The 113,713-nt window shown below is 60.3% G+C and carries 106 protein-coding genes, 2 tRNA genes and 3 rRNA genes (2 of these 111 running past the window's edge); 49 read left to right on the top strand and 62 right to left on the bottom strand.

From position 1 onward, the window contains the following. A protein-coding gene (locus tag PVT67_RS06540; protein WP_336407841.1) for an ABC transporter ATP-binding protein crosses the window boundary here: on the bottom strand, positions 1-1,025 show its 5' portion. It extends 829 nt beyond the left edge of the window; only the first 1,025 of its 1,854 coding nucleotides appear in the window; it begins with the start codon at positions 1,023-1,025; the stop codon falls past the left edge of the window. A gap of 157 nt (positions 1,026-1,182) precedes the next feature. Here PVT67_RS06540 and ltaE point away from each other — a divergent pair, with 157 nt between their 5' ends. After that, a complete protein-coding gene (ltaE, locus tag PVT67_RS06535) occupies positions 1,183-2,190 on the top strand; it encodes a low-specificity L-threonine aldolase (RefSeq protein ID WP_301499073.1) in 1,008 nt (335 codons plus the stop codon). Continuing rightward, entirely contained in the window at positions 2,181-2,648 is a 468-nt protein-coding gene (locus PVT67_RS06530; protein ID WP_301499072.1) for a GNAT family N-acetyltransferase, read from the top strand. The genes ltaE and PVT67_RS06530 overlap by 10 nt, the downstream gene beginning before the upstream one ends. A 30-nt stretch (positions 2,649-2,678) precedes the next feature. Here PVT67_RS06530 and PVT67_RS06525 read toward each other — a convergent pair whose 3' ends face one another. Continuing rightward, the gene (locus PVT67_RS06525; RefSeq protein ID WP_301499070.1) at positions 2,679-3,758 is read right to left on the bottom strand and encodes an AI-2E family transporter; all 1,080 of its coding nucleotides are present in this window, start codon (positions 3,756-3,758) and stop codon (positions 2,679-2,681) included. After that, positions 3,755-4,009 carry a sulfurtransferase TusA family protein gene (locus PVT67_RS06520; protein ID WP_301499068.1) on the bottom strand — a complete coding sequence of 85 codons (255 nt, stop codon included), beginning with the start codon at positions 4,007-4,009 and terminating at the stop codon, positions 3,755-3,757. The genes PVT67_RS06525 and PVT67_RS06520 overlap by 4 nt, the downstream gene beginning before the upstream one ends. A gap of 116 nt (positions 4,010-4,125) precedes the next feature. Here PVT67_RS06520 and PVT67_RS06515 point away from each other — a divergent pair, with 116 nt between their 5' ends. The 7 genes from PVT67_RS06515 to PVT67_RS06485 all read left to right on the top strand — a co-directional run bounded on the left by PVT67_RS06515 (position 4,126) and on the right by PVT67_RS06485 (position 12,401). Next, the gene (locus PVT67_RS06515; protein WP_301499066.1) at positions 4,126-5,568 is read left to right on the top strand and encodes a beta-barrel assembly-enhancing protease; all 1,443 of its coding nucleotides are present in this window, start codon (positions 4,126-4,128) and stop codon (positions 5,566-5,568) included. A gap of 68 nt (positions 5,569-5,636) precedes the next feature. Then, positions 5,637-5,978, top strand: coding sequence for an arsenate reductase (glutaredoxin) (arsC, locus tag PVT67_RS06510; protein WP_301499064.1), 342 nt, complete (start codon positions 5,637-5,639; stop codon positions 5,976-5,978). Further along, entirely contained in the window at positions 5,975-6,520 is a 546-nt protein-coding gene (locus PVT67_RS06505) for an NAD(P)H-dependent oxidoreductase (RefSeq protein WP_301499062.1), read from the top strand. The genes arsC and PVT67_RS06505 overlap by 4 nt, the downstream gene beginning before the upstream one ends. Next, complete coding sequence (locus tag PVT67_RS06500; protein WP_301499060.1) at positions 6,517-6,909, top strand: DUF2069 domain-containing protein; 393 nt, start codon at positions 6,517-6,519, stop codon at positions 6,907-6,909. The genes PVT67_RS06505 and PVT67_RS06500 overlap by 4 nt, the downstream gene beginning before the upstream one ends. Before the next feature lie 27 nt (positions 6,910-6,936). Next, complete coding sequence (locus tag PVT67_RS06495) at positions 6,937-8,901, top strand: PKD domain-containing protein (RefSeq protein ID WP_301499058.1); 1,965 nt, start codon at positions 6,937-6,939, stop codon at positions 8,899-8,901. 133 nt (positions 8,902-9,034) lie between these two features. Beyond that, a complete protein-coding gene (locus PVT67_RS06490; RefSeq protein WP_301499056.1) occupies positions 9,035-9,967 on the top strand; it encodes an isopenicillin N synthase family dioxygenase in 933 nt (310 codons plus the stop codon). Positions 9,968-10,283: 316 nt separating this feature from the next. Beyond that, positions 10,284-12,401, top strand: coding sequence for a winged helix-turn-helix domain-containing protein (locus PVT67_RS06485; RefSeq protein ID WP_301499054.1), 2,118 nt, complete (start codon positions 10,284-10,286; stop codon positions 12,399-12,401). 106 nt (positions 12,402-12,507) lie between these two features. On the opposite strand, the gene PVT67_RS06480 is transcribed toward PVT67_RS06485, so the two are convergent. Further along, positions 12,508-12,669 (bottom strand): hypothetical protein, encoded by a 162-nt coding sequence (locus PVT67_RS06480; RefSeq protein ID WP_301499052.1) that lies wholly within the window; start codon positions 12,667-12,669, stop codon positions 12,508-12,510. Positions 12,670-12,690: 21 nt separating this feature from the next. On the opposite strand from PVT67_RS06480, the gene PVT67_RS06475 reads away from it, so the two are divergent. Next, a complete protein-coding gene (locus tag PVT67_RS06475) occupies positions 12,691-13,623 on the top strand; it encodes an OmpA family protein (protein ID WP_301499050.1) in 933 nt (310 codons plus the stop codon). 55 nt (positions 13,624-13,678) lie between these two features. Next, on the top strand, positions 13,679-14,287 hold the full coding sequence (locus tag PVT67_RS06470; protein WP_301499048.1) for a DUF502 domain-containing protein: 609 nt from the start codon (positions 13,679-13,681) through the stop codon (positions 14,285-14,287). Positions 14,288-14,305: 18 nt separating this feature from the next. Here the strand turns inward: PVT67_RS06470 and PVT67_RS06465 are convergent, their stop codons facing one another. After that, positions 14,306-14,866 carry a putative metalloprotease CJM1_0395 family protein gene (locus tag PVT67_RS06465; protein WP_301499046.1) on the bottom strand — a complete coding sequence of 187 codons (561 nt, stop codon included), beginning with the start codon at positions 14,864-14,866 and terminating at the stop codon, positions 14,306-14,308. A 114-nt stretch (positions 14,867-14,980) separates the two neighbouring features. Between PVT67_RS06465 and yfbR the strand changes: the two genes are divergently transcribed. Both yfbR and PVT67_RS06455 read left to right on the top strand, forming a co-directional pair. Further along, positions 14,981-15,601: a 5'-deoxynucleotidase gene (gene yfbR, locus PVT67_RS06460; RefSeq protein WP_301499661.1), complete on the top strand. Its 621-nt coding sequence runs from the start codon at positions 14,981-14,983 to the stop codon at positions 15,599-15,601. Then, positions 15,561-16,877 carry an anti-phage deoxyguanosine triphosphatase gene (locus PVT67_RS06455; RefSeq protein WP_301499044.1) on the top strand — a complete coding sequence of 439 codons (1,317 nt, stop codon included), beginning with the start codon at positions 15,561-15,563 and terminating at the stop codon, positions 16,875-16,877. The genes yfbR and PVT67_RS06455 overlap by 41 nt, the downstream gene beginning before the upstream one ends. 24 nt (positions 16,878-16,901) lie before the next feature. On the opposite strand, the gene PVT67_RS06450 is transcribed toward PVT67_RS06455, so the two are convergent. Both PVT67_RS06450 and PVT67_RS06445 read right to left on the bottom strand, forming a co-directional pair. After that, positions 16,902-17,057 (bottom strand): hypothetical protein, encoded by a 156-nt coding sequence (locus PVT67_RS06450; RefSeq protein ID WP_301499042.1) that lies wholly within the window; start codon positions 17,055-17,057, stop codon positions 16,902-16,904. Between the two features lie 58 nt (positions 17,058-17,115). Beyond that, positions 17,116-17,781, bottom strand: a complete 666-nt coding sequence (locus tag PVT67_RS06445; protein ID WP_336407816.1) for a YchE family NAAT transporter — start codon at positions 17,779-17,781, stop codon at positions 17,116-17,118. A 178-nt stretch (positions 17,782-17,959) separates the two neighbouring features. On the opposite strand from PVT67_RS06445, the gene PVT67_RS06440 reads away from it, so the two are divergent. Genes PVT67_RS06440 through PVT67_RS06430 form a run of 3 tightly spaced genes read left to right on the top strand, consistent with a single transcriptional unit; the run spans position 17,960 to position 20,379 of the window. Then, positions 17,960-18,613, top strand: a complete 654-nt coding sequence (locus PVT67_RS06440) for a 2OG-Fe dioxygenase family protein (RefSeq protein WP_301499040.1) — start codon at positions 17,960-17,962, stop codon at positions 18,611-18,613. Continuing rightward, positions 18,603-19,043, top strand: coding sequence for a YchJ family protein (locus PVT67_RS06435; RefSeq protein ID WP_301499038.1), 441 nt, complete (start codon positions 18,603-18,605; stop codon positions 19,041-19,043). The genes PVT67_RS06440 and PVT67_RS06435 overlap by 11 nt, the downstream gene beginning before the upstream one ends. Positions 19,044-19,095: 52 nt before the next feature. Beyond that, on the top strand, positions 19,096-20,379 hold the full coding sequence (locus PVT67_RS06430) for a short-chain fatty acid transporter (protein ID WP_301499036.1): 1,284 nt from the start codon (positions 19,096-19,098) through the stop codon (positions 20,377-20,379). 45 nt (positions 20,380-20,424) lie between these two features. Here PVT67_RS06430 and metA read toward each other — a convergent pair whose 3' ends face one another. The 4 genes from metA to PVT67_RS06410 form a co-directional block, all read right to left on the bottom strand. Continuing rightward, entirely contained in the window at positions 20,425-21,372 is a 948-nt protein-coding gene (metA, locus tag PVT67_RS06425; protein WP_301499033.1) for a homoserine O-acetyltransferase MetA, read from the bottom strand. A gap of 104 nt (positions 21,373-21,476) precedes the next feature. Next, positions 21,477-22,112, bottom strand: coding sequence for a pyridoxamine 5'-phosphate oxidase (gene pdxH, locus PVT67_RS06420; protein ID WP_301499031.1), 636 nt, complete (start codon positions 22,110-22,112; stop codon positions 21,477-21,479). 41 nt (positions 22,113-22,153) lie between these two features. Next, on the bottom strand, positions 22,154-23,386 hold the full coding sequence (locus tag PVT67_RS06415) for a cysteine desulfurase-like protein (protein WP_301499029.1): 1,233 nt from the start codon (positions 23,384-23,386) through the stop codon (positions 22,154-22,156). A gap of 112 nt (positions 23,387-23,498) precedes the next feature. Next, a complete protein-coding gene (locus PVT67_RS06410) occupies positions 23,499-23,981 on the bottom strand; it encodes a VC2046/SO_2500 family protein (protein WP_301499027.1) in 483 nt (160 codons plus the stop codon). Positions 23,982-24,094: 113 nt separating this feature from the next. Between PVT67_RS06410 and PVT67_RS06405 the strand changes: the two genes are divergently transcribed. The 8 genes from PVT67_RS06405 (at position 24,095) to PVT67_RS06370 (ending at position 27,898) form a co-directional block, all read left to right on the top strand. Further along, a tRNA-Tyr gene (locus PVT67_RS06405) sits at positions 24,095-24,179 on the top strand. 49 nt (positions 24,180-24,228) lie between these two features. Next, a tRNA-Tyr gene (locus PVT67_RS06400) sits at positions 24,229-24,313 on the top strand. Positions 24,314-24,386: 73 nt separating this feature from the next. After that, positions 24,387-25,115 carry a hypothetical protein gene (locus PVT67_RS06395; protein WP_301499025.1) on the top strand — a complete coding sequence of 243 codons (729 nt, stop codon included), beginning with the start codon at positions 24,387-24,389 and terminating at the stop codon, positions 25,113-25,115. A 59-nt stretch (positions 25,116-25,174) separates the two neighbouring features. Next, on the top strand, positions 25,175-25,477 hold the full coding sequence (locus PVT67_RS06390; protein WP_301499022.1) for a hypothetical protein: 303 nt from the start codon (positions 25,175-25,177) through the stop codon (positions 25,475-25,477). A 37-nt stretch (positions 25,478-25,514) separates the two neighbouring features. Further along, positions 25,515-25,895, top strand: a complete 381-nt coding sequence (locus PVT67_RS06385; RefSeq protein WP_301499020.1) for a RidA family protein — start codon at positions 25,515-25,517, stop codon at positions 25,893-25,895. Positions 25,896-25,999: 104 nt separating this feature from the next. Beyond that, on the top strand, positions 26,000-26,809 hold the full coding sequence (gene xthA, locus PVT67_RS06380; RefSeq protein ID WP_301499018.1) for an exodeoxyribonuclease III: 810 nt from the start codon (positions 26,000-26,002) through the stop codon (positions 26,807-26,809). After that, positions 26,806-27,441 (top strand): energy-coupling factor ABC transporter permease, encoded by a 636-nt coding sequence (locus PVT67_RS06375; RefSeq protein ID WP_301499015.1) that lies wholly within the window; start codon positions 26,806-26,808, stop codon positions 27,439-27,441. The genes xthA and PVT67_RS06375 overlap by 4 nt, the downstream gene beginning before the upstream one ends. A gap of 7 nt (positions 27,442-27,448) precedes the next feature. Continuing rightward, positions 27,449-27,898 carry a DMT family transporter gene (locus tag PVT67_RS06370; protein ID WP_301499013.1) on the top strand — a complete coding sequence of 150 codons (450 nt, stop codon included), beginning with the start codon at positions 27,449-27,451 and terminating at the stop codon, positions 27,896-27,898. Positions 27,899-27,904: 6 nt separating this feature from the next. Here PVT67_RS06370 and PVT67_RS06365 read toward each other — a convergent pair whose 3' ends face one another. The 7 genes from PVT67_RS06365 to PVT67_RS06335 all read right to left on the bottom strand — a co-directional run bounded on the left by PVT67_RS06365 (position 27,905) and on the right by PVT67_RS06335 (position 34,789). Beyond that, the gene (locus PVT67_RS06365) at positions 27,905-29,095 is read right to left on the bottom strand and encodes an ABC transporter permease (protein ID WP_301499011.1); all 1,191 of its coding nucleotides are present in this window, start codon (positions 29,093-29,095) and stop codon (positions 27,905-27,907) included. Next, positions 29,095-30,303, bottom strand: coding sequence for an ABC transporter permease (locus PVT67_RS06360; RefSeq protein ID WP_301499009.1), 1,209 nt, complete (start codon positions 30,301-30,303; stop codon positions 29,095-29,097). The genes PVT67_RS06365 and PVT67_RS06360 overlap by 1 nt, the downstream gene beginning before the upstream one ends. Further along, complete coding sequence (locus PVT67_RS06355; RefSeq protein ID WP_301499007.1) at positions 30,300-30,971, bottom strand: ABC transporter ATP-binding protein; 672 nt, start codon at positions 30,969-30,971, stop codon at positions 30,300-30,302. Before PVT67_RS06355 ends, PVT67_RS06360 begins: the two co-directional genes overlap by 4 nt. After that, a complete protein-coding gene (locus PVT67_RS06350; protein ID WP_301499005.1) occupies positions 30,964-32,100 on the bottom strand; it encodes an efflux RND transporter periplasmic adaptor subunit in 1,137 nt (378 codons plus the stop codon). Before PVT67_RS06350 ends, PVT67_RS06355 begins: the two co-directional genes overlap by 8 nt. Positions 32,101-32,199: 99 nt before the next feature. Next, entirely contained in the window at positions 32,200-33,891 is a 1,692-nt protein-coding gene (locus PVT67_RS06345; protein ID WP_301499003.1) for an NAD-dependent malic enzyme, read from the bottom strand. Between the two features lie 5 nt (positions 33,892-33,896). Next, a complete protein-coding gene (gene yciA / locus PVT67_RS06340; RefSeq protein ID WP_301499001.1) occupies positions 33,897-34,295 on the bottom strand; it encodes an acyl-CoA thioester hydrolase YciA in 399 nt (132 codons plus the stop codon). A 62-nt stretch (positions 34,296-34,357) separates the two neighbouring features. Continuing rightward, the gene (locus tag PVT67_RS06335) at positions 34,358-34,789 is read right to left on the bottom strand and encodes a DUF412 family protein (RefSeq protein WP_301498999.1); all 432 of its coding nucleotides are present in this window, start codon (positions 34,787-34,789) and stop codon (positions 34,358-34,360) included. 162 nt (positions 34,790-34,951) lie between these two features. Between PVT67_RS06335 and PVT67_RS06330 the strand changes: the two genes are divergently transcribed. Continuing rightward, on the top strand, positions 34,952-36,880 hold the full coding sequence (locus tag PVT67_RS06330) for a methyl-accepting chemotaxis protein (protein WP_301498997.1): 1,929 nt from the start codon (positions 34,952-34,954) through the stop codon (positions 36,878-36,880). Between the two features lie 338 nt (positions 36,881-37,218). On the opposite strand, the gene rssA is transcribed toward PVT67_RS06330, so the two are convergent. Continuing rightward, complete coding sequence (gene rssA, locus PVT67_RS06325; protein WP_301498995.1) at positions 37,219-38,160, bottom strand: patatin-like phospholipase RssA; 942 nt, start codon at positions 38,158-38,160, stop codon at positions 37,219-37,221. 214 nt (positions 38,161-38,374) lie between these two features. Between rssA and PVT67_RS06320 the strand changes: the two genes are divergently transcribed. The 3 genes from PVT67_RS06320 to PVT67_RS06310 all read left to right on the top strand — a co-directional run bounded on the left by PVT67_RS06320 (position 38,375) and on the right by PVT67_RS06310 (position 39,519). Continuing rightward, positions 38,375-38,539 (top strand): hypothetical protein, encoded by a 165-nt coding sequence (locus PVT67_RS06320; protein WP_301498993.1) that lies wholly within the window; start codon positions 38,375-38,377, stop codon positions 38,537-38,539. Between the two features lie 105 nt (positions 38,540-38,644). Next, on the top strand, positions 38,645-38,890 hold the full coding sequence (locus tag PVT67_RS06315; protein WP_301498991.1) for a hypothetical protein: 246 nt from the start codon (positions 38,645-38,647) through the stop codon (positions 38,888-38,890). Positions 38,891-38,940: 50 nt separating this feature from the next. After that, positions 38,941-39,519, top strand: a complete 579-nt coding sequence (locus PVT67_RS06310) for a CBS domain-containing protein (protein WP_301498989.1) — start codon at positions 38,941-38,943, stop codon at positions 39,517-39,519. A 51-nt stretch (positions 39,520-39,570) separates the two neighbouring features. Here PVT67_RS06310 and putP read toward each other — a convergent pair whose 3' ends face one another. From putP to PVT67_RS06270, 8 genes are all read right to left on the bottom strand, one after another. Continuing rightward, positions 39,571-41,049: a sodium/proline symporter PutP gene (putP, locus tag PVT67_RS06305; protein WP_336407840.1), complete on the bottom strand. Its 1,479-nt coding sequence runs from the start codon at positions 41,047-41,049 to the stop codon at positions 39,571-39,573. Positions 41,050-41,392: 343 nt separating this feature from the next. Next, complete coding sequence (locus tag PVT67_RS06300; protein WP_301498985.1) at positions 41,393-42,151, bottom strand: SDR family oxidoreductase; 759 nt, start codon at positions 42,149-42,151, stop codon at positions 41,393-41,395. Between the two features lie 2 nt (positions 42,152-42,153). Further along, positions 42,154-43,029 (bottom strand): 3-hydroxyisobutyrate dehydrogenase, encoded by an 876-nt coding sequence (gene mmsB / locus PVT67_RS06295; RefSeq protein WP_301498983.1) that lies wholly within the window; start codon positions 43,027-43,029, stop codon positions 42,154-42,156. 9 nt (positions 43,030-43,038) lie between these two features. Beyond that, on the bottom strand, positions 43,039-44,148 hold the full coding sequence (locus PVT67_RS06290) for an enoyl-CoA hydratase/isomerase family protein (protein ID WP_301498981.1): 1,110 nt from the start codon (positions 44,146-44,148) through the stop codon (positions 43,039-43,041). Continuing rightward, a complete protein-coding gene (locus tag PVT67_RS06285) occupies positions 44,145-44,921 on the bottom strand; it encodes an enoyl-CoA hydratase (RefSeq protein WP_301498979.1) in 777 nt (258 codons plus the stop codon). Before PVT67_RS06285 ends, PVT67_RS06290 begins: the two co-directional genes overlap by 4 nt. 9 nt (positions 44,922-44,930) lie before the next feature. Next, entirely contained in the window at positions 44,931-46,094 is a 1,164-nt protein-coding gene (locus PVT67_RS06280; protein ID WP_419181029.1) for an acyl-CoA dehydrogenase family protein, read from the bottom strand. 6 nt (positions 46,095-46,100) lie between these two features. Then, positions 46,101-47,591: a CoA-acylating methylmalonate-semialdehyde dehydrogenase gene (locus PVT67_RS06275; RefSeq protein ID WP_301498975.1), complete on the bottom strand. Its 1,491-nt coding sequence runs from the start codon at positions 47,589-47,591 to the stop codon at positions 46,101-46,103. Between the two features lie 9 nt (positions 47,592-47,600). Further along, complete coding sequence (locus PVT67_RS06270; protein ID WP_301498973.1) at positions 47,601-48,773, bottom strand: acetyl-CoA C-acyltransferase; 1,173 nt, start codon at positions 48,771-48,773, stop codon at positions 47,601-47,603. Positions 48,774-49,303: 530 nt separating this feature from the next. Between PVT67_RS06270 and PVT67_RS06265 the strand changes: the two genes are divergently transcribed. The 6 genes from PVT67_RS06265 to PVT67_RS06240 are packed head-to-tail and all read left to right on the top strand — an operon-like array spanning position 49,304 to position 56,274. After that, on the top strand, positions 49,304-49,714 hold the full coding sequence (locus PVT67_RS06265; protein ID WP_301498971.1) for a MerR family transcriptional regulator: 411 nt from the start codon (positions 49,304-49,306) through the stop codon (positions 49,712-49,714). A gap of 27 nt (positions 49,715-49,741) precedes the next feature. Further along, a complete protein-coding gene (locus PVT67_RS06260) occupies positions 49,742-50,911 on the top strand; it encodes an isovaleryl-CoA dehydrogenase (protein WP_301498969.1) in 1,170 nt (389 codons plus the stop codon). 56 nt (positions 50,912-50,967) lie between these two features. Further along, the gene (locus PVT67_RS06255; RefSeq protein WP_301498967.1) at positions 50,968-52,572 is read left to right on the top strand and encodes a carboxyl transferase domain-containing protein; all 1,605 of its coding nucleotides are present in this window, start codon (positions 50,968-50,970) and stop codon (positions 52,570-52,572) included. A 9-nt stretch (positions 52,573-52,581) separates the two neighbouring features. Next, on the top strand, positions 52,582-53,376 hold the full coding sequence (locus tag PVT67_RS06250) for an enoyl-CoA hydratase-related protein (protein WP_301498965.1): 795 nt from the start codon (positions 52,582-52,584) through the stop codon (positions 53,374-53,376). Then, positions 53,369-55,348 (top strand): acetyl/propionyl/methylcrotonyl-CoA carboxylase subunit alpha, encoded by a 1,980-nt coding sequence (locus tag PVT67_RS06245; RefSeq protein ID WP_301498963.1) that lies wholly within the window; start codon positions 53,369-53,371, stop codon positions 55,346-55,348. The genes PVT67_RS06250 and PVT67_RS06245 overlap by 8 nt, the downstream gene beginning before the upstream one ends. Beyond that, entirely contained in the window at positions 55,348-56,274 is a 927-nt protein-coding gene (locus PVT67_RS06240) for a hydroxymethylglutaryl-CoA lyase (protein ID WP_301498961.1), read from the top strand. Before PVT67_RS06245 ends, PVT67_RS06240 begins: the two co-directional genes overlap by 1 nt. A gap of 27 nt (positions 56,275-56,301) precedes the next feature. Here the strand turns inward: PVT67_RS06240 and proB are convergent, their stop codons facing one another. From proB to PVT67_RS06220, 4 genes are all read right to left on the bottom strand, one after another. Continuing rightward, positions 56,302-57,399 carry a glutamate 5-kinase gene (gene proB / locus PVT67_RS06235; protein WP_336407815.1) on the bottom strand — a complete coding sequence of 366 codons (1,098 nt, stop codon included), beginning with the start codon at positions 57,397-57,399 and terminating at the stop codon, positions 56,302-56,304. Between the two features lie 52 nt (positions 57,400-57,451). Next, positions 57,452-58,033 (bottom strand): thymidine kinase, encoded by a 582-nt coding sequence (locus PVT67_RS06230; RefSeq protein WP_301498956.1) that lies wholly within the window; start codon positions 58,031-58,033, stop codon positions 57,452-57,454. Positions 58,034-58,144: 111 nt separating this feature from the next. After that, positions 58,145-59,071 (bottom strand): electron transfer flavoprotein subunit alpha/FixB family protein, encoded by a 927-nt coding sequence (locus PVT67_RS06225; protein ID WP_301498954.1) that lies wholly within the window; start codon positions 59,069-59,071, stop codon positions 58,145-58,147. Next, positions 59,071-59,820 carry an electron transfer flavoprotein subunit beta/FixA family protein gene (locus PVT67_RS06220; protein WP_301498952.1) on the bottom strand — a complete coding sequence of 250 codons (750 nt, stop codon included), beginning with the start codon at positions 59,818-59,820 and terminating at the stop codon, positions 59,071-59,073. The genes PVT67_RS06225 and PVT67_RS06220 overlap by 1 nt, the downstream gene beginning before the upstream one ends. 180 nt (positions 59,821-60,000) lie before the next feature. Between PVT67_RS06220 and PVT67_RS06215 the strand changes: the two genes are divergently transcribed. Next, entirely contained in the window at positions 60,001-61,629 is a 1,629-nt protein-coding gene (locus PVT67_RS06215; RefSeq protein WP_301498950.1) for an electron transfer flavoprotein-ubiquinone oxidoreductase, read from the top strand. Between the two features lie 110 nt (positions 61,630-61,739). Beyond that, positions 61,740-62,144 carry an H-NS histone family protein gene (locus PVT67_RS06210; protein WP_301498948.1) on the top strand — a complete coding sequence of 135 codons (405 nt, stop codon included), beginning with the start codon at positions 61,740-61,742 and terminating at the stop codon, positions 62,142-62,144. A gap of 24 nt (positions 62,145-62,168) precedes the next feature. Here PVT67_RS06210 and PVT67_RS06205 read toward each other — a convergent pair whose 3' ends face one another. Beyond that, complete coding sequence (locus tag PVT67_RS06205; RefSeq protein WP_301498945.1) at positions 62,169-63,104, bottom strand: AraC family transcriptional regulator; 936 nt, start codon at positions 63,102-63,104, stop codon at positions 62,169-62,171. A gap of 78 nt (positions 63,105-63,182) precedes the next feature. On the opposite strand from PVT67_RS06205, the gene PVT67_RS06200 reads away from it, so the two are divergent. Then, positions 63,183-63,977, top strand: coding sequence for a sterol desaturase family protein (locus tag PVT67_RS06200; RefSeq protein WP_301498943.1), 795 nt, complete (start codon positions 63,183-63,185; stop codon positions 63,975-63,977). A 49-nt stretch (positions 63,978-64,026) separates the two neighbouring features. Here the strand turns inward: PVT67_RS06200 and ribA are convergent, their stop codons facing one another. Beyond that, positions 64,027-64,671, bottom strand: coding sequence for a GTP cyclohydrolase II (gene ribA / locus PVT67_RS06195; RefSeq protein WP_301498941.1), 645 nt, complete (start codon positions 64,669-64,671; stop codon positions 64,027-64,029). 140 nt (positions 64,672-64,811) lie between these two features. Continuing rightward, positions 64,812-65,288, bottom strand: coding sequence for a SixA phosphatase family protein (locus PVT67_RS06190; RefSeq protein WP_301498939.1), 477 nt, complete (start codon positions 65,286-65,288; stop codon positions 64,812-64,814). Between the two features lie 82 nt (positions 65,289-65,370). Between PVT67_RS06190 and rimO the strand changes: the two genes are divergently transcribed. From rimO to PVT67_RS06155, 7 genes are all read left to right on the top strand, one after another. Then, positions 65,371-66,687 carry a 30S ribosomal protein S12 methylthiotransferase RimO gene (gene rimO, locus PVT67_RS06185; protein WP_301498936.1) on the top strand — a complete coding sequence of 439 codons (1,317 nt, stop codon included), beginning with the start codon at positions 65,371-65,373 and terminating at the stop codon, positions 66,685-66,687. Positions 66,688-66,830: 143 nt separating this feature from the next. Continuing rightward, positions 66,831-67,835, top strand: a complete 1,005-nt coding sequence (locus PVT67_RS06180; protein WP_301498933.1) for a phospholipase C/P1 nuclease family protein — start codon at positions 66,831-66,833, stop codon at positions 67,833-67,835. Then, entirely contained in the window at positions 67,819-68,820 is a 1,002-nt protein-coding gene (locus PVT67_RS06175; RefSeq protein ID WP_301498931.1) for a hypothetical protein, read from the top strand. Before PVT67_RS06180 ends, PVT67_RS06175 begins: the two co-directional genes overlap by 17 nt. Beyond that, complete coding sequence (locus tag PVT67_RS06170) at positions 68,817-69,320, top strand: hypothetical protein (RefSeq protein ID WP_301498929.1); 504 nt, start codon at positions 68,817-68,819, stop codon at positions 69,318-69,320. Before PVT67_RS06175 ends, PVT67_RS06170 begins: the two co-directional genes overlap by 4 nt. 93 nt (positions 69,321-69,413) lie before the next feature. Continuing rightward, complete coding sequence (locus PVT67_RS06165) at positions 69,414-70,919, top strand: methyl-accepting chemotaxis protein (RefSeq protein ID WP_301498927.1); 1,506 nt, start codon at positions 69,414-69,416, stop codon at positions 70,917-70,919. Positions 70,920-71,015: 96 nt separating this feature from the next. Continuing rightward, complete coding sequence (locus tag PVT67_RS06160) at positions 71,016-72,206, top strand: class I SAM-dependent rRNA methyltransferase (protein ID WP_301498920.1); 1,191 nt, start codon at positions 71,016-71,018, stop codon at positions 72,204-72,206. A 161-nt stretch (positions 72,207-72,367) separates the two neighbouring features. Beyond that, entirely contained in the window at positions 72,368-72,769 is a 402-nt protein-coding gene (locus PVT67_RS06155; RefSeq protein ID WP_301498913.1) for an Hsp20/alpha crystallin family protein, read from the top strand. Between the two features lie 30 nt (positions 72,770-72,799). On the opposite strand, the gene PVT67_RS06150 is transcribed toward PVT67_RS06155, so the two are convergent. The 3 genes from PVT67_RS06150 to PVT67_RS06140 form a co-directional block, all read right to left on the bottom strand. Further along, the gene (locus PVT67_RS06150) at positions 72,800-73,459 is read right to left on the bottom strand and encodes an ankyrin repeat domain-containing protein (protein ID WP_301498911.1); all 660 of its coding nucleotides are present in this window, start codon (positions 73,457-73,459) and stop codon (positions 72,800-72,802) included. Positions 73,460-73,488: 29 nt separating this feature from the next. Then, positions 73,489-77,346 (bottom strand): ATP-dependent RNA helicase HrpA, encoded by a 3,858-nt coding sequence (hrpA, locus tag PVT67_RS06145; protein ID WP_301498909.1) that lies wholly within the window; start codon positions 77,344-77,346, stop codon positions 73,489-73,491. Between the two features lie 89 nt (positions 77,347-77,435). Continuing rightward, positions 77,436-77,849: a CBS domain-containing protein gene (locus PVT67_RS06140; protein ID WP_301498907.1), complete on the bottom strand. Its 414-nt coding sequence runs from the start codon at positions 77,847-77,849 to the stop codon at positions 77,436-77,438. Between the two features lie 102 nt (positions 77,850-77,951). On the opposite strand from PVT67_RS06140, the gene PVT67_RS06135 reads away from it, so the two are divergent. After that, positions 77,952-78,770, top strand: coding sequence for a M90 family metallopeptidase (locus PVT67_RS06135; protein ID WP_301498904.1), 819 nt, complete (start codon positions 77,952-77,954; stop codon positions 78,768-78,770). Positions 78,771-78,795: 25 nt separating this feature from the next. Here PVT67_RS06135 and PVT67_RS06130 read toward each other — a convergent pair whose 3' ends face one another. The 6 genes from PVT67_RS06130 to fabV form a co-directional block, all read right to left on the bottom strand. Then, complete coding sequence (locus PVT67_RS06130; protein WP_301498902.1) at positions 78,796-79,161, bottom strand: hypothetical protein; 366 nt, start codon at positions 79,159-79,161, stop codon at positions 78,796-78,798. A gap of 46 nt (positions 79,162-79,207) precedes the next feature. Beyond that, positions 79,208-80,152, bottom strand: a complete 945-nt coding sequence (locus PVT67_RS06125; RefSeq protein ID WP_301498899.1) for a CorA family divalent cation transporter — start codon at positions 80,150-80,152, stop codon at positions 79,208-79,210. Then, positions 80,145-81,506, bottom strand: coding sequence for a class II fumarate hydratase (locus PVT67_RS06120; protein ID WP_301498897.1), 1,362 nt, complete (start codon positions 81,504-81,506; stop codon positions 80,145-80,147). The genes PVT67_RS06125 and PVT67_RS06120 overlap by 8 nt, the downstream gene beginning before the upstream one ends. Next, positions 81,499-82,374, bottom strand: coding sequence for a M28 family peptidase (locus PVT67_RS06115; RefSeq protein ID WP_301498895.1), 876 nt, complete (start codon positions 82,372-82,374; stop codon positions 81,499-81,501). The genes PVT67_RS06120 and PVT67_RS06115 overlap by 8 nt, the downstream gene beginning before the upstream one ends. A gap of 31 nt (positions 82,375-82,405) precedes the next feature. Next, on the bottom strand, positions 82,406-83,239 hold the full coding sequence (locus PVT67_RS06110) for a glycerophosphodiester phosphodiesterase (RefSeq protein WP_301498893.1): 834 nt from the start codon (positions 83,237-83,239) through the stop codon (positions 82,406-82,408). Between the two features lie 124 nt (positions 83,240-83,363). Then, positions 83,364-84,566: an enoyl-ACP reductase FabV gene (gene fabV / locus PVT67_RS06105; protein ID WP_301498891.1), complete on the bottom strand. Its 1,203-nt coding sequence runs from the start codon at positions 84,564-84,566 to the stop codon at positions 83,364-83,366. A 254-nt stretch (positions 84,567-84,820) separates the two neighbouring features. Here fabV and imuA point away from each other — a divergent pair, with 254 nt between their 5' ends. Genes imuA through PVT67_RS06090 form a run of 3 tightly spaced genes read left to right on the top strand, consistent with a single transcriptional unit; the run spans position 84,821 to position 89,885 of the window. Next, positions 84,821-85,477, top strand: coding sequence for a translesion DNA synthesis-associated protein ImuA (gene imuA, locus PVT67_RS06100; RefSeq protein ID WP_301498889.1), 657 nt, complete (start codon positions 84,821-84,823; stop codon positions 85,475-85,477). After that, entirely contained in the window at positions 85,477-86,853 is a 1,377-nt protein-coding gene (locus PVT67_RS06095; protein ID WP_301498887.1) for a Y-family DNA polymerase, read from the top strand. The genes imuA and PVT67_RS06095 overlap by 1 nt, the downstream gene beginning before the upstream one ends. Next, a complete protein-coding gene (locus PVT67_RS06090; RefSeq protein WP_301498885.1) occupies positions 86,853-89,885 on the top strand; it encodes an error-prone DNA polymerase in 3,033 nt (1,010 codons plus the stop codon). Before PVT67_RS06095 ends, PVT67_RS06090 begins: the two co-directional genes overlap by 1 nt. A 273-nt stretch (positions 89,886-90,158) precedes the next feature. Here the strand turns inward: PVT67_RS06090 and rrf are convergent. From rrf to PVT67_RS06055, 7 genes are all read right to left on the bottom strand, one after another. Then, positions 90,159-90,273: ribosomal RNA gene (gene rrf, locus PVT67_RS06085) — 5S ribosomal RNA — on the bottom strand. 115 nt (positions 90,274-90,388) lie between these two features. Next, positions 90,389-93,280 (bottom strand): 23S ribosomal RNA (locus PVT67_RS06080). 336 nt (positions 93,281-93,616) lie between these two features. Then, positions 93,617-95,151 (bottom strand): 16S ribosomal RNA (locus PVT67_RS06075). The 16S, 23S and 5S rRNA genes sit together here, the layout of an rRNA operon. Before the next feature lie 394 nt (positions 95,152-95,545). Then, positions 95,546-96,100, bottom strand: coding sequence for a D-glycero-beta-D-manno-heptose 1,7-bisphosphate 7-phosphatase (gene gmhB / locus PVT67_RS06070; RefSeq protein ID WP_301498882.1), 555 nt, complete (start codon positions 96,098-96,100; stop codon positions 95,546-95,548). Beyond that, entirely contained in the window at positions 96,097-97,803 is a 1,707-nt protein-coding gene (locus PVT67_RS06065) for a PglL family O-oligosaccharyltransferase (RefSeq protein ID WP_301498880.1), read from the bottom strand. The genes gmhB and PVT67_RS06065 overlap by 4 nt, the downstream gene beginning before the upstream one ends. Before the next feature lie 22 nt (positions 97,804-97,825). Further along, positions 97,826-99,166 carry a UDP-glucose dehydrogenase family protein gene (locus tag PVT67_RS06060; RefSeq protein WP_301498878.1) on the bottom strand — a complete coding sequence of 447 codons (1,341 nt, stop codon included), beginning with the start codon at positions 99,164-99,166 and terminating at the stop codon, positions 97,826-97,828. An 84-nt stretch (positions 99,167-99,250) separates the two neighbouring features. Then, positions 99,251-100,162, bottom strand: coding sequence for an ROK family protein (locus tag PVT67_RS06055; RefSeq protein ID WP_301499659.1), 912 nt, complete (start codon positions 100,160-100,162; stop codon positions 99,251-99,253). Between the two features lie 235 nt (positions 100,163-100,397). Between PVT67_RS06055 and PVT67_RS06050 the strand changes: the two genes are divergently transcribed. After that, entirely contained in the window at positions 100,398-100,589 is a 192-nt protein-coding gene (locus PVT67_RS06050) for a hypothetical protein (protein WP_301498876.1), read from the top strand. 271 nt (positions 100,590-100,860) lie between these two features. Here PVT67_RS06050 and PVT67_RS06045 read toward each other — a convergent pair whose 3' ends face one another. The 12 genes from PVT67_RS06045 to PVT67_RS05990 form a co-directional block, all read right to left on the bottom strand. After that, positions 100,861-101,868 (bottom strand): NAD-dependent epimerase, encoded by a 1,008-nt coding sequence (locus PVT67_RS06045; RefSeq protein WP_301498874.1) that lies wholly within the window; start codon positions 101,866-101,868, stop codon positions 100,861-100,863. Positions 101,869-101,961: 93 nt separating this feature from the next. Next, positions 101,962-102,186, bottom strand: coding sequence for a hypothetical protein (locus PVT67_RS06040; RefSeq protein WP_301498872.1), 225 nt, complete (start codon positions 102,184-102,186; stop codon positions 101,962-101,964). A 66-nt stretch (positions 102,187-102,252) separates the two neighbouring features. Beyond that, the gene (locus tag PVT67_RS06035; RefSeq protein ID WP_336407814.1) at positions 102,253-104,457 is read right to left on the bottom strand and encodes a polysaccharide biosynthesis tyrosine autokinase; all 2,205 of its coding nucleotides are present in this window, start codon (positions 104,455-104,457) and stop codon (positions 102,253-102,255) included. Next, positions 104,454-104,888: a low molecular weight protein-tyrosine-phosphatase gene (locus PVT67_RS06030; RefSeq protein WP_301498870.1), complete on the bottom strand. Its 435-nt coding sequence runs from the start codon at positions 104,886-104,888 to the stop codon at positions 104,454-104,456. The genes PVT67_RS06035 and PVT67_RS06030 overlap by 4 nt, the downstream gene beginning before the upstream one ends. Positions 104,889-104,896: 8 nt before the next feature. Then, entirely contained in the window at positions 104,897-105,982 is a 1,086-nt protein-coding gene (locus tag PVT67_RS06025) for a polysaccharide export protein (RefSeq protein ID WP_301498869.1), read from the bottom strand. 391 nt (positions 105,983-106,373) lie between these two features. Next, positions 106,374-107,387, bottom strand: a complete 1,014-nt coding sequence (gene galE, locus PVT67_RS06020) for a UDP-glucose 4-epimerase GalE (RefSeq protein WP_301498867.1) — start codon at positions 107,385-107,387, stop codon at positions 106,374-106,376. Next, positions 107,388-108,230, bottom strand: coding sequence for a UTP--glucose-1-phosphate uridylyltransferase GalU (galU, locus tag PVT67_RS06015; RefSeq protein WP_301499657.1), 843 nt, complete (start codon positions 108,228-108,230; stop codon positions 107,388-107,390). It abuts the gene before it with no gap. Positions 108,231-108,378: 148 nt separating this feature from the next. Next, positions 108,379-109,170, bottom strand: a complete 792-nt coding sequence (locus PVT67_RS06010; RefSeq protein ID WP_301498865.1) for a glycosyltransferase — start codon at positions 109,168-109,170, stop codon at positions 108,379-108,381. A 795-nt stretch (positions 109,171-109,965) separates the two neighbouring features. After that, on the bottom strand, positions 109,966-110,619 hold the full coding sequence (locus tag PVT67_RS06005; RefSeq protein WP_301498863.1) for a haloacid dehalogenase-like hydrolase: 654 nt from the start codon (positions 110,617-110,619) through the stop codon (positions 109,966-109,968). Beyond that, entirely contained in the window at positions 110,603-111,928 is a 1,326-nt protein-coding gene (locus tag PVT67_RS06000) for a hypothetical protein (RefSeq protein ID WP_301498861.1), read from the bottom strand. The genes PVT67_RS06005 and PVT67_RS06000 overlap by 17 nt, the downstream gene beginning before the upstream one ends. Beyond that, positions 111,925-112,821, bottom strand: coding sequence for a glycosyltransferase family 2 protein (locus PVT67_RS05995; protein WP_301498859.1), 897 nt, complete (start codon positions 112,819-112,821; stop codon positions 111,925-111,927). Before PVT67_RS05995 ends, PVT67_RS06000 begins: the two co-directional genes overlap by 4 nt. Further along, positions 112,818-113,713 carry the 3' portion of an O-antigen translocase gene (locus tag PVT67_RS05990; RefSeq protein ID WP_301498857.1) on the bottom strand. The gene runs 364 nt beyond the window's last position, so 896 of the gene's 1,260 nt are visible here — the last part of the coding sequence; its start codon lies off the right edge, out of view; its stop codon occupies positions 112,818-112,820. The genes PVT67_RS05995 and PVT67_RS05990 overlap by 4 nt, the downstream gene beginning before the upstream one ends.

Below are 113,713 nucleotides of genomic sequence, written 5' to 3'. Positions count from 1 at the left end.
GCGGCCAGGGAGCCGATGCCGTCCTGCACTGTGCCGATGTTCTCGAAGAGCGCCGACACTTCCCACATGATCCACTGGGACATGCCCCAGAGCCGCAGCACCAGGCCCAGGGCCACGGCCACGGCACCGACCGACACCAGTTCGTGCAGCCAGAGCCAGAGGGCCAGGGCCGCCACCGAGCTCAGCAGCAAGGCATTCATCAGGTAGAGGCAGACGTTGAGCTGGGTCACCAGCCGCATCTGGCCATAGACGGTGTTGATGAAGCCGCGCATGCCCTCTTCGGCGTAATCCGCCTCGCGCTTGGCGTGGGAGAAGAGTTTCACCGTCTGGATGTTGGTGTAGCTGTCGACGATGCGCCCCGTCATCACCGAGCGGGCGTCGGCCTGCTTGGCCGACACCTGGCTGAGGCGGGGCACGAAATAGCGCAGCAGCAGGAAGTAGCAGCCCAGCCACAGCAGCAGCGGCACCACCAGCCGTTTGTCGGCCTGGCCGACGATGAAGAGGGTGCCGAGGAAATAGACGGCCACGTAATTGAGCACGTCCATCAGCTTCATCACGCATTCGCGTACGGCCAGGGCGGTCTGCATCATCTTGGTGGCCACCCGGCCGGCGAACTCGTCCTGATAGAAGGCCAGGGACTGCTTGAGCAGGTAGCGGTGCACCTGCCAGCGGATGCGCATCGGGAAGTTGCCGATGATGGTCTGGTAGTTGAGCAGCGAGTGCAGCCCCACCAGGGCCGGCAGCCCCACAAGCACCATCAGCGCCATGGCGGTCAGCTTGAGGCCCTGCTCCTGGAGGAAGGTTTCGCGGTCAAGGCCAGAGAGCCAGTCGACGATGCGGCCCAAGAAACCGAACAGCCAGACCTCGGTCAGGGCCACCGCCGCCATCAGGGTGGCGGCCAGCGCCAGGTAAGGCCAGGCGCCCTTGGTGTAGTGCAGGCAAAAAGCCACCAGGGTACGTGGCGGCTCTGTGGGTTCGGCCTTGGGCAGGGGATCGAGACGCCTTTCAAACCATCCAAACAACATCATCACCTCGATGAAAAAGCGGCATCCTGGCCGCCGTACTACCGATGCGGCAAGCATACACCCTTAACGCCAAAACCGGGATCGTCGTCGCAAAAGCTGGGCAGGGGCCTGGGCTCTGGGATATAACCAGAAGCACGCCACAGCCTCGGGAGTTTTCATGATCGATTTTCGCAGCGACACCGTCACCCAGCCGACCGACGAGATGCGCCAGGCCATGGCCCTGGCCCAGGTGGGGGACGACGTCTACGGCGACGATCCTACCGTCAACGCCCTGGAAGCCTTCGCCTGCGACAAGCTGGGCTTCGAAGCCGGCCTCTTCACCAGCTCCGGCACCCAGGCCAACCTCTTGGCGCTGATGAGTCATTGCGACCGGGGCGACGAATACCTCTGCGGCCAGCAGGCCCACAACTACAAATATGAAGCGGGCGGCGCCGCCGTGCTGGGCAGCATCCAGCCCCAGCCCATCGACAACGAACCCGATGGCAGCCTGGCCCTGGACAAGCTGGAGGCGGCCATCAAGGCCGATGACTTCCATTTCGCCCGCACCCGCCTGGTGTCCCTCGAGAACACCATAGGGGGCAAGGTGCTGGGCCTGGACTACCAGGCCCAGGTGGCGGCCCTGTGCAAGGCTCGCGGCCTCAAGCTGCATCTGGACGGCGCCCGCGCCTTCAACGCCGCCGTGGCCTTGGATGTGGACATCAAGGCCATCACCCGCCACTACGACTCGGTGAGCATCTGCCTGTCCAAGGGCCTTGGCGCCCCCATCGGCTCGCTGCTGATGGGCGATGCGGAGTTCATTGCCCGCGCCCGGCGCCTGCGCAAGATGGTCGGCGGCGGCATGCGCCAGGCCGGCATCATAGCGGCGGCGGCCCATATCGCCCTCGACAAGATGCCCGGCCGCCTCAAGGAAGATCACGACCACGCCGCCCTGCTGGCCGAGCGGCTGGCCGCCATAGGGGCTCTGACCGTCACCGCCACCCCCACCAACATCCTCTATGCCCGTTGCAACCAGGGCCGGGAGCAGGCATTGAAAGCCTTCCTGCAGGGCCGCGGCATCCTCATCACCGCCGGCAAGCCGATGCGCTTCGTCACCCACCTGGGCATCAAGGAAGAAGACGTGGAGCTACTGGCCGCCAGCATCGGCGAGTTCTACCGGTGCCACTGAGGGTCAGGCCATACAGGGCCGACGACGCCGGGGCCTTGGCCAGGCTTTTCTACGAGAGTGTGCATCGCTCGGCCCTGGGCCCTTACAGCCAGGCGGAGCTCGACGCCTGGGCGCCCTACCCCATAGACCAGGCCCTATGGCAACGAAAGCTCAACGAGCTAAAGCCCCTGGTGGCGGAAGAAGACAGCCAGGTGCTGGGTTTCATGACCCTGGAGAGAGGCGGTTTCATAGGCCTGGCCTTCAGCCACCCGGACCACCAGCGCCGTGGGGTGGCAACAGCCCTTTACCAGGCCCTGGAAGCCCAGGCCAGGGAGCAGGGCCTGGCCCGGCTCAGTGTCGACGCCTCAAAGCTCGCCAGGCCCTTCTTCGAGGGCCAGGGTTTTGTGGTGGTGCGGGAAAACCAGGTGCCCCGCCACGGCCAGCTGCTGGTCAACTGGACCATGGGAAAAGACCTCTGAACGAGAAAGGGCCCAACAGGGCCCTTTGTCTTATTGCACTTCGGCCGCCTTTTCCTGGGCCGGTTCGGGCCGCGGCCAGGCGTTGATCACCGCCTTGACCAGGGTCGCCAGGGGGATGGCGAAGAAGACCCCCCAGAAGCCCCAGATCCCACCGAAGAAGAGCACCGCCAAGATGATGAAGATGGGGTGCAGGTTCACCGCCTCGGAGAAGAGAATGGGCACCAGCAGGTTGCCGTCCAGGGCCTGGATCACTCCGTAGGCCAGCATCAGATAGAGGAAGGTGCTGTCCAGGCCCCATTGGAAGGCCGCCACCAGCACCACGGGAATGGTCACCACCACGGCGCCGATATAGGGGATCAGCACCGACAGCCCCACCGCCAGCCCCAGCAGCACCGAGTAGCGCATGCCGAACAAGGCGAAGGTGACATAGGTAGCGATGCCCACCACCAGGATCTCCAACACCTTGCCGCGGATGTAGTTGACGATCTGCAGGTTCATCTCGTGCCAGACCTGCTGGGCCAGTTTGCGGTTGCGGGGCAGGAAGCGGCCGAGGCCGGCCAGCAGGCTGTCCTTGTCCTTGAGCAGGAAGAACATCAGCAGCGGCACCAGGATCAGGTAGATCATGATGGCCACCACGTTGCCCAGAGAGCCGACAGTGGCCCCCAAGGCCGTCTGGGCCCAGCTCAGCAAGGTCTTCTGGGACTCGTCCAGCAAGGTCTGGATCTGCTCTGGCTGTACCAGGCTGGGGTAGCGGCTCGGCAGCTCCATCACGAAATGGCGCAACTGGTCCAGCATGTTGGGCAGCTCTTTGACCAGGTTGGAGGTCTGGGTCCAGAGGGTCGGCACCAGGAACACCAGGGCCAGCAGGCTGATGCCGAGGAAAGCGATCATCACCAGCACGGTGGCCCAGGTGCGGGAAAAGCGGCAGCGCACCAGCTGCTGCACCGGCCACTCCAGCAGGTAGGCCAGCACCAGGGCCACCAGCAGCGGCGCCATCACGGCCCCGAAGGCGTAGATGGCAAAAAAGCCGAACACCAGCAACAGGAAGAGGGTAATGGCGTTGGGGTCGGAAAAACGGCGGCGGAACCAATCTAGCACCAAGTCTTTCACAGCATCTCCTTGGCAGGGGGAAGGTCGGCAGAGTCTGGCTGCAGCGGCATGAGGCGTAGCTGAAAAAAGGCTCCTTGCCGTTCTTGTTCATGGGGCAGGCCCTGGCTGTCCAGCCAGCGGCACAGATCGGCCAGGCTAGACGCCTCGGCCAGCAGCAGCTCCAAGGGCGACTGCCGGGGCCAGTCACGGATGCTCAGCTTGGCCTGTACCAAGGCCAGGGGGCAACGGTAGGAAGTGAGGTCAACACGCACTGTCAGCTCCGGTTTGCCTTGGCCGCCCATTATGGAGGACAAGGCTGATGAAACAAACAGGACTTTTGATGGTCCAGTTGTTATGTTGTTTAGGCCCGCCATAGCGAGTCAACTGAATGAAGCACAAAGGAATCATCGCGACCCTGCTCAGCCTGAGCATAGCCGCTCCCCTCCCCACCATGGCCAGCAGCGACCTGCCGCAGATCGGCACGGCCGGGCTGTCGGTGCTGAGCCTGGAGAAGGAAGAGTCCCTGGGGGAACTCTATACCTACCAGTTGCGCTCCCAGGCCCCCATGGTGCTGGATCCCCTGGTCACCGAATATGTGCAGGCCCTGGGCCACAAGCTGGTGGCCCATGCGGACAATGTCAACTATCCCTTTGATTTCATGGTGCTTCAGGTCAACGACCTGAACGCATTCGCCTACTTTGGCGGCCACGTGGCCATCTTCACCGGCATCATCACAGAGGCGGACAGCGAAGACGAACTGGCTTCGGTCATGGCCCACGAGATAGCCCACGTCACCCAGCGCCACCTGGCCCGCAAGATGGAGCAGAGCAAGGAGAACCTGCCCCTGACCCTGGCCGGCATCGCCGCCTCCATACTGGTGGGCATCGCCAACCCCGAGGCGGGCATGGCCGGCCTGCAAGCCTCCATTGCCGCCAACCAGCAGTTCAGCACCAACTACACCCGCTCCAACGAAGCCGAGGCGGACAGGGTGGGCTTCCGCACCCTCTATAAGGCCGGTTTCGACCCCAGGGCAATGGCCGATTTCTTCGACAAGCTGGTGGCCAAGTACCGCTTCGTCAGGAAGCCGCCGGAATTCCTGCTGGACCACCCCCTGACCGAATCGCGGGTGGCCGAAGCCAGGGACCGCGCCTTCCAGTATCCCAAGGTCAACAATCCGCCGTCCCTGGATTTTGCCCTGGTGAAAATGCTGATCAGGGCCAACTACGGCGACGAACCGGAGAAGGTCAGGGCCCGCCTGGAAAACGAGTTGAAGAAAAAGGACTACGCCTTCGAAGAGGCGGTGCGTTACGGCATAGCCCTCACCGACCTGCAACTGGACAAGAATGAAGAGGCCCTGGCCACGGCGGAAGCGCTGATCAAGAAGGCACCCCACAACCTCTTCTACAAGGTGCTGAAGGTGGACTCCCTGATCGGCCTTAACCGCGCCGAGGAAGCGGCCCATTTCATCGAGCCGGAAGCCGAGATCAGGCCCAACAGCCCAGTGGTGGCCTTGAACCTGGCCAATGCCTGGATCCATGCGGAGAAAGGCGAGGAAGCCATCAAGGTGCTGGAGCCCTTCCTCTATATCCACCCAGAAGACCCCTTAGGGATGGACATGATGGTTCAAGCTCAAGCCCTGGCCAAGCACAACGGCGCCAGGGAAGCCTGGCAAGCGGAGCAGATGGCCTACCACGGCGCCTTCGACAGGGCCATCACTTACTTCAACAGGGCCTACCAGGCCTATGGCGACAACGTCATAGAACAGCGGCGCATCGAGGGCCGTATCGCCCAGCTCAAGGCCAAGAAGGCGAGGCTCGAAGCCCTGCGCTGACAAAAGGAAGGCTTGGATGCCGGCTCAGGGCCGTTACAATGACGGCTCTGCGCCAACAAGGAGATCCCATGCAGCTTTACCACAATCCCCGCTGTTCCAAATCCCGTGAGACCCTGGCCCTGCTGGAAGCCAAGGGCCAGGCCCCCGAAGTGGTGCTCTACCTGGACACGCCTCCTGATGTCGAGACCCTCAAGGGCATCTTAAAGAAGCTGGGCTTTGCCTCGGCCCGCCAGCTGATGCGCACCAAGGAAGATCTCTACAAGGAACTGGGTTTGGCCGCCGTCGAAGATGAAGCGGTGCTGCTGGCCGCCATGGCCGAGCACCCCAAGCTCATCGAGCGCCCCATCCTCATCAAGGGTGACCAGGCCCGCCTGGGCAGGCCGCCGGAGCAGGTGCTGGAGATCCTATGAAGCCGGTGCTGGTGCTCTACTACAGCCGTAGCGGCGCCACTCGCCAGATGGCCAGGCTCATCGCCCGCGGCGTCGAAGAGCAAGGGGTTGAGACTTGGCTGCGCACCATCGACTGCGCCGAGCCCCAGGATCCCGTAGTCACCCAGGCCGAACTGGAAGAGGCCAGCGCCTTGGCGCTGGGCAGCCCCACCCGCTTCGGCGGCATGGCCGCCCCCATGAAGGCCTTCTGGGACGATACCGCCGCCCAGTGGCTGGCCGGCAGCCTGGTGGACAAGCCAGCCTGCGTCTTCACCTCGGCCGCCAGCCTCCATGGCGGCCACGAAAGCACCTTGCTGACCATGATGGTGCCGCTGCTGCACCACGGCATGCTGGTGCTGGGCCTGCCCTACACAGAGCCTGCGCTGCACCATACCCAGAGCGGCGGAACCCCCTATGGCCCCAGCCACTGGGCCTTGGAAAAGGGGATATCGGCCGATGAAAAAACCTTGTGCCTGGCCATGGGCCGGCGCTTGGCCGACATCGCCAAGAGGATGGCCCCATGAAAGCAGAAGCCTCCCGTACCCGCCTGATGCGCCATTTGGCCTTGGCCGGCTACCTGGGGCTTCTGCTTTACGTGCCGCTCTGGCAACTGTGGTTGGCCCCCCACCCCGGGCTCAGCACCGGTTTCGTGCTGGCCTTCGGCCTGGGCCCGCTGCTGCTGCCCCTGAAGGGGATGCTCAAGGGCAACCCCTACACCTATGCCTGGGCCAACTTCATCCTGATGCTGTACTTGGCCCATGGCCTGACCCTGCTCTGGACCAACCCAGAAGAACGGTTGCTGGCGGCGATGGAATTGCTGCTGGTGGCCCTGATGTTTATCGGCAGCGTCTTCTATGCCCGCTGGCGCGGTAAAGAACTTGATCTTGGATTAAAAAGAACACAACCTCGTTAACGTCTCAGTTACTTATAAGAGCATGTTATGACGGCATCTTTTTCCCTTCCCAGGCTATTGTCCCTGGCTTTTTCCCTTTCCCTGCTCAGCGCCTGCGGTGGTGGTGGTGGCGGCGGCGGTGGCACCGACAGCGGCATCAGCGGCAGCACCCCTCCCCCTGTCACCAGTCTGACCATCACAGGTGACGAGCAGGCCAATACCGGCCAGGCCGTCGGCATGGTGGCCCAGCTGCCCGCCGGCACCTACACCTCTTATCAATGGCAGCAGCTGAGCGGCCCCAGCGTCACCCTGCTGGCCGACAAGACGGCCGGGGTCGGCTTCGATGCCGTGGATGCCGGCAACTACAGCTTCCGTTTTACCGCCACCAAGAGTGACGGCAGCTCCCTGAGCCAAGATTTCAGCATGGCCGTCGGCGCCGACAGCCAGCCCAAGGCCCAGCTGCGCCTTGACAGGGCCGTCAGCGAAAGCGCCCAGTTCTCCCTGCGCCTCAATGCCACCGGCATCAGCAGCGTCAGCAGTTGGTCCTTCAAGCAAGTCTCAGGCCCCACCGCAACCCTGGAACGGGACAGCAGCCAACCGCTGCTGCTGGTGACGGCGCCCAAAGTCACTAATGATGCCGTAATGGTGTTCGAAGGCAGCGTCCAGACCAATGCCGGCACCCTGACCGACAGGGCCTACGTGGTGGTGCAGAACAAGCCGGACATCACCAGCCCCTATTTCTGCGACGGCGACGGCAGCAGCTGCGCTACCCATTACGGGCTGAACAACGTCTACCCCTACAAGAGCAGCAGCCCCTACGCCGCCGTGCTGAAAAAGTGCGTCTACAACAACCAGCTGACCGACAGCAACCTTTGCACCGTCAATACCTTGCCGCCCATAGGCCGCGATTACAGCGACCCCACCGTCGCCCAGATCATGGACAGGGTGCTGGTCTCCAGCGACTGGATGGGCGAGCGCTTCCAGGACTTCCTGACCCAGCTTGACGGCAACAACGACTTCAAGAAGATGCTGAGGGCCACCACCGCCATCGTCATCTCCAACGATGTGCGCCCCTCTTTCTACTGGGCCCTGACCGGCGCCATCTACCTGGACCCAGACAGCCTCTGGCTGACCCCGGCCGAGCGGGACATGATCAACGAGCAGCCCGATTACCGCAGCAGCTTCGGCTCTGATCTGCAGTTCCTGATGCCCTGGCGCTACGTCAAGAACAACGACTATGCCTTCCGCAGCACCGACCCCGAAGCGCGCCAGAGCAGGCAATTCAGCGAGCTGGAAGCGGATCTGGGCTCCCTGCTCTACCATGAGCTGACCCATGCCAACGATTTCATGTCCCAACAGAAGCTCAGCGCCGGCATCGACGGCAACGACAGCTTCGCCAACCAGGCCCTGAAGGACCCCATCGTTTCTGACCAACTCGCCACCCAATATCCGTTGCAGTCGAACGAGATGCGCCAACTGGGGCAGGTCAGCTTCTATGGCGCCACGGCCAACGCCACCCAGAAGGCCTACCAGCCCAGCGACATCTCCGGCTTCTTCTTCCCTGACGGCGCCAACGACTACTACAACTTCGCCAGCACCCGTGAAGACTTGGCCATGCTCTTCGAAGAAACCATGGTCAAACTGCGCCTCGGCATAGACCGCGACATGGCCGTCACCAACCTGCCCAGCAACCCCACCTCCGGCAATGACTACAAGGTGGACAGGGGTCAGCGCAACCGCATCGGCGCCAGCCAGCTCCGCCCCCGGGCCCTCTTTGCGGTGCAGAACATTCTGCCGGAGGCCTACAGCGCCGCCAGCGGCCTGCTCAGCACCTTGACACCCCAGGAGATGTGTCAGGGTGAGGGCTGGACAGACAACCTGACCCCGGCCTGCGCCAGCGGTGCCCCCCTCAAGGCCAGCAGCATCGCCTCAGCCTCAGACACGGCACCGGCTTACGACCCCCTGCCCAGCATGAAGCGCCGCAGCTTCATGCCCCCCCTGCCCCGCCACTGAGCCCCAAACCCAGCCGCGTCCAACCGCGGCTGGGCCTTTTCTGAACAACACACTTGCCGAAGCCGCCCGGCATGACTAGGATCCCGGAGCTTTTTTGGCTTCACGCAATCGATTAGATAACAAGGATCAGAAAATGGCTTCCATACCTCATATCGACATGAGCCGTTACGACACTGATTTCGACGCCTTCGTCCAGGATATCGGCCAAGGCTACGAATCGTTCGGCTTTGTCGCCCTGACCCAACACGGCATAGCGGACGAGGTGATCCACGGCGCCCTGGACATCAGCCGCGAGCTGTTTGCCCAGCCCGAGGACGTCAAGAAACAGTACCACCTGGCCGGCAAGGGCGGCGCCCGCGGCTATACCCCCTTCGGCACCGAGATCGCAAAAGATGCCAAGCACGTCGATCTCAAGGAGTTCTGGCACGTCGGCCGCGAGTTGGAAGGGGAAGCCCCCTACCCGCAGCTGCAGCCCAACGTCTGGCCAGAGGAAGTGCCGCAGTTCAAGCCGCGCATGCTGTCCCTGTACCAGGCCCTGGATACCCTCGGCAACAAGGTGCTGGACGCCCTGGCCGTCTACCTCAAGCAGCCCCGCGATTTCTTCCGAGGCAAGGTGAACCTGGGCAACTCCATACTGCGCCCCCTGCACTACCCGCCCATCGTCGATGAAGGCACCCCCAGCGTGCGCGCCGCCGCCCACGAGGACATCAACGTCCTGACCCTGCTGGTAGGCTCCCGCGAACCCGGCCTGGAAGTGCTGGCCAAAGACGGTAGCTGGATAGAGGTGACCATCATCGAAGGCGCCATCATCTGCAACATCGGTGACATGTTGCAGCGCCTGACCAACTACCTGCTGCCCTCCACCACCCACCGCGTGGTGAACCCGCCAGCGCCCTTCTCCAGCAGCTCCCGCTACTCCATTCCCTTCTTCCTGCACTTCAACCCGGACGTCATCATCGACGCCCTGGACAGCTGCGTCAGCGAAGACAGACCCAAGCGGGACCCGGCCATCAGTGCCGACGACTACCTGATGGAAAGGCTGCGCGAGATCGGCCTCATCAAGTAAGAAAAAAGGCGCCCTAGGGCGCCTTTTTCATGCATAAAAAAACGGCTTCCCGATGGGAAGCCGCGGAGGTGCGTCCAAAAAACCGCTGGTTAGTCCAGGGTCCAATAGCGATGCGCATGGATCTGACTCGGTCTTTCCCGCCGGTCTCCCTCTCCCTTGCCTGGCTCGCCGATGTCTCGGCAAGACCATTGCTCGGCGTTCCGGGCCGACTCAAACCAATGCCAGATCAGGTTGCCCTGAAAGAGACCAAAGGGCATGATAAGAAGGTGAGATTTTCATGATCTTTTTATTTTAAAAGAATAATCAAGGACTTGAGTTGGAAATCGAAAGCTCTCCCAGGCTTGAACTCGACAAGACTGCCTTCCGCATCGGAGAGTGGCTGGTCCGTCCCGAGCTGAATCTCATCAGCCAGGGAGACCAGGAAATCACCCTCGAGCCCAGGGCCATGGCGATACTGACCTTGCTGGCCCGCCATGCCGGAGAAGTGGTCAGCCGCGACCAGTTGTTGGACCATGCCTGGAATGACGTCATCGTTTCCGACAACGCCCTCAACCAGTTCATCGTCAAGCTGAGGCGCGCCCTGGGTGACGACGCCCGCAGCCCCCGCTTTATCGTCACCGTACCCAAGAAAGGTTACCGCCTAGTGGCCGAGGTCCAGGACGTGGTACTGGAGGCGCCCCGGCTGCCGCCGTCCCTGGTCCCCAAGGCCCGGCCCAAACGCCGTTTTAAAGAACTGGGTTGGGGCCTGGCCTTGGTGCTGCTGTTGCTATCCCCTTTGCTGGGCAAGCTGTTCAGAGAGCTGGCCATCAACCAGCGTTTTACCCAGAAACTGGCCCTGACGGCGCTGCCGGGCCAAGAAAGCCAGCCACAGTTTTCCCCGGACAGCCACTATATCGCCTTTACCTACAGCGAGAATGACGGCCCTCATCAGCTCTACCTGCAAAAATTGCCGCCACCCAATACGCGTTCAGTCAACCAACCCCGTTCCCTGACCGACGATGGCGCCGACCGCCGTTCACCGGCCTGGTCGCCGGATGGCCGCAGCCTGGCCTTTGTCTGGCGCCACCAGCACCGCTGCGAGATCAGGGTGGCGACCCTGGACTTGGACAAGGCAGAACTTGAAGACGAGCACAGGGTAGCTGGCTGCCTTGAAGAAAACAGCAAGACCATGGTCCGCTTCGGCAAGGACAACCAGACCCTCTATTTCAACCACAGGGACAGCCCCGAAAAACCCTACCAGGTCTATCGGCTGCGCCTGGCCACGGGCCAGGCAGTCCCCTTGACCAACCCCATAGATCCCGGCGCCGGCGATGTCGCTTTTGCCCTGTCCCATGACGGCAGCCAGTTGGCCGTGGTCAGGGACAGTCGTTGGCAGGACCAAACCTTGCTGTTCGTGGATGCCACCCATGGCTATCACCTGTTGGCCATCTACATTACCGGCAGCCTGCACCGGAACAGCTTCAGCTGGGGCGAGGATGCTGGCCACTATTATCTCATCGAAAAGCCGGGTCGCCTCGAACGGATGGACAGCAACCTGTTGTCCCAGACCATAGTCACCGACAGCCCCCTCCACAGCCCCGTCTACGATCCGGTCAATGACCAGTTGCTGGTGGTCCAGGGTGAGTCGGAGCAGGATATCTACCGTACCCCCAACCCCTTCTTCTACCCAGGCGCCAAGGCCAAAGCGGTGGCCAACTCCGATGCAGATGAGTACGCCCCCAGCTTCGGCCCGGACGGCAAAACCCTCTACTTCGCCTCAAGGCGCACCGGCAAGAGCCAGTATTGGCGCATGACAGGGCCGCTGCAGTTGCAACTCACCGACTTCGATGAGGACAACCACCTGGGTCCTTTGCATTTCAACCAGGAAGTGGCGGTTGCCGGTGGCAACGAAGACCTGCTGCAATTCGACACCCAGGCCTCGAGGTGGAGCGAAACCCACCTGCTCAGCGACTACCGGGGAGCCAACCCCCGCTGGAGCAGCGACGGCAAGCACCTTTATTTCGCTTCTGAGCGCAGCGGCGACTGGCAGATCTGGCGCTGGGACAACGGCAACAGCAAGCCGGTGCAAGTAACCCGCTCCGGCGGCTATTGCGGCCAGCCGGACAAGGCCGAAAAATATCTCTACCTGACCCGGGTCCATACCCCTGGCCTGTGGCGCATGGAGCTGGCTACCGGCCAGCTCACCGAAGTGGGCACCAACATCACCTGGCAGCGTTGTGACGGCTGGCAGTTGGCCGGCAGCGGCATCTATTACCTGACTGACAGGGGGGAGCAGCATATCCATCGTTATGATCTGGGAAGTGGCTCCATTTCCGAGGTACTGCAATTACCCCAGGGTTACCAGGCGCAATTCGATGTTTCGCCGGATGAAGCCCAGCTCCTTTATACCCTGCCCAAAAAACACCCATCAGAGCTTTTGTTGTTGCGTCGTTAAGGGAGGCTGTAAAACAGGGTTGATTCTTAATCGTCGCTAAATCCCCGTACAATTTTGAATTGTCGTGATTTCATTTCATTGCCTACACTTGCCATCGACGCAACTACTAGATCTGGTTGCTGTTTTTTGCCTTTTGCAGGGAGTGAATATGAAAAAGGTTAGCGCTTTTCGTTTTACTGCGGCAGCTGTTTTGATGACCGCAACTTTCGGTTCTTATGCCGCCGTAACCAAAGATGATTTGGCTGGCAGGGTCTATCTTGGCGGTCATGTAGGCGCCATGGACCTCGACATGAACCGCTCCATCGACAAAGGTTCTTCCAGCTACGAACCTTCCCAGAATTTTAAAACCTTTGCCCCAGGTGTGGAATTTGGTTACCGCGTCGACCGCAACTGGGAAGTCCGCGGTTATTACGACTACCTGGACGCCAAACTGAAAAGCACCAGCAGCAACGGCTACGGTGAATCTTACGGCGCCGACGTGCTGTTCAATATCACCGACCATTTTTATACCGGCCTGGGTCTCAACCGCACCAAGGTGGAAAACGAAAGCGACAGTTTCGCCCGCCTGACCGTCGGCTACCGTACCTTCATAACCGACAACCTGGCCTTCCGTGCCGAGGTAGCCGGCCAGCAGGACAACAGCAACTTCACCGACGTGCTGGCCAACGTCGGTATCCAGTACTTCTTCGGCTCTGCCCCGCAAAAGGCAACCCCGGCACCGGCTCCCACCCCGGCCCCAGTGGTGCCTGTCGATTCCGACCATGACGGCGTCGTGGACGACCAGGACGCCTGCCCCGGCACCCCAGCCAACTACCAGGTGGATGCGCGCGGCTGTACCAAGTACGACACCCAGGAAGTGGCCGTGAAACTGCTGGTGAACTTCGACAACAACTCCGCCGTGGTCAAACCCACCTACTACCCGGAGATCCAGAAGGTCGCCAAGTTCATGCAGGACTTCCCGCAGCTTGACGTCGTGATCGAAGGCCATACCGACGACACCGGCGCCGCCGCCTACAACCAGAAGCTGTCCGAGCGCCGCGCCAAGGCCGTGGGCGACACCCTGGCGAGCCAGTTCGGTATCGATGCCAGCCGCATCAAGACCGTCGGCTACGGCGAAAGCCGCCCGGCCGTCGCCGGCACCAGCAAGGAAGCCCGCGCCGCCAACCGTCGTATCGAGGCCAAGCTGTCCGCCACCAAGCAGGTCCCCCAGACCAAGATGTGAGTTGACCTGCTGAACAAGGGGGCCTTAGGCTCCCTTTTTTTATGGAAGAAAAACCATGTTCAAACCCCTGCGCTGGTTATTCCAAGGCTTCGTGATCACGGCGCCGGTGCTGCTGACCCTCTACCTGATCTGGGCCCTTTACCGCTATTTCAACGAGGGGCTGTTCAAGCCCCTCGCCTCCTGGTTGGAGCCGCTGCTGGGCAGCCCCATCCCCCATTGGTTGGTGGCCCCATTGGGATTGATCCTGACCTTGCTTATCGTCATGACCATAGGCCTCTTGGCCGGTAACGTCATAGGCCGCTGGCTGTTCAGCCTGGTGGACCGGCTGATGGAAAGGCTGCCCCTGGTCAAGCAGCTCTACGGCGCCATCAAGGATCTGCTGGGGGCCGTTACCGGTCAGGACAAGCGCTTTTCCAAACCGGTATTGGTGAAATTGGGAGAGCACCTGGAGGTGATAGGTTTCGTGACCCGGGACGACCTGGCAGAGCTCGGCCTGGACGACAGGGTGGCGGTCTACCTCCCCCAGTCCTTCAACTTCGCCGGCAACCTCATCCTGGTCCCCAAAGACAAGGTGACGCCCCTGGCGCTGTCGGCCTCTGAAGTGCTGCCGCTGGTGGTGGCGGGGGGCATTTCCAAGCAGGGCAATGGCGGCCAGTCCCGCTGAGCATTCGAACCGGCGGGCTCAGGCGTAGAGATCCAGCCCCAAGGACGCCTTTGACTTGCCGGCGTCCTGGTAGGCGCGCTGCGGGGTGCTTTGTTGCTGCCCCTGGCTCTGGGCTTGGGCCGCAATGGCGGCCTGGGCTTCGATGATCATCTGCTGGGCTTCGGCGGCCACTTTCTGGTCCTGGGCAGACGGCTGGGCCGGGGCCAGGGCGGCCTTGAGAATAGTCCTGGCCTTGGCCAGGGTCGCCAGAGGGTCCCCTGATACAGGGCTGGTGTCGACACTGGTCTCCCCTTCCACGGCATAACTGTTGCCGTCAGCGCCGCGCTTGTACTGAAGATGGACCCCCTGGGCATAGGGCCCAGCGGCACTGGCATGGGCCTGTTCGTGGGTCCGCACTTCCCTGTCTCTGGCCTTGAGATCCTGCAGTGCTTTGAGCTGCTGCTCATTCAGGGGGTGACCATCGGCCCCCTTGGGAGCGGCGGGGTTGGCCTTGTCCTGCTTGCTGCCTTGGATGCGCAAACCGGCCGCCAGGGAAGACTGGCTGGAGCTGTCACTTTGGGAAGCGCTGATACTGGTCATGGGAGGGGCCGTTCACAAGGGTCAAAAAATCAGCAGGGCCGTCCCTAAAGGTAACGGAACTTGCGCACCACCGCCACAAGTGATACCTCTGGAGAGGCCAGTTTCAAGGAGTGCATTTTGGCCAGCCATCTCTTTGCCCACCTCGCCCGCCTGCGGCTCATCCGCCGTTGGCCCTTGATGTACAACGTCCAGCCGGAAAACGTGGCCGAGCACAGCCTGCAGGTGGCCATGGTGGCCCATGCCCTGGCCCTCATCAAGAACCACTGTTTCGGCGGAAAGGTGGACGCCAACCAGGTCGCCACCCTGGCTCTCTTCCACGATGCCTCTGAGGTCTTGACCGGCGATCTGCCGACCCCGGTCAAGTACTACAACCCTAATATCGCCGACGAGTACAAGAAGATAGAGGCGGCCGCCGAGCAGCGGCTGATGGCCATGGCCCCTGATCCGCTGAAGCCAGCCTACCAGGGGCTTTTTACCAGCCAGCCCGAAGATGCCGAGGCACGGGCCCTGGTCAAGGATGCAGACACCCTTTGTGCCTACCTTAAATGCCTGCAGGAGTTGAACCTCGGCAACCACGAGTTCGGCCCGGCCAAGCGCCGGTTGGAAGCCATGCTGGCCAATCGCATGAACGACGCCATCCGCTACTTCCTGGACGAGTTTGTGCCCAGCTTCTCCCTTTCCCTGGATGACATCAATGACGACCCCGAGCACAACCTGGTCAGCCCGCGCCAGTGATCGCCAGCAGGCCCGCATCGAGGATCACCGCTCTCCCTTCCAGCGGGACAGAGCCCGTATCCTGCACTCGGCGGCCTTCCGCCGCCTGCAGGCCAAGACCCAGGTACTGGGGGTGGGCCAGAGTGACTTCTACCGCACCCGCTTGACCCATTCCCTGGAGGCGGCCCAGATAGGCACCGGCATACTGGCCCAGCTGAAGATAAAGCACCCCGAGCAGCAGCCGCTGCTGGCAGAAGATGCCCTTATCGACGCCCTCTGCCTGGCCCACGACATAGGGCATCCGCCCTTCGGCCACGGCGGCGAAGTGGCCCTCAACTACCTGATGCGTGACCATGGCGGCTTCGAGGGCAACGCCCAGACGCTGCGCATCCTCGCCAAGCTGGAACCCTACACCGAGACCAACGGCATGGATCTCTGCCGCCGCACCCTGCTCGGCGTCCTGAAATACCCGGTGCTGCAGAGCGCCGCCTCTGGCGTGCTGCCGCCCCTGCCGGCCAGCGCCCGCCAACTCAAGGCCGGCGACTGGCACCCGGCCAAGGCCCTCTACGACGAGGACAAGGACAGCCTGGACTGGATACTGGCCCCCTTGGGCCAGGGCGACCGCGAGCACTTCTGCGCCCTCCAGCCGGGCAAGCCCGGCCAGCGCCACGGCCGGGCCGGCTTCAAGTCCCTGGACTGCTCCATCATGGAGCTGGGTGACGACATCGCCTACGGCATCCACGACATGGAAGATGCCATAGTGCTGGGCCTGGTGGACAGGGAAGCCTGGGAAGGAGAAGTGGCGTCCAAGGTCCGGGGGCTTGAGCTGCCGCTGGATATCGATGCCTTGGGGGCCCAGCTCTTTTCCGGCCAGCACCACCTGCGCAAGCAGGCCATAGGTACCCTGGTCAACAGCCTCATCACTGCCGTCAGGCTCAGGGAAATGGCCGGCTTCGAAGAACCGCTGCTGGCCTGGAATGCCGCCCTGCCCGAGCCCCACCACCTGCTGCTGGAAGCCTGCAAGCAGTTCGTATTGCACCAGGTGATCCAGAGGCCTGAACTGCAGCTGCTGGAATACAAGGGCCAGCAGATGGTGATGGCCCTGTTCGAGGCCCTGGCCTCGGATCCGGCCCGGCTGCTGCCGGCAGGCACCCGCGCCCGCTGGCAGGCGGCAGGGGAAAGCCCCCGCGTCATCGCCGACTACATCTCCGGCATGACCGACGAATACGCCAGCCGCCTCTACGGCAGCCTCTTCCTGCCCAAGGCGGGCACCATCTTCGAACGCCAACCCCATTGAAAAGGCGCCCCTTGGGCGCCTTTTTCAGCAACGACCTTTCTTGGCCTGGCCGGGCGGGCAATGATGGCCTTGATCGCCTATCACCACCTCAGGTGCCTTGACCCGGACTTCGGGGCCACGGATGGTGCAGCCGGACAGCAGGGACAGGCCGACCAGCGCCAGCAGCAAGCGGGTTTTCATCTTTCTTCTCCAGAAGCTTGGGCAAACCAAAGCCTGGCAGACTGACCCAAATCCCCCCTTAACCACAGAGCACGGGGAAGAGCCCCTTGACCCCCTTTGCCATGAATTCCACCGCCAGCGCCATCATGATGAGGCCCATGACCCTGGTGATGAGGTTGATGCCGGTGGTGCCCAGCCAGCGCGCCAGCACAGGGGCGCAGAGGAATACGGCCCAGGTCACCAAGGCCAGCAAGGCGATGGCGATACCGAGGGCGCCCTTGTCCACCAGACTGTGGTGGGCCTGGGTAAAGACGATGACGGTGGTGATGGCGGCAGGGCCTGCGATAAGCGGCAGCGCCAGGGGCACCAGGATGACGGAGTCCATGCCGGCCGCTTCCCGGCCTTCTTCTGTGGTGCGCCTCGTCTCCCCCAGTTTGCCCTGGAGCATGGAGAGAGCCGTGAAGCTCAGCAGCACGCCGCCGGCCACCTGGAAGGAGGAGACTGAGATGGAGAAGAAGTGCAGCAGGCTTTCCCCCAGCAACAACACCACCCAGAGGATCACGGCCGAGGCAAAGCTGGCCATCAGCGCAGTGCGGCGCCGCTCCTGCTGGCTCTGATCGGAAGTGAGGCCGATGAAGATCGGCAAGAGCCCAAAGGGGTTGACGATGGCCAGCATGGCCACGAAAAACTGGGTATAGATGGCGTAGTCCACCGTCAGGGCTCCGGCTGTTTCAAGGTGGAGCAAGTCTACTGGCCGGCAAGGGCTTGGACTAACGAGTTATTTTGCGCACGCTCGCATTAGAATTTTTGATTTTTCCCTGTACGTCAAAGTTGACGTTAACGTCACAGTTCATGTCATGACAGTGCCACAAGCCGCCGCTATAATGCCGCCCCTGTTGCACGACAGCAGTGATGGAGAAGTAATGAGTCCTACCCTGAGCCCCGCATCCGACTTCACCCTGGTCCAAGGTCAGCTGAGCGCCGCCGCCGTTGCCGGCATCCAGGACAGTTTCAATGCCCTGCCCAAGGATCCCTATATCCAGGGGGATTTCCGTTACCGCTGCTATTCCAACGTCAAGCTGGTAGCGGGCCAGGTCCAGCGCCTGCCCACCAAGAGCTTCATGCAGTCCAGCGACATCAACCAGTACCTGGGGGATGTGGAGCGCCGCTACGAAGAAATCCCCGACGCCACCCTGCACGGCGAGGCCATGGTGGCCATGCTTGAGGGTTTCCAGCAGGAATGCGGCCTGAGCGACGAGGCGGTGATCGAAATTCACCAGATCCGCATCAAGACCGAATCCCGCAATGCCACCCCGCCGGCCCCCGAGGGCGTGCATCAGGATGGCTTCGATTTCCTCGGCGTCTATGTGCTGGGCACCGGCAGCGTCGAAGGCGGCGAGCTGATGCTCTACGAAGCCAAGGACGCCGCGCCCTTCTTCTGCGAACGCTTTGCCGACGGCCAATATGTGGTGCTCAACGACGCCCGCTACTTCCACAACGCCGCCCCCGTCATTCCCCTTGAAGGCCAACAGCTCGGCTACTGGGACGTGGTGGTGCTGACCGCCCATGCGGCCTGATTGCCCCTGCGGCTCCGGCCTTACCTATGAAGGCTGCTGCGGCGCCCTGCACCAGGGCGCACTGGCCGAGAGCGCCGAAGCCCTGATGCGGGCGCGCTACTGCGCCCACGTCAAGGCTCTGCCGGCCTTCATCCTGGACAGCTGGCACCCGGATACCAGGCCTGAGCTGGCCGACATCCACCCCTTCATCGCCCTGCCCTGGATGGATCTCAAGGTGCTGGAACACAAAGCCGGTGCCAAAGAGAGCCAGGTCACCTTCGTGGCCCGCTACCAGGACGGCGACAAGGTTGTCTTCCACCTGGAAAAGAGCCTCTTCCTCAAGATCGAGGGCCGCTGGTTATTCCATTCCGGCACCTACCCCCAGCCCGATCGCAACGCCCCCTGCCCCTGTGGCTCTAGCCGAAAGTATAAGGCGTGCTGCCGCCCATAATGGGTTAACCTTGTAGCCAGACCCTTCTTAAAACAACAAGATAGGAACCGCTATGGGCTGGCTAGTCAAAGGCGCCGTGCGCCTGGTTGAACGTTACCTTCCCGACCCCTTCGTGCTGGTGATGCTGCTCACCCTGCTGGTGCTGGGCCTGGCCATCGGCGTCGAAGGCATGGCGCCGATGGCCGCCGTCAACACCTGGGGCAAGGGCTTTTGGAACCTCTTGACCTTCGCCATGCAGATGGCGCTGATCCTGGTGCTCGGCCACCTGGTGGCCTCGACGCCGCCGGTCAGGAAGGGCCTCGGCGCCCTGGCCCGGATGCTGCCCGGCCCCAAGAGCGCCATCGTCGCCGTGACCCTGGTGGCCCTGCTGGCTTCCTGGCTCAACTGGGGCTTCGGCCTGGTGGTGGGCGCCTTCTTCGCCCGCGCCATAGCCCGCGAGATGGCCGTGGACTACAAGCTGCTGGTGGCCTCGGCCTACTCGGGCTTTCTCATCTGGCACGCCGGCCTGTCCGGCTCCATCCCCCTGACCATCAACACCCCCGGCCATTTCGAGGAAAAGGCCATTGGCCTCATTCCCACCAGCCAGACCATCTTCGCCGGCTACAACCTCTTGATCGTGTTGGCCCTGGTGATAGTGATGCCGCTGCTCAACATGCTGATGCTGGACAAGAACACCAAGCTCGCCAAGGTGGAGAGCCAGGACGATTCTCAGCTGACCGCCGGCTACGGCCCAGGCCTCAACAGCCGCTGGCCCACCTTGCTGACGGCGGCCCTGATGCTGGCCTGGCTGCTGCCCTATTTCTTTGGCGGCGGCGGCCTCAACCTCAACGTGCTGAACCTCTGCTTCCTGACCCTGGCCCTGCTGCTGTTCGGCACTGCCGCCCGCTTCCTCGGCGCCCTGCCCCAGGCGGTTTCCACGGCCGGCGGCATCCTCATCCAGTTCCCCTTCTACGCCGGCATCATGGCGCTGATGCAAAGCTCAGGGCTGGCCACGGATCTGGCCCAGTTCTTCGTCCATATCTCGGATCAGCAGAGCCTGCCGCTCTGGACCTTCCTGTCAGGCGGCATCATCAACCTCTTCGTACCCTCAGGCGGCGGCCAGTGGGCGGTGCAGGCCCCCGTCATGCTGCCGGCGGCGGCGGCACTCAACGTGGACGTGGCCAAGGTGGCCATGGCCGTGGCCTGGGGCGATGCCTGGACCAACCTGCTGCAGCCCTTCTGGGCCCTGCCGGTGCTGGCCATCGCCGGCCTCGGCGCCCGCGACATCATGGGTTATTGCCTGATCCAGCTGCTGGTGAGCGGCGTCATCATCGCCCTGGGGCTGAGTTTCTTCTGACCGGGCATCGCTGAAAAAAAGGCCGCTTGATGCGGCCTTTTTCTTTTAGCTGGCAGCCCGGACTTCCGTCTCCTTGGGCAGCATTTCCCGCAGATCGTAAGGGGTCAACTGGTAGACGCAGTAGTTGAGCCAGTTGCTGTAGAGGAGGCTGGCGTGGCTGCGCCAGCGGGCCCGGGGTGGCTGGGCCGGATCGTCGCCCGGGTAGTAGTTGCAAGGCAATTCGGGGGCCAGGCCGGCGGCCAGATCCCGCTGATATTCCTGATCCAGGGTGCCTGCATCGTACTCGGGGTGGCCTGTCACGTAGATCTGGCGAAGATCGCTGGTGGCGGCGAGATAAACCCCGGCCTGGGGATGGTCCGCCAGCACCTGCAGGTCGGTCTGCGCCTCGATAAGGGCCCTGTCGAAATCGGCAAAGCGGGACAGGGGCGCCAGGAAGTGGTCGTCGAAGCCGCGCACCAGGGGATTGGCCTTGGCCAGGGTCCTGTGCTCGAAGACGCCGGACAGCTTGGTCGCCAAGGTTTTTTTCTCCAGGCCGTAAAGATGCTTGAGGGCCGCCTGGGCCGCCCAGCACAGGAAGAGGGTCGAGGTCACGTGCTCACGGGACCAGTCGATGATGGTGCGGATGGCGTCCCAGTAGTGCACCTCCTCGAAAGGCACCTGGCCCAGGGGCGCCCCCGTGATGATGAGGCCGTCGAAGTTCTGGCCGCGGATGTCCTCGAAGTCGCAGTAGAAGCGCTCCAGGTGCGACTGGGGGGTATTGCGGGATCCCCTGGCATCGATGCGCAGCAGCCTGATGTTGACCTGCAGCGGCGTGTTGGCCAGCAGCCGCAGGATCTGGTTCTCGGTGTCTATCTTCTTCGGCATCAGGTTCAGCAGCAGCACCTCCATGGGCCGGATGTCCTGGTGGATGGCGCGGGTCTCGGTCATCACGAAGATGTTTTCGCCCTGCAGCACCTGGGCGGCGGGCAGGGCGTCGGGAATACGGATGGGCATGGAAGGCTCCGGCTGCTGGTCACAGATATTTAAACGTCTAAACGTCTAAATGTCCACTTCGTGAACGCCGGCCATGAAAAAAGGCGCCCAAGGCGCCTTTTGCTTCAGGGAGACAGCCACTGGTGCTGCCAACCTTTCTCCGCTCGTTCGTAGCGGACCCTGTGGTGCAGGCGGTTCTCCCGCCCGGCCCAGAACTCGATGCGCTGTGGCACCAGCAGGTAGCCTCCCCAATGGGGCGGACAGGGCACAGTGCCGGGGAAGCGAGCCTCGGCGGCCTCCAACTGGCCGTCCAGCACCGCCGGGGTGTCGATGGCCTCGGACTGGGCCGAGGCCCAGGCCCCCAGTTGGGAGCCCCGTGGGCGGGAGGCGAAGTAGGCCTCGGACTCCTCGCGACTGACCTTCTCAACCCGGCCTTCGACCCGCACCTGGCGGGCCAGGTGCGGCCAGTAGAAGTTGAGGCTGGCGTTGGGGTTGGCCGCCAGCTCCTTGCCCTTGTCGGAGTCGTAATTGGTGAAGAACTGGAAGCCGCGTTCGTCCAGGCCCTTGAGCAGCACTATCCTGGCCTTGGGGAACCCGTCCAGGCCCAGGGTAGAGAGGGTCATGGCGTTCACTTCCAGCCAGTCCACCGGGCTGGCGTCACGGGCTTCGCGAAACCACTGGTCGAACTGGTGCAGCGGATCGGCATCCAATTGGGTCAGGGGGGCATGGCGGAAAACCCGCCGCATGGCGTCGATGCTCATTCCGGCTCCAATAAAAAAGGCAGTCATCAGACTGCCTTATCTTACTTCACCAGGCTTTGCAGCACATCAAAGAAGCGGTCCAGCTCGTCGGTGCTGTTGTAGTGCATGCAGCCCACCCGCACTATGCCGCTCTCTTCCAGGCCCAACTGGCGTACCAGGCCCAGGGCGTAGAAGTTGCCGTCGCCAAGGCAGATGCCGGCCTGCCCCATGGCCTCGCTGACGGCCCTGTTGGCCACCCCGTCCAGGGTGAAGGCGAAGGTGGGGGTGCGCTCGGCCAGGCGGCCCTGGTCGGTGATGCCACGGATCTTCATGGCCGGTATGGCGGCGGCGCGCTCCAGGAAATACTGGCTAAGCATCATCTCGTGCTGCTTGCTGGCCTGGTAGCTGGCCACCAGCCGCTCGCGGCGCGGCTTGTCGCCAGGCAGGCCCGCCAGGGAGGCCAGGTAGTTGACGGCCTCGATGAAACCGGCCAGGGCCTCGAAGCTCTGGGTGCCGGTCTCGAATTTGCCGGGAACCAGGTTGGTGGCCGGCTCCACCTTGTAGGGGCGCAGGCTGCCCAGCAGCGCATAGCGGCCGCAGATCATGCCCAGATGCGGGCCGAAGAACTTGTAGGCGCTGCAGGCCAGGAAGTCGCAGCCCAGGGCCTGGACATCCACCAGCTCGTGGGGGGTGTAGTGGACGGCGTCCACCCAGACCAGGGCACCCACCTTGTGGGCCGCTTCCACCACGCGCTTGACGTCGACGATGGAGCCGGTGGTGTTGGAGGCATGGCTCAGGGCCACCAGCCGGGTCTTGGGGCCCAGCTTGGCGAAGAGGGCGTCGTAGTCCAGGGTGCAGTCTGCTTCCCTGACCGGCACCTGGTGCACTGTGACGCCCTTGTCGGCCGCCGCTTCCATCCAGGAGGAAACGTTGGAGTAGTGATCCAGGGCCGTCACTATCACCTCGTTGCCGGCCTGCCAGTCGCGGCTGATGGCGCGGGAGAAGGCGAAGGTCAGGGTGGTCATGTTGGGGCCGAAGACGATCTCCTCGGGGCGGCGGGCGTTCAGCAGATCCTTGGCCGCCTCGCGGGCCTGGGCCATCACCTCCATGGTCTTCTGGGAAGAGAAGTAGGCGCCCCCCAGGTTGGCGTTGTAACGGCCGAGGTAGCCGGTCATGGCATTCAGCACCGACTGGGGCACCTGGGCGCCGCCGGGGCCGTCCAGGAAGACCGGCTTGGCACCGTTGAGATCTTGGTTCAGGGCAGGAAACTGGTCACGCAGGGCTTGAATATTCACAACTGGCTTTCCGTTAACGTCAAGGCGGCGCCAGTGTAATGAGGGGGTGGAGGCAAGTCCATAGCCGGGCTGTGGGCTCCCTCATAACTTTGCAAAGAAGTGGCGGGCCAGCTCAGGCGACGGCCTGGCGCAGCCGGCTCAGCACCTCGCCGAGATCGGCGTTGGCGGTGAGGCCGGGCCGAGAAGGCAGGGCCTGGCCCTTGGCCTGCCAGGCGGCCTTGGGATCCAGATCGTCAAGCAAGGCTTCCGGCAGGTAGGCCTTGTCGTCCCGCCGGTCCAACTGCGGCTCGGGATCAAGGCAGTCGAAGAGCCGCGCCGCCACCATGCCTTCTTTGTGGAAGAGGTCACTCAGGGCCTGGGAGCGGGCCGGGGTGCGCTCATCGGCCCCCAGGGGCCGTTTGGGCGGCAGCTCGAAAGGCTGCGCCGCCAGGCCCTCGCCCAGCTCTGGGCTGGCCAGGCCCGGCTTTTCCAGCAAATCGTTGCCCAGCATCGCCAACAGCAGGGCGAAGTCCGAACGCTGGCCAGACGCCACCGCCGACGCCAGCTTGGGCGCCAGTTGCAGTTCGTCTTGGAAGGCAAGGCCGTTGATTTGCACAGAAAATCATCGTTTAACTTGGTTAACCCCTGTATCGGCCGCTTAAGGCAGATTTTTAGCAAATTTCGCCCTTTACATCGGATCGGATTTTGGTACTATGGCGGCCGCATCGGGGTGGGGTTCCCGAGTGGCCAAAGGGATCAGACTGTAAATCTGACGGCTCAGCCTTCGAAGGTTCGAATCCTTCCCCCACCACCATCCTTTACAACGAAAGTGGCCAGCGGCGGCTTTCTATAGACCGAACTCCGGTGGGGTTCCCGAGTGGCCAAAGGGATCAGACTGTAAATCTGACGGCTCAGCCTTCGAAGGTTCGAATCCTTCCCCCACCACCATATATGCCGCCTTTCAGGCGGCTTTTTTTTTGGGTTATACTGCCCGCCCTTTTGTAGATGAGGCTGCCATCAGGTGGAACTTCAGGAACTCACAGATCAGTTGATTGCCCGCTACCAGGATGGCCTGGAGGCTTGGCAAGACAACCACGAGACAGAGGCTGGGCAATTCGCCAGCAGCTTTCTGGTGCATCGTGACTGGGAAACCCTGACCACCACCGAGCCCGGCAGCTGGCTGGCCTGCTTCGTCTACTGCCTGGAAGTGGCGGCGGCGGTGCGCCTGGCCGCCGAGATGCCCGGCTTCTCCCAGCTGCCCGACGTACAACAGCTGGACGTGGCAGCCCTCATCACAGAAGCGGAAATGACCACAGCCCTGACCAGGGCCCTGCCCGAAGGCTTCGACCGCCATCACCCCAAGGCCGAGGAGATGCGCGAGTTCGTGCCCGACGAGGCCCGTGAGCTGCTGGATGCCCTGATAAGCCTGGCCGATTCGGTACCCGAACTGCACCAGCACGACGGCGACTCCTTTGTCTGCCTGATGGACACCTTGCAGTCAGGCGCCATCGAGTTTGCGGCCCAGTACGTGGCCGACAACACCGATCTGATGCAACCCTCCCTCGGTGCCACCGCCATACTGCAGGACATGCTGGTGGAGATGTCGGTGCTGGACCAGGACTATGTCTGCCAGCGCCTGCTGACCTTCATCCAACGCTTCAGCAATCCCCTGCTCACCGCCCAACGCCTGGAAATGCTCAGCGAAGTCATGGGTAAACCGCGCCAGGCGCCCATGGGACTTTTGCACTGAAAATTTGCGCCCCCTGAAGATAAGTCTAAGAATGAGAGAGACTTATAGAGGGGGCTTCAATGAAAACCATCACCAAGGCCATGCTGGCCGGCGCCATCTTGGCGTCCCTTTCTGCTTGCACCACCACGGATCCCTGTAGCCGCATCGTCGAGATGAAAGAGCTGGCCCAGCGCTGCGACATGATGAGGCGCAACATGGACAAGCTCAAAAGCAACCCGCAGATGATGAGCGCCGCCAAACAGCGCTACGAGCAGGAATGCGTGGATTTCCTCTACTACCGCGACGACTTCACCAACGACGAACTCAAGTGCCTGAGCGAGGACGAAAAGAAAGCCCTGCCCTCTCGCCGGAAAAAACCCTAGCTGGTACCCTTAGCGGCATCTGAAAGAGGAGTCATCCATGAGCCAAACCATCATCAACACCCCTAAGGCCCCGGCCGCCATAGGCCCCTATGTCCAGGCCCGCAAGGTAGGTCCCTTCCTCTACACTTCAGGCCAGATCCCCCTGGATCCCGCCACCGGCGAGATGGTGCAGGGCATCGAAGCCCAGACCGAGCAGGCCCTCAATAACCTGCTGGCGATCCTGGAAGCGGCCGGCCTCGACAGGCACCATGTCATCAAGACCACCGTCTTCGTCAAGGATCTCGCCGACTTCGGTACCGTCAACGCCATCTACGAGCGTTTCTTCGGCGACCATAAACCGGCCCGCAGCTGCGTGGAGGTGGCCCGCCTGCCCAAGGACGCCCTGGTGGAAGTGGAAGCCGTCGCCTACGGCGACTGATAAAAAAGCGGCCTCAGGCCGCTTTTTTTATCCCATCTGTGCCGGCCTCGACGGGCCGGCTCTGCATGCTACCATAGGCCAACCCAAGACAAGATCCCATGCGCATGAAAATCATCTCTTTCAACATCAATGGCCTGCGTGCCCGCCTCCACCAGCTCCAGGCCCTGATCGACAAGCACCAACCGGACATCATCGGCCTGCAGGAAACCAAGGTCCATGACGACCAGTTCCCTCTGGAAGAGGTCCAGGCCATGGGCTACCAGGTGCACTTCCACGGCCAGAAGGGCCACTACGGGGTGGCCCTGCTGTCCAAGCTTCCGCCGGAGGCCGTAGAGAAGGGCTTTCCTGGCGACGGTGAAGAGGCCCAGAAACGCATGATCATCGGCCGTTTCCAGCTCCCTGACGGCAAGCCCCTGACGGTGATGAACGGCTACTTCCCGCAAGGGGAGAACCGCAGCCATGAGCTGAAATTCCCCGCCAAGGAAAAGTTCTATGCCGACCTGATGGGCTATCTCGAGGACAAGCACCAGCCGGAAGAGGCCCTGGTGATCATGGGGGACATGAACATCTCCAGCACCGATCTCGACATCGGCATCGGCGAGGCCAACGCCAAGCGCTGGCTGCGCGAGGGTAAATGCTCCTTCCTGCCCGAAGAGCGGGAATGGATGGACAAGCTGCTGGCCTGGGGCCTGGTGGACACCTTCCGCACCCTGCACCCGGCCGAGGATCAGAAGTTTTCCTGGTTCGATTACCGCTCCAAGGGCTTCGACGACAACCGCGGCCTGCGCATCGACCTGGTGCTGGCCACCCAGCCCCTGGCCGCCAAGGCGGTGGAAGCGGACATCGACTACGAGCTGCGCGGCATAGAGAAGCCCTCTGACCACGCCCCCATCTGGACCACCTTCGAGCTATGAGCCCCTGGGCGCTGCTGGCCGGCGCCCTCGCCTGCTGCGCCTGGGCGCAGAAGCGCGGGGAGCTGGCCCTGCTGCGCTCCCAAGCCTGGCTGCAAGGGCTCTTCCTGGGCTCGGCCCTGGTGCTGCTGGTGCTCTGGCTGCTCAAGGCCGGCATAGAGCCCGGCCTTAAGGTGCATTTCCTGGGGCTGACCGCCGTTACCCTGGTGCTGGGCTGGCGCCTGGCCCTGCTGGCCGGGCTGCTGCCCCTGGGCCTGCTGGCCCTGGCTGGGCTGACGGCCTGGCAACATCTGGGGATCCAGCTGCTGGCCGGGGTGCTGCTGCCGGTGCTGCTTTCCGAAGGGGGGCGGCGGGTCGTCTATCGCTTCCTGCCCCACAACCTCTTCGTTTACTTCTTCTGTGCCGGCTTTTTCAACGCCGCCCTGGCCCTTATCGGCCAGATGCTGGCCATGGCCGCCTGGTTTTATTTCGGCGAGGGTTTCAAGGCGGAACAGGTGCTGGACAACTACCTGGTGCTGATGCCGCTGCTGGCCTTTCCCGAGGCCCTGCTCAACGGCATGGCCGTGACGGTGCTGGCCATCTACAAGCCGCACTGGCTGAAGGAATTCCACGACAGTGATTATCTCAACGACTAAGGCCAACATGAACATCCTGACCCTGCTGATCCTGGTGACCCTGCTGGCAGGCGCCATGATGCCCCTCCAGGCCGGCATCAATGCCCAACTGGCCAGGGGCGCCGGCGGTGCCATCTGGGCCGCCTTCATCAGCTTTGCCGTCGGTGCCCTGGCCCTCGGGGCCTACCTGCTGGTGCTGCGCCAGGCACCGCCCAGCCCACAGATGCTGGGGCAGCTGCCCTGGTGGCAATGGACAGGGGGGCTGCTCGGCGCCTTCTTCGTGGCGGTGGCCGCCTTCGTGGCCCCGAGGCTAGGGGCGGCGGCCTTCATCGCCATCTTGGTGGCAGGACAAATGTTGGCGTCCCTGCTCCTCGATCACCAAGGCTGGGTGGGCTACCTGCAGCGGGAAGTCAATGGTCCCAGGATTGCTGGCGCCCTGATGGTGATCGCCGGCGTCGTCCTTATTCGCCGCAACTGAGCAACGTCACTCGGCATGGAGGGCCTGGACCGGAGACAGGCGGCTGGCCCGCCAGGCCGGCAGGGCGCCGGCCAGGCCCCCGACGGTAGCCGCCAGCCCCAGGGACAACAGCAGATAGCCAAGGTGCAGCTCCAGCGGCAGGGCCGGCAAGGCCAGCCACAGCAGGCCCCTGATGCCCAGCAACAGCAGCATCCCCACCAGGCCCCCCAGCAGCGACAGCAGCAACGCCTCCCCAAGGAAGAGCCCCAGCAGCAGCCGCTGTGAACAGCCCAGGGCCCGCAGCAGGCCAATCTCCCCTTGGCGGTCATCCACGGCAATGGAGAGGATGGTAAAGACCCCTACCCCACCCACCAGCAGCGAGATGCCGCCGAGGCCGGCGATGGCGCTCTTGATGACAGAGAGGATCCTGTCGAGGGTGGCCAGCATGTCACTCTGGGTAAAGAGGGTGACATCGTCCCGGCCATGGCGGGCCTGCAGAGTCTGGCGCAATTGGCCGGTCAGCCGGTCCTCTGGGAAATAGGGCTGGTAGACCACGTCCACTTCCATCAGGCCGACGCGGTTAAAGAGGCTGAGCGCCTGGTCGGCGGGGATATAGACGACGTCGTCCAGGTCGAACCCGAGGAACTGCCCCTTGGAAACCATGGTCCCCACGACACGGAAACGGTAGCCGGCGATGTGCAGCAACTGGCCCAGGGCACCGCCTTGTGGAAAGAGCTCCCTGGCCATGCGGCTGCCCAGCACCGCCAGGGGCCGGCCAGGATCCTCCTTGGGCAGGAACTGGCCGCTGGCCACCGGGAACAGCCAGGCCTCCGGCATCTCGGCCCCCACCCCCATTATGTCGCTGGCACGGCTCAGGTGGCCGGCCTTGATGGTGCCGGTGCCGCCCACCACAGGTACCACTGCCGATACCCCGGGCAGGTGGCGAAGCGCCTCGGCATCCTCCAGGGTCAGAGGCCGGGTCGAGCCCAACAGGCTACCAAGGCCCTGGGTCTGGGTGCGCCCAGGGGTAATGGCCACCAGGCGGCTGCCGAACTGGGAGAAGCTGTCCAGTACATAGAGCCGCACCCCTTCCCCTATGGCGGTGAGCAATGTCACCGCCAGTATGCCGATGGCAATGCCCAGCACAGAGAGGCCGGTGCTGAGCCGCCCCTGGCGCAATGAGCCCAGGATCCAATCGAGGGCGTCGGCACTACGCATCAGCGGCCTCCCCTCAAGCTGGTCACCGGCTCCAACCTGGCGGCCCTTCTCGCCGGCAGCCAGGAAAACAGCAGTCCCACCCCTATGCCCAGCAACATGGCGGCAGGCAGGCTCCAGGGCACCAGGTGCAGCGGGAACTCGGGCCAGAACCAGGCGGCCAGCAACAAGGTGCTCTCCCCCAGAACCATGCCCAGCAGGGCACCCGTGCCCGAGAGCAGCGCCGCCTCACAAAGGAAGATGGCCCTGACCTGGCCTGTGCCCGCGCCCAGGGCCTTCAAGAGCCCCACTTCGGGGATGCGCTGCTGGACGTTGATGAGGCTGATGTTCATCAAGAGGATGCCGGCCACCGCCAGGCTGATGGCGGCGATGCCGCTGACGGCGGCCGTCAACACCGTCATGATGTCGCCGAAGGTGGCCAGCAAGGCGTCGGGGGAGATGAGGGTCACGTCCGCCTCGCCTTGATGGCGCTCGGCGATGAGCCTAAGCAATTCGGCCCTGACCCCGGCTGGCGCCCCACCGCTTTTGCTTTGGATGAAGAGGCGGAACAGGCCCTGGGTGTCGAACAGGGCCTCGGCCGAGGCAACCGGCACCAGCAGATCGTCCGAGATGTCCACCCCCATGGCGCTGCCGGTGCCGCCGAAGATCCCCAATACCCGGCAACGGGCCGGCCCCAGCCGCAACTGTTGCCCTAGCGGGCTCTGGTTGCCGAAAAGATCCTCGGCCAGCTTGCCTCCCAGCACGCAGACCGCCTGGGCCTTGCGGGGATCCCCTGGCGGCAGCCCCCTGCCCTGCAGCAGCCGGAGATGGTGGGTTTCGAAGAACTCGGCCGTGGTGCCTAGGGTCATCACCTCCCTGGCCCGGCCGCCGAAAGCCACCTCCAGTTGGCCCACCACCAGGGGCGCAAAGCGCAGCCTGGGCAGGCGGTGGGCCAGGAAGGCCATGTCGTCCAGGGTCAGCTCCCGGGCGGCGGCCCCGGTCAAAGGCGGCAACGTACCGGTGGTTTCCTTGCGCCCGGGCAGCATCACCAGCAGATCGCGGCCGATGAAGGCGAACTCCTTTTCCACATAGCTCTTGGCTCCTTGGCCCAGGGCGATAAGCAGCAACACCGAGGCCACCGAGATGGCCATGGCCAGCAGCAGCATGGGGCCGCGCAGCCCTTGGCTAAGCAGGCTCCTGACGGCGAAGCCCAGCAGGTCGGAGGCCCTCATCCGCTGTCTTCCACTATGGCGCCATCAATCATGCGCAGCCGGCGCCTGGCCCGCTTACCCACCTCCATGTCATGGGTGACCAGCACCAGGGTGATGCCCTGGCGGTTGAGATCTTCCAAGAGGGAAATGACCTGGCCGCCGGCCTTGGAATCCAGGTTGCCGGTAGGCTCGTCCGCCAGCAGCAGCTGCGGCTTGGCGGCCATGGCCCTGCCTATGGCCACCCGCTGCTGCTGGCCGCCGGATAGCTGGTGGGGGAGATGTGCCGCGCGGTCGGTCAATTGCAGATCCGCCAGCAGCGCCTGGATACGGGCCTGGCGCACTTTGGGCGCCACCCCGGCCAGCACCAGCGGCAGGGCCATGTTGTCGGCGGCGCTCAGGCGCCGGACCAGATGGAAGGATTGGAACACGAAGCCCACATGGCTGGCCCTGAGCCGGGTCCGCTCCTCCTCCGACAGGTGGCGGGTGGCGGTGCCGGCCAGGCGGTATTCCCCTTCGTCCGGCCTGTCCAGCAGCCCCAGTACGTTGAGCAGGGTCGACTTGCCCGAACCGGAGGGGCCCATCACCGACACATAGTCCCCTTTGGCGATCTGGAGATCGACCCTGTCCAGCCCCTTGACCTGCTGGCCGCCCAGCTCAAAGCGCCGGCTCACCCCTTGCAGCTCAATCATGCTTGGGTACCGCCGCCTTGCCTGGCGCCACCTGGGGATCCGTCGGGGTCAGCACTATGAGATCGCCATCGGCAAGGCCAGCGCGAATGGCCACCTGTTGCCAATTGCCAAGGCCAGTAGTCACCGACACCTTGGACAGCAGGCCGTTAGGATCCAGCCGGTAGATACTGCCGTCAGGCAGCAAGGCCTCGGCCGGCACATAGAGGCTGTCCTTGACCTTGTCGGTGATGATCTCCACGTCCGCCGAGTAGCCCACCAGCAGCGTCTTGCCATCGCTGGGTTTGTCCTTGAGCTTGACCTCCACCTCCACGGTACGGGACTGCTTTTCCCTGTCCAGCACGTAAGGGGCGATACGGCTGACCAGGCCTTCGAAGCGCTGGCCGGGAAAGGCGTCCAGGGTCACATGCACCGCCTGGGCCAGGGCCACCTTGGCCGCATCCACTTCGTCGATGGGGGCCGAGATCAGCAGGCAGCTATCGTCGATGAGGTCGATGGCCGGCAGGGTCGGCACCCCAGGGGGCGAGGGAATGAGGTATTCCCCCTCTTCACCGTTCACCTCGGCCACCACCCCGGCGAAGGGGGCGCGCAGTTCGCTCTTGGCCAGCTGCGCCTCGGCCAGCTGCTGGCCGGCCTTGGCTTCTTCGAGGCCAGCTTCGGCCCCTTCGCAGTTGGCTTTGCCTTCGTCCAGCTTGGTCTTGGCGTCGTCCAGGGATTGGCGGGATATCAGGGCCCTGGCCACCAGGGCTTTGACCCTTTTGAACTCCCGCTCGGCAAAGTCGGCCTGCAAACAGGCCTGGTGGCGAGCCTGCTGGGCCACCTCCACACCGGCCCTGGCCTTGGCCAGGGCCGCCTTGAAGTCGTCCTGCCAGAGGGCCAGCATCAACTGGCCGGCCTTGACCCTGTCCCCTTCGGTGACCAGCAACCTGTCGATGGGGCCGCCGATGGACAAGGACAGGTAGGCCCGGTGGCAAGCCTTGACGGTGCCGGCCCTGGTGTTGGCCACCAGGGATTCCACCTCGCCCCGCTGCACCTTGGCCATGGGCAGCACCAGGGGCGATGCCGGCCTCAGCCAGAGGTAGGCGGCGATGCCGACCAGGGGCAGCAGCAACAGCAAGCCTTTGAGTTTCATGCCTTCTCACTGGAGTTTGATACCAGCTTAAGTGTGGCAGCGGCTGAGCCCAGGGCCAGGAAAAGGCGATAAAAAAAGGCTCCCGAAGGAGCCTTTTCATCAGAAGGAAGTGCGGCGGTAATTGCGGTAACGCGGCAGCCAGAAATTCTTGTCGATGGCGGCGATCAGCGCCTCGTCCGAGGTATCCAGGGCCACATCGTCCAACTGGGCCTGTTTGGCCACGGCCAGGGCGATGTACTTGCTCACCTCGCGGATCTCGCCAAGGGGCGGCAGCACAGGGCCAGTGCCGTCGTTGGCCAGGGGCGAGCACTCGGCCAGGGCCTTGGAGGCGGCCATCAGCATGTTGTCGGTGACCCGTTTTGCCTTGGCGGCAAGCACTCCCAGGCCGATGCCGGGGAAGATGTAGGAGTTGTTGCACTGGGCAATGGCCACCTTGTCGCTGCCCACCAGGGCCGGCGGGAAGGGGCTGCCGGTGGCGACCATGGCCTGGCCGTCGGTCCAGTTGAGGATCTCCTGGGGCGTGGCTTCCACCCTGGAGGTGGGGTTGGACAGCGGCATCACCATGGGGCGTTCACAACCGGCATGGAGGGCCCTGATCACCTCTTCGGTAAAGAGGCCGCGCTGGCCGGACACCCCGATGAGGATGCTGGGCTTGGCGTTCTGGATCACCTCGAGCAGGGAGATGTTCTTGCTCTCCACCTGCCACTCCTTGAGCAGGGCCACGTCCTGGCCCAGCCTCGCCTGGAAGGACATCAGGTTGGGCATGGAACTGGTCAGCAGGCCCCAGCGGTCCACCATGAACACCCGGGCGCGGGCTTGTGCGTCGGTAAGGCCCTCAGTCTTCATGGCGGCGACGATCTGCTCGGCGATGCCGCAGCCGGCACTGCCCGCTCCCAAGAACACCACCTTCTGGTCCTTGAGCTGCTCGCCCTTGGCCTTGCAGGCGGCCCAGAGGGTGCCGACGGTGACGGCGGCAGTGCCCTGGATGTCGTCGTTGAAACAACAGACCTTGTCCTTGTAGCGCTCCAGCAGCGGCATGGCGTTGCCCTGGGCGAAGTCCTCGAACTGCAGCAGGGCGCTGGGCCAGCGGCGCTTGACGGCCTGGATGAAGGTGTCGACGAACTCGTAGTATTCGTCACCGCTGATGCGGCTCTGGCGCATGCCCATGTACATGGGGTCGTTCAGCAGATCCGGGTTGTTGGTCCCCACGTCCAGCACGACCGGCAGGGTGTAGGCCGGGCTGATGCCGCCACAGGCGGTATAGAGGGACAGCTTGCCGATGGGAATGCCCATGCCGCCGATGCCCTGGTCGCCCAGGCCCAGGATCCGCTCGCCGTCGGTGACCACTATCACCTTGACGTTCTGCTTGGTGGCGTTCTGGAGGATGTCGTCGATATGGTCCCTGTCCTCGTAGGAGATGAACAGGCCCCTGTGGGTACGGTAGATCTTGGAAAATTCCTGGCAGGCCTGGCCGACGGTGGGCGTGTAGATGATTGGCATCACCTCTTCGAGATGCTCTTCGAGCAGGCGGTAGAAGAGGGTCTCGTTGTTGTCCTGGATGGAGCGCAGGTAGACGTGCTTGTCCAAGTCGGAGGTGCAGCTGGAGAACTGGGCATAGGCCCTTTCCTTCTGCTCTTCTATGGTTTCCACGTACTGGGGCAGCAGGCCCAGCAGGTTGAAGTGGATACGCTCCTGACGCGTGAAGGCGCTGCCCTTGTTCAGCAGCGGCGACTCCAGCAGGGCCGGCCCCGCATAGGGAATGTAGAGGGGGCGCTTGGGGGCTTGGCTCATTGCACTTAATCCTTGGGCACGGGACGGGGGCGGCCAGCATCGTCGATGGCCACATAGGTAAAGAGGGCTTCGGTCACGCAATACCTTTCGGTGCTACCGGAGCGCAGCAGCGGCTTGATCCAGACTTCCAGCTTGATGGTAATGGAGGTATTGCCGATACGGGTACAGTCGCCGTAGACACAGACCACATCACCAACCTTGACCGGCTGGTGGAAGGTCATGCCTTCGACGGCGACGGTGGCGATACGACCGCGGGCAATTTCGGTGGCGAGGATGCCACCGGCAAGGTCCATCTGGGACATGAGCCAGCCACCGAAAATGTCACCATTCTGGTTGGTGTCGGCAGGCATGGTCTGGGTACGGATAACGAGATCACCCTTGGGGTGGCGTTTGGCGTCGGTCATACAGCAGCACTCCTCGAAAAGAGGCTGTTAACTATACCTATGCCAAGGCCTTTTTGCCATGCTCAGTCGGGTTGGCCAAAGGCCTGGCCGCCACGCTTGAAGGCTTGTTCCATCACCAGGGCCAGTTCGAGGTAGCGGGCCCCTTCCACCTTGGCGGCCGGCCTTATCCCCTGCCCCTTCATGCGCTCAGCCAGTTGGTTGAACCAGTGGCGATCGCCGGGGGTCAAGGGCTTGCGCCCTTCCTTGCCCAGCCACAGCAAGCTTTGCACCGGCAGGCTGAGCAGCAGCAAGGCCATCATCAGTTGCGGGTTTTCCAGGGTCTGCTCGGAGAACTTCATGCTCAAGATGAACCAGGCCAAGGCCAGGCCCGGTACCCAATAGAGCAGCAGGCGGGACAACAAGACGCTCTGGGTCAGGGGGAAGCGCAGCATCAGGCTGCTTTTGACCGGCCAATGCTTGAGCAAGCGGTAACCGTCACGAATCAATTCCCACATGGCGGTTGTCTCCCCAGGAACGAAAGGCATAGGGCTATTGTGGACCAAAACCCGTGGCGCTGACAGTGTCTGGTCAGCTTTGTACTGTCAGATACCTAAATGGCCTCAAGTTATACTTCCAGGCAGCCGATCAGGAACAAGACCTAACATCAGGGGATCCTCATGTTGACCGCCCTATCCATCCGCAACCGGCTTATCCTGGTCATCAGCCTGCTGATGACCCTGGCCTTGTTGCTCAACTCCTTCATCACCCTCTATAGCGAGCATCAGCTCATCACCCACAAGGTGACCAAGGAAGAGCTACCCGCCAAGCTGAAGGCGATCCGCAATGAGATCCAGGCCGACATCAAGCCGGCCATGGCCAACGCCAGGCAGCTGGCCCTGGACCCCTTCATCCACCAGTGGATTGAGGACGGCGAGCCGGCGGACCAGCGCCAGCAACAGCTGCTAGCCAAGTTGACCGCCATCAAGAAGAGCTTTGGCGCTGACACTGTCTTCGTGATGACGGGGGGCAAACATCGGGCCATCGACGATAAGGGCTTGCAGGGCAGTTTCGACCGCAACAATCCCAATTTCACCTGGTTTTTCCGCATCCAGGACAGCGGCAAAGACAGCGACCTGGCGTTCGACGTGGACACCTCAGGCCAGGCCCGTTTCTTCGTGGATATCACCATGCGGGACCTCAGCGGGCATTTCCTGGGCATCGCCGGTGTGGGCTTCAACATCAGTTCCCTGGCCGACAAGATCCGCAACTACCGGCTGGAACAGAGCGGCTATGTCTACCTCACCGACAGCAGCGGCAAGATACGGATCCACCCTGACGATTCCCAGAACGGCAAGCAGCTGGACCAAGGCCCCACCGCCGATTTGGCATCCACTCTGCTCCAGAGCGGCTACCACCAGGGGCTTATCGAGCGGGACGGCAAAACCGTCATGATAGCGGCCATCAGCGTCCCCGACGTGGACTGGGTATTGGTGGCCGAAGTACCGAGAAGTGAAGTGCTGGCCTCGGTCAACAAAGCCACCTATACCGCTATCGCCGTGGCCCTGGCGGTGCTGGTATTGGGCATTGGCCTGGCGATGCTGGTGGCCAACAGCATTGCCAGGCCGGTAAGGGACGTGGCGGAGCGCCTCGAGCAGGTCGGCGCCGGCGGTGGCGACCTCTCGGTACGGATCCCCATCAAGGGTGACGACGAAATCGCCCGCCTCAGCAGCGGTTTCAATCAGTTCGTCACCCAGCTCCAGCAGATGGTCAGGGACATGGCCCAGACCGCCGAGGCCCAACACCACAGCGCCGATGAAGTGAGGGATATCGCCGAGCGGGGCTCCAATGCCTCGGCCAGCGTCAGGGATCAGACCACATTGGTGGCCACCGCCATCACCGAGATGGGCGCCACTGTGCAGGAAATTGCCGCCAATGCCGCCAACGCCGCCCAGGTGGCCCAGGCGGCCTCAGAGCAGGCAGAAGCTGGCCGTAGCGAAGTCAGTGCCAACATCAATGCCATAGGCAACCTCTCCGGTCAGTTGGACAAGGCCTCGGGGGTCATCAATACGGTGGCGCAGCAATCGGTGCAGATTGGTTCCATCCTGGACGTCATCCGCAGCATTTCGGAACAGACCAACCTGCTGGCACTCAACGCCGCCATCGAAGCGGCCCGTGCCGGCGATGCAGGGCGGGGCTTTGCGGTGGTGGCAGACGAGGTCAGGAGCCTGGCATCGAGGACAGCCCAGAGCACCGAGGAGATCCAAGGCATGATCACCCAGCTCCAACAGGACACCCAGAGCGCCGTCACCACCATGGGGGCCGGCAAGAGCATGGCCGATGACGCCGTGGCCGCCGTCAATAAGCTGGGGGGGCTTTTCGGGGAGATCACCCAGAAGGTGGTGCAGATCTCCGACATGAACCTGCAGGTGGCCACGGCCACGGAGGAGCAATCCAGCGTGGTCAATGACCTTAACCGCAACGTGGAAAGCATTAACCTGTCATCACAGGACGCTTCCAATGCCGCCAACGCCTCGGCCCAGACCGCCAGGCGCATGCACCAGCTGTCCGGTGACCTGGCAGCCCTGGTGGGACGCTTCCGTTACTGACAGAAAAAAAGAAAGGCCAGTAAAAACTGGCCTTTGGTTTTTTGCAGTACCGACATCGTACATTGGGATCTAACTGCACGGTACCTTTCTATTTTTCGCTGCTTGCTATTTCTTATTATCCCGCTTCTAGGCGGTTGTTTTTATTTGCGATTGCTATCCCTTTCTTTTTTACCTGGTCAATTCCTTTGCCCAGGCTTCTCCCCCAACGAGAATTTATTCTTCGGCTTACCTGAAAACCAAGGTAATCGAAGTGTCATCATCATATGGAGTCATGACGCGCACGTAAAGCAACCGCTCTAAAAAAAGCCACTGGACGGACCAGAAGGTTGACGCCAACGTCAACTTTTTGCTTTGCCCGCGCCATCGCCTTCCATTGCGGAGGGTTCGGGGTGGATCCCCAGGTAGGCCAGCTCAGCCAAAAGAAAATGCGCCATGCGGGCCACACAGGCTTCCCCTTCGGTAATCGCCTCCTCGGCACGGTGAAATTCCATGATGTTGATCTCGGCCAGCCGAGGCTTGAGCTCCAGCTCGGGTGGGTCACCGGCCATGCGGGCACGGGTGATCCTCTCCTGCATGATGTTGATGGCGCCGCTCATCACTCCCCACATGGACGGCAGAGGCAACTCCTTGGCTTCCTTTTCGGGGCGGATGCGGTTGAACCACTGCCTGAAGACGCTTTCCTCTTCTTCCTCTTCCTCTTCGGTATTCACCTGATGGTGAACATCGCTGGCCAGGTTGACGGCGATCACCACTTCGGCGCCCATGGCCCTGGCCAGGGAAACGGGGACAGGGTTGACCACAGCCCCATCTATAAGTAGGTGGCCATCCCGGTAGATAGGGACGAACAGGCCAGGCATGGCACAGGATGCCCTTACCGCCGACACCAGATCCCCTTCTTCAATCCAATGCTCACGCCCGGTGTGCAACTCTGTCGCGACGACCGCGAACGGCAACTTGGTTTGGGAAAAATCGTTCTGGTTCATGCCGTTGGAGATGACATTGAACACCTTCTCGCCGGAGAAAAGGCCACGGCCGCTGAAGCTGGGATCCAGCAGGGACATCACCTGCAGCCGGGTAAAACCCCGTACCCACTTCTCCAGCACGCCCAGCCGACCTCCGGCGTAGGCGGCGCCCACCAGGGCGCCGATGGAGCAACCTGCCACCAGATCCGGTTTGATGCCCAGCTTGGCCAAGCCGTTGAGGATACCGATATGGGCCCATCCCTTGGCGGCCCCACTGCCAAGCGCTATGCCCAGAACGGGCCTGCGGGTGCCGGTCATGAAGTTTCTCTCCTTACTGCTATGACCTCAGGTTATCAGCTGAGGGCTGAGGGCCCAAGCAATGCCATGGCCCAATACTGCAATGGATCATGAATGAACGCATCAGCGACTTACCCAGCTTCTCTCTGGCCGCGCAGCAGGCCCAGCAAAGCGCTATTTTTAAAGCTACTGTACTTTGGGCAACTAAGCCCCATTTGGGCCGAGGAGGCTTGCCATGACAGAGAAAAAAGAACATGAAGATGTCGATCGTCGCTTCAGCCATCGCCGAAAAGGCCGCGAAAGGCGGGAAGAAATGCGCTGGGAACCTGATAAGGAAGACCGGCGCCATGGGAAGGGTCGCCGCAAGGAAGACATCGAAAACGATATGTGGCGGAGCTAGGGGTTGTTTTTCCCCAAGATAAGTCGCATAACATAATTATTGGAGTTTCCGGGAAGGCGTTCGATGTTGTCACTCCCTCTACCACTGCGCAGGTTGTTCTGGGTCATGTTGTTCGCCCAGGTCGCCTGGATCGGGCTCGGTGACGCCTCGGCGGCACCAGTGGGAGACGGTTACAACCTCAGCCAACCCCAGGAAAACCAAGCTGTCGCCGACTTCGACGACCTGCCGCTGCTGCCGCTGTCCGGCCCCAGCACCTGTAATGTCTTGGCCTGGCACCTGGAGCCGGAACAGACACCAGTAGTAGCCCTGTCGGATCCGCGCTACCGCCCCCCTGCCCGCGCCTCACCATGAACTGTTATTGCTGCTTATACATATAACAATTCAGTTCAGTAGAGGTATTTATGAACACATTCTCCCTGATCCCCACCATTGGCATGGCCGATGTGGAACACTTTGCCGATGCCGAATATCCTGCCCAGTTGAGCCTGGAAAGCCCCGCCGCCTGGATCACCACCGACTTCGCCCGCCGCGCCCCCATGGTTATAGAGCATGACGTCAAGATTGATGACGCCCTCTTCATGATGAAAAAGGCCCACGTCAAGGCCAAGCTGGTAGTGGACGTCCAGAACCGCTTCCTCGGCATCGTCAGCGCAGGCGATCTCCAGAGCCACAAGGTGCTGATGGCAGCCACCAACAAGGGCATTCCCCGTAACGAAGTCACGGTGCGGGATGTGATGACCGACAAGTCCCACCTGCATGGCTTCGCCTATCAGGAGCTGGAAAGCGCCAGCATTGGCGATGTGCTTTATACCCTGCAGGAACTGGGCGAACAGCACATACTGCTGCTGGACAAGAAGAGCAACAACCTGCGCGGCATGATCTCCGCCGCCGATATAGCCCGGGCCCTGCATATCCCCTTGGATATCACCCAGCGCGCCCACAGCTTCGCGGAAGTCTTCCACGTACTGAAGTCCGCTTGAGTTTTCTTCTGACATGAAAAAAGCCGGCCCTTAGGCCGGCTTTTTCGTGGTTCAGGCGTGTTCCGCCGTCACCCTTTCCATCTCGCTGAAGCGCTCCTGCATACTGCTGGAGGGCTCGCTGGTCATCAGGCTCACTACCCAGATGGCCAGGCTACAGAGGATAAAGCCGGGGACTATCTCGTAGAGGTAGCTGGACAGCGGCTTGCCGTCGATGGTGACGGGGCCGTAGATCCAGAACAGCACTGTCGCCGCCCCAACCAGCATACCGGCCATGGCGCCCTGCAACGTCATGCGCTTCCAGAACAGGCTGAAGATGATGACGGGGCCAAAGGCGGCACCGAAACCGGCCCAGGCGTTGCTGACCAGGTGCAGTATGCTGTTCTCCGGGTTCCAGGCCAGGGCGATGGCGACGATGGAGACCAGCAGCACGGACAGCCGGCCCACCAGCACCAGTTCCTTCTGGCTGGCGTCCCGGTGTACGAAGGCCTTGTAGAAGTCCTCGGTCAGGGAGCTGGAGGTGACCAGCAACTGTGAGGAGATGGTGCTCATGATGGCCGCAAGGATGGCCGCCAGCAGGAAGCCCCCCACCAGCGGATTGAACAGGAACTGGGAGAAGACGATGAAGATGGTCTCGGGGTCGGCGAGGCTCATCTGGGTCTTGGCCACGTAGGCGATGCCCACGAAACCGGTCGCCATGGCGCCGATGATAGAGACCAGCATCCAGGAGATGCCGATGCGGCGTGCCGTCTTGATATCACGGACAGAGCGGATGGCCATGAAGCGCACTATGATGTGCGGCTGGCCGAAATAGCCCAGGCCCCAGGCCAGCAGGGAAACGATGCCCAGCAGGGACACGTTCTGCAGTACCCCGCTTTGGGCCGCGTCCTTGAAGAGGTCCAGGTAGAGGGGATTGAGGCCATGGACCTTGCCCACGGTAGCGCTGACACCACCCAGGTCGGTGAAAGCCACGATTGGCACTATCACCAGGGCCATCAGCATGATGCAGCCCTGCACGAAGTCGGTCATGGACACGGCCAGGAAGCCGCCGAACAAGGTGTAGGCGCAGACCACACCGGCGGTGATGATGAGGCCAGTACCGTAGGAAAGGCCGAAGGAGCTGTCGAACAGCTTGCCCCCGGCGACCAGGCTGGCCGAGGTGTAGAGGGTGAAGAAGATGATGATCACCAGTGAGGACAGCATGCGCAACTGGCGCTTCTCGTCCTCGAAACGGTTTCCGAAGAAGTCGGGGATGGTGATGGAGTCGTTGGCCACTTCGGTGTAGGTGCGCAGGCGCGGCGCCACCACCACGTAGTTGAGGTAGGCACCTATGGTCAGGCCCACGGCAATCCAGATCTGGGACAGACCTGAGACATAGATGGCGCCAGGCAGGCCCATCAGGATCCAACCACTCATGTCAGAAGCGCCGGCGGAAAGGGCCGTTACTGCCGGGCCAAGGCCGCGGCCCCCCAACATGTAACCCGAGATGTCGTCCGTCGATTTTTTGTAGGCATACAAACCAATGCCCAGCATGGCAATAAAATAGGTCGCCAACGAAATAAGCGTGCCAGTTTCCACTCTGCCTCCTCGTAATAGGGTGACTTTATCGGTTTTGGTCGTTGCCTCTCGTCAGGGAAGGCAGCACCAAAACAGCCATTTCATTTGAATTCGAACAAACACCTTAACATGCCGGCGAGCAGATTTCGCCCCCCAGACTGGCCGGAGACCCCGGCAGATGCCCACTATCGCAGAAAAACGCGAGGAAACCGCTAAAAAAGCGCACAGGCCCAAAGCGGGCCAATAAAATACCCCAGGCCAAAATAGCCCGGGGTAATAAAAAATCAGGCCAGCCTGCTACGGCGGGCCTCAATGGTTATTAAATGCGAATGCCGCCGTCGATTTCCAGCACGCGAGCGGTGAAATAGTCATTTTCAAAGATGAACTTCACACCGTGGGCAATCTCTTCCGGCAGGCCGAGGCGGCCAACGGGGATGGCCTGCTCCATGCGGGCAATGGCTTCCGGCTTCATCTGGTCGGTCATGGCGGTCTTGATGACGCCAGGCGCTATGGCACCGGTACGGATGCCGTAGCGGGACAGTTCCTTGCCCCAGGTCACCGCCATGGTGGCCACTGCCGCCTTGGAGGCGGAGTAGTTGGTCTGGCCCATGTTGCCGGAACGGGAAACGCTGGAGATGTTGATGATCACCCCTTTGGCGCCCTTGGCCACCATGGTGGCGGCGGCTTCACGGCCACAGAGGAAGGTGCCGGTCACGTTGACGTTGATGACGGACTGGAACTGCTCCAGGCTCATCTTGGTCAGCTGCCCGTCCTTGGCCTTGAGCAGCATGCCGTCACGCATGATGCCGGCGTTGTTGATGAGGCCGTTCAGGGTACCGAAGTCTTCACCGATCTGCTTGAAGGTGGCCTCGACGGCCGCCTCGTCGGTGATGTTGCACTCGTAGCAACGGGCCTCGGAGCCAGCCCCTTCCACCAGGCTCTTGGAGGTGGCCAGATCGTCGCCGTTAACGTCGATAAGGGCTATCTTGGCGCCGTTTTCGGCCAGCATCACGGCCATGGACTGGCCCAGGCCGCGGCCGGCACCAGTGATGGCAATTACAGCGTTCTTCAAATTCATTGTCACTCCTCGAACAACGCCAGCAGGGACGAGAAGTCCTTGGTGCCGTTGCCTTTCTTGTTATGCATTTGGTAGAGCGAGCGCGCCAGGGCGCCCATGGGCACAGGGGCTGCCACTTCGCCGGCGGCGCCCATGGCCAGTTCCAGATCCTTGCTCATCAGCTGGCTCATGAAGCCGCCTTGGTAGCCCTTGGAGGCCGGGGCGTTTTCCATGACGCCGGGCACGGGGTTGTACTTTTCCAGCACCCAGTTACCGCCTGAGCTGACCTTCATGATGTCGGACAGCACCTTGGGATCCAGGCCGTGGGCCATGCCCAGCTTGAGAGACTCGCAGGTGCCGGCCATCAGCACCGACAGCAGCATGTTGTTGCAGATCTTGGCCACCTGGCCGGCACCGTCGCCGCCGGCATGGAAAATGTTGGCGCCCATGGCGTCCAGCACCGGCTTGGCGCGCTCGAAGGCCTGGTCAGAACCACCGACGATGAAGGTCAGGGTGCCGGCCGCGGCGCCGGCGGTGCCGCCGGAAACGGGGGCATCGACGAAGTCGATACCGGCAACCCGGGCGGCCTCGTGGACCTTCTTGGCGGTAGCCGCGTCTATGGTGGAGGAGTCGATGACCAGTGCCCCTTCGGCGAGCTTCGCCAACAGGCCCGTTTCACCAAGGTAAAGCCCGGCCACATGGCGGCCGGCGGGCAGCATGGAGACAACCACCTCGCACTGGGCGGCATCGTCGGCACTGCCGGCGCTGGCACCGGCTTCCACCAGCTCTGCCACCGCCTGGGTGTTGAGATCCACCGCCATCACTTCATGGCCGGCCTTCAACAGGTTTTTGGCCATGGGGCCACCCATGTTGCCAAGGCCGATAAACGCGATTTTCATAGCCACTCCTTAGATATTTGCCAGGGGATGGAGATCCCAGGGGCTCTCGAAGAACCGGGCCAGCACGGCGCCGTCTACGTCTGCCACCGACTTGAAACGCCAGTTGGGGTTGCGGTCTTTCTCGATGAGCAGTGCCCGGACCCCTTCTTGGAATTCACCGAACTCGCCGCAGCGCCAGGAAAGCCCCGCCTCGAGGCGGAAAGCGTCGGCCAGGCTGAGCTGGCCGCCACGCTTGAGCTGCTCGAAGACGATGGAGGCCGACAGGGGGCTGCCGTGCTTGAGGGCATCGCGGGCCCTGGCCAGCCAGCTGTCTTCCGTCTCCAGGCCACAGATCCTGTCCACTATGGCCGCCAGATCCTCGCCTTCGCAGAGGTGGTCTATGGCTTCCTGGTGGCCCTTGACCTGGCCGCGGGGCAGCTTGACCCGGGCCGGCTGTTCCAGGGCTTTCAGGGCCTGGCTCAGCTTCTCGTGGTTGAGGCTCAGGGTCTCACCCCAGTTGACGTGGCAGAGGGCATCGAAGAGGCGGCCCTTGTCTTCGGAGGGGATGAAATGGTCGGCCAGGCCCACATAAAGGGCGTCGGCGGCATTGATGTTGGCACCGGTCAGGCCGAGGAAGAGGCCGCACTTGCCCGGCATGCGGGACAGGAAGTAGGTGCCACCCACATCAGGGTAGAGGCCTATGGTGATCTCCGGCATGGCGATGCGGGCCGTTTCCGTCACCACCCGGTGGGAGGCGCCGCTCATCAGGCCGAGGCCGCCGCCCATGATGATGCCGTGACCCCAGATCAGCACCGGCTTCTTCAGGCAGTGGATCTGGTAATCCAGGCGGTATTCCTTCAAGAAGAACTGCTCAACCGCCTGGCCGCCGTTGTCACCGTCTTTCATGGCGTTGTAGAGGGCGACCACGTCGCCGCCGGCGCAAAAGGCCTTCTCCCCTGCCCCTTCCAGCACCACCATCACGACGCGGTGGTCTTCTTCCCAGGCCTTGAGCTGGGGACCCAGCAGGTCGATCATGGCCTCGGAGAGGGCGTTGAGGGACTTTTCGCTGTTGAGCCTGGCTACCCCTATGCATTTGCCGTTGGCGGTATCCAGCTCTTCGAATTGGACGATATCGCTCATTGGTTCTGCCATTTGGGTTGACGTTTTTCCAGGAAAGCCTGAACCCCTTCCTTCTGGTCATGGCCGTCGAAGAGCTTGACGAAATACTCGCGCTCCTTGCCAAGGCCTGTGTGCAGCGGCGCGTGGCGGCAGCTCTGCACCAGCTTCTTGCAAAGGGCCACGGCCTGCGGGCTCTGGTTGCCCACCTGGCGGGCCAGCTTCATGGCGGCGTCGAAGCTTTCACCCTTGGCCACCACTTCTTCTACCAGGCCTATCTCCAAGGCCTTGGTCGCGTTGAGCTGCTCGCCGCAGAGGATGACGCGCTTGGCCCAGCCCTCGCCCACCAAGTGGGTCAGGTTCTGGGTACCGCCGGCGCAAGGCAGCAGGCCGACCTTGGCTTCCGGCAGGGCCATGACAGCCTGCTCTTCGGCGATGCGCAGATCACAGGCCAGGGCCACTTCCAGGCCACCACCCATGGCATAGCCGTTGATGGCGGCGATGGACACGCCGCGGAAGTCGGAGAGGGTTTCGAAGGCACGACCGAAGAGGTGGGCCATGTCACCGGCCACGTCCTTGTCGCCGTCGGCAAAGATCTTGAGATCGGCACCGGCACTGAAGAACTTCTCACTGGCCGAGCACAGCACCAGGGCATAGACGCTCTTGTCGGCGTTCAGCTTTTCCACTGTGGCGGCCAAGCCGCGCAGGCTTTCTGCCGTCCAGGTGTTGGCCGGCATGTTGTTCATGGTCAGCACGGCCACGTGGCCGTCGATGCGCAAATCCAAAGGTGCTTGCATGGTGCCTCCTTACAGAATGGGGTTGGCGTGCTCCGCCAGCAGGCGGCGGCCGACGATGAGCCTCATGATCTCGTTGGTGCCTTCCAGGATCTGGTGGACACGCACGTCACGCACATGGCGCTCCAGGGGATACTCCTGGATATAACCGTAGCCGCCGTGGAGTTGCAGGGCCTCATTACAGACCTTGAAGCCCACGTCAGTGGCGAAACGCTTGGCCATGGCGCAATAAGCGGTGCGCTCGGGATCTTTCACGTCGAGCTTGTAGGCCGCCAGGCGCACCAGTTGGCGCGCCGCCACCAGCTCGGTGGCCATGTCAGCCAGCTTGAACTGCAACGCCTGGAAAGCGGCCAGGGGCTTGCCGAACTGCTGGCGCTCCTGCATGTACTGGGTTGCGGTTTCCAGGGCCTGCTGGGCAGTGCCGATGGAACAGGTGGCGATGTTGATGCGACCACCGTCCAGACCCATCATGGCGAACTTGAAGCCCTCCCCTTCCTCGCCCAGACGGTAGCGGGCAGGGATGCGGACGTTCTCGAAGGTCACCATGCGGGTGGGCTGGGCGTTCCACCCCATCTTCTCTTCGGCCTTGCCGTAACCCACGCCCTCGGCGTCGGCGGGTACCACGAAGGCGCTGATACCGGCAGGACCGGCTTCGCCGGTGCGGGCCATTACCACCAGTACCTGGGTGCTGCCTGCGCCGCTGATAAAGACCTTGGCGCCGTTCAGCACATAGTCGTCGCCGTCACGGCGGGCAGAGGTGGTCAGGCTGGCGGCGTCGGAGCCGGCGCCCGGCTCGGTCAGGCAGTAGGAGGCGAGCCTCTCACCGGTGACCAGATCGGGGCAGAACTCTTCCACGGCTTCGGGGGTACCGAAGCTCGCCACCATCCAGGTCGCCATATTGTGGATGGTCATATAGGCCGTGGTGGGCGTACAGCCCATGGCCAGCTGTTCGAAGACGATGCTGGCGTCCAGGCGGGACAGCCCCAGGCCGCCGGCGGCCTCAGGGGTGTAGAGGCTCAGGAAGCCCAACTCGCCGGCATGCTTGATCACCTCAACCGGGAAATGGTGTTCCTTGTCCCAACGGGCGGCATTGGGAGCCAGTTCGCTCTGGGCGAACTGGCGGGCGGTTTCCTGGAAGGCCAGTTGGTCTTCGGTCAGATGAAAGTTCACAATCATCCCCTCTTACTTCAAATGGATGGTCATGTTGGGGCCGGAGGGAATGTCTTCGCTGAACCAGCGGGCGGTGATGGTCTTGGTTTCGGTATAGAAACGCACCGCCTGCTTGCCATAGGCATGCTGGTCGCCGTAGAAGGAACCCTTCCAGCCGGTGAAGCTAAAGAACGGCAGCGGTACCGGGATCGGTACGTTGATACCGACCTGGCCCACTTCGATTTCGTGCTGGTACTTACGGGCCGCGGCGCCACAAGCGGTAAAGATGGAGGTGCCGTTGCCAAAGGGGCTGGCGTTGACCAGGGCGATGGCGTCATCCAGGGAGTCGGCGTTGGTCAGGCACAGCACGGGGCCGAAGATCTCTTCCTTGTAGATGCGCATGTCCGGGGTTACGTCCGCGAACAGGGTCGGGCCGACCCAGTTGCCGGCCTCATGGCCTTTGAGGCTGAAGCCGGAGCCGTCCAGCAGGCAGGTAGCGCCTTCGTCCTTGCCGGACTGGATCAGTTCCAGTACCCGCTCCTTGGCCTTGGGCGAGATCAGGGGGCCGTAGGCCGCGTCAGGATCGTTCCAGAGGCCGGGACGGACCTTGGCCAGTTCGGCCTGGATGTCGGCCGCCCATTCCTGGGCCTCGCCCACCAGCACCACCACGGAGATGGCCATGCAGCGCTGGCCGGCGGCGCCGACGGAAGCGCCGACGATGTTGTTGATCACCTGGCGCTTGTTGGCGTCGGGCATCACCACCATGTGGTTCTTGGCGCCGGCAAAGGCCTGGACCCGCTTGAGGTTCTCGGTGCCGCGCCTGTAGATGTACTGGCCGACCGGCACAGAGCCCACGAAGGACAGGGCCTTGACGGCGGGGTTGTCCAGCAGGAAGTCCACTTGCTCCTTGCCGCCGTGCAGCACCTGCAGCACCCCTTTGGGCGCGCCGGCCTCGACGAACAGTTCAACCAAGCGGGTCGGGGTCAGGGGATCCTGCTCGGAAGGCTTGAGGATGAAGGTGTTACCGCAGGCGATGGCCAGGGGGAACATCCACAGCGGGATCATGGCCGGGAAGTTGAACGGGGTGATACCGGCGCAGACGCCCAGGGGCTGGGTCAGGCTGTAGCAGTCAATGCCGCGGGCCACGTTTTCTACCGTCTCGCCCATCATCAGGCTGGCGATGTTGGCGGCGTGCTCCACCACTTCGATACCGCGCCAGACGTCACCCTTGGCGTCTTCGAAGGTCTTGCCGGTCTCACCGGCCAGGATCTCGGCTATTTCGTCGTGATGGTCCTTCAGCAGCTGCTGATAGCGCAGCATGATGCGGGCACGCTGGGAAACCGGCGTCTCTTTCCATTCCATGAAAGCTTGCTTGGCGCTTTCCACCGCCGCTTCCATCTCGCCCTGGGTGGCGCAAGGCACCTTGGCGATGACGCTGTTGTCGGCAGGGTTGGTGACGTCGATGAATTGCTCGGTGCGGCTTTGCACGAACTCGCCGTCGATAAAGAGAGGTACTGTTTTCATGGCCGTTCCTTAAAGAAGTTCGATAGCGACGGCAGTGGCTTCACCGCCGCCGATACAAAGGGAAGCAACACCGCGCTTGAGGCCACGGTTCTTGAGGGCGTAGGCCAGGGTCACCAGCAGGCGGGCACCGGTACAACCGATGGGGTGGCCCAGGGCACAGGCGCCGCCGTTGACGTTGACCTTGGCGCTATCGAGACCCAGTTCGCGCACGGCCAGCATGGTGACCATGGCGAAGGCCTCGTTGATCTCGAACAGATCCACCTCGTCCTTGCGCCAGCCGGCCTTGTCCAGCACCTTCTGGATGGCGCCCACCGGCGCTATGGTGAATTCGCTGGGGTGCTGGGCGTGCTGGGCCTGGCCGACGATGCGGGCCAGGGGCGCCAGGCCGCGGGCCTTGGCATCGTCTTCACGCATCAGCACCAAGGCGGCGGCGCCGTCGGAGATGGAAGAAGAGTTGGCGGCGGTGATGGAGCCGTCTTTGGCGAAGGCCGGACGCAGAGTCGGGATCTTCTCGGGCATGGCCTTACCGGGCTGCTCGTCCACTTCCACCAATAGCTCGCCCTTGCGGGTCTGGATGCTGACCGGGGTGATCTCGCCGGCGAAGGCGCCACTGTCGATGGCGGCCTTGGCACGGTTCAGTGATTCGATGGCGAAAGCGTCCATGTCTTCACGGCTGATATCGTACTTGTCGGCCGTCTCCTGGGCGAAGGAGCCCATCAGGCGACCGGTGTAGGCGTCTTCCAGGCCGTCCAGGAACATGTGGTCCTTGACCTCGCCATGGCCCATGCGCAGCCCGCCGCGAGCCTTGGGCAGCAGATAAGGTGCATTGGTCATGGACTCCATGCCGCCGGCGACGATAACATCGGCGCTGCCGGCCTTGAGCAGATCATGGCCCAGCATCACGGCTTTCATGCCGGAGCCGCAGACTTTGCTGATGGTGGTGGCGCCACAGCTATCGGGCAGGCCGGCATGACGGCTGGCCTGGCGGGCCGGGGCCTGGCCAAGACCGGCCGGCAGCACGCAGCCCATCAGGGTCTCGGAGACATCTTCGGCCTTGAGGCCGGCGCGGGACAGGGCCGCCTTGATGGCGCTGGCGCCCAGAACAGGGGCTGATACTTCGGCCAGGGCGCCCTGGAATCCGCCCATGGCGGTACGGGCTGCGCCCAGGATAACGATAGACATGGCTCACTCCTTCAAAGCGATTTGGCACAGACTACCGCACTGTTGACGTTTACGGCAACGTCAAGGGCATCGGACCTCTTGGGAAAAGATGACCCCAGCAGGCCTGGTGACAGCCCTCCCCTGGCACACTCCTCTTCTCTAAATCAGGTCGCTAACGGCACAGCACCGCTCAAACCAGGCATCCTCCCTTCTTTTGGACCCTCTCGAGCCCGGATAATGCCCGTCGCCTTCCTTACCTATACCTATTTTCTATATGAAAGGTCCTTGGCAGCATAGCAGCCCGTTTGGGTCGTTAGGCCTTCAAAGCAGCTAAAAGGCATTCCTCGCCGGCGAGCCGAGGCAGCCCCCTTCCAGTTTCCTTCCCCCCCATGGCAAAACGATGAAATCCCCGGCAAAGAAGGCTTGCCTTTTATAGCCAGGAAAGTCAGTCTTGACAGGGGCTTGCGCGCCATTTCCCCCCGGGCGCCCATAGCTTTACCTTTACGTAAACTTCCAGTAAGGTAGAACCATCGACGATGAGCCAAGACACCATGTCCAACAAGAGCATTACCTACAGCATCAGCGAACTGGCGAAAGAGTTCGACATCACCACCAGGTCCATCCGTTTCTACGAGGACCAGGGGCTGATCACGCCGGAGCGTAAGGGACAGACGCGCGTCTACAATCGCCAGGACAGGGTTCGCCTCAAGCTGACTCTCCGTGGCAAACGCCTGGGTTTCACCCTGGCGGAAGTGCGCAAGCTGTTCGATCTGTACGATGCAGACAAGTCTTCCGTCACCCAGCTGCACACCATGCTGGACCTGATTTTTGAAAAGAAATCGGCCCTGGAGCAGCAGATGGAAGACATCAAAGTGGTGCTCATGGAACTGACGTCGGCAGAAACCCGCTGTCGCGCCGCCTTGACTGATATTCAGGATAAGAAAAAGGCCAGCGGCAGCTAACCACCACGCATCTCGGGGGAGAAGCTGATGATTAGCCAGTTCAAAAGCCTGAATTTCGGTTTGGGTGATACCGCGGACATGATCCGTGACCACGTCAACGCCTTTGCCCGTGAGGTCATAGCCCCTCGCGCCGCGCAGATAGATCACGACAACCAGTTTCCCAACGAGCTCTGGCCGAAATTCGGCGAGATGGGCCTCTTGGGCGTCACAGTGCCGGAAGAGTACGGCGGCGCCGGCATGGGTTACCTGGAGCACGTGGTGGCCATGGAGGAGATCTCCCGGGCCAGCGCCTCCGTAGGCCTGTCCTACGGCGCCCATTCCAACCTCTGCGTCAACCAGATCAACCGCAACGGCAACGAAGAGCAGAAGCGCAAGTACCTGCCCAAGCTCATCAGCGGCGAGCACATCGGCGCCCTGGCCATGTCCGAACCCAATGCCGGCTCCGACGTGGTGTCCATGAAGCTGTTTGCCCGCGACAACGGCGATCACTTCGTGCTGAACGGCAACAAGATGTGGATCACCAACGGTCCCGACGCCCACACCTATGTGGTCTACGCCAAGACCGACCTCGACAAGGGCCCCCACGGCATCACCGCCTTCATCATAGAGCGCGGCTTCAAGGGCTTCTCCCAGGCCCAGAAACTGGACAAGCTGGGCATGCGCGGCTCCAACACCTGCGAGCTGGTGTTCGAAGACTGCATAGTGCCCAAGGAAAACATCCTCGGCGAGCTGAACCAGGGCGTCAAAGTGCTGATGAGCGGCCTGGACTACGAGCGCGTGGTGCTGTCCGGCGGCCCCCTGGGCATCATGCAGGCCTGCATGGACATAGTGGTGCCCTATGTGCACGACCGCGAGCAGTTCGGCCAGGCCATCGGCAGCTTCCAGCTGGTGCAGGGCAAACTGGCCGACATGTACACCCGCATGAACGCCGCCCGCGCCTATGTCTATACCGTGGCCAAGGCCTGCGACCGTGGCGAGACCACCCGCAAGGACGCCGCCGGCGTCATCCTCTACAGCGCCGAGCTGGCCACCCAACTGGCCCTGGACGCCATCCAGCTGCTGGGCGGTAACGGCTACATCAACGAATACGCCACCGGCCGCCTGCTGCGCGACGCCAAACTCTACGAGATCGGTGCCGGAACCTCCGAGATCCGCCGCATGCTCATCGGCCGCGAACTCTTCAACGAGTCCCGCTGATCTCCCGTCGGAAGGGGCACCCGGCCGGGTGCCCTTTTTAGCAAAGGACAATGTCGATGTTCCTGTCATCCAACATCAATCCCAACAGCGAAGCCTTCAAGGCCAAAGATGCCGCCATGCGCGAGCTGGTGGCCGACCTCCAGGACAAGATAGCCGCCATCAGCCAAGGCGGCGGTGCCAAGGCCTGCGAACGCCACAAGTCCAGGGGCAAACTGCTGGCCCGTGAGCGTATCGACCTGCTGCTGGACCCGGGCTCTGCCTTCCTGGAAATCGCCCAACTGGCCGCCCACGCCGTCTACGAAGACCATGTGCCCTGCGCCGGTGTCGTCGCCGGCATAGGCAGGGTCTCCGGCGTCGAATGCATGATCGTGGCCAACGACGCCACCGTCAAAGGCGGCACCTATTACCCCCTGACGGTGCGCAAGCACCTTCGGGCCCAGGAGATCGCAGCCCGCTGCCACCTGCCCTGCATCTATCTGGTGGACTCCGGCGGCGCCTTCCTGCCCCGCCAGGACGAAGTCTTCCCCGACCGGGATCACTTCGGCCGCATCTTCTTCAACCAGGCGCAGATGTCCGCCAAGGGCATTCCCCAGATTGCTGTGGTGATGGGCCTCTGTACCGCCGGCGGCGCCTATGTGCCGGCCATGGCCGACGAGTCCATCATTGTCCGCAACCAGGGCACCATCTTCCTGGCCGGCCCGCCGCTGGTCAAAGCCGCCACAGGTGAAGAGGTGAGCGCCGAAGACCTCGGCGGGGCCGACGTGCACTGCAAGGTGAGCGGCGTGGCCGACCACTACGCCCAGGACGACGCCCATGCCCTGGCCCTGGCCCGCGAAGCGGTGGCCAACCTCAACTGGCAAAAGCCCCAGCAGCTGGCCCTGCGCGAGCCCAAGGCGCCCCGTTACCCGGTGGAAGAGCTCTACGGCATCGTCGGCACCGACCTCAAGAAACCCTTCGAGGTGCGGGAAGTGATAGCCCGGCTGGTGGACGACTCCGAGTTCCACGAATTCAAGGCCCTCTACGGCCCTACCCTGGTCTGCGGCTTCGCCCATATCCAGGGCTACCCGGTGGGCATAGTGGCCAACAACGGCATCCTCTTTTCCGAGAGCGCCCAGAAAGGGGCCCACTTCATCGAGCTCTGCTGCCAGCGCAAGGTGCCTTTGGTGTTCCTGCAGAATATCACCGGCTTCATGGTCGGCCAGAAATACGAGGCCGAGGGCATCGCCAAGCACGGCGCCAAGATGGTGACGGCGGTGAGCTGCGCCAATGTGCCCAAGTTCACCCTGGTCATCGGCGGCTCCTACGGCGCCGGCAACTACGGCATGTGCGGCCGCGCCTACGACCCCACCCTGATGTGGATGTGGCCCAATGCCCGCATCTCCGTGATGGGCGGCGAGCAGGCCGCCGGCGTACTGGCCACCGTCACCAAGGACAACCTGGCCAAACAAGGCCAGAGCTGGACCGAGGAAGAAGAGAAGGCGTTCAAGGCCCCCATCATCGACCAGTACGAGAAGCAGGGACACCCCTACTACGCCTCGGCCCGCCTCTGGGACGACGGCGTCATAGACCCGGCCCAGAGCCGCGAGGTACTGGCCCTGGCCCTGGCCGCGTCCCTCAACGCACCCATCATTGATACCCGCTTCGGCGTGTTCCGCATGTAAGGAGGCAGCATGGATTGGTTATCGACTGAAATCGACGAACGTGGCGTCGCCACTCTCTGCCTCAACAGGCCGGAAAAATACAACGCCTTCGACGAGGTGTTGATCGGCCAGCTGGTGCAGGCCCTTTCCGAGCTGGCGGACGACCCCAAGGTGCGGCTGCTGGTGCTCAAGGCCGAAGGCAAGCATTTCTCCGCCGGCGCCGACCTCAAGTGGATGCAGCGCCAGGTCACCCAGAGCTTCGACCAGAACCTGGCCGAATCCGAGGCCCTGGCCGAGCTGATGATGCGCCTGGACAGCTTCCCCCACCCCACCCTGTGCCGGGTGCAGGGCAGCGCCTTCGGTGGCGCCCTGGGCCTCATCGCCTGCTGCGACATCGCCGTGGCCGAGAACGGTTCCCAGTTCTGCCTGTCCGAGGTCAAGCTGGGCCTGATCCCGGCCGTCATCAGCCCCTACGTGGTGCGGGCCATGGGCCCCCGCCAGGCAGGCCGCTATGCCCTCACCGCCGAGCGCTTCGGCGCCGCCAAGGCGCTGGAGCTGGACCTGGTGCACGAGGTGGTAGCCATCGAGGAGCTGGATGCTTGCCTGGACGGCTTCATCCAAACCCTGCTGGCCAACGGCCCCCTGGCCATGGTGGCCTGCAAGCAGCTGCTGAGCCACGTGGCCGCCAGCCCGCTGGACGACGCCCTGCGCCACCATACCGCCAACGAGATCGCCCGCATTCGCGTCAGCCCGGAAGGCCAGGAGGGGCTCAAGGCCTTCTTCGACAAACGCGCCCCCGGCTGGCAGGAGAAAAACCGTGTTTAAGACCTTGCTCATCGCCAACCGCGGCGAGATCGCCTGTAGGGTGATCCGCACCGCCCACCGCCTCGGCATCCGCTGCATCGCCCTCTATTCCGATGCCGACCGCCAGGCCCGCCACGTGCAACTGGCGGACGAGGCCTGGTACCTGGGCCCGGCGGAAGCGGCCCAGTCCTACCTGCGCGCCGACAAGATCCTGGCCATAGCACAGGAAGCAGGGGCCGAGGCCGTTCACCCCGGCTATGGCTTCCTGTCCGAGAACAGCGGTTTTGCCGAGGCCTGCGCCGCCGCCGGCATCGCCTTCGTGGGCCCGCCTGTGGCCGCCATCGAGGCCATGGGCTCCAAGTCTGCGGCCAAGGCCATCATGGAAGACGCCGGCGTGCCCCTGGTGCCCGGTTACCACGGTGAAGATCAGTCCGACAACCGTCTGGTGAGCGAAGCCCTGACCATCGGCTTCCCGCTGCTGATCAAGGCCGCCATGGGCGGCGGCGGCAAAGGCATGCGGGTGGTGGAAGGCCCTGAAAAACTCAAAGAAGGCCTGGACGCGGCGCGCCGCGAAGCCCAGAACGCCTTCGGCGACGCCACCCTGCTGTTGGAGCGTTACCTCGGCAGCCCCCGCCACGTGGAAGTGCAGGTCTTCGCCGACCAGCAAGGCAACTGCGTCTACCTCGGCGACCGTGACTGCTCTGCCCAGCGCCGCCACCAGAAGGTGGTGGAAGAAGCCCCGGCCCCGGGCCTGTCCGCCAAGCTGCGCCGCGCCATGGGTGAAGCGGCGGTCAAGGCCGCCCAGGCCATCGGCTATGTGGGCGCCGGCACCGTCGAGTTCCTGCTGGACGGCAATGACTTCTACTTCATGGAAATGAACACCCGCCTGCAGGTGGAGCACCCCGTCACCGAGATGGTCACGGGCCAGGATCTGGTGGAATGGCAGCTCAAGGTCGCCGCAGGCGCACCCCTGCCCCTGACCCAGGAGCAGGTGCCCTGCAACGGCCACAGCGTCGAGGTGCGCATCTACGCCGAAGATCCCTACAAGGGCTTCCTGCCCCAGAGCGGCCCCATCCGCCTGCTGCGCGAGCCCACCCAAGGGGTGCGCATCGACACAGGGGTACGCCAGGGCGACGAGATCAGCCCCTTCTACGACCCCATGATCGCCAAGCTCATCGTCCACGGCCCCGATCGCGCCAGTGCCCTTGGCAAGATGGCGAGGGCACTGGACCAGTACTGCCTGGCCGGGATCCAGACCAACGTCGGCTTCCTGCGCCGCCTGGTCAGCCACCCCGCCTTCCTGGCCGCCGAGCTCAACACCCGCTTCATCGAGCGCCATGCCGAGGCCCTGACCTTCGAACCCCAGTGGACCGAACACCGTCTGGCCCTGGCCGCCCTGGCCCTGCTCTGCTTCCGCCAGCAAGGCGCCCAGAGCCTGCGCCAGGAAAGCCACGAGCCCGGCTCCCCCTGGCACAGGGCGGACGGCTGGCGCCTGGGCAGCGAGGCGCTGATCAAGCTCAACCTGGACATCGGCAACATCGAGCCCCTGGAAGTGCTGGCCCGTCCCCAGGACGGCGGCTGGCAGCTGCGCTTCCACGATCACCAGATCCTGGCCCAGGGCCGACTGGACGGCGACCGCCTCCAGGCGAGCCTCGACGGCCACCAGCTGCACCTGCCGGTCTGGCAGCACGGCGACTGCGTGATGCTGTTCGACCAGGGCCAGCCCTTCGAGGTGCGGGAATACCGCAGCGACGCCCAACACCAGGCCGGTGACGAGGGTGACCTCACGGCGCCCATGAACGGCACCATAGTGGCGGTACCGGCCAAGGCCGGCGACCAGGTCAAGGCCGGCGACACCCTGATCGTCATGGAAGCCATGAAGATGGAATACGCCATAGCCGCGCCCTGCGACGCCGTGGTGGCCGAGGTCTTCTTCCAAGTCGGTGACCGCGTCAACGACGGCGCCGAACTGGTCAGGTTGGAGGACGCCTGATGCCCTATCCCAAGCAGGTTCGCATTGTCGAAGTGGGGGCCAGAGATGGCCTCCAGAACGAGAAGGGCCAGGTGGCCCTCAGCGACAAGAAGCAGCTGATCGAGATGCTGGCCGGCGCCGGTTTGCAGCACATAGAGGTGGGTAGCTTCGTCTCCCCCAAATGGGTGCCGCAGATGGCCGACACGGCCGAGCTGTTTGAGGCCCTGGCGCGCAAGGAAGGGGTGATCTACTCGGCCCTGACCCCCAACCTCAAGGGCCTGGAAGGGGCCCTGGCGGCCAAGGCCGACGAGGTGGCGGTGTTCGGCGCCGCTTCCGAGACCTTCAGCCAGGCCAACATCAACTGCTCCATAGCCGAGAGCCTGGCCCGTTTCGAGCCGGTGGTGAAAGAGGCCAAGGCCAAAGGCGTACGGGTACGGGGTTACGTATCCTGCGTGCTGGGCTGCCCCTACGAGGGCGACATAGCGCCGCAGCAGGTCACCCAGGTGGCCAAGGCGCTCTGGGACATGGGCTGTGATGAGATCTCCCTCGGCGACACCATAGGGGTAGGCACCCCGGAAAAAACCCGGGCCTTGCTCGAGGCCGTGGCCCAGGAAGTGCCGCTCGGCAAGCTGGCCGTGCACTTCCACGACACCTACGGGATGGCCATCGCCAACATCCACACAGCCCTGTCCATGGGCATCAGCGTGGTGGACTCGGCCGTGGCCGGCCTCGGCGGCTGCCCCTACGCCAAGGGTGCCAGCGGCAACGTGGCCACCGAGGATCTGGTCTACCTGCTGGACGGCCTCGGCATAGCCCACGGTGTGAACCTGGACAGGCTCTGTGAGGCCGGCTGGTTCATCAGCGACAAGCTGGGCCGCAGCCCCACCTCCAAGGTGTCCCTGGCCCTCAAGGGCCGGGAAAAAGACTGCTTGATGACCAACCTCTGAAAAAGGCCGCGCATGCGGCCTTTTTTATTACCCCAGCAGCACCAGGTCGTCCCTGTGCACTGCCACGTCCCCTCTGTCAAAGCCAAGAGCCATGCTGATGGCGTCGGAATGAACCCCGGCGATGGCCTTGAGCTCGGCCGCGTTGTAGCGGGCCAGCCCGACACCCAGCTTGGCGCCGTCCGGCCCCAACAGGCTCACGGCATCCCCTCGCTCGAAGTCGCCCTTGACCGCCACTATGCCCTTGGGCAGCAGGCTGGCACCTTTGTCCACCAGGGCCTTGACGGCTCCCAGATCCAGCGCCAAGGAACCTGCGGGCGGGGGCCCGGCCAAGATCCACTGCTTGCGGCTGACCAGGGCGTCCTCCAGGGGCGCGAAGCGTGTACCGACCCGCTCTCCCGCCGCCAGCCGGGTGATGACGTCAGGAGCATGGCCGCTTGCTATCACCACGGCGGTGCCGGCCCGGCGGGCCAGGTCGGCGGCCTGCAGCTTGGTGGCCATGCCGCCTGTGCCAAGACCTGAGACACTGCCGCCGGCCAGCTTGTGCAGGGTGGAGTCTATGGTCCGGACCTCTTCGATAAGCTCGGCCTGGGGATTGGTACGGGGATCGGCGGTAAAGAGGCCGGGCTGGTCGGTCAGCAGCATCAGCAGCTCGGCCTTGGCCAAGAGGGCCACCCGGGCCGAGAGGTTGTCGTTGTCCCCGACCTTGATCTCGGTGGTGGCGACGGCGTCGTTCTCGTTGATGAGGGGGACGACACCGTGACCCAGCAGGGTGCCCAGGGTGTCGCGGGCATTGAGGAAGCGCTCGCGGTCCTCGAGGTCGGCCCGGGTCAGCAGCATCTGCCCCACCTGGATGCCGTAGAGGTCGAAGAGGTGCTGCCAGAGGTGTACCAGTTGGCCCTGGCCCACGGCCGCCAGCATCTGCTTGTGAGGGAGATCGGATGGCAGGTCGGGAAAGCCCAGTTGCTCGCGGCCGGCGGCCACGGCACCCGAGGTGACCACCACCAGTTGGTGGCCGGCCCTGTGCAAGGCGGCGCACTGGCGCACCAGCTCCACCATATGGGCCCTGTCCAGGCGGCTACTGCCACCGGTCAACACGCTGGTGCCCAGTTTGACCACCAATCTCATCGGCTTCACCCCTTACATCTCCATGCGGTAAAGCCTTCTTATACAGGGCGGCTCAGCCCCTTGCCAAGGCTTCCAGGTAGTGCTTGCGGCACACCGAGACGTAGCGGTCGTTGCCACCGATTTCCACCTGGGCCCCTTCCTTGCTGGGCTGGCCGTCCTCCCCTACCCGCAGCACGCGATTGGCCTTGCGGCCACAGTGGCAGACGGTCTTGAGCTCCACCAGCTTGTCGGCCCAGGCCAAGAGGTACTGGGCGCCCTCGAACAGCTCGGCGCGAAAATCGGTGCGTAGGCCATAGGCCAGCGCAGGAATGCCCAGCTCGTCGACGACACGGCAGAGCTGGGCCACCTGGGCCTTGGACAGGAACTGGGCTTCGTCCAGCAGCAGGCAATGGAAGCGCTGGGTATGGGAAAGCCCCAGCACCTCGGCAAAGAGATCGGTGCCAGCGTCGAAGACCCTGGCCTCGCTCTCAAGGCCGATGCGGGAACTGATGATGCCCTTCCCGGAGCGGTCGTCCACCGCCGCCGTGTAGAGCAGCACGTTCATGCCCCGCTCGCGGTAGTTGTAGGCGGACTGCAGCAGGGAGGTGGATTTACCGGCGTTCATCGCCGAGTAATAGAAGTAAAGCTGTGCCATCGAGACTTCCTTATTTTGGGCGCCAGTGTACCCCAGAGCAGGGCTTATGTCGGCCCGGTTGGCCCATAAAAAATGCGCCCCTGGGGGCGCATTTTTGTAATGCCGCGGGGCTCAGAGCTTGTCGGTCAGCTCTGGCACCAGTTCGAAGAGATCCCCCACCAGGCCGTAGTCGGCAATTTGGAAGATCGGGGCTTCGGGGTCTTTGTTGATGGCCACTATGACCTTGGACTCCTTCATGCCCGCCAGGTGCTGGATGGCACCGCTGATGCCGACGGCGATGTAGAGATCCGGCGCCACTATCTTGCCGGTCTGGCCGACCTGCCAGTCGTTGGGCACGAAGCCGGCGTCGACGGCGGCACGGGAGGCACCGATGGCGGCCCCCAGCTTGTCGGCCAGTTTTTCCAGCATCACGAAGTTGTCGCCGCTTTGCAGACCGCGGCCGCCGGAGATCACCACCCGGGCGGAGCCGAGATCCGGGCGCTCGCTCTTGGTCAGCTCGGCCTTGACGAAACGGCTCTTGCCGAAGCTCTCATTGCTGCCCAGCTGCTCGACAGGGGCGGCGCTGCCGTTGCCCACGGCGTCGAAGGCGGAAGGACGGACAGTGATGACCTTGACCGCATTCAGGGCCTGGACTGTGGCGATGGCGTTACCGGCGTAGATGGGGCGCTTGAAGGTGTCGGCGCTGTCCACGGCGATGATGTCGGAGATCTGGGCCACGTCCAGCTTGGCGGCGATGCGCGGCATCAGGTTCTTGCCGGTGGTGGAGCTGGCGGTGACCAGGTGGCTGTAGTTGCCGGCCAGGGCCAGGACGGCCTGGCTCAGGACTTCCGGGAGCGGATGCGCAAAACGTTCATCATCCAGCACCAGGACTTTGGCGACACCATCAAGTTGAGTTGCAGCATGGATAACCTCCTGGCATTGGTGACCGGCCACCAGCAGGTGGACATCGTCGCCCATAGCGCGGGCGGCATTCAGCACTTTGGCCGTTTCCGGTTTGAGATGTTGGTTGTCGTGTTCGGCAATGACCAGAATGCTCATCAGATCACCTTCGCTTGGTTACGCAGTTTGTCGATAAGGACGTCGACGCTTTCCACTATTTCGCCGCCCTGGCGAACCGGCGGCGGAGTCACGCCCAGCACCTTGACGCGGGGGCTGAGATCCAGGCCGAAGCCTTCGGCGTCCAGCACGTCCAGTTGCTTGCGCTTGGCCTTCATGATGTTGGGCAGGGAAGCGTAGCGGGGCTCGTTGAGGCGCAGGTCTGTGGTCACCACGGCCGGCAGGGCCACGGCGATGGTCTCGAGGCCACCGTCGATTTCGCGGGTCACCACCAGCTCACCCTCGCCCACTTCCACTTGGGAAGCGAAGGTAGCCTGGGGCCAATCTTTGAGGGCCGCCAGCATCTGGCCGGTCTGGTTGTTGTCGGAATCGATGGCCTGCTTGCCGAGGATCACCAGGTCGGGGTTCTCTTGCTCACAGACTTTGGCCAATAATTTGGCCACCAGCAGGGAGTCCAGGCCGTCTTCGGCCTTTACCTGGATGGCGCGGTCGGCACCCAGGGCCAGGGCGGTACGCAGCTGCTCCTGACAGGCGTCGGAGCCCACGGACACGGCCACCACTTCGCTGGCCTTGCCCTGCTCCTTGAGCCGGACCGCCTCTTCCACGGCGATTTCACAGAAAGGGTTGATGGCCATTTTCACATTGGCCAGGTCCACGGCGGAGTTGTCTGCCTTGACTCGGACCTTGACGTTATAATCGATGACGCGTTTGACCGCGACCAGCACCTTCATGGCAACTCCTCTGAAGCTGGGTGGAGGACGGTCTCTGGACCTGTCCTGGCTTTACCGCCAAAATACTTACTGTTAACGTAAACGTCAACTTGACATTCAACAGATAAGAGCAGTGTCAAAAAATGGCCCAGACCAGTAAAAATGGGCCCTGGACGCTGACATAACGAGCAGGAGTCGTCAATGCAACGCGAGACCATGGAATTCGATGTGGTGGTGGTGGGCGCAGGCCCGGCCGGCCTGAGTGCCGCCTGTCGCCTCAAACAGCTTGACCCGGATCTGATGGTCTGCGTAGTGGAAAAAGGCTCCGAAGTGGGGGCCCACATCTTGAGCGGCGCCCTCTTCGAACCCAGGGCCCTTACCGAACTCTTCCCCGACTGGCAGCAAAAAGGCGCTCCCCTCAACACCGCCGTGGCCAAAGACGAGCTCTATTTGCTGGAAGAAGCAGGCCAAAAAGCCATTCCCCATTGGGCCATTCCGAGGCCCATGCACAACGACGGCAACTACATCATCAGCCTCGGCAACCTCTGCCGCTGGTTGGCCGAGCAGGCCGAAAGCCTGGGGGTGGAGATCTACCCCGGTTTCCCTGCCGCCGAGATCATCTTTGACGATAACGGCAAGGTCGTGGGTATCCAGACCGGCGACATGGGCCGCCTCAAGGACGGCAGCGAAGGCCCCCAGTTCCAGCCCGGCATGAATCTGCTGGCCAAGCAGACCCTCTTCGCCGAAGGTTGCCGCGGCCACCTGGGCAAAGAGCTGCTCGAGCGCTTCAAGCTGGCCGACGGCAAGGAACCCCAGCATTACGCCATCGGCTTCAAGGAGCTGTGGCAGGTGCCAAAAGACAAGCACAAGCCCGGCCTGGTGGTCCATGCCGGCGGCTGGCCCCTGGACAAGACCGCCACCGGCGGCAGCTTCCTCTACCACCTGGAGGATGGCCTGATCTCGGTGGGCCTCATCGTCGACCTCAATTACAAGGATCCCTACCTGTCGCCCTTCGAGGAATTCCAGCGCATGAAGCAACACCCGCTTTATGCCCAGTACCTCGAAGGCGGCGAGCGCATCAGCTACGGTGCTAGGGCTATCGCCAAGGGCGGCCTCAATTCCCTGCCCCGCATGGCCTTCCCCGGCGGCATGCTGATCGGCTGCGATGCCGGCACCCTCAACTTCGCCAAGATCAAAGGCAGCCACACCGCCATGAAGTCCGGCATGCTGGCCGCCGAGGCCGTCATCGCCGACCTCAAGGGCGAAGAGCCCCTGACGGCGGCCACCTTCGAGGGCCGTTTCAAGGCGTCCTGGCTTCATGAAGAGCTGCACTGCGCCCGCAATTTCGGCGCGGCCCTGCACAAATGGGGCCCGCTGCTGGGCGGCGCTTATAACTGGGTGGAACAGAACATCCTGGGTGGCAAGGCCCCTTGGACCCTGTCCGATCCGGTGGCCGATCATCTGCAATTGGAAACGGCTGACCGGCATCAGCCCCGCAATTATCCCAAGCCCGACGGTAAATTAAGTTTTGACAGGCTGAGTTCAGTATTTATCTCCAATACCAACCACGAAGAAAATCAGCCCTGTCATTTAAAGCTGAAAGACCAAAGCATTCCGGTGGCCTATAACCTGCCCCGTTTCGACGAGCCCGCCCAGCGCTATTGCCCGGCCGGCGTTTATGAGATTGTCGAGGAAGCAGACGGCAAGCGGCTGCAAATCAATGCGCAAAACTGCATCCATTGTAAAACCTGCGATATCAAGGATCCCTCTCAGAATATCCAATGGGTAACACCTGAAGGTGCAGGCGGTCCAAACTACCCTAATATGTGAAAAAAGCGGCGAAAGCCGCTTTTTTTTCTTCTCGCATCTTGCAAACTGGCCTATCCTTTTTTAAAAATAGAGTGTCATTCCATCCTTGCACCAAGCTAAAGGACATAAATATGTCAGATTTTCTGCAGATCCTGGGTAACCAACGCCGCCTTAACGCCGCCACCAAAGAGCTGAGCCTTCAGGAACTCGAAGAAATCAAAGGTAAGCTGGAAGCCATTATCGAAATGCGCGCCGGTGAAGAAGAAGAGCGCCAGAAAGAAGAAGCCGAGCGCCTGGCCAAAATCGACGAGCTGCGCAAAGCCATGGCCGAGGCCGGTATTTCTGCAGAAGACATCCTGGGTGGCGCCACTGCCGCACCTTCTCGCCGCGGCGGCAAAGGTGCCAAGCGCGCTCCCAAATACCGCCTGGAAAAAGATGGTGAAGAGATCCTGTGGACCGGCATCGGCCGCATGCCCAAGGTCTTCAAGGAAATCGTCGACAACGGCGGCAACCTGGACAACTACCTGATCAAGTAAGCTTGAGCAGACGAAAAAGGGACCTCAGGGTCCCTTTTTCTTTGCCAGCTCCACAGGGGTACAGCCATACCAGCGCCGGCAGGCCTTGATGAGGGCTCCCTGCTCGGCATAGCCCAAGGCCGCCGCCACCTCCCCCCAGTGCCAGCCCCTCTGCGCCAGCGCCTTCAATTGCCTGGCCCGCCAGCCATCCTGCAACTCACGGAAACGTAGCCCCTGGGCCGCCAGTTGCCTTTGAAGCTGCCTGGCTGACAAGCCAAGGCGCCCCGCCACCGCCACCAGGGTGGGCACTTCCTCCCCCAGCAAGCTGTCCAGGGCACCATTGACCCGCTCGGCGAGGCCGCCGGCCAACAAGGCCAACTGCAGTTCGGCGTACTGTGACAGGTGCCCGTGCAGGGCGCCGTCCCCCCGCAGGGGCAGGCTGAGCCAGGCGGCGGGGAACAAGAGGGCATTGTTGGGCGCCCCGAAGCGCACAGGGCAGCCCAGCTTGGCCTGGTAACGGGCTGGGACCAGCCTGGCCTGGTGCCTGAAGGTCAGGGCCTGGGGCTGGTAACCCGGCCCCAACAGGAAACGGGCATAGGCCAGCCAGCCGGCCATGTTGCGCTCCACCGCCAGGGCAGGAACCCCAGGCCAGGGCTCCCAGCACAGCAGGGCTTGCTCGCCCTGGTGCTCCAGCCGCGCCTCCCCCAGCCTCGCCACCAGCCATTGGTAGCGGAAGAGGGCTGCCAGGGCCTGGTCAAGGCGCTCACAGCTCTGCAGCAGCTGGCCAAGGGCCGGGTAATCAGCGGCCCTGACCGCCAGCCCCATATCGAGGGGAAAGAGGGGCCAGCGCGCCGTACCTTCGGCCAAAGCATCGAAATAGAGGCCAGCCTCGAGGCGGCCCGGCTCGGGCCTGCTCTTGCCCAGCGCCTGGTAAAGGGGCTCGAGATAAGGCCAGGCGATGTCGGTTTGGCAGCTCTTCACCAGGCAACGGTTCCTGAAGACAAGCAAGGATGGGCCTTTTCGGCCAAGGTCAGCGGAAAATGGCTTGAGGACCTTTCCATGGATAACCTGCTTTTATTGTTGATGGCGCCGATCTTCATCGGCATGGTTTTTTTTGAACAATACCAGCACCCGGAGCGATATCAAAAAAGGGAATGGCTGCAGAATTTCCTGCTGGCCGGCAGTTACCAATTGGCCGAATACCTGATGTGGTTCCCTGCCCTTTTGCTTTACCGCTGGCTATACGAGCACCGGCTATTCGAGCTGCCCGCCGGGCCCTGGGCTTTCCTCGCCCTCTGTATCGCCCAGGACTTCCTTTATTACTGGTTCCACCGCTGCTCCCATCGCTGCCACTGGTTGTGGGCGGCCCATGTGGTGCACCATTCTTCGGAACAGCTCAATTATTCGACGGCACTGCGCCAGTCGCTCTTTTACCCCCTGGTGGGGATGTGGCTGTTCTGGGCGCCGCTGGCCTGGTTGGGATTTGCGCCTGCCTGGATAGTGATGATGGTGGCACTGAACTTGGCATTTCAGTTTTTTATCCATTCCCCAAGTCCCCGCCGTTGGGGCTTTTTGGAAAGCTGGCTCAATACCCCCTCCCATCACAGGGTGCATCACGCCCAAAACCCGGATTACCTGGACAGGAATTTTGCCGGGGTGTTAATCATCTGGGACAAAATGTTCGGCACTTTCACCCCAGAGAACGAACCTTGCCGTTATGGTGTGGTCAAGGCGCCAGCCGATCAGCGTTTCTGGACGGTACTGACCCATGAATTTGCGGCGCTGCTCGATGAGATGAAAAAAGCGCCGTCCTGGAAAGGACGACTGTTCAAGCTATTGAACAAGCCCTACTGAAGGCCAAAGAAAAAGGCCGCTAACACGGCCTTTGGGAACTGGGCTTAAATCAATACTTGCTGTGGAAGGGGCAACAATCGTCGTCGCCGCCCAGGGCATGGCGCCCCTCTTCCTTTTTCGCCGCCAGGTAACGCTCGTTATGGTCGTTGCGGTAGACACGGGTGCCGACCCGCTCATCCACATGGATGCCGTGGCTCTCGAGCTGCTCAATCTTGCGGGGGTTGTTGGTGAGCAGGCGGATATGGTCAAGGCCCAGGGCCTTGAGCATCAGGGCTGCCACACCGAAATCACGCTGGTCATCTTCGAAGCCCAGGGCCCTGTTGGCCTCGTAGGTATTGAGGCCTTCGTCCTGTTTGGCGTAGGCATCGAGCTTGTTGATAAGGCCTATGCCACGCCCTTCCTGGCGCAGGTAGAGGATGACGCCGCCCTCGGCGCTGATGCGTACTATGGCCTCTTCCAGCTGGGGGCCACAGTCACAACGGGCCGACAGGAAGACGTCACCCGTCACGCATTCCGAGTGCATGCGCACCAGCGGCTTGTCCCGCTGCCAGTCACCCAGCGCCAGGGCAAAGTGCTCCTTGCCGTCGGGCAGGTTGTCGAAGGTAATGAAAGTCGCCAGGTAGCGGCCCCCCAGGACGGGGATCTCCACCTTGCGCCTCACCGTGACGGCGTTGTTTCCTGCATCAGCTGTCATTGCTTCACCTATACATCAGGGTGGCTGCGTAGCCGGCCCAAGCCTTTATACAAGCTTAGGCCCAGCGCGAGCCCGGGGTGCCTATGATAATGCAGCTGCGCCCCCAGAAAACCCCCAATATCCCGACCAATGTCATCGCCTTATTGGAACAGTTCCGCCGGCAGGCAATAGTGGCGCAGTTTGACCCGCCCCGGCGCCTGCCAGTCGCCGGCCAGTTCCAGCTGGGCTGCTGCCAGGGTTGGCATGGGCCTAGGCAGGCCAAGCCTTGCCATCAGCGCCTCCAGGCCAGGGTTGTGGGCCACCAAGGCCAGGTGGGGGCTGTCATGGGCCTGGCAGCAGGCAAGGAGCGCCTCGGCCCCCGCCAGGTAAAGGCCAGGTTCCAGCACCAGGGGGGCCTTGGCAAAGGCGCCGGCCACCTTGAGACCAAGGGCTGTGCTGTAAGTGCGCACCGCGTCTGACACTAGCACCTGCTCAGGTCTTGGCCAGCCGGCCAGTTCCCCGGCCATCACCGCCAACTGCCGATAGCCGCGCCCGCCAAGAGGCCGCAGCTTGTCATCGAGCTCAGGATGGCGCCAGCTGGACTTGGCGTGACGGATGAGGGTGAGGATGCGGGCCATATCTCGCTTTCTTCGGATGCAGTTCTGCTCATCCTTGAGTAAACTATGCCGCCTTTTGCCGTGCCAGTTTTTCGAGGTGTTCATGAGCAACCAGACCATAGGCTTCGTCAGCCTTGGCTGCCCCAAGAATCTGGTGGATTCCGAGCGGATCCTGACCCAGCTTCGCACCGAGGGCTACAACATAGTCCCCAGCTACAACGACGCCGACCTGGTGATCGTCAACACCTGCGGCTTTATCGACAGCGCCGTGCAGGAATCCCTGGACGCCATCGGCGAAGCCCTCAATGAGAACGGCAAGGTCATAGTCACCGGCTGCCTGGGTGCCAAGGAAGACGAGATCCGCGAGATCCACCCGCATGTGCTGGGTATCACAGGTCCCCACGCCTATGAGGCGGTGCTGGACAAGGTCCACGAGCACCTGCCCCAGCAGAAAGGCCACAACCCCTTCCTGGATCTGGTGCCGCCCCAGGGCGTCAAGCTGACCCCGCGCCACTACGCCTACCTGAAGATCAGTGAAGGCTGCAACCACCGCTGCAGCTTCTGCATCATCCCCAGCATGCGTGGCGATCTGGTATCCCGCCCCGTGGGCCAGGTACTGAGCGAGGCCGAGCGGCTGGTCAACGCCGGCGTCAAGGAACTGCTGGTGATAAGCCAGGACACCTCCGCCTACGGCGTCGACATCAAGCACCGCACCGACTTCTGGAACGGCCGCCCGGTCAAATCCGACATGTACCAGCTGACCGAGGCCCTCGGCGAGCTGGGGGTCTGGACCCGGCTCCACTACGTCTACCCCTACCCCCACGTGGACAACGTCATACCGCTGATGGCCGAGGGCAAGGTGCTGCCTTACCTCGACATGCCGCTGCAACACGCCAGCCCCGCCATCCTCAAGCAGATGAAGCGCCCCGGCCAGGTGGAACGCACCCTGGAGCGCATCCAGCGCTGGCGCCGCGACGTGCCGGACCTGACGCTGCGCTCCACCTTCATCGTCGGCTTCCCCGGCGAGACCGAGGACGACTTCCAGATGCTGCTGGACTTCATCACCGAAGCTGAACTGGACCGCGTCGGCTGCTTCAAATACAGCCCCGTTGAAGGGGCCGCCGCCAACGCCCTGCCGAGCCCCGTCGACGAAGCGGTGAAGGAAGAGCGCTTCGCCCGCTTCATGGAAGCCCAGCAACGGATCTCCGCCGCCAAGCTGCAGCGCAAGGTGGGCTCTGTCCAGGACGTGCTGATCGACGAGGTGGACAAAGAGGGCGCCATAGGCCGCACCAAGGGCGACGCCCCCGAGATCGACGGCGTCGTCTACCTCAACGGCGAGCAGGGTGTGAAGCCCGGCGACATCGTCAAGGTGACCATAGACAACGCCGACGAGTATGACCTCTGGGGCAGCAAGATCTGAGAAAAAGCCGGCATCAGCCGGCTTTTTTATGCAGATCGCTTTTCTCCCAAGCCATTGATGCCATTCACTTAGCTGCCATTTTTTCGTCATTTGTTTCCCTTAGGTTAAAGGCGGTTTAACAACAACACTAAGGGAATGGACAAATGAAAAAGCTCCTGCTCGCAGCCCTGCCCTGCCTGCTGGCCCACCAGGCCCAGGCATTCACCCAGGAAACCCACAAACGCATCGTCATCGACGCCGTCAACTACATGGCTGCCCACCCGGACAGCACCCAGTACGCCAAACTGGCCCAATACGCCAGCCAGGCAGGACTGACGGTGGCCCAGTTGGCCGAACGCCTGGGCCAAGGGGCCTATGACGTGGACGACTTCGAAGACACCTACCTGTGCGGCGCCGTCACCGGCGACTGCGTCAAGGCCCCCCTCTGGGGCACCCTGGACAGCATCGTCTCCTACACCTCCTACTGGCACTTCCAGAACCACACCCAGGGCCCGGACGCCCACGGTAACGACTACGGCGGCTACAACTACGCCAAGCTCACCGTCTGGGGCGACGTGGACAACCTGGCCGCCACCTGGCTCAAGGGCGACCACCTGGACGACGGCCCCGGCGGCAAGGGCGGCTGGTTCGGCGACGGCTCCAAGTACAACAGCTACGGTATTACCGAAGCCCACTACCGCCAGGGCAGCACCTCGACCTACAGCATGTACGAGGACTTCGAGACCATGCCCTTCCAGCCCATCGACAACCTGGCCCAGTACTGGTACGGCCGTTACCTGGCCAGCCACAGCGTCGATGCCCTGGGCTACAGCCTGCATTCCACCGATCTGCTCCAGCCCCACCACACCTGGACCACCTCGGCCCTGAACCACTCCGGCTGGGAATCCTGGGTAAGGGATTACTACGACAGCGAGCACCTCAACGACCCGGCCCTGGTGACAACGGCCCTGGCCGACTTCGAGGACGTGCCGGTCAGTGACGATGACATCCGCCCCCTGCTCACCGAAGGCGGCGACATCTCCTACAGCCAGGGCGGCCTGGTGCTGAGCTCACAGGATCAGAACGACAGGATCACTGTCGGACGCATCGTCATCCCCCATGCCATCGCCATGGTGGTCAAGGTGCTGAACCATGCGATGCAACGTTAAGCTGGCCGGCGCCCTGGCGCTGGTCCTGTTCGGCGGCCCCCTGCGGGCCGCCTGTCCCGACGATGCCCTGCTCGGCCGCCTGGCCGACATGAGCCGGCTGCCGGCCAAGAAGGTGGCGACGCAACTGGCCGACGACGCCCTGCTGGGTCCCTATGCCCGCGCCCATTACGGCGAAGCCCTTAGGGCCCAGTCCCGGGTGGGCAGCAGCTACCAACGCCAGTTGGACGAGCAGTGGCTGGCCCTGATAGCGCCCTACATTCAGGACCAGGCCAAGGCCGCCCAGCAGCGCGCCCGCTTTACCGGCACCATCCTGGAACTGGACGGCAAGCAGTGGAGCGCCACCGACCTTCAAGGACTCAACCTCCAGGAACGGTTGCTGCTTCAAGACGGCAACCAGGCAGGCCTCGCCGGGCTTTTGTGGCAAGAGGCCAAGCTGGCGCTGGCACCAGGCTGGCTGGGCTGGCCGGCCGACAGGTTGACCTGCTCCCGCACCCTGGTGGAAAACCGCCTGGACAGGGTCTGGCTGATGGAAAGGCTAGGCCTGGCGGGTGACCCCCATCATGAAAACGCGGAACTCAAGCGCCTGGCGGCCAGCGTCACGGCAGGCGAAATTGCCGACTACTACCAGGCCCACCAGGCGGACTTTCGCGAGTTGGCCTGGGTCAAGGTAAGGCTCTTCGAGGCGCCAGACCAGGAAACGCTGGCCAAGCTGCCGCCTTCCGCTCCGGTGCTGTTGGAGAGGCCCCAGGCCCAGGGGGATGTGCTCAAGACCCTGGCCTTCGTCACCCCAGAACAGGGGCGTTCACCGGCCATCCGCCTGCCTTCGGGCCGTTACGGCCAGGTGGAAGTGCTGGAGCGCCACTACGAGCTGCCGGCCGCCGACTCCGAGACCGTGGCCTACGTGGCCAGGCAGGCCCTGGCCAAGGAAAAAGCCAAGGCCAACTGGCAGGCCCTGTTGGCACAACTGAGGAAGGAAACGCCGTGAAAAAATGGTTGCTGGCCCTGCCCTTACTGCTGCTTATCGGCTACCTCTGGCCGGCGGACAACACCGACACCAGGCAACTGGCCCTGAGCCCGAGGCCGGTGGATAACCCCTTCAATGTCCCGCCTTGGGATGAGCCGCCCCCCGCGCCGCAAACCGCCCAGGCGGCTACAGACAAGGCTGCCGAGCCTAAGCCTTTGCCGGCCGTGCCCCTGACCGACGTCATGGCGCCACCCATAGGCCAGCACCAGCCCCAGGCTCCACAACCGATGGACGACCCCGATGCCTACCTCAAGCGGGAGAACGACCGCCACCAGGCCCTGGTGGCCAGCTTCCAGGTGGCGGCCCGCGCCAAGGTGGCCCAGCTTGAGAAGCTCATCGAAAAGGGCAAGGCTCAGGGCATCAGCCAGGAACAACTGGCCGAAGGTGAGGCCAAGCTCACAGCCTTGAAAGCCGCCCTGGCTGCCCTGGATGCAGGCTTACCCCCTCCTCGCGTAAAATAGGCATGCTCTTTGCTGGCACCAGACAGACCGTCAAGTTTGTGCCGCCAAGGCCGACAACAACAACGACATGCCCCCTTGCTTTGAGGACTCCCCATGCGCGAAGTGAAGTTTCGCTGGATCGACCGTTATCTCATCCATCTCAAACTCCAGGAAAAACTCTTCCTGCTGTTCGGCCTGCCCATGCTGATGATGGTGCTGCTGGCCGCCATCGGCATCAGTCGCGATCTCAGCGCCTTCGAACAGGAGCAGGTGCAGGGCATCAACAGTGAGGTCAAGGCCTTGGCCGACGGCCTGGCCGGCCTCGACCGGCAACAGGCCACGACCCTGCTCAAGGCTGCCGGCGCCCGCTTTGTGCTGATGGACGACAACGGCAACGCCCTGCCCGGCTTCAGCGCCATGGACACCGACCTCGATGCCCTGCGTGACGGTCCTGGCATCGTCAAAGGCCAGGCCGCCGCTGCCGCCCAAGTCCCTGGCAAGGGCTGGTGGCTGGGCCAGGAAGCAAAGCTCGAGAAGGCCGAATTCTGGGCCACCAGTAAGGACTACCTGCTGCTGCTGGCCGTCGCCCTGGTGATCCTCGGCATCATCACCTACTACGTCTCCACCTTCATCGGCGGCGCCCTCTTCAGCCAGGTACAAGCCATCACCCGGGTGGCCGACGGGGATCTCACCTTCCGCCTCAACTTCTTCCCTGTCCGTGACGAGTTTTCGTCCCTGGCCATCGCCATCGACCGCCTGGCCGAGCGCCAGCACCAGTTGGTGAAGCTGATCAAGGACAGCAGCGACGCCCTCGGCCATTCCGCCGACACCTTCCGCGGCCAGGCCGCCAATACCGAAGGCCTGGCCCAGAACCAGCGCCAGAGCCTGGACTCCCTGGCCACCGCCATGGAAGAGATGAGCGCCACCGTCAAGGAAGTGGCTGTCCACGCCGAGCAGGCCTCCACCGAGACCCAGCACGCGTCCAGCGAGTCCCAGAAAGGGGCCCGCAATATCCAGGACACCATCGCCGCCATCGAAGCCCTGTCCAGGGAGATCTTCGAAGCCAGCTCAGCCGTGACCAAGGTCAACGACAACGCCAGGCGCATCGACGAAGTGGTCACCACCATCAACGCCATCTCCGAGCAGACCAACCTGCTGGCCCTGAACGCCGCCATCGAAGCGGCCCGGGCCGGCGAGCAGGGCCGCGGCTTCGCCGTGGTCGCCGATGAGGTGCGTACCCTCGCCGCCCGTACCCAGCAGGCGACGGTGGAGATCCAGCGGATGATCGAGGAGCTGCAGTCCGGCACCGACGAGGTGGCGAGATTGATGGACAAGACGGTGCAGCAGGCCGAGCACGGCGGCACCCTCATCGCCCAGGCCGGCCAGGATCTGACCACCATCACCCGCCACTCCGAGCAGGTGTTCTCGATGATGGCCCAGATCGCCGCCAGCGCCGAAGAACAGAGCGCCGTGGCCGAAGACATAGCCCAGAACATCACCCAGGTGCGCCAGCAGTCGCTGTCGGTGGAAGAAGCGGCGGTAGACAACGCCCGCGGTACCCACGAGCTCCAAGGCCTGGCCCGCAAGCTGGGGGAAATACTCCAGGGCCTTCGCATCTAAGCCTTCTCCAGCGCATCAAGCCGGGCACCAGCCCGGCTTTTTATTTGCGCCGCCAGGGCCTACAATCTCGGCCCCTGTACCCAAGAGACAGCTCCCATGCCCCGTAACGCCCTGGTTCTGGCCGAAGGCCGCGAGAAATCCGTCAAACGCCGCCATCCCTGGATCTTCGCCGGGGCTGTCCACCACCTCAAAGGCAAGCCCAAGGCCGGCGACACGGTAGAGATCTACAGCCATGACGGCCAGTGGCTGGCCAGGGCCGCCTACTCGCCTGCCTCGCAGATCCGCGCCCGGGTCTGGACCTTCGACGAAAAAGAGAAGGTGGACGCCGACTTCTTTGCCCGCCGCATCCATGCCGCCGACGAGCGCCGCCAGCCCATGGTGCAGCGCGAGGGCCTGACCGGCTACCGGGTGGTGGCGGCCGAGAGCGACGGCCTGCCGGGCATCACCATAGACCGCTACGACAATGTGCTGGTCTGCCAACTGCTGTCCATCGGCGCCGACATCTGGCGCGACGCCATAGTGGCTGCCCTCAAGGCCCGCTTCCCCGGCTGCACCATCCATGAACGCTCCGACGTGGCGGTGCGCCGCAAGGAAGAGCTGGAGCCCCTGGTGCAGACCCTCGCAGGCGAACTGCCCCAGAAGGTGGCCATCGAAGAGAACGGCATCAAGCTCTGGGTGGATCTCATCCAGGGCCACAAGACCGGCTACTACCTGGACCAGCGGGACAACCGCGCCGCCGTGCTGCCTTATGTGGAAGGCAAGGAGGTGCTGAACTGCTTCTCCTACACAGGGGGTTTTGGCGCCTATGCCCTCAAGGGCGGCGCCAAGCACGTCACCCAGGTGGACGTGTCGGGCCCTGCCCTGGAACTGGCCCGGGAGAACCTCCTCCTCAACGGCCTTGACGAGAGCCGCTGCGACTTCGTCCAGGAGGACGTCTTCGCCCTGCTGCGCCGCTACGCCACTGAAGGCCGCCAGTTCGACGTTATCGTCCTGGACCCGCCCAAGTTCGTGGACTCCAAGGCCAACCTCAATAGCGCGGCGCGCGGCTACAAGGACATCAACCTCCAGGCCATGAAACTGCTGCGCCCCGGCGGTATCCTGCTGACCTTCTCCTGCTCCGGGCTGATGGAGATGAGTTTCTTTCAGAAGATCGTCGCCGACGCCGCCCTGGACGCCGGCCGCGACGCCTGGATACAGCGCTTCCTGAGCCAGTCCGCCGACCACCCGGTCAATGTCCACTACCCCGAAGGCCTCTACCTCAAAGGCCTGGTGGTGCAGGTCGACTAAGTAGAAAAGCCCCACCGATGCGGGGCTTTTTTCTAAGGGCAGCCAAGGCGGCTGGAGCTGCTGGCTTGATCCAGATCAACAAGTTTCCCCTGGCGAGCGATTGAAAAACCACCAACCACCTCCATATTTGGTTTTGAGTTCAACCAAGATGGAGGTGTGTTATGGCATTGGCAACCTGGGACCCCTTCCGGGAAATGGATGACTTCTTCGGCCGCTATTTCCAACTCAGGCCACAAAGCAGGGGCAGCTGGCTGCCGGCGATGGACGTGGACGAGGACGAAAAGGCCTTCCACCTGGCCCTGGAAGTCCCCGGCATGAACAAAGACCAGGTCAAGGTCGCCGTCGAGAACGGCATGCTGGTGATCAGCGGCGAACGTTCCCGCGAGGATAAGGGCAAGAGCCACAGGGTCGAACGCAGCTACGGCAGTTTCACCCGCAGCTTCACCTTGCCGGACAACGTCGACCCCCAAGGCATTGAAGCGCGCTTCGACAACGGCCTGCTGATCCTGGCCCTGCCCAAGACCCGTTTCAAACACGAACCCCTGCGCATCGAAGTCCAGTGACAAAAAACCCCGCCTCGGCGGGGTTTTTCTTTAACCTTTGGCCCGGATGAGGGCCGCCAGTTCACCAAAGCCCGCCGTTTCGGCCAGATCGGAGGCTCTCTTGCCGTCGTCTGCCGCCAGATCCTTGGCCCCCGCCAGCAAGAGGTGCTCGCAGCTCAGCTTGTCCCCCTTGGCCGCCACCGCATGCAGGGCCCTAAAGCCCCCCTGCTGGGCGGCGTTGACGTCACAACCCGCCCCTATCAGCAGGGCTATGCCCGCCAGTCGGCCCTCGGGGTCGCGGCAGGCGGCGGCGCTGTGGATGGGGCGCACGGCACTGGGGTTGCCGGCGGCCTGGTTGAGGTCGCAGCCCCGCTCCACCAAATGCTGGGCGGCCTGGGCGTGGCCGAAGAAGAGCGCCAGGTGCAAAGGGCTGAAGCCGTCCGCCCCCTGCAAATTTTTAAGTGCCGGTTGCTCGGCCAGCAGGGCGTCGATCCGGCTCCTGTCCCCCAGGGCTGATGCCTCCCAGATATCCGGGTCCACCTTGTGGGCCAGCACCAGGGCCAGGTTTTCATGGCGGTGGTAACAGGCCCAGAGCACGGGGCTGACGCCCTGGTGGCGACAGGCAATGAGGCCGGGAAACTGGTGCAGCAGCTCATGGACCCTGAGCTCGTTGCCCTGGGCTATGGCGTCGAAAAAGGCGGCTTTGTCCATCACGAATTCCTTGATGCTTTTCCCTGAAGCTAGCCGCCTTTTGCCTTTTCTTCCATAAAGTTAAGGATGCGCTTGTCGGAAATGGGATAGGGGGTGCCGAGCTGCTGGGCAAAGTAGCTGACCCGTAATTCCTCCAGCATCCAGCGCGCCTCCGCCAGCCAGGGCGGCAGGCCCTGGCCCTTGGGCACCTTGGCCCTGAGCTGCTGCCAGCGCTCGGCGACGCTCTCCACCTTGGCCAGGTGCAACCGGTCGCGGTTGGGGTCGATGGGCAGCTTTTCCAGGCGCCGCTCTATGGCGTCGAGGTAGCGGATCACGTCCTTGAGGCGCCCTGCCCCCGTTTCGGTGACGAAGCCCCTGAACACCAGGGCATCCAGTTGGGCCTGGATGTCGGCCTGGGCCCGCACCATGGTCAAGTCCGTTTTGCCCTTGAGGCGCTTGCGGATGCCGTTGTGACGCACCAGGATCTGCTCCACCTGGGTGGCGATAAGCACGACGGTGTCGTTGAGCTCGCTCCTGACCTTGTCCTTCAAGGCGGTGAAGGCGGCGGCGTCGCGGCAGTCGCTGCCGGTGATGAGTTGGTCGACGGCGGCCTGGATACAGTCGTCGATAAGATCGCTGACCTTGCCGAAGGGGTTGAAGTAGAGCCCCAGCTTGGCCTTGTTGGGCAGGCTGTCCTGCAGATGCTTGATGGGGGACGGCACGTTCAGCAGCAGCAGGCGCCGCAAGCCCCTCGCCTGGGCGTCGGCCTGGGCGGCCGGGCTGTCGAAGAGCTTGACCGAGACGCTGTCCTTGTCGTCCACCAGGGCTGGATAGGCCCTGACCTCCAGGCCCTGGCGCTTCTCCACGAAGAGTTCCGGCAGGGCCCCGAAGCTCCATTCGGTGAGCTGGTCTTTTTCGATGCCGGGGCTTGCCACCTGGGACAGGGTCTCTTGCACGGCCCCCTGCAACTTGGCCTTGAGAGCCAGCAGATCCCGCCCTGCCGCCAGCACCTTGCCCTTGTCGTCCAGTATCGCGAAACGCATCCGCAGGTGTTCGGGGATGCTGGATTGCTCCCAGAGCTCCAGCTCGGTGCGGGTGCCGGTGATCTGGCGCAGGGCATCGGCCAACTTGTCGATTAGGCGCCCATCCAAAGGTGCCATGCGGCCCAGCGCCGCCTGGGCATAGTTGGGGGCCGGCACGAAGTTGCGGCGCACCGGCTTGGGCAGCCCCTTGATAAGGGCGATGACCAGCTCCTCACGCAGCCCCGGCACCTGCCAGTCGAAACCTGTGGGCTCCACCTGGTTCAGGGCCGCCAAGGGGATCTGCACCGTGACGCCGTCGTCGTCCTGGCCCGGCTCGAAGCGGTATTTCAAGGCCAGGCGCAGGTTGCCCTGGGCCCAGCTGTCGGGGAAGGCGTTCTGGGTGACGTGGTCCTTGTCCTGGGCCAGCAAGTCCGCTTCGGTGAAGAACAGCGCCTTGCGGGCCGCCTCGTCGGTGCGGCGCCACCAATGGTCCAGGGTGCGGCCGTCGAAGACGCTCTGGGGCAGGCGGGCGTCGTAGAGGTCGAAGAGCCTGTCGTCCTCGATGAGGATGTCGCGGCGGCGGGATTTGTCCTCCAGCGCGCTCAAGGATTTGATCAGCTGCTGGTTGTGCTTGTAGAAGGGCAAGGCACAGCGGAAGTCCCCCTCCACCAGGGCGCTGCGGATAAAGAGTACGCGCGCCTCTACCGGGTTCACCCGGCCAAAGTCGATGCGGCGGCGTGGGATGAGCACCAGGCCATAGAGGCTGACCTGCTCATAGGCCACCACGTTGGCACGGCTCTTCTCCCAGTGGGGCTCGAAGTAGCTGCGGCTGACCCGCTCCCCTGCCAGCTGTTCGGCCCACTCCGGCTCGATGCGGGCCAGGGTGCGGGCGAAGAGCCTGGAGGTCTCGGTGAGTTCGGCGGCCATCAGCCACTTGGGCTTCTTGTCGATGGTGCTGCCGGGGAACGGCAAAAAGCGGCTCTGGCGGGCGCCCAGGTATTCGCGGTCCTTGTCCTTGAAGCCGATGTTGGAAAGGTGCCCTGCCAGGAGCGCCTGGTGGATGGCCTCATAGGTGGCCGGTTCGCTGTTTTCCTTGAAGCCCAGTTCCTCGCAGAATTCGCGCAGCTGCTCGACCAGATCCTGCCATTCGCGCATCCGCACATAGTTGAGAAATTCCTTCTGGCAGAGGCGGCGCCACTGGTTGCCCGACAGGGCCTGCTGCTGGGCCTCGCTGTAGGCCCAGAGGTTGACCAGGGCCTGGAAGTCGGACTCGGGATGGGCGAAACGCCGGTGCAACTCGTCGGCCTTCTGTTTGGCGTCCAGGGGCCGCTCGCGGGGATCCTGGATGGCCAGGGCCGCGCTGATGATAAGAAGCTCCTTCAGGCTGCCGTTTTTGGCCCCTTCCACCAGGCAGCGGGCGAGACGGGTATCCACCGGCAGCTTGGCCAGTTGCCGGCCGATGTCGGTGAGGGCGCGGCCGTCGATGGCCCCCAGCTCGTCCAGCAGGTTGAGGCCGTCTTTGACGAAACGGCTGTCGGGGGCTTCGACGAAGGGGAAGGCTTCGATGTCGCCAAGGCCCAGGGACAGCATCTGCAGGATGACGGCGCCGAGATTGGTGCGCAGTATCTCAGGCTCGGTGAATTCGGGGCGACCGAGGAAATCCTCCTCGCTGTAGAGGCGGATACAGATGCCGGGCTCGGTCCGGCCGCAGCGGCCCTTGCGCTGGTTGGCGCTGGCCTGGCTGACGGCCTCTATGGGCAGGCGCTGCACCTTGGTGCGGTAGCTGTAGCGGCTGATGCGGGCCGTGCCGGGGTCTATGACGTACTTGATGCCGGGCACGGTGAGCGAGGTCTCGGCGACGTTGGTGGCCAGCACTATGCGCCGCCCGCCGTGGGGGGCGAAGATGCGCTGCTGCTCGGCGGCCGAGAGGCGCGAGAAGAGCGGCAGCACTTCGGTGTGGCGCAGCTTGCGCTTTTCCAGGGCGTCGGCCGTGTCGCGAATTTCCCGCTCGCCATTCATGAAGATGAGGATGTCGCCCCGCGGGCCTTCCCGGTAGAGCTCGTCCACGGCGTCGAAGATGGCCTGGAGCTGGTCCTTGTCCTTCTCTTCCTCGGTGATGGGGCGATAGCGCACTTCCACCGGGTAGGTGCGGCCCGAGACCTCCAGCATGGGGGCCTCATTGAAATGCCGGGAGAAACGCTCGGGATCGATGGTGGCGGAGGTGATGATCACCTTCAGGTCCGGGCGTTTGGGCAAGATGGTCTTGAGGTAGCCCAGCAGGAAGTCGATATTGAGGCTGCGCTCGTGGGCCTCGTCGATGATGAGGGTGTCGTAGCGGCGCAGCAGCTTGTCCTTCTGGATCTCCGCCAGCAGTATGCCGTCCGTCATCAACTTGACGCAGGTGTCCGCCCTGGTGTGGTCGGTAAAGCGCACCTGATAGCCCACCAGGGCGCCCAGCTCGGTCTGGAGCTCTTCAGCCAGGCGGGTGGCCACGGCGCGGGCCGCCAGCCGCCGCGGCTGGGTGTGGCCGATAAGGCCGTCGATGCCCCTGCCCAGCTCCAGGCAGATCTTCGGCAGCTGGGTGGTCTTACCCGAGCCGGTCTCGCCGGCGATGATCACCACCTGGTTGGCGGCTATGGCTTTCTTGATGTCCTCCCGGGCCGCCACCACCGGCAGCTGCGCGGGGTAGTCCAGGTGCAGGCGGCGGTTCTTGCGGGCCGCCAAGCGCTCCTTGGCCTTGTCCAGCTCCTTTTGCAGCATCGCCAGGGTGGCGTTGCGTTTCTGCTCGTCCTTGATCTTGAAGGCGCCTTCCAGGCGGCGGCGCAGGCGAGACCTGTCCAGGCTGGGGACATCATTAAGGGCTTGGTAAAGGGCGTTATCGGACATCGAAAGGAAACACGGGCTGAAAAGGACGGCCCAATGCTACTGGATAGTGGCTGCGGTAGGAAGCCAAAGGGGCCTTACGGCCCCTGGGATCAACTGGCTTTGTAGCACTCGTGGAGGTGCTTATCCATGGCCAGCAAGACCTGGCGGCGGTTGATGATGCCGATAAGCTTGCCCTCCTCCACCACGGGGTAGATCTTGGGCTTTTGGCCTGTCATCTGCTGGGCCAGCTCGAATACCGAGTCATTGGGCCCCACAGTGAGCACGTCGGCGCGCATCACGTCACTGACCTTAGCCACCAGCTCGCAGTGGTAGCTGGACTCCATCAACTTGGCCAGGAAGTCCTGCTCTGAGACAAACCCCACCAAGTGGTTTTCGCTGTCCACCACGGGGGCCCCTGTCTGCTCACCCAGCAGTAATTTCTCGACCGCCGTGGCGATGGACATGTCCGGGTGCAGGCTCAGCGGATGGCGCTGCATGTGGTCCCTGATAATAAGCGATTCCATAACGACCTCGTTTCTTGCTCCCCTGTTCTTCAAGCATAGTCCCTCATTGCAATTTGCCCGCCTGATCCCCACCTTGGAGTAAAGCCTTGAAGAGGAACGACCTTGGCCATCACGATACTGGTAATACTCTGTGCCGCCCTCATCGCCTGGTGGCTGTACGGCGATCAATGGCTGGCCCGTTACTACAAGCGCAGGGAAAGGCCGCTGACCGCAGGCCAACGTCGCCAGTTGGCCAGGGACATGCCCCTATATGCCCGGCTGCCCAGTCCGATGCGGGAGAAGCTGGAAGGGTTGATGATGGCGTTCCTCAGCCGGGTGGACTTCGTGGGCTGCGAAGGGCTCAGGGTCAACAGTCGGATGCGGCTGCTGGTGGCGGCCCAGGCCTGCCTGTTGCTGCTGGGCAGGGATGAGCCGGCCTACCCCAATGTGCACACCCTCTACCTCTATCCCGAAGGCTACATCAATGCCGCTCCCCAGCGCTTGGCCGGCGGCGTGATAGATCCGAATGGGCGCCATCTGGCGGGAGAGTCCTGGCACGACGGCAGGGTGGTGCTGAGCTGGAACGATTGCCTCTATTCGGCCGCCTACCCCTTTGACGGCACCAACCTGGTGATCCATGAATTCGCCCACCAGCTGGACCAGGCCAAAGGCTCAGCCACGGGCGCGCCGCTGCAGGGCAGCCTGCCCCAGGCCAAGCGCTGGCAGGCGGTGTTCCAGGCCGCCTTCGACCGCCACTGCCTGGCCGTGGCCAGGGGCGAGCACGGCCTTATCGACCCTTACGGGGCCACCAACCCGGCGGAATTCTTCGCCGTGGTGTCGGAGGTCTTTTTCGAGCGGGGTTTGGAGCTGGCCGAGGCCGAGCCCCAGATGTACGAGATGCTGAGCGCCTTCTACGGCCTGGACACCCGCCACTGGGCATGAAAAAGCCGCCCTGGGGCGGCTTTTCTCAGTGCTCGCAGTGCTCGTCGCACTGGTGCTCTTCGTCGGCTTCGAGCTGCTGTATCAGGGTGCCCTTGTGGAAGACCCGCACCCGGCGCAGGGAGGAAGCGTCGTCCTCCAGGGCACGGATGATGCCGCGCGCTTCGCGGTTGAAGCGGGCCAGGGACAGGTCGCGCTGGGACAGGTTGGTCACCAGCAGGCTGCCGCCTTCCTGGCTCACCAGCAGATGGTCGCCGTCTTTCCAACCGAAGTCAGTGATGACGTCCTGGGACAGGGCCAGTTCGTCCTTGCCCAACACCAGGTGCTGAGGAACTTGGGCATCGAGATGGGGGCGGTTGACGACTGTCTTGGCCTGTTGCCTGGGCTTGAGCATGCATGACTCCGATGGGGCTGTTTTTTCCAGGCGCCATGATAGCGGCTCAGAACCAGCGCCGCCACCACATCAATAGCCCCGACAGCACGAAACAGCCCCCCATCAGGGCACTGACCCAGAGCCAGCCGTCCTTGTCTTCCACCCAGGGCAGGCCACCGACGTTCATGCCGAAGTAGCCTGTGATGACCGACAGCGGCAGGAACAGGGCAGTGACGATGGACAAGAGGTAGAGGGTCTTGTTCATCTGGGCGTCGCGCTCGGCGTTCATGTCATCCCGCAGCAGCTTGATGCGCTCGCGCAGCAGGTTGAGGCTTTCCAACAGCCGGGTCATGCGGTCCTGGATATCCAGCAGCAGCCGCAAAGGCTCGGCCTCCAGCTCATCTTCCAACTCGTCGGTCAGATCTTCGAGCATGCCCTGCTGGGGCTCGAGGTAGCGGCGCAGGCTGATCAGCTTGCGCTCCAGCACCAGCACAGTAGAGCGCAGATCCCGCTTGCGTTCCAGCCAGTCCCCTTCCATGTCCAGCAGCTCTTCGGTGAGGTGCTTGAGGTGTTCATCGGCACCGCGGATCAGGTTGCGCAGTATGTCTCCCAACACCTGCCAGGTGCTGGCCCCCTCCCCCGGCTTGCCCAGCTTCTCGGCCGCTTCCTTGACCGACTTGAGTCCCTGGCCAGCCAGGGTCACCAGGTTGCGGTCACTGACCATGCAGCGCAAGGAGACCATGTCCTCGGCCTCCTTGCCAGGGTTGAAGTTGATGCCGCGCAGTATCAGCAGCAAAGCCCGATCCCCGTCCCACTGCCAGCGCGGCCTGGGCTCCTCGGTCAGGGCGGCGTCCACCAGGTGGCGGGGAAAAACCGCCTTGAGCAGTTTGCGGCTCTGCTCCTGGGTGCGGTCCAGGTGCAACCAGGCCGGTCTCGGCTCGGTCAGGGCCTCGCCGCGCTCGCCCTGGGTCAGGGCTTCCCTGCTGTCGAGCCAGTATCCGTATTCATTCATCAAAAGGTCTGCACAGTTTGGCGGGATCCAACAAGTCCTTGAGCTGGGCTTCGCCCAGATCGGTTTCTTCCTTGGCCACCTCCAATATGGGCCGCCCTTCGGCGTAGGCCTTCTTGGCGATGGCGGCAGCTTGCAGATAGCCTATCTCGCTGTTGAGGGCCGTGACCAGTATCGGGTTCTTTTCCAGGCTCTCGTCGACCCTGGCCTGGTTGACGGTGAAGTCCTTGATGGCCTTGTCGGCCAGGTGCTCGCAACCGTTGGCCAGCAGATCCACCATCTGATTGAGGTTGTGGACCAGCAGCGGCAGCATGACGTTGAGCTGGAAATTGCCGCTCTGGGCGGCGATGGCGTTGGCGGCGTCCAGCCCCATCACCTGGGCGCAGACCATGGCCAGGGCCTCGGGGATCACCGGGTTGACCTTGCCGGGCATGATGCTGGAGCCGGGCTGTAGGGCCGGCAGGCTGATCTCGCCAAGGCCAGCCAGGGGCCCGGAATTCATCCAGCGCAGATCGTTGCTCACCTTCATCAGCACCACCGCCAGTTGGCGCAGCGCCGCCGAGGCGGCCAGAGGGGCTTCCTGGGCGGCCATGTGGGCAAAGGGCCAGTCGTGGGCTTCCACGTGCAGGTGCAGCCGCTCACAAAGGCGCACACAGACGCCGTCCGCCAGCTGCGGATGGGCGTTGATGCCGGTACCGACGGCCGTCCCCCCCAGCGGCAGCTGCGACAGCCGCTGTATGGCGTGGCGGATCTCGGTTTCCACCCCTTCGAGTTGTACCTGCCAGGTGGTGAGCTCCTGGCCGAAGGTGAGCGGCATGGCGTCCATCAGGTGGGTGCGGCCCGTCTTGACCACACCGTCGAGGCTCGCCGCCTTCTGCTCTATCACCTTGGCCAGGTGATGGAGCCTCGGCAGCAGCTGCTTCTCCAGTCCCTGCAAGACCGAGAGCTGGAGGGCGGCCGGCACAGTGTCGTTGGAACTCTGGCCCATGTTGACGTCGTCGTTGGGGGAGACGCCGTTGCCGGCGAGGTTCGCTATCACCTCGTTGACGTTCATGTTGCTGGAGGTGCCGGAGCCGGTCTGGAACACCTCCACCGGGAAGGCCTTCAGGGGCTTGTCTGCCAGCAGCTGATCGGCGGCCCTGATGATGGCCTCGGCCTTGGTGTCATCCAGCTCCCCCAGGGTCAGGTGGGTCTGGGCGGCGGCCCGCTTGATCTCGATAAGGGCGGCCAGGAAACGCCAGGGCATGGCTTGGCCCGACAGCTTGAAGTTGTTCACCGCCCGCTGGGTCTGGGGGCCGTAGAGGGCGCCGTCAGGTAGCACCACCTCCCCCAGGGAATCGGTCATCACTTTACTCATGCTTACCTCCGTTTTCGTTACCCTGCCATGGCGCTAAGCCTTTGTCATCCAAACGGTTTAACAGCTCCAGGGCCGTCTCGGCCACCCCGGCCAGGAAGTCGGGCCTGATATGGCTGGCGACGTCGGAGCGCTGGTGGTAGTCGGCATGGACGTCGTTGCCGAAGTAGAGATAGGGGATGCCGGCCTTGCGAAAAGGGGCATGGTCTGAGGCATTCCGCCAATCGGTCATCTGGGCCGAGCCCCTTTGTTGTTCGCGCCTGTCGTGGCCGATGCGCAGGCAGAGGGGAGCGTCCTTGGCCAGGGCCAGCACCAGGGGCTTGAAGCCGGGGTTGTCGTGGGTGCCGGCGGCATAGAGCACGGGGCCATGGCCCACCATGTCGAAGTTGATCACCAGCTTGGGCAGGGGCAATGGCGGGGCCGCCAGCAGCGCCTTGGCACCATAGAGGCCCTCTTCCTCGCTGTCGGTGGCGATAAAGGCGATGTCGCCTTGGTAACGGGCCGCCAACGCCAGCAGCACCGCCACCCCAGAGGCGTTGTCGTCGGCACCGGGGAAGCCGACACCGAGGTGGTCATAATGGGCCAGCAGCCAGATCCGGGGCTGGCCCCTGTAGGCGATGATGTTGTCGCCCCCTTGGGGCACGGCCTGGGTCAACACCTGATAGCCGAGGCCGGCGAAACGGGAGCGGATGTAGTCCTCGGCGTGCTGGTGGCCTGGGGTGCCGGGCCTTCGCCCGTTCATCTCAGGGCTGGCCAGGACGCGCACATCCGCCAGCAGGGGAGCAGGATCCAGGTTGGGAAGGCCCCCCTGGTTGCAGGGGATGCTGGACTGGCAGGCCGCCAGCAAAGGGCAAAGCAATAGGATGCGCATCCATTAAAAAAGGGCCCTGACGGCCCTTTTGTCAATTCCTGTTGTAGCCCAGCGCCATCGGCTTGGGCCGCTGTTCGGCCATCAGGCTGGCGAGCCGGTCGGGGTAGTCGGTCTCGATGCCATCGACCCCCAGGGCCAGCATCTCTTCCATCACCTTGCGGGACTGAACCCCCCAGGCGATGACCTTGATACCCCTGTCCCTGGCCTTGGCCATGAAGTCCTTGTCCAGGAAGCTGTAGTAGATCTGCAGATAGTTGACCGACAGATCCAAAGGATTGATGCGCCGGATCTGGTCGTCCATCAGCAGGTTGAAACGGTCATTCCAGCCAAAGAAGCTGTAGAGGCGGGGAATAGCGGGCGCCAACTGGGAAAAGGTGGCCAGGATCCTGGGGTCGAAGGCCTTGATCAGCACCCTGTCCTGCATGTTGTGGTCGCGGATCATGTCCAGCACCTGCCGCTCCAGGCCAGGCTCTTTGAGCTCCAACACCAGCTTGGGCAGACTATGGGCCATGGCGTCCATCACCTGGGCCAGGGTCGGAATGGTCTGATCCTGGAACTGGGGGCCAAACCAGGAGCCGGCGTCCAGTTGAACCAGCTCGGCCAGGGTGAAGTCGCTGACGGCGCCCTTGCCATTGGTGGTACGGGCCAGTTGGCTGTCGTGAAAGACCACCAGGGCACCGTCCTTGGAGCGGCGCACATCCACTTCGATGGCGTCCACCCCCAGCCTCAATCCTTTCTGGATGGCCGCCAGGGTATTCTCCGGCGCCAGGCCGGCACCGCCCCTGTGGCTGATAACCATGGTGTCGGCCATGGCGGCAGGTAACAGCAACAGGCCCAGAAGGCCAAAAATGTATTTTCGTCCCACGTCAGTCCCCTCAGGACGGAGGCAAAGCCCCGTTATTTTTTTGTTATGGGTTTTCAGCAGGGGTTTATATTACGCAGTTTGTAAAAAGCCGACAACAAAGAAGGGGCACAAGGCCCCTTCTTCTTTACACTTCAATGAATTGCTGCGGCGGGTTGGGGTTGGCGTCGGCGTCGTAATCCACCTCGTCCAGGCCGAAACCGAACAGCTTGAGGAACTCTTCCTTGTAGCCGTCGTAGTCAGTCAGGTCGCGCAGGTTCTGGGTAGTCACCTGGCTCCACAGAGCCTTGCAGGCGGACTGCACTTCTTCCTGGAGTTCCCAGTCGTCCATGCGGATACGGTTCTTGTCGTCGGTATCGCAAGGGGCGCCATCGGCCTTGTACAGTTGCTGGCTGAACAGGCGGAACACGTGCTCCATGGTGCCTTCGTGCAGGCCTTTTTCCTTCATCACCTTGTAGACGATGGCAATGTAGAGCGGCATTACGGGAATGGCGGAGCTGGCCTGGGTCACCACGGACTTGAGCACGGCTACATGGGCCTCGCCACCTTTGCCCTTGAGCAAGGTGTCGATGGCGTCGGCGGCGCGGTCCAGATCTTCCTTGGCCTTGCCGATGCTGCCGTGCCAGTAGATGGGCCAGGTGATCTCGGTGCCGATGTAGCTGTAGGCGATGGATTTGCAGCCTTCGGCCAGTACGCCAGCCTCGTTCAGGGCCTTGATCCACAGCTCCCAGTCCTGGCCACCCATGACGGTGATGGTGTCCTGGATCTCCTGCTCATTGGCAGGCTCCACGTCCACGGAGATGATCTCGTCCTTGTTGGTGTCCACGGCCGTGGCGCTGTAAGGCTGGCCGATAGGCTTGAGGGTGGAACGGACCAGCTCACCGGTATCGGGAAGCTTGCGTACCGGGGAGGCGATGGAATAAACCACCAGATCCACCTGGCCAAGATCTTCTTTGATGGTGTCGATGGCTTTCTGCTTCACCTCATGGGAGAAGGCATCACCATTGATGGACTTGGCGTAGAAGCCCGCCTCTGTGGCCAGCTTGTCGAAAGCCACGGCGTTGTAGAAACCGGCAGTCCCCGTCTTGCTGTCGCTGCCCGGCTTCTCGAAGAAGACACCCAGGGTAGCCGCGCCGGCGCCGAAGGTAGCGGCGATACGGGACGGCATGCCGTAACCGCTGGAACTGCCAATCACCAGCACGCGCTTGGGACCATTCTCGATGGCCGGGTGCTCTTTGGTGTAGTTGATCTGTTCCAGAATGTTGGCTTCACAGCCCTTGGGGTGGGCAGTAGTACAGATGAAGCCGCGGATCTTGGGCTTGATAATCATGGGGTTTCCGTGTGTGAGTTTCACAATCAGCGCTGATGTTAGCCCATTTTGCGCCGCTCAAACATCCGATCTCCTGCTCCAGCCCTTCAGGGGCACCATTTGGCACTCCCTCCATATGCTCAAAAAAAGATCTTCCCATACAGCTTGTTAGGCAACTTCTTGGATCTTTTTTCAGCAACTTGCTTGCCAGTTCCCTCAGCCAGCATTACTGTATGCCCATACACTGTATATGATTACAGTATACGGAGATGAACATGGATCCTCGCTTGAACCAACTGCTGCAACAGCACAACGTCTGGACTGGCCGCCATTGGCAACAGGAACTGCCCGCCGAGGCGACAGGCTATGCCCAACTGGATGAGTGCCTGCCTGGCATGGGCTTACCCAAGGGGGCTATCACCGAGATCTTTTACCGCCAGGACGGTATAGGTGAGCTGCGGCTACTGGTTCCGATGTTGGCAAGGCTGTCACAGCAGAAGCGCTGGATCATCTTCATCGCCCCTCCCCATGTCCCCTATGCCCCAGCCTTGGCCGCCGCCGGCGTGGATCTGTCCCGAGTACTGGTGATCCATCCCAGTAAGGTGAAGGACGAGCTCTGGACCCTGGAGCAGGCGCTGAAAAGCGGCAACTGCAGTGCCGTGCTGGCCTGGCCCCGGGCCATCAACGACGTGCAGCTGCGCCGCCTGCAACTGGCGGCCCAGAAAGGCGACACCCTGGGCATCTTCTTCCACCGCCGTGGCCGGCCTCAGAGCCCTGCCGCCCTGCGCCTGCGCCTGGAAGCCCGGAACAAGGTCGTAGAGCTGGCCGTGGAGAAGCGCCGCGGTGGCTGGCCTCTGCCTGCCCAGCCGTTGGACTTGGGTGATGAACATATCGTCGGCGCCAAGGTGCTGAGAGGGCCCTGGGAGCACTGATGCGCTGGCTGTACCTGCATTTTCCCGACCTGCCCCTGGAACTTGCCAGCCGAGGTCTTCCCCAGGAGAAGCCCCTGGCGACCCTGGACAACCGGCAACAACTGCAATGTCTCAACCCGGCGGCCCTGGCCGCCGGCCTTGATAAGGGCATGTCCCTGGCCGGCGCCTTGACCCTAAGCCCAGACCTCAAGGCTCTCAGCGTCAGTCCACTGCAATGCCACCAGGGCCTACAGGCCCTGGCCGACAGCTGCTACGACCTTGCCGGCCCACTGAGCCTGGTGCCGCCGGACGGCCTGCTGGTGGAGCTGTCTTCGATGCAGCGCCTCTATGGCAATGACCAGGCCCTGCTGGCCTGCCTGCAGGACAAGCTGCAAGCCTTAGGACACAGGCTGCAACCCGGTATGGGCACGACCCCTCTGGCAGCCAGGTTGCTCGCCAGGGCCGAGATAGGTCCGGCCAGCCCACAACAAGGTTGGCAAGCCCTGCTGGCCCTGCCGGTATCGGCCCTGGAACTCCCCCTGAACTTGGAAGCCAAACTGGCACGGGCTGGCCTGCGTCAGCTTGGCCAACTGCTGGCCCTACCCCGCCAGGAGTTGGGACAACGCTATGGTGCTCCCTTGCTGTCGACACTGGGCCGCCTTGACGGCAGCCTCAAGGAAGCTCGTCAGCTCTACCATCCTTCCGAACAGTTCGAGCGACGTCTCGACTTCATCCATGAAGTGGAAAGGGCCCAAGGACTGTTGTTCCCACTGGGCCCCTTGCTTGAAGCCTTGGCGTTGTTCCTCGAAAAACGCCAGCTGGCCTGTGAACGCTTGCAACTGAATCTTCATTTCCGCCAGGGTCCCAGCCTGGATCTGGTCATGGCGGGGGCCGAGCCGCTGCACCGGGCCGAGGATTGGCGCGCTATTGTCCAACTGCAGCTCGAGAAGCTACAGCTCGACAGCCCCGTACTAGCCCTGACCCTCAAAGCAGCACAGCTCAGCCCCAGGCAGCGCCAGAGCAAAGGTCTATTCACCCCGCCTCGCCCCGATGAACCCTTGTTGGGTCGCCTGATCACCCGCCTCGGCGAGTCCGCTGTGCAAGGACTCTGTCTGGTAGAGAACCATTGCCCAGAAAAGGCCCAAGCTTGGGTCAGCCCAGGAGCAGGAAATGCCGTGCGCCCCTTGAATGGCCTCAGGCCACTGTGGCTGTTGGAAAAGCCCGAGCCCTTGGAAGAAATACCTGTGCTATTGCGTGGCCCGGAGCGCCTGGAAAACGGCTGGTGGCAGCAGGCCATACAGCGTGATTATTTTATAGCCCGCCATCCCCAAGGCGGCCTCTGCTGGATCTTTTTGGACAAGGATGAGGGCTGGTATCTGCACGGCTGGTTTGGCTGATGTTCGCCCAGCTCCGCACCCTGACCAATTTCAGTTTCCTCAAGGGAGCCTCTCATCCGGAAGAGATGATCAAGACAGCACTGGAACTCGGTTACCAAGCCATTGCCATTACCGATGAATGCTCCGTCGCTGGCGTGGTCAGGGCATTCAACGCCGCCAGGGACACCCCCATCAAGCTCATCGTCGGCAGCCATTTCAGGTTGGAGTGCGGATTATGCCTGACCCTGTTGGCCCCCAGCCTGGCCGCCTATCAGGAGCTCTGCGCCTTGATATCCCTTGGGCGCCGCAGTGCCCCCAAGGGGCAATACCGCCTGGCTCGCGATGAATTGACCCAACTCCGCCACCTATTGGCACTCTGGCAGCCCGGTGAAGAGGGATGGAAAGAGGAAGCCGATTGGCTGCTCAGGCACTTTGAAAAGCGGCTTTGGCTGGCGCTGGGGCGCACCTTTGGCAGCGAAGAGGACAAGCGGCTGACCGCCCTTGCTCTGCTGGCCAAGACCAGAAGCATTCCCATAGTGGCTGCTCCCTTGGTACTGATGCATGAGCCTGGCCGCCATAAGCTATTGGACTGCCTGACGGCCCTGCGTCATCACCGCACAGTGCAGGAAGCGGGTTGGCGTCTGTTGTCCAACAGGGAGGCGGCCCTTCAGCCACTTCCAGCCCTTGAACAGATCTACCCTCCCGACTGGCGCCGGGAAAGCCTGAAGATAGCGGCGCTCTGCCACTTCCAGCTGACAGAGCTCCGCTACCGCTATCCCGACGAATGGCTACCGGCCGGCCTGGACGCCAGCCAGTACCTGCGCCAGGAAGTGGAAACCGGTCTCGCACGCCATTATCCCAAGGGGCCGTCGGCCAAAGTCAGAGGGCTAATCAACAAGGAGTTGGACCTGATCCAGGAACTGGGCTACGAGCACTACTTCCTGACCCTCTACGATATCGTCAACTTCGCCAGAGGCCAGGGGATCCTCTGCCAGGGCCGGGGCTCTGCCGCCAACTCCGCTGTCTGCTTCAGCCTGGGGATCACGGGGGTGGATCCGGATACGGCCAACCTGCTCTTCGAGCGCTTTGTATCCAGGGAGCGCAAGGAGCCTCCCGACATAGACGTAGACTTTGAGCACGAACGCAGGGAAGAAGTGATCCAATACATCTACCGCCGCTATGGCAGGGCCCGTACCGCCTTGACCGCAACTGTGGTCACCTACCGCTCCCGAAGTGCCATACGGGATATCGGTAAAGCCCTTGGCCTGGAGCAAGCCAGTATCGAGAGCCTGCTAAGCCAACTGGACAGGGGCGACAAACTGGAGCCTTGGCGGGATCAACTTCGCCGCCTCTGCGCCGAGCGCGGCGGACTCTGGCCGGAGTTCCTGATCCTCATCGATACCCTGATCGGCTTTCCCCGGCATCTATCCCAGCATGTGGGCGGTTTCGTCATCAGTCAGGGTCCCCTTGACCACTTGGTGCCTCAGGAAAATGCCGCCATGGCCGGTAGGACCATCATTCAATGGGACAAGGACGACCTGGAGAGTCTCGGTTTGATGAAAGTGGATGTGCTGGCGCTGGGGATGTTGACCGCGATCCGAAAATGCTTTGACCTTGTCGCCCGGCATGGCGGCCCCAGGCTGACCCTGGCCAATATCCCTCCCGATGACAAAGCCGTCTACGCCATGCTGCAGCGGGCAGACAATGTCGGCGTATTTCAAGTAGAGTCCCGAGCCCAAAGCAACATGCTGCCAAGACTCAAACCCGCATGCTTCTACGACTTGGTCATCGAAGTGGCCATAGTGCGTCCCGGGCCCATACAAGGGGACATGGTCCATCCTTTTCTCAAACGCCGTAATGGCATAGAGCCCGTCACCTACCCCTCCCCAGCTTTGGAGAAGGTGCTCAAGCGAACTATGGGAGTCCCCCTTTTCCAGGAACAAGCCATTGAGATCGCCATGATCGCGGCCGGCTTCACTGCCGGCGAAGCCGATCAGCTACGCAGAGCCATGGCCAACTGGTCTCGCCATGGTCACATCGAAGTGTTCAGGCAAAAGCTGGTCGACGGCATGCTGGCCAAAGGTTACCCACTGGACTTTGCTCAGCGGATCTTCGAGCAGATCAAAGGTTTTTCCGGCTACGGCTTTCCCGAATCCCATTCGGCCAGCTTTGCCCTGCTGGTCTACATTTCTGCTTGGCTGAAATGCCATTACCGTGCCGCCTTCTGCTGTGCTCTCCTCAACAGCCAACCCATGGGTTTCTATAGCCCGTCACAGCTGATCCAAGATGCCCGCCGCCATGGAGTCAAGGTGCTGCCGGTGGACGCCAGCCATTCAGACTATGAGCACAAGTTGGAAGGCGATGCACTGAGGTTGGGGCTCTGTTTGATCAAAGGAGGCAAGGAGAAGGCATTACGTCATTTTGTAGAGCAGCGCCAGACGCTAGACCTGAAGGCAGCCCTGGCCACTGTCCCCCAAGCCCAGCAAGAGATGATGGCAGCCGTGGGCGCCTTGGACAGCCTCCATGGCGATCGTTTCCAAGCCAGTTGGCAAAGTGCCAGCCTGGGCGAGCAGTTGCCACTCTTCACCAGTCAGGTGAAAGCATTACAACCACAGCCCCAGATACATGCCCCCACCAAAATGGAAGCCATGCTCAGCGACTACCAGCAGTTGGGTCTGACTCTGGGGACTCACCCTCTAGCCCTATTGCGTCAGAAGGGACATTTCAAGAAGGCGACTCCCGCAGACAAGCTACAGAGCTGTCAACACGGTCAGTCCATCCAAGTGGTAGGGTTGGTCACGGGCCGGCAAAGGCCCGGCACGGCTTCAGGGGTGACCTTCATCACCTTGGAAGATGAGACAGGCAACATCAACCTGGTCGTTTGGGCCGCCACCGCCCACCATCAACGCCAGCCCTACCTGAAAGCCAAGCTCTTGGAAGTGGCCGGCATAGTGGAGAAAGACGGCCCTCTGGTCCATGTCATTGCCGGCAAGCTCACGGATCGCAGTACCTGGCTAGATACGCTCTCGATTTCATCCAGGGACTTTCGTTAGCTCTCTGCAGAAGGCTGTTCTTGGCGGAGATTGCAGCTGAGGTTGGATATGCACTCAGCAGAGCGCGACTGCAAAAATGTGCGCCCCAGGTGACTTGCCGGGGAAGGTTTCAAGGAAGGCGGGGCTAATTCATTGGAGTAGGCCCTTAAATAACCGACCAAGCTGTCAGGAACAGCTTGGGACAGCGTTAGCTGGGCGGCAGGCCATTTTACAGGACGTAAAATGCAAAAACCCCCGGCCTTTCGGTCGGGGGTTTTGCGTTTCGTGTTAGGTGCCTGGCGGTGACCTACTCTCACATGGCGAATGCCACACTACCATCGGCGCGGCTGCGTTTCACTTCTGAGTTCGGAATGGGTTCAGGTGGTTCCACAGCGCTATTGCCGCCAGGCGAATTCATTTAAGTCCGCCCTTGCGGGCCAACTTATTCAATTCGGATTAGCTGATAACACTGCTTGCGAGTTTCTCGCCTTCTTTGGCGTCCTACAAAACCCTTTGGGTGTTGTATGGTTAAGCCGCACGGGCAATTAGTACTGGTTAGCTCAACGTATCACTACGCTTACACACCCAGCCTATCAACGTCGTAGTCTTCAACGACCCTTTAGGAGACTCGAAGTCTCAGGGATGACTCATCTCAGGGCTCGCTTCCCGCTTAGATGCTTTCAGCGGTTATCGATTCCGAACTTAGCTACCGGGCAGTGCCACTGGCGTGACAACCCGAACACCAGAGGTTCGTTCACTCCGGTCCTCTCGTACTAGGAGCAACTCCCTTCAATCATCCAACGCCCACGGCAGATAGGGACCGAACTGTCTCACGACGTTCTGAACCCAGCTCGCGTACCACTTTAAATGGCGAACAGCCATACCCTTGGGACCGACTTCAGCCCCAGGATGTGATGAGCCGACATCGAGGTGCCAAACACCGCCGTCGATATGAACTCTTGGGCGGTATCAGCCTGTTATCCCCGGAGTACCTTTTATCCGTTGAGCGATGGCCCTTCCATTCAGAACCACCGGATCACTATGACCTACTTTCGTACCTGCTCGACGTGTCAGTCTCGCAGTTAAGCTGGCTTATGCCATTGCACTAACCTCCTGATGTCCGACCAGGATTAGCCAACCTTCGTGCTCCTCCGTTACGTTTTGGGAGGAGACCGCCCCAGTCAAACTACCCACCAGACACTGTCCTCAACCCGGATAACGGGTCTAAGTTAGAACATCAAACATACCAGGGTGGTATTTCAAGGTTGGCTCCACCAGAACTGGCGTCCTGGTTTCATAGCCTCCCACCTATCCTACACAAGTAGGCTCAATGTTCAGTGTCAAGCTGTAGTAAAGGTTCACGGGGTCTTTCCGTCTAGCCGCGGGTACACTGCATCTTCACAGCGAATTCAATTTCACTGAGTCTCGGGTGGAGACAGCGTGGCCATGGTTACACCATTCGTGCAGGTCGGAACTTACCCGACAAGGAATTTCGCTACCTTAGGACCGTTATAGTTACGGCCGCCGTTTACCGGGGCTTCGATCAAGAGCTTCACCTTACGGCTAACCCCATCAATTAACCTTCCGGCACCGGGCAGGTGTCACACCGTATACGTCCTCTTTCGAGTTTGCACAGTGCTGTGTTTTTGATAAACAGTCCCAGCCACCTGGTCACTGCGACTCTCGTCTGCTTACGGAGCAAGTCCTTCACAAACAAGAGCGTACCTTCTCCCGAAGTTACGGTACTATTTTGCCTAGTTCCTTCACCCGAGTTCTCTCAAGCGCCTTGGTATTCTCTACCTGACCACCAGTGTTGGTTTGGGGTACGGTTCCTATGCAACTGAAGCTTAGAGGCTTTTCCTGGAAGCGTGGCATCAACAGCTTCGTCACCGTAGTGACTCGTCTCGTGTCTCGACTTATAGGGACCCGGATTTGCCTAAGTCCCCAGCCTACGCACTTTCACATGGACAACCAACGCCATGCCTGCCTAGCCTTCTCCGTCCCCCCATCGCATTGCATAGAAGTACAGAAATATTAATCTGTTTCCCATCGACTACGGCTTTCGCCCTCGCCTTAGGAGCCGACTCACCCTGCCCCGATTAACGTTGGACAGGAACCCTTGGTCTTCCGGCGAGCGGGTTTTTCACCCGCTTTAACGTTACTCATGTCAGCATTCGCACTTCTGATACCTCCAGCATGCCTCCCGACACACCTTCACAGGCTTACAGAACGCTCCTCTACCGCTCACACAGTGTGTGAACCCGTAGCTTCGGTGCATAGCTTAGCCCCGTTACATCTTCCGCGCAGACCGACTCGACTAGTGAGCTATTACGCTTTCTTTAAAGGGTGGCTGCTTCTAAGCCAACCTCCTAGCTGTCTAAGCCTTTCCACATCGTTTCCCACTTAGCTATGACTTTGGGACCTTAGCTGACGGTCTGGGTTGTTTCCCTTTTGACGACGGACGTTAGCACCCGCCGTCTGTCTCCCGGATAGTACTCTTGGGTATTCGGGCTTCGCATGGGTTTGGTAAGTCGGGATGACCCCCTAGCCCAAACAGTGCTCTACCCCCCAAGGTATTCGTCCGAGGCGCTACCTAAATAGCTTTCGAGGAGAACCAGCTATCTCCCGGTTTGATTGGCCTTTCACCCCTAATCACAGGTCATCCCCTACTTTTGCAACAGTAGTGGGTTCGGTCCTCCAGTACCTGTTACGGCACCTTCAACCTGCCCATGACTAGATCACCGGGTTTCGGGTCTATACCTTGCGACTGGACGCCCAGTTAAGACTCGGTTTCCCTACGGCTCCCTATTCGGTTAACCTCGCCACAAAATATAAGTCGCTGACCCATTATCCAGAGGTACGCAGTCACCCCGAAGGGCTCCTACTGCTTGTACGTACAGGGTTTCAGGTTCTATTTCACTCCCCTCGCCGGGGTTCTTTTCGCCTTTCCCTCACGGTACTGGTTCACTATCGGTCAGTTGGGAGTATTTAGCCTTGGAGGATGGTCCCCCCATATTCAGTCAAGATACCACGTGTCCCGACCTACTCATCGTATGCAACAATACCTGGCATTTCATGTACGGGACTATCACCCTGTGTCGTCGGCCTTTCCATACCGTTCCACTATACCAAGCACTGATAAACACACTGGGCTCTTTCCCGTTCGCTCGCCGCTACTGAGGAAATCTCGTTTGATTTCTTTTCCTCGGGGTACTTAGATGTTTCAGTTCTCCCGGTTCGCCTCATTACGCTATGTATTCACGTAATGATACTGACTTATGTCAGTGGGTTTCCCCATTCGGAAATCATTGGCTCAAGCGGTTCTTATCACCTCACCAATGCTTATCGCAGATTAGCACGTCCTTCATCGCCTCCAACTGCCTAGGCATCCACCCTGTACGCTTAGTCACTTAACCATACAACCCCGAAGGGTTTCGCTGCGCCTGCCTCGTCTCTGACGGCGTTGGCTTCCTCATTTGGTCAGTCATGTACCGAAGTACATTCCCTCCCGCATTCGTCGCCGGCCTTGTCAGACCCGGGCAATGCTTGCGAACCATAAACAGCAACGTTAATGCCGTTATGTCGTATGTGACTAACACCTGGTTTTCGCCGGACGCTCAAAGTAAATTGAGAATCTCGTTTAAATTGCAGTGTTATCAGCTTTCCGAATTGTTAAAGAACAAGAAAGCCTGCTCGAGAGCAGGCTTTCCAAGTAATCTGTGTGGACACTGCGCAGCGGCAGTCTCTTTTAGTAAGGAGGTGATCCAGCCGCAGGTTCCCCTACGGCTACCTTGTTACGACTTCACCCCAGTCATGAACCACACCGTGGTAAACGCCCTCCCGAAGGTTAAGCTATCTACTTCTGGTGCAGCCCACTCCCATGGTGTGACGGGCGGTGTGTACAAGGCCCGGGAACGTATTCACCGCAGCATTCTGATCTGCGATTACTAGCGATTCCGACTTCACGGAGTCGAGTTGCAGACTCCGATCCGGACTACGACGCGCTTTATGAGATCCGCTCACTGTCGCCAGCTTGCATCCCTCTGTACGCGCCATTGTAGCACGTGTGTAGCCCTACTCGTAAGGGCCATGATGACTTGACGTCGTCCCCACCTTCCTCCGGTTTATCACCGGCAGTCTCCTTTGAGTTCCCGCCATTACGCGCTGGCAACAAAGGACAAGGGTTGCGCTCGTTGCGGGACTTAACCCAACATTTCACAACACGAGCTGACGACAGCCATGCAGCACCTGTCTCAGAGCTCCCGAAGGCACCAATCCATCTCTGGAAAGTTCTCTGGATGTCAAGAGTAGGTAAGGTTCTTCGCGTTGCATCGAATTAAACCACATGCTCCACCGCTTGTGCGGGCCCCCGTCAATTCATTTGAGTTTTAACCTTGCGGCCGTACTCCCCAGGCGGTCAACTTAACGCGTTAGCTCCGGAGTCCACGTTTCAAGAACACAAACTCCAAGTTGACATCGTTTACGGCGTGGACTACCAGGGTATCTAATCCTGTTTGCTCCCCACGCTTTCGCACCTGAGCGTCAGTCTTTGGCCAGGGGGTCGCCTTCGCCACTGATGTTCCTTCCGATCTCTACGCATTTCACCGCTACACCGGAAATTCCACCCCCCTCTCCAAGACTCTAGTTAGCCAGTCTTAAATGCAATTCCAGGTTAAGCCCGGGGCTTTCACATCTAACTTAACTAACCGCCTGCGTGCGCTTTACGCCCAGTAATTCCGATTAACGCTTGCACCCTCCGTATTACCGCGGCTGCTGGCACGGAGTTAGCCGGTGCTTCTTCTGCGAGTAACGTCACAGGAACCAGGTATTAACTAGCCCCCTTTCCTCCTCGCTGAAAGTGCTTTACAACCCGAAGGCCTTCTTCACACACGCGGCATGGCTGGATCAGGCTTGCGCCCATTGTCCAATATTCCCCACTGCTGCCTCCCGTAGGAGTCTGGGCCGTGTCTCAGTCCCAGTGTGGCTGATCATCCTCTCAGACCAGCTAGGGATCGTCGCCTTGGTGAGCCGTTACCTCACCAACTAGCTAATCCCACGTAGGCGCATCCGATAGCAAGAGGCCCGAAGGTCCCCTCTTTGGTCCGTAGACATCATGCGGTATTAGCCATCGTTTCCAATGGTTATCCCCCACTATCGGGCAGCTCCCTACGCATTACTCACCCGTCCGCCGCTCTCAAGGGAAGCAAGCTCCCCTCTACCGCTCGACTTGCATGTGTTAAGCCTGCCGCCAGCGTTCAATCTGAGCCATGATCAAACTCTTCAATTAAAAGCGTTTGATGCTCAATGAATTGCTGAAGTGTTGAACACTCAACTTCATCGAGTAAATCTCAATATTTCGAGAACTTACCCTCTGCGAGTGCCCACACAGATTACTTGGATTCTATTGTTAAAGAGCGTCGCTCTGCTCGAGCGAGGAGGCGCATTCTACCGCCTCCATATTCAGTGTCAAGCCCTTTCGCTTCACACCCAAACTTCCGATTTCAAGGCTTTCGACTCAATCTCCGAAGCGGACCGCCATTCTACTCACCGGGCCTTTGATGTCAACCCCTACTGAAGGTTAACAACCGACACCGATGCGTCCTTTGCGACGGGAAGCGAAGTATGAGCTTGGCCAACGCAAAACGCAAGGCTTGAAGAACATGAAACCAATCGCTTGCCTGCTATTTGTTCGATTCAAGCCAGTCCGGCACTTCAGCGATGGATGCCAACACCACATCGGCCAACTCCTTGGCTTCCGATGTAACGGTTTTACCTGTCTCGACCAAGACTGCCTTGCCGACCCCAGCCGCCCTCGCTGCCCTCATATCATCCGCTTTGTCGCCAACAAAAACCGAGGCAGCGAGATCAATATCCAGATCCTTCTGTGCTTCCAGCAGCATACCGGGCTTAGGTTTGCGACAACTGCAATCCACCTTGTACTGGCCCAGCCCCTTCTCAGCATGATGGGGACAATAGTAGACACCGTCCAGCAGCACCCCCTTATCGTCAAAGTTCCAATCCATCCACTGGGTCAGCTCCTGGAAGGTATCCTCTGTGTACATACCTCGGGCAATACCAGACTGGTTGGTGATCACCACCACTTTGTATCCCATGGCCTTGAACGCCTTACAGGCTTCAAAAACACCCTCGATAAATTCAAAGTCGTCAATCTTACTGACATAGCCGTGATCGACGTTGATCACGCCATCACGGTCCAAAAATACGGCTGGCTTCATGGGTTGCTTACAGCTCCACTTTGGTGATCGTTATGAACATGGGGATCCTCGGGGAAAAGCCATTGTGCTCTCTGCCTTATCTTGGCGGCTTCCTGTTTGTCCCCGAGGGCATTGGCGGCTATCAGCATCTTTTCGAAGATATCTTTGCGCACCACGACCTGACTGTATTGCCATCCCCAGTCGATATATTCCCTCAAGGCTTTCTCGTCACGATTAGCCAAAGCCAGCTGAAGACGCGCCGCCATGGCGATGTGTTCTATATGGTTCTGGAAGACGATGGGGTTGACAATATCCAGCAGTGGCGCCAGCGGCGAATCCCCCTCCTTTGCTACCTCGTTGGCCCTCACCACCTGTACCAGCTTGGAGATGGTATGGAGGTTGGTGGCCAAGAAAATCTCCCCGACTATCACACCAATGGCGGTCATTGATTTCCATACATAAGGTAAAGCGACTTGCCGACGCTCCAACTCTCCGATCTGCGCTTCAATCAAGAACAACAACGTCAGGAAGACAAACCAATGGGTGGCCGAATGATAGAAGGGATATTCAGTCATGCAATGTAGTGCAATGGGGAAAATCATGGCTGCATATGCAAAACCCAGTCTACCCAGAGAGCGTAACCGCCACACCAGAGCACCGCTGAACAGCAAGATGCCAAACAGGGGAAGAATGCCTCCTTCAGTTGCCCAAAACAGCAGTTCATTATGAGGGTGGTCGACATTGGGCAGTGACCAAAGCCCTGATTGAGCAAAGGCAATGGCACGTTGGTTGGCATAGGCAGCCTCGAAGCCCCCCAACCCCACCCCAGCCAAGGGATGCGCAAGGAAGATCTGAGCTGTCACAGTCCAGATCGCATTCCGGCCATTACTGTCCGTAACAGTGGCTGCACTACGTACGACATTGTCAGCCAAGACCCCATAAAAATAGCCGCCCAGTTCCCCGACAATGACCAGGGAAACACCTAGAAGAAGAGCACGAGATGACTTCTTGGAAGTAAAGAGGAAAAGCAGCAGTCCCCCAACCTGGGCCAATATCCCTGTCCTAGAAAGGGTCACATACTGGTCGAAAGCGCTGAACAGCAGGGTAAGATAGATGACCCCAAACCACAGCCACTTGGACAAGGCTTTAGTCGGCGCTTCATACCTTGCCAGCAGCCAGAGCGCAGCCATCATGCCGGTGGCAATAAAGCTGGCAAAGACATTAGGCTGCTGGAAGATCCCCTGAGGGCGGATACCGCTGTCGCTGATCCTACCGATGGGCAACCATTGCCAGCCCAACAACTGCAAGGCGCCCAGCACCACCTGTATCCCCGCCGCCAAAACAAAGATGAACAGCAGGACCTTTTCATCCCTTTTTGCATCAAAGGATTGAAACAGAGCTAGCAGAAAAAGCAGCCCCCCTAAGACTCCAAAGAAGCGCCCTATAGCATATTCGGCAGTGTCCCCCGACCAAGCCAATGGCAGGAACAACACTATGAACAGCAACAGGTACTGGCGCCAGGCTCTGGGAAGGATCCAGTAGCCATTCCCAACGCCGCGGAAAACTCCGACCGTTATCATCAGCAGCGCGGCCATCCACACAGTGTTGTTGAATGACAGCTGCAGGCCATAGCCGCCTATATTGTGCTGAAAATACTGTGCGGCAAATAAAAAGAGCAGCCCGAAGGCTGCCCAGGCAAGCTTGTTATTGTTTATTGTTGTCACCCTCATCCCTTCCTTATTGTTATCAGAATCGTTTGACGCTCTCGCCTCGCCCTATGGCGTAATAGGCAAAGCCCAATTCTTTGAGGCGGGCCGGCTCATAAAGGTTGCGGCCATCGAAAATGACAGCCTGGCTCAGCTTGCCCTTGATGAGCTCGAAGTCAGGGGCCCTGAAGGGCTGCCACTCGGTACAGATCACCAGGGCATCGGCTCCTTCAAGAGCCGCTTCCATGGTCTCCACCAACGCCAGTTGCTCCCGCTCACCGTAAATACGAGCTGTTTCTTCCATGGCCTCGGGGTCGAAAGCCTGGACCTTGGCACCGGCCGTCCAGAGGCTCTCCATCAGCACCCGGCTGGATGCTTCACGCATGTCGTCGGTATTGGGTTTGAAAGCCAGCCCCCAAAGCGCAATGGTCTTGCCGTCCAATTCGCCCTTGAAATGACGGTTGATGAACTGGAAAAGCTTCTGCTTCTGACGGTAGTTGACGTCCTCTACAGACTGCAGCAAAGCCGGCTTATATCCCACCTGCTCGGCGGTCCGCACCAGCGCCTGCACATCCTTGGGGAAACAGGAGCCACCGTAGCCACAACCGGGATAGATAAAGTGGTAACCGATGCGGGGATCGGAACCGATGCCTTTACGAACGGCTTCGATATCAGCCCCCAGCAGCTCCGCCAGGTTGGCGATTTCGTTCATGAAGCTGATCTTGGTGGCCAGCATGCAGTTGGCGGCGTATTTGGTGAGTTCGGCACTACGTACATCCATCACTATGACCTTGTCATGGTTGCGGTTAAAAGGTGCGTAGAGCTCGCGCATCCGCTTTTCGGCCTGCACATCGTCAGTACCGATGATAATGCGGTCAGGCTTCTGACAGTCGGAAACCGCGGCGCCTTCTTTCAAGAACTCAGGGTTGGAAACAACGGCGAAGGGCAAGTCAGCCCTACGACTGTCCAATACCGCCTGCACCTTGGCCGTGACCTTGTCTGCCGTTCCCACGGGGACAGTGGATTTATTGATAATGACCTTATATCCCTGCATGTGACGGGCAATGGTCTCTGCCACCGCCAACACATATTTAAGGTCAGCCGAGCCGTCTTCGTCCGGAGGCGTTCCTACGGCAATGAATTGGAGTTCACCATAGTTAACCCCTTCCTCAGCATCGGTGGTGAAGAGCAGCCGCCCTTCCTTGGTCCCTTTGACGACCAGGGACTCAAGCCCAGGCTCATAAATAGGGATGATGCCTTTCTTGAGCCCATCGATCTTGGCCGCATCGATATCCACACAGCACACGTGATGGCCAGCCTCGGCAAGTACAGCCGCCTGCACCAACCCCACATAACCGATACCAAATACGGTGACTTTCATTCACGTACTCTCTTTAAGATCCAGTAAAAAATTCAAGTGACTCAGAGTCATACATCTTGTTTCGTATAGCCCATGACAACCCAGTCAGGTGATATCGCCAGGTTGAGGCCAAAGCCAGGCAGCTCCACGAACGCCGCTTGCGTCGCCATGCTGCGCCTTGACGATGGGCGTCACACAGCGCCCACCCAACACATAATCAGGCAACAGGGCAGGAAGCTCTTGATAGAGCTCATCAACATTTGACAGGCCGCCGCCTATGACTATGACATCTGGATCCAGTATGTTGATGATTTGAGATAACCCTCTGGCCAGGCGGTCAATGAATCGCTCCCAACAACGGATTGCATCAGCATCCCCAAGACGTTTTTGGGCCATGATGCCCATGACATCGAGCGCCTTTCCCGTCAACATCAGGTAATCCCGCGCCATACCAGTGCCTGAGACAAACTGTTCAAGGCAGCCTCGTTTACCACAAAAGCACTGAGGAACAGTCAGTTCGTCGTCATGGGGCCAGGGGAGAGGGGTATGCCCCCATTCTCCCGTCAGTCCGTTGGGGCCACTCAGGGGGTGGGAGTCGAAAGCGATACCGGCGCCACAGCCGGTACCGAGGATGGCCCCAAACACCAACCTTTTTCCAGCCCCGGCCCCGTCCACCGCCTCAGAAATAGCAAAACAGTCGGCATCGTTGGCAATGCGGACCGGCTGCCCCAGGCGGTCTTCGAGATCCTTAGCCAGGGGCTTGCCATTAAGCCAGGTTGCACTGGCATTACGCACTTTCCCTGACTCCCTGTCCAGAACACCGGGAATACCTATGCCAATTGAGCAACGACCTTCGAGCACTGCTCTCGCCTCAGTGGCAAGCTCAACCAGATCATGCAACGTCTTCGCATAACTGCCTCGGGGCGAAGGTACCCTTTTCTGGAACACGACCTGTCCCTGCTCATCCAACGCGATGACTTCCGTCTTGGTCCCACCAAGGTCAACGCCTATTCTCATCATGTCTCTGGACTCGTTCGAAGAGGCCTTATGCTATCCCAGATAGGTAACAGGGCAAAGGGCATTGGCCCACAGCGTCATCGAGGGACTGTCAGCCATAATAGATCTAGGTAAGGGACGGAAAAGGAAGTTAAGGGGCAATACATGCAGCAGGCACTAGGGCCTTACTCCAGACATTGCAAATGACATGGCTAACGGTAATATATCCGCCTTTACCCTTGGTATAAGCAACGCTATGAAAACCAGCGAGGACTGGCTCCCTCATTTCCGCCGGGCCAAGAGCCTGGAAACCCTTGAACTCATGGTCAAGAGAGCACTGGAAGAGTGTCAGAGCGCCAGTGAAAAATATCAAGTTTATAAAGCGGAAGAACTGCGCGAGCAGGAGCTGGAAAGAATGAACGCGCCAGAGCGTTTCCGCCGCCTTTGAGTTCAAACTGCCACCTATCCAGCTCGGCTCTTTGAGCTTTTCTAGTGCTCTCGGCAGCTGATTTCGTTTCTAACTCCCGAGCCCCATTCCTCAGCCGGAGGCTGGGACGACGGCTTTTCATCAAGAGGCTCAAGAGCGAGCATTGGAAGGCACAGGTAACACCAGTTCCCCCCTGCGCTGAAAAATCCCCTCTGAATGATGTTTTGCCGGCGCTGATGCCAGCAGTCACAACTGCTGGCAACCTATTGCATCAAAGCTGAGCGCTGGAATCCTAGACTCCATAATACTGCCGGTACCAATCAACGAAACGGGCTACCCCTTCAGCAACGGCAACCTGGGGGCGATAGTCGATGGCAGTAAACAGATCCTCTGTCTCTGCCCAAGTCGCAGGGACATCGCCAGGCTGAATGGGTAGCAGGTTACGCTCGGCTTTCCTTCCCGTGGCATCCTCAATAGCCTGGATGAAGTCCGTGAGCATGACGGGCTGACCTGCACCTATATTGAACACCCGGTAAGGGGCGCTGCTTTCACCGGCACTACCCTGCTCCGGTGACCAACCCGCTTTGGCCTCTGGGATAACATCCGAAACGCGAAGCAGGGCTTCGACGATGTCGTCGATGTAGGTGAAGTCACGCCTCATGTCGCCGAAGTTATAGACATCGATGGGGCTGCCGTCGATTATAGCCTTGGTGAACTTGAAGAGTGCCATATCCGGCCTTCCCCAGGGACCATAAACGGTAAAGAAACGCAGGCCAGTGGTAGGGATACCATAGAGATGAGAGTAGGTATGGCTCATCAGCTCGTTGGCTTTTTTGGTCGCCGCGTAGAGGGACACAGGATGATCGACACTGTCGGACACCTTGAACGGCATGGCAGTGTTGAGGCCGTAGACGGAACTGGAAGAGGCATAAATCAGGTGCGGGCACTGCTGGGCCCGGCAGCCTTCCAAGATATTGAGGTGGCCGACCAGGTTGGCATCAGCATAGGCGTGGGGATTGTCGATGGAATAGCGCACCCCGGCCTGGGCGCCAAGGTGGATAACCCGGTCAAAAGGTTCGCCCGCAAAAAGCCCGGCAATGGCGGCGCGGTCGGCCAGATCCATCCTCAGAAACTGGAAAGCGGGAAACTGACTCAACAGCTGAAGCCTGGACTCCTTGAGGCTGACCTCGTAGTAGTCATTGAGGTTGTCAATACCAGTCACTTCGTGGCCAGCGTCAAGCAACCGCTGGGACACATGGAAGCCAATAAAACCAGCGGCACCTGTAACCAAATATCGCATTTTGAATCCTCGCTCTTTGACAGGCCATAATAACAAAGAAAAAGGCGCCAAATGGCGCCTTTTTCTTTGTCTGTCTGCTGGATACATGCTGGGTCAGCTTATCCTGAAAGCAGTATAGAACTGGCTCAAGAGGTTCATCCCCTCTTTCAAGGTCACAACCCTACCCTTCTTGTCACGGAGCAAGGCATGGGTGGCCATGGGGAGGCGCTTCAACTCCCGGCAAGCAGCCCGAACCACTCCCAGGCGGTTGGCGCGACTGGATAAGTGGATACTGACCAATTCCACGTCGGCACTGAATACCTGCAACTTCCTTTTCATCATCCTTCTCCTGGGCAACCGCTGAAACTGGCGTCATGCAAACCAGCTCAAACCATTTCGGCTTTGTTAAGACTTTGCCGGCTGATAGTCGTAACTGTAATAGCCATAGGCGCCATATCCCTGTGCGGCTTTCCTAACCATGCCGTTGAGGATGACACCCTTGATATCGATACCGTTTTGCTCAAAACGGCGCAGCGTCACCTCCACTTCCTTGACCGGGTTCTGACCATAGCGAGCCACCAGCAAAGAGGTGCCTGCCAGACGCCCGACCAGAGCCGGGTCCGTGACAGCCAGGATAGGGGGGGTGTCGACGATGATGAGGTCGTAATTGCCTTGGGCCCAGTCCAACAACGCCTTGAAATTGGGATGCATCAAGAGTTCGCTGGGATTGGGTGGTGCCATGCCTCGGGGTAACAGGTCCAATCCTTCGATGGCTGTAGGCAAGATGGCCTCATCAGACTGGCACTGGCCCGACAGCAGTGCCGACAGCCCCTTGTTGTTGCTGGCTTGGAAAAGCGCATGCATGTAGCCACGACGCATATCAGCATCGATCAGCAGTACCTTTTGCCCCGACTGGGTGCTAACCGCCGCCAAGTTGGCCGAGACGAAGGACTTGCCTACCGAAGGACTGGGGCCAGAGATCATCAAGACATTGTTTTTGGCCTCCATCATGGCGAAGTGCAGGCTGGTACGAAGCCCCCGCAACGCTTCGATGGCAAGGTCGGCCGGGTTCTCTTCCGCCAACAAGGGATGCTTCTCCCTATCCCCCTTGCGGTGCCGCTTCTTGATACGGTCTTCCAGCTTGCGCTGGGTCTCGGACTGGGGAATGGACGCGTAAACGTTGATGCCCACTTCTTCCAACTGCTCAGGGCTTTCGATACCCCGTCGCATGAAGCTGCGCACCAGCACTATCATGGTGCCCAGCATGGCCCCCAACAGGGTCGCCAAGACGACCACCAGGCTCTGCTTGGGCTTGACTGGCTGCGGTTGGACGGCCGCCTTGTCAAGGATCCTGACGTTACCGACAGTACCGGCCTTAAGCACCTTCAGTTCTTGTACCTTGTTGAGCAGCGTCAGGTAGATCTGCTGGTTGACTTCCACATCCCGGGTCAGACGCAGCACTTCCTGTTGGGTTTTGGGCAGGGCCTTGATCTGTGAGCCAAGCCTGGCCTTGTCCTGTTTCAGGGTCTGGATCTGTTCCATCAGCGCCTTGTAAGCCGGATGGCTTTGGGTATAGAGGCGGCTCAGTTCCGCTTCCTTGAACTTGAGTTCGTTGAGCTGGTTCTCCACCTCCACCGTCTGCTTCAAGATCCCCTGAGTCTCCAGCCCCAGATCGACAGAGCGGGTCTTCAGGCGGTAGTCGTTAAGTTTGTCTTCTGCCTTATCCAGTTTGCTTTTTATCTCGGGTAACTGGCGCTTGAGAAAGTCCAGGCTGCCTTCAGCCTGGGCGGCATTGCGTTTGAGGTTCTGCAACAGATAGTGGTTACCCACTGCATCCAAGGCGGCTTTCAGCCTGGCCTTGTCTGACCCCGTCATGCTGGCCTGGAGTATGCCCGTCTTCTGACCACGCTCGCTGACGCTGAGCCGAGCGGCCAGATCGGTGATGGCCTGCAGGCGTTCTTTTTTCAGGACATCAAAAGTCGTGCCCGGCCTCGCCTTAAGGTCAGTAACCATCAAGCTGATGCCGGCAACCTCGGCCAACTCCCCCACTTTGCCTTCAAGCAGCGTGTCACCATCAAAACTGAGCCGGTATCCTTGCAACGGTAAGGCCGTCAGGGTCAAAGGCTGGCCCATGAACTCGGCCGGCACCGCCAGCCGGGCCACATTGATCTGCTCCCCTCCCCAGGCATAGGAGCCAAACCAATGGCTGCCATCGGGGCCTCCCTGATGGTGGCGCGCCAAGTACTGCCCGACGATGGGAAAGTAGTGGGGACTTACCACCAGATCCAGTCCCAAATCGTCTACGGCTCCCCCCAACACCAGGCGCGACTTGATGATCTCAACTTCGGCACTGGTCGAGGCCTCCTGGGCGAAGATGTCAGACATTTCCAGCAAGCTGGACATACCACCGTTTTTTTCCTCCACCTGCAGCAAGGCATCGGCTTGGTAGACAGGAGGGGAAAAGAGAGCGACGGCCAGGCCAACCAGCAGGGCCAAGGCAGTACAGGCGGCAATGCTCCACTTTCCTTCGAGAATGGCCCCCCACAGTTGCCTCAGATCGATCTCGTCATCCTCAATTCGGGACACCGCAGGCCTGCTCATCATGTTCATGGCATCAACTTCCTTTGCCAGGCGTTTACCGCCTCATTGATCAACAGGAAAACCTGCTCGAAGGCTTCGCTGCTCCTGCGGTATGGGTCGGGGATGGCCTTGTCGCCTATCCATTTGCCCAGCAGAAAGGTCTTGCCCAAGGCTTCAGGCGCCATCTGGGCCAGGGCCTCCCGGTGCCCTGGCTCCATCACCAGGATAAGGTCGGCCCCCCGGCACAGGCTTCGGTCCAACTGGCGGGCACTATGGATGGGAAAAAGGTAGCCATGGGCCTCGGTAACGGTGCGGGCCTGTTTATCCATGTCATTGCCGACCATGGCTTTGATGCCGGCAGAGTGTACTTTCTTGCCCGGCAAGGCCAGCTGCAACAGCATTTCAGCAGTGGGGCTGCGACAGATGTTGCCGACACAAACCACCAAGATAGTGTTAAACATCGGCAACCTCAGTTCTGCAGATCGTTACGGACACGGGTCAGGGAGTAGAAACCGTTCAGGGACGGCAACAGTTGGTTGATGACGCGGTTCCAGCGGGAAACGGGAGCCGCGGTGACATAGACGATATCCCGCTGGCGCAAGCGGAACTGGTCAGCCAGCACCAGGGCCGTGGCATTGGCGGCGTCCAACTGGAAGACGTCGGCTACCTTACCAGACCCAGTCGGAGCTTTTCGCAGCACGAAGATACCCGAGGCATTGGCAGTGGTTTCGCTGAACCCCCCCGCTTCGGCCAGGGCCTCTGCCAGGCTCATGCCGTCACGGCCCAAGGTGAGACTTTGGGGTTTACCCACCTCCCCCAGCACGAACACCTTGGCGTTGTCGTTACGGGCAACATGGATGATGTCGTCGGGCTGCAACAACAGGTTTTGGGCCGTGTTCCCTTCTTGGTAGAGCTCGCGCAGAGAAAAATGCCGTTCCTTGCCGTCACGGGTCACGGTCACCGCATTCCAGTCAGCGGACTCGGCGAGGCCGCCACTGAGGCTGATGGCTTCAAGTAAGGTCAGAGGAACATTGGTCAGAGGCAAGGTGCCTGGTTTATTGACCTTCCCGGTCACATAGACCCGTTTGGAGCGAAACGCCGCGACTGTGACATCCACCTGAGGGTTCTCGATAAACTTGGCCAGCCTGTCGCGGATGAGGTCACGGATCCGGGTCACTTTCAGGCCCGCCACTTCCAGCCTGCCCACATAGGGATAGAAGATGGAGCCGTCACTGTGCACCCAGTTGCCCGCTTCCTGCGGGGAGCGCATGGAGCCGGCGGGGATGGTCAGCTCCGGATGATCCCAGACGGTGATATTGAGGATATCGCCACTGCCCACCAGATAGTCGTAGTGGGAAAGCTGCTGCTTGAGGGTCGTATCCAACAGTGGCCTGGCAACTCCGGGCTGCATATCAAGCAACAGTGCCGGAGTGATGGCCTTGACCTCAACGGCAGGTTCTACCTGAGTGCTATCGGCCTGGTAAGGGAGATGGGAGCCCGGCACCAAGGTGCAACCTCCCAAAGCAAAAACAAAAATAAACAATAACGTCTTCATCCGGCAGCTCGGCTCACAACAATTGCGATCACCTCGGCATCCCAGCTTTGAAACTCGGTAAAAGCAGAAAACAAAAAAGCCACAAATCCAGGCAGCGTCACCGCTGCTCTCTTGTGGCTTATCTGTCTATTTCTGCAAATCGTATTCCTTTACCAGCCCAAGCATCAAGGCACACCTAAGGCGGACGTCCATTCCTTTACTACCCTCATTGGCTAGCAAAGGCTCTTCCGTTTAGAGCCGGCCATCATACAGGCTAGGCATTGGTTTTCAAGGAAAAACAATGATGCCAAATACATTAAGGACCGCGCCAAAACAAGAGGCGGCAAAGTCGCCACAGGTAGCCCGCTTGGTTTGACGAAGACACAAAAAAGGGCGCCTGCGGCGCCCTTTTTTATGCTTGGTATCCCTTGGGATTTTGCGACTGCCAGCGCCAGGTATCCCGCATCATCTGCTCAAGCCCCCGCTCGGCCCGCCAGCCAAGGGCCTCAGCCGCAAAGGCAGGAGCGGCGTAACACACGGCGATATCACCAGGACGGCGTGCCACCACCTGAAACGGCACCTTTTGACCCGATGCCTGCTCGAACGCCTTGACCATCTCCAACACCGAGTAGCCGTTGCCGGTACCCAGGTTATACGCCTGCCAGCCGGTGGCGCTCGCCAGTTTGTCCAGCGCCTTTAGGTGGCCCATAGCCAAGTCCACCACGTGGATATAATCACGCACACCGGTGCCGTCCTTGGTGGGGTAATCGTCACCAAAGACGCTGAGCTTTTCCCGGCGCCCCACCGCCACCTGGCTGATAAAGGGCAGTAGGTTATTGGGAATGCCGTTGGGATCCTCACCAATGAGGCCAGACTCATGAGCCCCCACGGGGTTGAAGTAGCGCAGCACAGCGATACGCCAACGCGCGTCGGCCGCCGCCAGGTCGGCCAGGACCCGCTCCACCATGTGCTTGGAGGTACCATAAGGGTTGGTGGTGGCGCCGGTGGGGCTGGCCTCGGTGATGGGCACCACGGCCGGGTCGCCATAGACGGTGGCGGAGCTGGAGAACACCAGCTTGAACACTCCAGCCGCCGCCATGGCCTCACAGAGGGTCAGGGTGCCGGCCACATTGTTTTGATAGTAACGCAGCGGCTGCTCGGTGCTTTCCCCCACCGCCTTAAGGCCGGCAAAATGAATGACGGCCTCGATAGGGTTCTCCGTCAAGATCCTGTCGAGCAGAGCCCGATCCCGGATATCACCTTGCACAAAGGTGATATCTTTGCCGGTCAGCCTGGACACCCTTCTTAAGGCCTCTGTCGAGCTGTTGGAAAGGTTATCCAACGCCAGCACCTGCTGGCCAGCATTCAAGAGTTCTAACACTGTATGGGAGCCGATATAGCCGGCTCCGCCGGTAATCAAGATCATTTAAAGCTCCAGCCCCTTAATGAATTCGGAAAAATCCTTACCCAATTTGGGGTGGCGCAAACCATAGGTCACGAAGGTCTTGAGGTAACCAAGCTTGTCACCACAGTCATGGCTATGGCCTTTGACCTGGTAAGCCTCGACAGCTTGCTCTTCCATCAACATGGCAATGGTGTCGGTCAGCTGAATTTCACCACCGGCACCGATGGGGGTCTTTTTCAGAAGTGGCCAGAGATCCTTGCTGAACACGTAGCGCCCCACTACCGCCATATTGGAGGGCGCCTCATTAACAGGCGGTTTCTCCACTATCGCCTTCATTTTCACTGACTGACCAGCAACAATCTGTGCACCTTGAAGATCCACAACGCCATAGCTGCTGACAGCTTCCATGGGAACCGGCTCCACCATTACTTGGCTGGTTCCGGTTTCTTCAAAACGCCTGACCATTTCCGCCATGTTGTCCGCCCTGGAATTGGCGGCCACATCGTCAATGAGCACATCGGGTAACACAACGGCAAAAGGCGCATCACCAACCAAAGGCCTGGCGCACATGATCGCATGCCCAAGGCCCTTGGCCTCCCCCTGGCGCACATGCATGATGGTAACACCTTCAGGGCAGATACCCTGCACTTCCTCCAACAATTGTCGCTTAACCCGCTTTTCCAGCATGGACTCCAGTTCAAAGCTCTTATCGAAGTGGTTCTCGATGGCGTTTTTAGAGGAATGGGTAACCAGCACGATTTCCTTGATGCCGGCAGCTACACATTCGTTGACCACATACTGGATCAATGGCTTGTCCACCACTGGAAGCATTTCCTTTGGAATAGCCTTAGAAGCTGGCAACATGCGAGTACCCAGGCCCGCTACGGGGATTACAGCTTTCAATGCTTTTGCCTCACAAAAAAGTAAAGGAAAAAATTAACTATAACCACCTTGCTGTGTTGCAGCAAGGATCTAGCTAGAAAGTTATTTATAATTTTCAAAAATTGATGGTTTACCTTCTTAAAAACTTTCTATAAACAAACTTTCTTACCTCTCCAGGGAGCAACCTAACGGGTAATCTGAGCATCAAATTCATAAGGAGTTCGGTCCGATTCAAAAAACCGAGCCGATAAAAGTCCAGCTGAGAGCGATACTCCGACAAAGCATATTGCCAACCCCCTCGCCTTCTTTCCATGCCATTTCCAACTCTCGCATGGACAAGGGGTTCATTTAAATTTGCAACCTCAGCACCTTGGCAAATCATCCTAACCCAAAGAGCATAGTCTTCATACAAGAAATTACTCTGATAACCACCAGCATTCAAAACAGACTCTTTTTTAAAAGCAACTGTCATATGGTTAAAAGGGCATCTTTTTTTAGCGTATTTTACAATATCCACATGCTTACTAGGGACGCATCTCATTGCATGAGATATTTCTATGGAATGATCAAATTCGTAAGTATTTGTCCCTAATATGGAGACCGTCGGGTTTTTTGAAAAGAAAAGCATTTGCTTTTCAAATCTATAAGGGGAACAAACGTCGTCCGTGTCCATCCTAAAAACTATATCAAAAGAACACTTTGCAAGCCCTGCGTTAAGAGCCCTTCCTAAACCAACATTGCTGTCTAACCTTATGAGCTTAAGAGGGAGAACCTCTTGCCACTTATCAATAACTGATTCCAATGAAAGGCTGATCGGCCCATCAAGCACCATCACAATCTCAGTAGCCGGCATCGTTTGATCTGACAAACTTTGCAAGCATTCATCAAGAAAAATTTCTTTCTCTCCAATGTACAGAGACATCAAAACACTAAACTTATTCAACATTTTATCCCCGTAATTTCCCCTGGAGAATGAAAATGAATGTCCGATAGAACAAAAAATAAAGGTTCAAGTAAAAGATAGGAAGCCAAACTGTGTCAAAAAAGAGCCCGAGTAAAGCTTGCAACAACATGCCGGCAGAGTAAAAAAAGAATCTAAATGCATCATTCTCTACTTTACCAGCCAGCCACTTTATTCCGAATCTTTTTTTTGATGAGAACTCGATAGTAACAACGAATGGGTAAACGAACCATAGCAAAAGTAGCTGCCCAAAGGTGCATGAAAGTATGAATAACCCAAAGTATCTCAGGTAGACCAAAAAAGAATATAGTGGGATGTTGGCTCTACTGCGAATGGAGTTATAAATGACATAAGTAAAAATTATTAAACCACAAGAAATAAGGGAGCTATAGAAATAGTAAGGGAAAAAGAAATAGAGCAGGGAAAATTGCAAAAAAAGTATAAATACCCTAGCTAATACTATATAGATTTTTTTATTTTCATAGAATGAAATTTCACATGGTGAGAGTCTAAGCGTAGGCTCAGCTTCCTTCTTTATTAACTCAGCATCATTATACAGATAGCCTAGCTCATAAGAGTTGTAAATGATAGAAATAGAAGCAAGAAGACTTAGGACAATAGGTAAATTAAAAGTCCCAGAGATGAGACAATGCGCTATAAAAACAGGTAGCAAGTAGGTTGTCACCCAAGCGAATTTGCTAAAAGTCCCCTTTAGCCTTGTCTTAAAGGTATAGTAGAAAGGAATGAAGAAGAAAATCATTTCACGACCAGATCCACTTTAAGTTTGTTTTTAAGCCAAAAAGAAACGTCCTTTGTGGTTGACACAATATACTTTCTTTTCGCATTCATAATTATATTCTTATCACTCTTATTATCGGTAGCAACAAGATCCAGTTCATGGGTGTCTGAGAATATCGTGTCTTTACGTCCAAGGAGATCATTAGAGATAGAACCTTTGCATATATCCTGGTCATTAAATAACAAGTTTGTTGCATAGAAGTTATCTACTTCTAAATTCCTTGAAATTACTGAAATAATCAGATCTAACGATGCCGAACACAAGGCAATCTCTTTGCCCGACAATTTTTCATCTTCTAATAAAAAGTGGACTTCATTAATCTTTTTTCCGGATAGAAAATTATCATAAAAACTTTCAGCAGCATTATCTAACTCCAATCGAGAAAAACCCTTCAGAAGTCGTATAAAAATAAGACGGTATAAATCAATCCCCAAGACTTTTCCAATAAGCAGAAGAGGTATTTTGACAATTTTAACATCAAGAAAAGTTAGAGAAAGCGAGCCTTTTCTAAAATACCTGATGAAATCGAAAGTTGTGTTACTCCGATAAAGTGTTCCACAAACGTCAAAAACAGACACTTCCAATAATTCGTTTTTATTGCACCTGCGCATATTCACTCCTCATGGAAACTCTTTTAAAGCAGAAACAAAGAGCATTTATTAATGCAAAGAATAAAAATGGGAAAAATATGCTACTAATCAAAGTTCCTGGCTTTAGTATTACATCCATAACACTAAACCATATAACTGTATAAAAAGAGGACATATAATGATTGTTGTAGGATGATGACACAACAGTGCGGACGACATATATATAAAAGGCTAGAAAAGCAATAAATAATGGGGCAAGGAAACCAAAATACTTATATGCGAACAAATCAAAGTGGTCAGTCGGACCACCAGCAATGTTATAGTCAGGATAATGATAAAGAAGAACCTGCCTGCCAAGCTCAAAAACACTCAGGTCTTGGCCTGCTAGTTTACTGACAACAGATAGGCTAAGAACAGGGGAGAAGAAAACCACTAAAACATTATTCAATGTTACCTTATCAATAACATCATTTGGAAGCCCCATATAGTACATGTCACCATTGGAAAGAATCCTATCCATAAATTTAACAGAAAGAAATGACAGTACCGACTCGAAGCCTCCGCTGCCAATAGACGACCTCATGTTGAAATAGAGAACAGTGAAAATTGATATGATACCGACGATAAAAATCAAAATGAATGATTTGGCTTTTACCTGAATTCTGCCACTAAATATCGAAACAGAGAAAACACAAGCAAGTCCATAAAATATTAAGTCTGATTTAGCCCCACCTATCGCACTGTCAAGAATAACCAAACAAACAATTACAAGGCCTAGGGCTCTCTTCCTATAACGTTTTTTTATAAGGTGTAGCTTAATTGAAAGGTAGGCTACAATAAACAGTGATGAGTAACTCCAAAATTTCACGAGTGGCCCCAAACCCCGATTATCTTCGAAGCGATTTGTCACTGTAAAGAGAGAAAATCCTTTGCTAAACAGAACGATAGCAGTCAAAAATACATATATAAATGCAACAACTTTACCAGCCCCCGTCGATCTAACATCAATGGCTCTTTCTACATAAAGAGAAATACGACCAACACTGACATTTAATCTCGACAGAGAAAAAATAACAAACCAGAAAAGAACTCCATAGAGCATGACGAGAAGCATGTATATGCCGTCGACAAATCCACCTGACCATAAAGCCAAAACTACGGCATATGAGGTAGAGTAAGTGAAAGTGTAGATAATATGAAAAGGATCTAAAAAGCCAGATAGAGAGAATCGTCTTAATGAGAGAAAAAGAAAGGCAAATATAACGAGAGATATGAAAGCGATACTCTCAATGTTAGCATATGCGAAATAAAAAAATTCTTCGTATCTCATTGATTAAAAAACCTGTCACGAAGAAAGATGTGAAAATATTTCAGGTATGAAAACCTGTAATTTTTAAGGAAGAAAAAAATGAAACTGATGTTCAAGGTTACTACAGACCTTGAAAAATATAAATACCAACACATTGCTTTTGATCGGCAGGCAATAGCGTTTGTTGGGGCGCAAGTGTCATAAACTTCTTCAAACATAGAGAACATTTTCTTATAGTCTTTGTAGGTGTTATTCTCATGATGCCGGTACTTGACAATCTTCAAACCATTATTAAAACCAAATCCGACATTATTTTCAGCGACAAGTCTGAAAAGTTTAATGAATATCTGGTAATCATCAAATTTCAAGTTAGGATCAACTATGGAAGGGTTCTTATGAAAGAGTTCTGTTTTAAAAATTGATGATTGCAGTAGTATTGGAGCGGGGTGGTTATAGAACATTTTCTTGTAAATATTTGCTGGAGATAGGGAAAAGAATCTTTTATGACGCTCACCATAGATTTCTCTGATAGAACCATCTTCTGAAAAATTATAGCCACCAAATATACAGAATGATATTTCGGGTTTCTCTATCATGTATTGCAAAGCCTCTGCTATAGCTTCCGGAGAAAACAAATCATCTGAGGCTATAAGAAAAAAATATTCTGTTCTTATATGGCTGATACCAACTTTAATTGAATTAATAAGTCCTTTATTTTGTTCCTTAAGGATGCAACTAACATTGCTCTTAGATGTAGCATAACTCTCGATGATTTTATCCGACCCATCATTTGAACAATCATCTATGATAAGAACATCAAATAATTCAATGGGGAGGCTTTCGATGCACTCAAATAGTTCGCCTATATATTTTTTGTGGTTATATGATGGTATTAATATGGTGAGCTTTTTCATGCCGATTTCATCACATTTTTTAAAACAACAAGCATAAACAAAAAATACCCTGCATAATTAACCAAATAAGCCATATTTGCTCCAACCAGGCCAAACTCCTGCACAAAGAACGACGAGAGGCAAACCAAGCTTATCGAAAAAATAATTTCACCAACTACAAACCAGCGGACGGCTCCTTTTGACAGCACTGGGTATGATAGAACCCAACTCGCAATCTTTACATTGTCACCGAGGAGCTGAAATAAAAACAAATTGCTAGCACCATTAAAATCAGATGTGAATAAAATACTTATGATAAAATCACGAAGGAGGTAAATAGCTAGCGAAGAAATAAGGACAACAGGAACAACAAATTTAAAGGTGCTTTTTATTTCATCAAGGAATGATTCTTTAGATTTAGCGGACGACAATCTTGGTAAATAATATGTTCCCAGAGCCATGGTGATAACACCCAGGTAGACCTCTGACACCTTCCAGACAGCTTGCCATAATCCCGTATCTTCCCAGCCCAAATTGGAGACCAACAAGTTCCTGACGAAAACAAGCGCAACAGGCATTGCCAAAGCACTTGTCACAGCCATCAATGTATACCCCCCTAAATTCCAAACAAAAGGCTTAAAAACAAAGCCCCGGAGGAAAAACCTTAGCTTACACCAGGGTTGCTTGCAAACAGCTATAAAAATAAAGACCCCTATGAAGGCATATTGCAATGCCGCCGCCAACAGCGCACCAATGAGACCATAAGATATGATCAATAAAAGCATGAGAAGGCCAGATATAACTACAGAAGTCATCCCAGTAAAAACATAACGCCTGTACTGTTGAAAACCATTCAATATAGAGGAGCATAGTGTTCCCAATGCAACAAAAGGAAGCACCAGCACACAAGCTA

The sequence above is a fragment of the Gallaecimonas kandeliae genome (assembly GCF_030450055.1).
GTDB lineage: Bacteria > Pseudomonadota > Gammaproteobacteria > Enterobacterales > Gallaecimonadaceae > Gallaecimonas > Gallaecimonas kandeliae.
Note: the sequence above shows the minus strand (reverse complement) of the source record. Positions and strands in the feature narration are given on the sequence as shown.

Bases quoted from the DNA above. Each gene is read 5' to 3' on its own strand.
- PVT67_RS06050 (WP_301498876.1), top strand. From the start codon at position 100,398: ATGAAAACCAGCGAGGACTGGCTCCCTCATTTCCGCCGGGCCAAGAGC.
- PVT67_RS06375 (WP_301499015.1), top strand. From the start codon at position 26,806: ATGAGCCCCTGGGCGCTGCTGGCCGGCGCCCTCGCCTGCTGCGCCTGG.
- PVT67_RS06505 (WP_301499062.1), top strand. From the start codon at position 5,975: ATGAAGCCGGTGCTGGTGCTCTACTACAGCCGTAGCGGCGCCACTCGC.
- PVT67_RS06260 (WP_301498969.1), top strand. From the start codon at position 49,742: ATGATTAGCCAGTTCAAAAGCCTGAATTTCGGTTTGGGTGATACCGCG.
- PVT67_RS06120 (WP_301498897.1), bottom strand. From the start codon at position 81,506: ATGAGTAAAGTGATGACCGATTCCCTGGGGGAGGTGGTGCTACCTGAC.
- PVT67_RS06125 (WP_301498899.1), bottom strand. From the start codon at position 80,152: ATGAATGAATACGGATACTGGCTCGACAGCAGGGAAGCCCTGACCCAG.
- PVT67_RS06000 (WP_301498861.1), bottom strand. From the start codon at position 111,928: ATGAGATACGAAGAATTTTTTTATTTCGCATATGCTAACATTGAGAGT.
- PVT67_RS06315 (WP_301498991.1), top strand. From the start codon at position 38,645: ATGTTGTTCGCCCAGGTCGCCTGGATCGGGCTCGGTGACGCCTCGGCG.
- PVT67_RS06150 (WP_301498911.1), bottom strand. From the start codon at position 73,459: ATGGACAAAGCCGCCTTTTTCGACGCCATAGCCCAGGGCAACGAGCTC.
- PVT67_RS06490 (WP_301499056.1), top strand. From the start codon at position 9,035: ATGGCTTCCATACCTCATATCGACATGAGCCGTTACGACACTGATTTC.
- PVT67_RS06035 (WP_336407814.1), bottom strand. From the start codon at position 104,457: ATGAACATGATGAGCAGGCCTGCGGTGTCCCGAATTGAGGATGACGAG.
- PVT67_RS06095 (WP_301498887.1), top strand. From the start codon at position 85,477: ATGCGCTGGCTGTACCTGCATTTTCCCGACCTGCCCCTGGAACTTGCC.
- PVT67_RS06165 (WP_301498927.1), top strand. From the start codon at position 69,414: ATGCGCGAAGTGAAGTTTCGCTGGATCGACCGTTATCTCATCCATCTC.
- PVT67_RS06355 (WP_301499007.1), bottom strand. From the start codon at position 30,971: ATGATTGAGCTGCAAGGGGTGAGCCGGCGCTTTGAGCTGGGCGGCCAG.
- ltaE (WP_301499073.1), top strand. From the start codon at position 1,183: ATGATCGATTTTCGCAGCGACACCGTCACCCAGCCGACCGACGAGATG.
- PVT67_RS06210 (WP_301498948.1), top strand. From the start codon at position 61,740: ATGTCAGATTTTCTGCAGATCCTGGGTAACCAACGCCGCCTTAACGCC.
- PVT67_RS06515 (WP_301499066.1), top strand. From the start codon at position 4,126: ATGAAGCACAAAGGAATCATCGCGACCCTGCTCAGCCTGAGCATAGCC.
- PVT67_RS06495 (WP_301499058.1), top strand. From the start codon at position 6,937: ATGACGGCATCTTTTTCCCTTCCCAGGCTATTGTCCCTGGCTTTTTCC.
- yciA (WP_301499001.1), bottom strand. From the start codon at position 34,295: ATGACCGACGCCAAACGCCACCCCAAGGGTGATCTCGTTATCCGTACC.
- PVT67_RS06435 (WP_301499038.1), top strand. From the start codon at position 18,603: ATGCGGCCTGATTGCCCCTGCGGCTCCGGCCTTACCTATGAAGGCTGC.
- PVT67_RS06060 (WP_301498878.1), bottom strand. From the start codon at position 99,166: ATGAAAGTCACCGTATTTGGTATCGGTTATGTGGGGTTGGTGCAGGCG.
- PVT67_RS06335 (WP_301498999.1), bottom strand. From the start codon at position 34,789: ATGTGGGAATTGATTCGTGACGGTTACCGCTTGCTCAAGCATTGGCCG.
- PVT67_RS06005 (WP_301498863.1), bottom strand. From the start codon at position 110,619: ATGCGCAGGTGCAATAAAAACGAATTATTGGAAGTGTCTGTTTTTGAC.
- PVT67_RS06200 (WP_301498943.1), top strand. From the start codon at position 63,183: ATGGATAACCTGCTTTTATTGTTGATGGCGCCGATCTTCATCGGCATG.
- PVT67_RS06290 (WP_301498981.1), bottom strand. From the start codon at position 44,148: ATGAGCGATATCGTCCAATTCGAAGAGCTGGATACCGCCAACGGCAAA.
- PVT67_RS06320 (WP_301498993.1), top strand. From the start codon at position 38,375: ATGACAGAGAAAAAAGAACATGAAGATGTCGATCGTCGCTTCAGCCAT.
- PVT67_RS06225 (WP_301498954.1), bottom strand. From the start codon at position 59,071: ATGAGCATTCTGGTCATTGCCGAACACGACAACCAACATCTCAAACCG.
- PVT67_RS06440 (WP_301499040.1), top strand. From the start codon at position 17,960: ATGAGTCCTACCCTGAGCCCCGCATCCGACTTCACCCTGGTCCAAGGT.
- PVT67_RS06300 (WP_301498985.1), bottom strand. From the start codon at position 42,151: ATGAATTTGAAGAACGCTGTAATTGCCATCACTGGTGCCGGCCGCGGC.
- PVT67_RS06365 (WP_301499011.1), bottom strand. From the start codon at position 29,095: ATGCGTAGTGCCGACGCCCTCGATTGGATCCTGGGCTCATTGCGCCAG.
- pdxH (WP_301499031.1), bottom strand. From the start codon at position 22,112: ATGAGCATCGACGCCATGCGGCGGGTTTTCCGCCATGCCCCCCTGACC.
- PVT67_RS06230 (WP_301498956.1), bottom strand. From the start codon at position 58,033: ATGGCACAGCTTTACTTCTATTACTCGGCGATGAACGCCGGTAAATCC.
- PVT67_RS06280 (WP_419181029.1), bottom strand. From the start codon at position 46,094: ATGATTGTGAACTTTCATCTGACCGAAGACCAACTGGCCTTCCAGGAA.
- PVT67_RS06310 (WP_301498989.1), top strand. From the start codon at position 38,941: ATGAACACATTCTCCCTGATCCCCACCATTGGCATGGCCGATGTGGAA.
- PVT67_RS06115 (WP_301498895.1), bottom strand. From the start codon at position 82,374: ATGCGCATCCTATTGCTTTGCCCTTTGCTGGCGGCCTGCCAGTCCAGC.
- mmsB (WP_301498983.1), bottom strand. From the start codon at position 43,029: ATGAAAATCGCGTTTATCGGCCTTGGCAACATGGGTGGCCCCATGGCC.
- PVT67_RS06025 (WP_301498869.1), bottom strand. From the start codon at position 105,982: ATGAAGACGTTATTGTTTATTTTTGTTTTTGCTTTGGGAGGTTGCACC.
- galU (WP_301499657.1), bottom strand. From the start codon at position 108,230: ATGTTGCCAGCTTCTAAGGCTATTCCAAAGGAAATGCTTCCAGTGGTG.
- PVT67_RS06455 (WP_301499044.1), top strand. From the start codon at position 15,561: ATGACGACCCCGAGCACAACCTGGTCAGCCCGCGCCAGTGATCGCCAG.
- PVT67_RS06270 (WP_301498973.1), bottom strand. From the start codon at position 48,773: ATGTCTATCGTTATCCTGGGCGCAGCCCGTACCGCCATGGGCGGATTC.
- PVT67_RS06350 (WP_301499005.1), bottom strand. From the start codon at position 32,100: ATGAAACTCAAAGGCTTGCTGTTGCTGCTGCCCCTGGTCGGCATCGCC.
- PVT67_RS06430 (WP_301499036.1), top strand. From the start codon at position 19,096: ATGGGCTGGCTAGTCAAAGGCGCCGTGCGCCTGGTTGAACGTTACCTT.
- PVT67_RS06215 (WP_301498950.1), top strand. From the start codon at position 60,001: ATGCAACGCGAGACCATGGAATTCGATGTGGTGGTGGTGGGCGCAGGC.
- PVT67_RS06180 (WP_301498933.1), top strand. From the start codon at position 66,831: ATGAAAAAGCTCCTGCTCGCAGCCCTGCCCTGCCTGCTGGCCCACCAG.
- PVT67_RS06240 (WP_301498961.1), top strand. From the start codon at position 55,348: ATGCCCTATCCCAAGCAGGTTCGCATTGTCGAAGTGGGGGCCAGAGAT.
- PVT67_RS06140 (WP_301498907.1), bottom strand. From the start codon at position 77,849: ATGGAATCGCTTATTATCAGGGACCACATGCAGCGCCATCCGCTGAGC.
- PVT67_RS06045 (WP_301498874.1), bottom strand. From the start codon at position 101,868: ATGCGATATTTGGTTACAGGTGCCGCTGGTTTTATTGGCTTCCATGTG.
- PVT67_RS06250 (WP_301498965.1), top strand. From the start codon at position 52,582: ATGGATTGGTTATCGACTGAAATCGACGAACGTGGCGTCGCCACTCTC.
- rssA (WP_301498995.1), bottom strand. From the start codon at position 38,160: ATGACCGGCACCCGCAGGCCCGTTCTGGGCATAGCGCTTGGCAGTGGG.
- PVT67_RS06220 (WP_301498952.1), bottom strand. From the start codon at position 59,820: ATGAAGGTGCTGGTCGCGGTCAAACGCGTCATCGATTATAACGTCAAG.
- proB (WP_336407815.1), bottom strand. From the start codon at position 57,399: ATGAGATTGGTGGTCAAACTGGGCACCAGCGTGTTGACCGGTGGCAGT.
- ribA (WP_301498941.1), bottom strand. From the start codon at position 64,671: ATGACAGCTGATGCAGGAAACAACGCCGTCACGGTGAGGCGCAAGGTG.
- PVT67_RS05995 (WP_301498859.1), bottom strand. From the start codon at position 112,821: ATGAAAAAGCTCACCATATTAATACCATCATATAACCACAAAAAATAT.
- fabV (WP_301498891.1), bottom strand. From the start codon at position 84,566: ATGATTATCAAGCCCAAGATCCGCGGCTTCATCTGTACTACTGCCCAC.
- PVT67_RS06130 (WP_301498902.1), bottom strand. From the start codon at position 79,161: ATGCTCAAGCCCAGGCAACAGGCCAAGACAGTCGTCAACCGCCCCCAT.
- PVT67_RS06360 (WP_301499009.1), bottom strand. From the start codon at position 30,303: ATGAGGGCCTCCGACCTGCTGGGCTTCGCCGTCAGGAGCCTGCTTAGC.
- putP (WP_336407840.1), bottom strand. From the start codon at position 41,049: ATGCTGGGCATTGGTTTGTATGCCTACAAAAAATCGACGGACGACATC.
- PVT67_RS06450 (WP_301499042.1), bottom strand. From the start codon at position 17,057: ATGAAAACCCGCTTGCTGCTGGCGCTGGTCGGCCTGTCCCTGCTGTCC.
- PVT67_RS06370 (WP_301499013.1), top strand. From the start codon at position 27,449: ATGAACATCCTGACCCTGCTGATCCTGGTGACCCTGCTGGCAGGCGCC.
- PVT67_RS06155 (WP_301498913.1), top strand. From the start codon at position 72,368: ATGGCATTGGCAACCTGGGACCCCTTCCGGGAAATGGATGACTTCTTC.
- hrpA (WP_301498909.1), bottom strand. From the start codon at position 77,346: ATGTCCGATAACGCCCTTTACCAAGCCCTTAATGATGTCCCCAGCCTG.
- PVT67_RS06265 (WP_301498971.1), top strand. From the start codon at position 49,304: ATGTCCAACAAGAGCATTACCTACAGCATCAGCGAACTGGCGAAAGAG.
- PVT67_RS06345 (WP_301499003.1), bottom strand. From the start codon at position 33,891: ATGAGCCAAGCCCCCAAGCGCCCCCTCTACATTCCCTATGCGGGGCCG.
- PVT67_RS06030 (WP_301498870.1), bottom strand. From the start codon at position 104,888: ATGTTTAACACTATCTTGGTGGTTTGTGTCGGCAACATCTGTCGCAGC.
- arsC (WP_301499064.1), top strand. From the start codon at position 5,637: ATGCAGCTTTACCACAATCCCCGCTGTTCCAAATCCCGTGAGACCCTG.
- PVT67_RS06500 (WP_301499060.1), top strand. From the start codon at position 6,517: ATGAAAGCAGAAGCCTCCCGTACCCGCCTGATGCGCCATTTGGCCTTG.
- xthA (WP_301499018.1), top strand. From the start codon at position 26,000: ATGAAAATCATCTCTTTCAACATCAATGGCCTGCGTGCCCGCCTCCAC.
- PVT67_RS06465 (WP_301499046.1), bottom strand. From the start codon at position 14,866: ATGACCAGTATCAGCGCTTCCCAAAGTGACAGCTCCAGCCAGTCTTCC.
- PVT67_RS06090 (WP_301498885.1), top strand. From the start codon at position 86,853: ATGTTCGCCCAGCTCCGCACCCTGACCAATTTCAGTTTCCTCAAGGGA.
- PVT67_RS06330 (WP_301498997.1), top strand. From the start codon at position 34,952: ATGTTGACCGCCCTATCCATCCGCAACCGGCTTATCCTGGTCATCAGC.
- PVT67_RS06010 (WP_301498865.1), bottom strand. From the start codon at position 109,170: ATGTCTCTGTACATTGGAGAGAAAGAAATTTTTCTTGATGAATGCTTG.
- PVT67_RS06190 (WP_301498939.1), bottom strand. From the start codon at position 65,288: ATGGCCCGCATCCTCACCCTCATCCGTCACGCCAAGTCCAGCTGGCGC.
- PVT67_RS06285 (WP_301498979.1), bottom strand. From the start codon at position 44,921: ATGCAAGCACCTTTGGATTTGCGCATCGACGGCCACGTGGCCGTGCTG.
- PVT67_RS06480 (WP_301499052.1), bottom strand. From the start codon at position 12,669: ATGACCGCCAAGATAGACCCTGCCAGCCAAATCATCTTTGGTTACGGC.
- PVT67_RS06475 (WP_301499050.1), top strand. From the start codon at position 12,691: ATGAACCGCTCCATCGACAAAGGTTCTTCCAGCTACGAACCTTCCCAG.
- PVT67_RS06040 (WP_301498872.1), bottom strand. From the start codon at position 102,186: ATGAAAAGGAAGTTGCAGGTATTCAGTGCCGACGTGGAATTGGTCAGT.
- PVT67_RS06275 (WP_301498975.1), bottom strand. From the start codon at position 47,591: ATGAAAACAGTACCTCTCTTTATCGACGGCGAGTTCGTGCAAAGCCGC.
- PVT67_RS06160 (WP_301498920.1), top strand. From the start codon at position 71,016: ATGCCCCGTAACGCCCTGGTTCTGGCCGAAGGCCGCGAGAAATCCGTC.
- PVT67_RS06385 (WP_301499020.1), top strand. From the start codon at position 25,515: ATGAGCCAAACCATCATCAACACCCCTAAGGCCCCGGCCGCCATAGGC.
- PVT67_RS06175 (WP_301498931.1), top strand. From the start codon at position 67,819: ATGCGATGCAACGTTAAGCTGGCCGGCGCCCTGGCGCTGGTCCTGTTC.
- imuA (WP_301498889.1), top strand. From the start codon at position 84,821: ATGGATCCTCGCTTGAACCAACTGCTGCAACAGCACAACGTCTGGACT.
- PVT67_RS06055 (WP_301499659.1), bottom strand. From the start codon at position 100,162: ATGAGAATAGGCGTTGACCTTGGTGGGACCAAGACGGAAGTCATCGCG.
- PVT67_RS06390 (WP_301499022.1), top strand. From the start codon at position 25,175: ATGAAAACCATCACCAAGGCCATGCTGGCCGGCGCCATCTTGGCGTCC.
- gmhB (WP_301498882.1), bottom strand. From the start codon at position 96,100: ATGAAGCCAGCCGTATTTTTGGACCGTGATGGCGTGATCAACGTCGAT.
- rimO (WP_301498936.1), top strand. From the start codon at position 65,371: ATGAGCAACCAGACCATAGGCTTCGTCAGCCTTGGCTGCCCCAAGAAT.
- galE (WP_301498867.1), bottom strand. From the start codon at position 107,387: ATGATCTTGATTACCGGCGGAGCCGGCTATATCGGCTCCCATACAGTG.
- PVT67_RS06255 (WP_301498967.1), top strand. From the start codon at position 50,968: ATGTTCCTGTCATCCAACATCAATCCCAACAGCGAAGCCTTCAAGGCC.
- PVT67_RS06470 (WP_301499048.1), top strand. From the start codon at position 13,679: ATGTTCAAACCCCTGCGCTGGTTATTCCAAGGCTTCGTGATCACGGCG.
- metA (WP_301499033.1), bottom strand. From the start codon at position 21,372: ATGCCCATCCGTATTCCCGACGCCCTGCCCGCCGCCCAGGTGCTGCAG.